This is a genomic window from Haloarcula argentinensis DSM 12282 (assembly GCA_000336895.1).
Lineage (GTDB): Archaea > Halobacteriota > Halobacteria > Halobacteriales > Haloarculaceae > Haloarcula > Haloarcula argentinensis.
On sequence record AOLX01000014.1, the window covers coordinates 230,027 to 341,246 of the forward strand.

The 111,220-nt window shown below is 63.0% G+C and carries 116 protein-coding genes and 2 tRNA genes (2 of these 118 cut by a window edge); 54 read left to right on the top strand and 64 right to left on the bottom strand.

Annotated features, from left to right (window positions below; genetic code table 11):
* The 4 genes in view from C443_RS04705 to C443_RS04720 are tightly spaced (each overlapping or abutting the next) and all read right to left on the bottom strand, a layout consistent with a single transcriptional unit that may run on beyond the window.
* Positions 1–1,247, bottom strand: partial view of a DUF7519 family protein gene (locus tag C443_RS04705; RefSeq protein ID WP_005534305.1) — the 5' portion only. Its footprint begins 181 nt before the window's first position; the window shows 1,247 of its 1,428 coding nt (coding positions 1–1,247); its start codon is at positions 1,245–1,247; its stop codon lies beyond the left edge, outside the window.
* On the bottom strand, positions 1,248–2,579 hold the full coding sequence (locus C443_RS04710) for a DUF58 domain-containing protein (protein ID WP_005534307.1): 1,332 nt from the start codon (positions 2,577–2,579) through the stop codon (positions 1,248–1,250).
* Entirely contained in the window at positions 2,579–3,505 is a 927-nt protein-coding gene (locus C443_RS04715; RefSeq protein ID WP_005534309.1) for a DUF7269 family protein, read from the bottom strand. Before C443_RS04715 ends, C443_RS04710 begins: the two co-directional genes overlap by 1 nt.
* A complete protein-coding gene (locus tag C443_RS04720; protein WP_049943903.1) occupies positions 3,502–5,736 on the bottom strand; it encodes a DUF4129 domain-containing protein in 2,235 nt (744 codons plus the stop codon). Before C443_RS04720 ends, C443_RS04715 begins: the two co-directional genes overlap by 4 nt.
* 213 nt (positions 5,737–5,949) lie before the next feature.
* Between C443_RS04720 and C443_RS04725 the strand changes: the two genes are divergently transcribed.
* Together C443_RS04725 and C443_RS04730 are read left to right on the top strand one after the other, a co-directional pair.
* Complete coding sequence (locus C443_RS04725; protein ID WP_004961247.1) at positions 5,950–6,495, top strand: hypothetical protein; 546 nt, start codon at positions 5,950–5,952, stop codon at positions 6,493–6,495.
* 40 nt (positions 6,496–6,535) lie between these two features.
* Positions 6,536–6,871, top strand: a complete 336-nt coding sequence (locus C443_RS04730) for a hypothetical protein (protein ID WP_005534313.1) — start codon at positions 6,536–6,538, stop codon at positions 6,869–6,871.
* On the opposite strand, the gene C443_RS04735 is transcribed toward C443_RS04730, so the two are convergent.
* On the bottom strand, positions 6,868–7,095 hold the full coding sequence (locus C443_RS04735; protein ID WP_004518043.1) for a ribbon-helix-helix domain-containing protein: 228 nt from the start codon (positions 7,093–7,095) through the stop codon (positions 6,868–6,870). The two genes, C443_RS04730 and C443_RS04735, sit on opposite strands and share 4 nt — an antisense overlap.
* A 74-nt stretch (positions 7,096–7,169) precedes the next feature.
* Here C443_RS04735 and C443_RS04740 point away from each other — a divergent pair, with 74 nt between their 5' ends.
* From C443_RS04740 to C443_RS04750, 3 genes are all read left to right on the top strand, one after another.
* Positions 7,170–8,519, top strand: coding sequence for an MFS transporter (locus C443_RS04740; protein WP_005534317.1), 1,350 nt, complete (start codon positions 7,170–7,172; stop codon positions 8,517–8,519).
* Between the two features lie 69 nt (positions 8,520–8,588).
* Positions 8,589–9,275 (top strand): glycosyltransferase, encoded by a 687-nt coding sequence (locus tag C443_RS04745; protein ID WP_005534318.1) that lies wholly within the window; start codon positions 8,589–8,591, stop codon positions 9,273–9,275.
* A gap of 42 nt (positions 9,276–9,317) precedes the next feature.
* On the top strand, positions 9,318–11,105 hold the full coding sequence (locus C443_RS04750; RefSeq protein ID WP_005534320.1) for an ArnT family glycosyltransferase: 1,788 nt from the start codon (positions 9,318–9,320) through the stop codon (positions 11,103–11,105).
* Between the two features lie 30 nt (positions 11,106–11,135).
* On the opposite strand, the gene C443_RS04755 is transcribed toward C443_RS04750, so the two are convergent.
* Genes C443_RS04755 through C443_RS04770 form a run of 4 tightly spaced genes read right to left on the bottom strand, consistent with a single transcriptional unit; the run spans position 11,136 to position 14,068 of the window.
* On the bottom strand, positions 11,136–12,158 hold the full coding sequence (locus C443_RS04755; RefSeq protein WP_005534321.1) for a lysylphosphatidylglycerol synthase transmembrane domain-containing protein: 1,023 nt from the start codon (positions 12,156–12,158) through the stop codon (positions 11,136–11,138).
* Positions 12,155–13,012 (bottom strand): polysaccharide deacetylase family protein, encoded by an 858-nt coding sequence (locus C443_RS04760; protein WP_005534323.1) that lies wholly within the window; start codon positions 13,010–13,012, stop codon positions 12,155–12,157. The genes C443_RS04755 and C443_RS04760 overlap by 4 nt, the downstream gene beginning before the upstream one ends.
* Complete coding sequence (locus C443_RS04765; RefSeq protein WP_005534325.1) at positions 13,005–13,391, bottom strand: DUF2304 domain-containing protein; 387 nt, start codon at positions 13,389–13,391, stop codon at positions 13,005–13,007. The genes C443_RS04760 and C443_RS04765 overlap by 8 nt, the downstream gene beginning before the upstream one ends.
* A 2-nt stretch (positions 13,392–13,393) precedes the next feature.
* Positions 13,394–14,068 carry a glycosyltransferase family 2 protein gene (locus tag C443_RS04770; protein WP_005534326.1) on the bottom strand — a complete coding sequence of 225 codons (675 nt, stop codon included), beginning with the start codon at positions 14,066–14,068 and terminating at the stop codon, positions 13,394–13,396.
* A 274-nt stretch (positions 14,069–14,342) separates the two neighbouring features.
* On the opposite strand from C443_RS04770, the gene C443_RS04775 reads away from it, so the two are divergent.
* From C443_RS04775 to C443_RS04785, 3 genes are all read left to right on the top strand, one after another.
* Positions 14,343–14,765 carry a cobalamin B12-binding domain-containing protein gene (locus C443_RS04775; protein WP_004961266.1) on the top strand — a complete coding sequence of 141 codons (423 nt, stop codon included), beginning with the start codon at positions 14,343–14,345 and terminating at the stop codon, positions 14,763–14,765.
* Positions 14,762–15,820 carry a methylmalonyl Co-A mutase-associated GTPase MeaB gene (gene meaB / locus C443_RS04780; protein ID WP_005534328.1) on the top strand — a complete coding sequence of 353 codons (1,059 nt, stop codon included), beginning with the start codon at positions 14,762–14,764 and terminating at the stop codon, positions 15,818–15,820. The genes C443_RS04775 and meaB overlap by 4 nt, the downstream gene beginning before the upstream one ends.
* A 107-nt stretch (positions 15,821–15,927) precedes the next feature.
* Positions 15,928–16,869: an alpha/beta fold hydrolase gene (locus tag C443_RS04785; RefSeq protein ID WP_005534329.1), complete on the top strand. Its 942-nt coding sequence runs from the start codon at positions 15,928–15,930 to the stop codon at positions 16,867–16,869.
* Positions 16,870–16,872: 3 nt separating this feature from the next.
* On the opposite strand, the gene C443_RS04790 is transcribed toward C443_RS04785, so the two are convergent.
* The 5 genes from C443_RS04790 to C443_RS04810 all read right to left on the bottom strand — a co-directional run bounded on the left by C443_RS04790 (position 16,873) and on the right by C443_RS04810 (position 20,725).
* Positions 16,873–17,259 (bottom strand): Zn-ribbon domain-containing OB-fold protein, encoded by a 387-nt coding sequence (locus tag C443_RS04790; protein ID WP_005534330.1) that lies wholly within the window; start codon positions 17,257–17,259, stop codon positions 16,873–16,875.
* Positions 17,256–18,422 carry a thiolase domain-containing protein gene (locus C443_RS04795; RefSeq protein WP_005534331.1) on the bottom strand — a complete coding sequence of 389 codons (1,167 nt, stop codon included), beginning with the start codon at positions 18,420–18,422 and terminating at the stop codon, positions 17,256–17,258. The genes C443_RS04790 and C443_RS04795 overlap by 4 nt, the downstream gene beginning before the upstream one ends.
* 155 nt (positions 18,423–18,577) lie before the next feature.
* Complete coding sequence (locus C443_RS04800) at positions 18,578–18,775, bottom strand: DUF5800 family protein (protein WP_004592677.1); 198 nt, start codon at positions 18,773–18,775, stop codon at positions 18,578–18,580.
* A gap of 105 nt (positions 18,776–18,880) precedes the next feature.
* On the bottom strand, positions 18,881–19,519 hold the full coding sequence (gfcR, locus tag C443_RS04805; protein ID WP_005534332.1) for a transcriptional regulator GfcR: 639 nt from the start codon (positions 19,517–19,519) through the stop codon (positions 18,881–18,883).
* 330 nt (positions 19,520–19,849) lie between these two features.
* Entirely contained in the window at positions 19,850–20,725 is an 876-nt protein-coding gene (locus tag C443_RS04810; protein WP_005534333.1) for a hypothetical protein, read from the bottom strand.
* A 59-nt stretch (positions 20,726–20,784) separates the two neighbouring features.
* Between C443_RS04810 and C443_RS04815 the strand changes: the two genes are divergently transcribed.
* The 13 genes from C443_RS04815 to C443_RS04875 all read left to right on the top strand — a co-directional run bounded on the left by C443_RS04815 (position 20,785) and on the right by C443_RS04875 (position 35,203).
* Positions 20,785–21,774 carry an aldo/keto reductase gene (locus C443_RS04815; protein ID WP_005534334.1) on the top strand — a complete coding sequence of 330 codons (990 nt, stop codon included), beginning with the start codon at positions 20,785–20,787 and terminating at the stop codon, positions 21,772–21,774.
* 60 nt (positions 21,775–21,834) lie between these two features.
* The gene (locus tag C443_RS04820; protein ID WP_005534335.1) at positions 21,835–22,911 is read left to right on the top strand and encodes a TrmB family transcriptional regulator; all 1,077 of its coding nucleotides are present in this window, start codon (positions 21,835–21,837) and stop codon (positions 22,909–22,911) included.
* Between the two features lie 232 nt (positions 22,912–23,143).
* The gene (locus C443_RS04825; RefSeq protein WP_005534337.1) at positions 23,144–24,673 is read left to right on the top strand and encodes an extracellular solute-binding protein; all 1,530 of its coding nucleotides are present in this window, start codon (positions 23,144–23,146) and stop codon (positions 24,671–24,673) included.
* Positions 24,674–24,751: 78 nt separating this feature from the next.
* The gene (locus tag C443_RS04830) at positions 24,752–25,732 is read left to right on the top strand and encodes a carbohydrate ABC transporter permease (RefSeq protein ID WP_049943904.1); all 981 of its coding nucleotides are present in this window, start codon (positions 24,752–24,754) and stop codon (positions 25,730–25,732) included.
* A 1-nt stretch (position 25,733) separates the two neighbouring features.
* On the top strand, positions 25,734–26,735 hold the full coding sequence (locus C443_RS04835) for a carbohydrate ABC transporter permease (protein ID WP_005534340.1): 1,002 nt from the start codon (positions 25,734–25,736) through the stop codon (positions 26,733–26,735).
* Positions 26,736–26,739: 4 nt separating this feature from the next.
* Positions 26,740–27,936: an ABC transporter ATP-binding protein gene (locus C443_RS04840; RefSeq protein ID WP_005534342.1), complete on the top strand. Its 1,197-nt coding sequence runs from the start codon at positions 26,740–26,742 to the stop codon at positions 27,934–27,936.
* Position 27,937: 1 nt separating this feature from the next.
* On the top strand, positions 27,938–28,141 hold the full coding sequence (locus C443_RS04845; protein WP_005534343.1) for a hypothetical protein: 204 nt from the start codon (positions 27,938–27,940) through the stop codon (positions 28,139–28,141).
* Positions 28,142–28,166: 25 nt separating this feature from the next.
* Positions 28,167–29,243 (top strand): Gfo/Idh/MocA family protein, encoded by a 1,077-nt coding sequence (locus C443_RS04850; protein ID WP_005534344.1) that lies wholly within the window; start codon positions 28,167–28,169, stop codon positions 29,241–29,243.
* Positions 29,244–29,283: 40 nt separating this feature from the next.
* Positions 29,284–30,348, top strand: a complete 1,065-nt coding sequence (locus C443_RS04855) for a glucose 1-dehydrogenase (protein ID WP_005534346.1) — start codon at positions 29,284–29,286, stop codon at positions 30,346–30,348.
* A gap of 276 nt (positions 30,349–30,624) precedes the next feature.
* Positions 30,625–32,001: an ABC transporter substrate-binding protein gene (locus C443_RS04860; RefSeq protein ID WP_005534348.1), complete on the top strand. Its 1,377-nt coding sequence runs from the start codon at positions 30,625–30,627 to the stop codon at positions 31,999–32,001.
* A gap of 179 nt (positions 32,002–32,180) precedes the next feature.
* The gene (gene trmB / locus C443_RS04865; protein ID WP_005534349.1) at positions 32,181–33,233 is read left to right on the top strand and encodes an HTH-type sugar sensing transcriptional regulator TrmB; all 1,053 of its coding nucleotides are present in this window, start codon (positions 32,181–32,183) and stop codon (positions 33,231–33,233) included.
* Between the two features lie 430 nt (positions 33,234–33,663).
* On the top strand, positions 33,664–34,440 hold the full coding sequence (locus C443_RS04870; RefSeq protein WP_005534352.1) for a helix-turn-helix transcriptional regulator: 777 nt from the start codon (positions 33,664–33,666) through the stop codon (positions 34,438–34,440).
* A 49-nt stretch (positions 34,441–34,489) separates the two neighbouring features.
* Positions 34,490–35,203 carry a dolichyl-phosphate hexose transferase gene (locus C443_RS04875; protein WP_005534354.1) on the top strand — a complete coding sequence of 238 codons (714 nt, stop codon included), beginning with the start codon at positions 34,490–34,492 and terminating at the stop codon, positions 35,201–35,203.
* Positions 35,204–35,233: 30 nt separating this feature from the next.
* On the opposite strand, the gene C443_RS04880 is transcribed toward C443_RS04875, so the two are convergent.
* The 6 genes from C443_RS04880 to C443_RS04905 are packed head-to-tail and all read right to left on the bottom strand — an operon-like array spanning position 35,234 to position 42,973.
* Positions 35,234–35,815, bottom strand: coding sequence for a gluconate 2-dehydrogenase subunit 3 family protein (locus C443_RS04880; protein ID WP_005534355.1), 582 nt, complete (start codon positions 35,813–35,815; stop codon positions 35,234–35,236).
* Between the two features lie 9 nt (positions 35,816–35,824).
* Complete coding sequence (locus tag C443_RS04885; RefSeq protein ID WP_005534357.1) at positions 35,825–37,831, bottom strand: ArnT family glycosyltransferase; 2,007 nt, start codon at positions 37,829–37,831, stop codon at positions 35,825–35,827.
* Positions 37,828–38,958 carry an ABC transporter ATP-binding protein gene (locus C443_RS04890; RefSeq protein ID WP_005534359.1) on the bottom strand — a complete coding sequence of 377 codons (1,131 nt, stop codon included), beginning with the start codon at positions 38,956–38,958 and terminating at the stop codon, positions 37,828–37,830. The genes C443_RS04885 and C443_RS04890 overlap by 4 nt, the downstream gene beginning before the upstream one ends.
* Positions 38,958–40,580, bottom strand: coding sequence for an ABC transporter permease (locus tag C443_RS04895; protein ID WP_005534361.1), 1,623 nt, complete (start codon positions 40,578–40,580; stop codon positions 38,958–38,960). The genes C443_RS04890 and C443_RS04895 overlap by 1 nt, the downstream gene beginning before the upstream one ends.
* Position 40,581: 1 nt before the next feature.
* Positions 40,582–41,754 (bottom strand): extracellular solute-binding protein, encoded by a 1,173-nt coding sequence (locus C443_RS04900; protein ID WP_005534362.1) that lies wholly within the window; start codon positions 41,752–41,754, stop codon positions 40,582–40,584.
* 55 nt (positions 41,755–41,809) lie between these two features.
* Positions 41,810–42,973, bottom strand: a complete 1,164-nt coding sequence (locus C443_RS04905) for a hypothetical protein (RefSeq protein ID WP_005534364.1) — start codon at positions 42,971–42,973, stop codon at positions 41,810–41,812.
* A gap of 218 nt (positions 42,974–43,191) precedes the next feature.
* On the opposite strand from C443_RS04905, the gene C443_RS04910 reads away from it, so the two are divergent.
* From C443_RS04910 to C443_RS04920, 3 genes are read left to right on the top strand one after another with little or no spacing between them, the layout of a single operon-like run.
* Entirely contained in the window at positions 43,192–43,935 is a 744-nt protein-coding gene (locus tag C443_RS04910; protein WP_005534366.1) for a beta-ketoacyl-ACP reductase, read from the top strand.
* A gap of 1 nt (position 43,936) precedes the next feature.
* On the top strand, positions 43,937–45,520 hold the full coding sequence (locus C443_RS04915; RefSeq protein ID WP_005534367.1) for an acyl-CoA carboxylase subunit beta: 1,584 nt from the start codon (positions 43,937–43,939) through the stop codon (positions 45,518–45,520).
* A 1-nt stretch (position 45,521) separates the two neighbouring features.
* The gene (locus C443_RS04920) at positions 45,522–45,833 is read left to right on the top strand and encodes a hypothetical protein (protein WP_005534369.1); all 312 of its coding nucleotides are present in this window, start codon (positions 45,522–45,524) and stop codon (positions 45,831–45,833) included.
* Here the strand turns inward: C443_RS04920 and C443_RS04925 are convergent.
* The gene (locus C443_RS04925) at positions 45,830–46,015 is read right to left on the bottom strand and encodes a DUF7836 family putative zinc-binding protein (RefSeq protein ID WP_004592717.1); all 186 of its coding nucleotides are present in this window, start codon (positions 46,013–46,015) and stop codon (positions 45,830–45,832) included. The genes C443_RS04920 and C443_RS04925 overlap by 4 nt on opposite strands.
* Positions 46,016–46,158: 143 nt before the next feature.
* Between C443_RS04925 and C443_RS04930 the strand changes: the two genes are divergently transcribed.
* The 4 genes from C443_RS04930 (at position 46,159) to C443_RS04945 (ending at position 49,752) form a co-directional block, all read left to right on the top strand.
* Complete coding sequence (locus C443_RS04930) at positions 46,159–47,325, top strand: ABC transporter substrate-binding protein (protein WP_005534372.1); 1,167 nt, start codon at positions 46,159–46,161, stop codon at positions 47,323–47,325.
* 6 nt (positions 47,326–47,331) lie between these two features.
* The gene (locus C443_RS04935) at positions 47,332–48,159 is read left to right on the top strand and encodes a DUF7551 domain-containing protein (protein ID WP_005534374.1); all 828 of its coding nucleotides are present in this window, start codon (positions 47,332–47,334) and stop codon (positions 48,157–48,159) included.
* A 64-nt stretch (positions 48,160–48,223) separates the two neighbouring features.
* Entirely contained in the window at positions 48,224–49,375 is a 1,152-nt protein-coding gene (locus C443_RS04940; RefSeq protein ID WP_005534375.1) for a thiolase family protein, read from the top strand.
* On the top strand, positions 49,372–49,752 hold the full coding sequence (locus tag C443_RS04945; RefSeq protein ID WP_005534377.1) for a Zn-ribbon domain-containing OB-fold protein: 381 nt from the start codon (positions 49,372–49,374) through the stop codon (positions 49,750–49,752). Before C443_RS04940 ends, C443_RS04945 begins: the two co-directional genes overlap by 4 nt.
* Before the next feature lie 627 nt (positions 49,753–50,379).
* Here C443_RS04945 and C443_RS04950 read toward each other — a convergent pair.
* Together C443_RS04950 and C443_RS04955 are read right to left on the bottom strand one after the other, a co-directional pair.
* A complete protein-coding gene (locus tag C443_RS04950) occupies positions 50,380–50,859 on the bottom strand; it encodes an HTH domain-containing protein (protein ID WP_005534378.1) in 480 nt (159 codons plus the stop codon).
* A 79-nt stretch (positions 50,860–50,938) separates the two neighbouring features.
* Complete coding sequence (locus tag C443_RS04955) at positions 50,939–51,523, bottom strand: DUF7547 family protein (RefSeq protein WP_005534380.1); 585 nt, start codon at positions 51,521–51,523, stop codon at positions 50,939–50,941.
* A 148-nt stretch (positions 51,524–51,671) separates the two neighbouring features.
* On the opposite strand from C443_RS04955, the gene C443_RS21605 reads away from it, so the two are divergent.
* Complete coding sequence (locus C443_RS21605; RefSeq protein WP_004961340.1) at positions 51,672–51,821, top strand: hypothetical protein; 150 nt, start codon at positions 51,672–51,674, stop codon at positions 51,819–51,821.
* A gap of 143 nt (positions 51,822–51,964) precedes the next feature.
* On the opposite strand, the gene dpsA is transcribed toward C443_RS21605, so the two are convergent.
* Together dpsA and C443_RS04965 are read right to left on the bottom strand one after the other, a co-directional pair.
* On the bottom strand, positions 51,965–52,498 hold the full coding sequence (dpsA, locus tag C443_RS04960; protein WP_005534382.1) for a DNA starvation/stationary phase protection protein DpsA: 534 nt from the start codon (positions 52,496–52,498) through the stop codon (positions 51,965–51,967).
* A 178-nt stretch (positions 52,499–52,676) separates the two neighbouring features.
* Positions 52,677–53,066: a hypothetical protein gene (locus C443_RS04965; RefSeq protein WP_005534383.1), complete on the bottom strand. Its 390-nt coding sequence runs from the start codon at positions 53,064–53,066 to the stop codon at positions 52,677–52,679.
* Positions 53,067–53,199: 133 nt separating this feature from the next.
* Between C443_RS04965 and acs the strand changes: the two genes are divergently transcribed.
* Complete coding sequence (gene acs / locus C443_RS04970) at positions 53,200–55,305, top strand: acetate--CoA ligase alpha subunit (protein ID WP_005534384.1); 2,106 nt, start codon at positions 53,200–53,202, stop codon at positions 55,303–55,305.
* A complete protein-coding gene (locus C443_RS04975) occupies positions 55,302–56,378 on the top strand; it encodes a phosphotransacetylase family protein (RefSeq protein WP_005534385.1) in 1,077 nt (358 codons plus the stop codon). Before acs ends, C443_RS04975 begins: the two co-directional genes overlap by 4 nt.
* A 198-nt stretch (positions 56,379–56,576) precedes the next feature.
* Here C443_RS04975 and bioD read toward each other — a convergent pair whose 3' ends face one another.
* From bioD to bioB, 4 genes are read right to left on the bottom strand one after another with little or no spacing between them, the layout of a single operon-like run.
* Positions 56,577–57,311, bottom strand: coding sequence for a dethiobiotin synthase (bioD, locus tag C443_RS04980; protein ID WP_005534386.1), 735 nt, complete (start codon positions 57,309–57,311; stop codon positions 56,577–56,579).
* Positions 57,308–58,510, bottom strand: a complete 1,203-nt coding sequence (locus C443_RS04985) for an aminotransferase class I/II-fold pyridoxal phosphate-dependent enzyme (RefSeq protein WP_005534387.1) — start codon at positions 58,508–58,510, stop codon at positions 57,308–57,310. The genes bioD and C443_RS04985 overlap by 4 nt, the downstream gene beginning before the upstream one ends.
* A gap of 21 nt (positions 58,511–58,531) precedes the next feature.
* Positions 58,532–59,638 (bottom strand): hypothetical protein, encoded by a 1,107-nt coding sequence (locus tag C443_RS04990; RefSeq protein ID WP_005534388.1) that lies wholly within the window; start codon positions 59,636–59,638, stop codon positions 58,532–58,534.
* A gap of 2 nt (positions 59,639–59,640) precedes the next feature.
* A complete protein-coding gene (gene bioB / locus C443_RS04995) occupies positions 59,641–60,756 on the bottom strand; it encodes a biotin synthase BioB (protein ID WP_005534389.1) in 1,116 nt (371 codons plus the stop codon).
* Positions 60,757–60,861: 105 nt separating this feature from the next.
* On the opposite strand from bioB, the gene C443_RS05000 reads away from it, so the two are divergent.
* Complete coding sequence (locus tag C443_RS05000; protein WP_005534390.1) at positions 60,862–61,677, top strand: cytochrome c oxidase subunit 3; 816 nt, start codon at positions 60,862–60,864, stop codon at positions 61,675–61,677.
* 22 nt (positions 61,678–61,699) lie between these two features.
* Here C443_RS05000 and C443_RS05005 read toward each other — a convergent pair whose 3' ends face one another.
* Both C443_RS05005 and C443_RS05010 read right to left on the bottom strand, forming a co-directional pair.
* Positions 61,700–62,224, bottom strand: coding sequence for a hypothetical protein (locus C443_RS05005; RefSeq protein WP_005534391.1), 525 nt, complete (start codon positions 62,222–62,224; stop codon positions 61,700–61,702).
* 3 nt (positions 62,225–62,227) lie between these two features.
* A complete protein-coding gene (locus C443_RS05010) occupies positions 62,228–64,510 on the bottom strand; it encodes a DUF6789 family protein (protein ID WP_005534392.1) in 2,283 nt (760 codons plus the stop codon).
* Positions 64,511–64,687: 177 nt separating this feature from the next.
* On the opposite strand from C443_RS05010, the gene coxB reads away from it, so the two are divergent.
* A complete protein-coding gene (gene coxB, locus C443_RS05015; RefSeq protein WP_005534394.1) occupies positions 64,688–65,410 on the top strand; it encodes a cytochrome c oxidase subunit II in 723 nt (240 codons plus the stop codon).
* Positions 65,411–65,432: 22 nt separating this feature from the next.
* On the opposite strand, the gene panB is transcribed toward coxB, so the two are convergent.
* On the bottom strand, positions 65,433–66,242 hold the full coding sequence (gene panB / locus C443_RS05020) for a 3-methyl-2-oxobutanoate hydroxymethyltransferase (RefSeq protein ID WP_005534396.1): 810 nt from the start codon (positions 66,240–66,242) through the stop codon (positions 65,433–65,435).
* Between the two features lie 97 nt (positions 66,243–66,339).
* Between panB and C443_RS05025 the strand changes: the two genes are divergently transcribed.
* Positions 66,340–66,567, top strand: a complete 228-nt coding sequence (locus C443_RS05025; RefSeq protein ID WP_005534398.1) for a DUF5822 domain-containing protein — start codon at positions 66,340–66,342, stop codon at positions 66,565–66,567.
* Here C443_RS05025 and C443_RS05030 read toward each other — a convergent pair.
* Genes C443_RS05030 through C443_RS05040 form a run of 3 tightly spaced genes read right to left on the bottom strand, consistent with a single transcriptional unit; the run spans position 66,546 to position 68,806 of the window.
* Positions 66,546–67,088: an HAD family hydrolase gene (locus tag C443_RS05030; RefSeq protein ID WP_005534400.1), complete on the bottom strand. Its 543-nt coding sequence runs from the start codon at positions 67,086–67,088 to the stop codon at positions 66,546–66,548. The two genes, C443_RS05025 and C443_RS05030, sit on opposite strands and share 22 nt — an antisense overlap.
* Before the next feature lie 48 nt (positions 67,089–67,136).
* Positions 67,137–68,264: an acyl-CoA dehydrogenase family protein gene (locus tag C443_RS05035; RefSeq protein WP_005534402.1), complete on the bottom strand. Its 1,128-nt coding sequence runs from the start codon at positions 68,262–68,264 to the stop codon at positions 67,137–67,139.
* 38 nt (positions 68,265–68,302) lie between these two features.
* The gene (locus C443_RS05040) at positions 68,303–68,806 is read right to left on the bottom strand and encodes a helix-turn-helix domain-containing protein (protein WP_005534404.1); all 504 of its coding nucleotides are present in this window, start codon (positions 68,804–68,806) and stop codon (positions 68,303–68,305) included.
* 131 nt (positions 68,807–68,937) lie between these two features.
* Here C443_RS05040 and C443_RS05045 point away from each other — a divergent pair.
* Positions 68,938–69,022 (top strand) — tRNA-Leu (locus tag C443_RS05045).
* Positions 69,023–69,158: 136 nt separating this feature from the next.
* Here C443_RS05045 and C443_RS05050 read toward each other — a convergent pair.
* From C443_RS05050 to C443_RS05060, 4 genes are all read right to left on the bottom strand, one after another.
* Positions 69,159–69,386, bottom strand: a complete 228-nt coding sequence (locus C443_RS05050; RefSeq protein ID WP_229727239.1) for a DUF7511 domain-containing protein — start codon at positions 69,384–69,386, stop codon at positions 69,159–69,161.
* Between the two features lie 269 nt (positions 69,387–69,655).
* Positions 69,656–70,741 (bottom strand): hypothetical protein, encoded by a 1,086-nt coding sequence (locus C443_RS21155; RefSeq protein WP_152423021.1) that lies wholly within the window; start codon positions 70,739–70,741, stop codon positions 69,656–69,658.
* A 302-nt stretch (positions 70,742–71,043) separates the two neighbouring features.
* Positions 71,044–71,877 carry an integrase gene (locus tag C443_RS05055; protein ID WP_311241291.1) on the bottom strand — a complete coding sequence of 278 codons (834 nt, stop codon included), beginning with the start codon at positions 71,875–71,877 and terminating at the stop codon, positions 71,044–71,046.
* Between the two features lie 153 nt (positions 71,878–72,030).
* Positions 72,031–72,115, bottom strand: a tRNA-Leu gene (locus C443_RS05060).
* 86 nt (positions 72,116–72,201) lie between these two features.
* Here C443_RS05060 and C443_RS05065 point away from each other — a divergent pair.
* On the top strand, positions 72,202–72,510 hold the full coding sequence (locus tag C443_RS05065; protein ID WP_004961393.1) for a cyclin: 309 nt from the start codon (positions 72,202–72,204) through the stop codon (positions 72,508–72,510).
* Here C443_RS05065 and C443_RS05070 read toward each other — a convergent pair whose 3' ends face one another.
* The 13 genes from C443_RS05070 to C443_RS05130 all read right to left on the bottom strand — a co-directional run bounded on the left by C443_RS05070 (position 72,511) and on the right by C443_RS05130 (position 82,193).
* Positions 72,511–72,999 (bottom strand): phosphopantetheine adenylyltransferase, encoded by a 489-nt coding sequence (locus C443_RS05070; RefSeq protein ID WP_005534408.1) that lies wholly within the window; start codon positions 72,997–72,999, stop codon positions 72,511–72,513.
* A 70-nt stretch (positions 73,000–73,069) separates the two neighbouring features.
* The gene (locus tag C443_RS05075; RefSeq protein WP_005534410.1) at positions 73,070–73,630 is read right to left on the bottom strand and encodes a winged helix-turn-helix domain-containing protein; all 561 of its coding nucleotides are present in this window, start codon (positions 73,628–73,630) and stop codon (positions 73,070–73,072) included.
* Between the two features lie 112 nt (positions 73,631–73,742).
* A complete protein-coding gene (locus tag C443_RS05080) occupies positions 73,743–74,822 on the bottom strand; it encodes a glutamate--cysteine ligase (RefSeq protein ID WP_049943905.1) in 1,080 nt (359 codons plus the stop codon).
* A gap of 108 nt (positions 74,823–74,930) precedes the next feature.
* Entirely contained in the window at positions 74,931–75,563 is a 633-nt protein-coding gene (locus C443_RS05085) for a fibrillarin-like rRNA/tRNA 2'-O-methyltransferase (protein WP_005534413.1), read from the bottom strand.
* Positions 75,560–76,399: an NOP5/NOP56 family protein gene (locus tag C443_RS05090; protein ID WP_005534416.1), complete on the bottom strand. Its 840-nt coding sequence runs from the start codon at positions 76,397–76,399 to the stop codon at positions 75,560–75,562. Before C443_RS05090 ends, C443_RS05085 begins: the two co-directional genes overlap by 4 nt.
* Positions 76,400–76,484: 85 nt before the next feature.
* The gene (locus C443_RS05095; RefSeq protein WP_005534418.1) at positions 76,485–77,267 is read right to left on the bottom strand and encodes a DUF5803 family protein; all 783 of its coding nucleotides are present in this window, start codon (positions 77,265–77,267) and stop codon (positions 76,485–76,487) included.
* Between the two features lie 9 nt (positions 77,268–77,276).
* Entirely contained in the window at positions 77,277–77,948 is a 672-nt protein-coding gene (locus tag C443_RS05100) for a DUF2110 family protein (protein ID WP_005534420.1), read from the bottom strand.
* Positions 77,948–78,478 carry a transcription factor E gene (gene tfe / locus C443_RS05105; RefSeq protein WP_004592762.1) on the bottom strand — a complete coding sequence of 177 codons (531 nt, stop codon included), beginning with the start codon at positions 78,476–78,478 and terminating at the stop codon, positions 77,948–77,950. The genes C443_RS05100 and tfe overlap by 1 nt, the downstream gene beginning before the upstream one ends.
* A 195-nt stretch (positions 78,479–78,673) precedes the next feature.
* Positions 78,674–78,952 (bottom strand): hypothetical protein, encoded by a 279-nt coding sequence (locus tag C443_RS05110; RefSeq protein ID WP_005534422.1) that lies wholly within the window; start codon positions 78,950–78,952, stop codon positions 78,674–78,676.
* 71 nt (positions 78,953–79,023) lie between these two features.
* Positions 79,024–79,581 (bottom strand): dihydrofolate reductase, encoded by a 558-nt coding sequence (locus C443_RS05115; RefSeq protein WP_005534423.1) that lies wholly within the window; start codon positions 79,579–79,581, stop codon positions 79,024–79,026.
* Positions 79,578–80,930 carry a sulfatase gene (locus C443_RS05120; RefSeq protein ID WP_005534425.1) on the bottom strand — a complete coding sequence of 451 codons (1,353 nt, stop codon included), beginning with the start codon at positions 80,928–80,930 and terminating at the stop codon, positions 79,578–79,580. Before C443_RS05120 ends, C443_RS05115 begins: the two co-directional genes overlap by 4 nt.
* 55 nt (positions 80,931–80,985) lie before the next feature.
* On the bottom strand, positions 80,986–81,528 hold the full coding sequence (locus C443_RS05125; RefSeq protein ID WP_005534427.1) for a tRNA (cytidine(56)-2'-O)-methyltransferase: 543 nt from the start codon (positions 81,526–81,528) through the stop codon (positions 80,986–80,988).
* Positions 81,525–82,193 (bottom strand): DsbA family protein, encoded by a 669-nt coding sequence (locus C443_RS05130; protein WP_005534429.1) that lies wholly within the window; start codon positions 82,191–82,193, stop codon positions 81,525–81,527. Before C443_RS05130 ends, C443_RS05125 begins: the two co-directional genes overlap by 4 nt.
* A 117-nt stretch (positions 82,194–82,310) precedes the next feature.
* Between C443_RS05130 and C443_RS05135 the strand changes: the two genes are divergently transcribed.
* Positions 82,311–83,237, top strand: coding sequence for an NAD-dependent epimerase/dehydratase family protein (locus C443_RS05135; RefSeq protein ID WP_005534431.1), 927 nt, complete (start codon positions 82,311–82,313; stop codon positions 83,235–83,237).
* Between the two features lie 8 nt (positions 83,238–83,245).
* Here C443_RS05135 and C443_RS05140 read toward each other — a convergent pair whose 3' ends face one another.
* Positions 83,246–83,701, bottom strand: coding sequence for a YbhB/YbcL family Raf kinase inhibitor-like protein (locus C443_RS05140; RefSeq protein WP_005534432.1), 456 nt, complete (start codon positions 83,699–83,701; stop codon positions 83,246–83,248).
* A 48-nt stretch (positions 83,702–83,749) separates the two neighbouring features.
* Here C443_RS05140 and C443_RS05145 point away from each other — a divergent pair, with 48 nt between their 5' ends.
* The 5 genes from C443_RS05145 (at position 83,750) to C443_RS05165 (ending at position 87,560) form a co-directional block, all read left to right on the top strand.
* Positions 83,750–84,532: a DUF2797 domain-containing protein gene (locus C443_RS05145; RefSeq protein WP_005534435.1), complete on the top strand. Its 783-nt coding sequence runs from the start codon at positions 83,750–83,752 to the stop codon at positions 84,530–84,532.
* Positions 84,533–84,609: 77 nt separating this feature from the next.
* Positions 84,610–85,623, top strand: coding sequence for a DUF7490 domain-containing protein (locus tag C443_RS05150; protein ID WP_005534436.1), 1,014 nt, complete (start codon positions 84,610–84,612; stop codon positions 85,621–85,623).
* Positions 85,616–85,918, top strand: coding sequence for a hypothetical protein (locus tag C443_RS05155; protein ID WP_005534437.1), 303 nt, complete (start codon positions 85,616–85,618; stop codon positions 85,916–85,918). Before C443_RS05150 ends, C443_RS05155 begins: the two co-directional genes overlap by 8 nt.
* Positions 85,919–86,009: 91 nt before the next feature.
* A complete protein-coding gene (locus C443_RS05160; RefSeq protein ID WP_049943907.1) occupies positions 86,010–87,059 on the top strand; it encodes an SMP-30/gluconolactonase/LRE family protein in 1,050 nt (349 codons plus the stop codon).
* Between the two features lie 66 nt (positions 87,060–87,125).
* Positions 87,126–87,560 carry a hypothetical protein gene (locus C443_RS05165; protein ID WP_005534439.1) on the top strand — a complete coding sequence of 145 codons (435 nt, stop codon included), beginning with the start codon at positions 87,126–87,128 and terminating at the stop codon, positions 87,558–87,560.
* 148 nt (positions 87,561–87,708) lie between these two features.
* Here the strand turns inward: C443_RS05165 and C443_RS05170 are convergent, their stop codons facing one another.
* Together C443_RS05170 and C443_RS05175 are read right to left on the bottom strand one after the other, a co-directional pair.
* Positions 87,709–89,955, bottom strand: a complete 2,247-nt coding sequence (locus tag C443_RS05170) for a hybrid sensor histidine kinase/response regulator (RefSeq protein ID WP_005534440.1) — start codon at positions 89,953–89,955, stop codon at positions 87,709–87,711.
* 161 nt (positions 89,956–90,116) lie between these two features.
* Positions 90,117–91,736 (bottom strand): long-chain-fatty-acid--CoA ligase, encoded by a 1,620-nt coding sequence (locus tag C443_RS05175; protein ID WP_005534441.1) that lies wholly within the window; start codon positions 91,734–91,736, stop codon positions 90,117–90,119.
* Between the two features lie 134 nt (positions 91,737–91,870).
* On the opposite strand from C443_RS05175, the gene C443_RS05180 reads away from it, so the two are divergent.
* Genes C443_RS05180 through C443_RS05200 form a run of 5 tightly spaced genes read left to right on the top strand, consistent with a single transcriptional unit; the run spans position 91,871 to position 96,559 of the window.
* On the top strand, positions 91,871–92,830 hold the full coding sequence (locus tag C443_RS05180) for a 1,4-dihydroxy-2-naphthoate polyprenyltransferase (RefSeq protein WP_005534442.1): 960 nt from the start codon (positions 91,871–91,873) through the stop codon (positions 92,828–92,830).
* Positions 92,827–93,873, top strand: coding sequence for a mandelate racemase/muconate lactonizing enzyme family protein (locus C443_RS05185; RefSeq protein ID WP_005534443.1), 1,047 nt, complete (start codon positions 92,827–92,829; stop codon positions 93,871–93,873). Before C443_RS05180 ends, C443_RS05185 begins: the two co-directional genes overlap by 4 nt.
* Positions 93,866–95,389: an o-succinylbenzoate--CoA ligase gene (gene menE, locus C443_RS05190; protein WP_005534444.1), complete on the top strand. Its 1,524-nt coding sequence runs from the start codon at positions 93,866–93,868 to the stop codon at positions 95,387–95,389. The genes C443_RS05185 and menE overlap by 8 nt, the downstream gene beginning before the upstream one ends.
* A gap of 54 nt (positions 95,390–95,443) precedes the next feature.
* A complete protein-coding gene (locus tag C443_RS05195) occupies positions 95,444–96,181 on the top strand; it encodes an NRDE family protein (RefSeq protein WP_005534445.1) in 738 nt (245 codons plus the stop codon).
* Between the two features lie 27 nt (positions 96,182–96,208).
* Positions 96,209–96,559: a helix-turn-helix transcriptional regulator gene (locus C443_RS05200; protein ID WP_004517952.1), complete on the top strand. Its 351-nt coding sequence runs from the start codon at positions 96,209–96,211 to the stop codon at positions 96,557–96,559.
* A gap of 21 nt (positions 96,560–96,580) precedes the next feature.
* Here the strand turns inward: C443_RS05200 and C443_RS05205 are convergent, their stop codons facing one another.
* Positions 96,581–97,498, bottom strand: a complete 918-nt coding sequence (locus C443_RS05205; RefSeq protein WP_005534446.1) for a 1,4-dihydroxy-2-naphthoyl-CoA synthase — start codon at positions 97,496–97,498, stop codon at positions 96,581–96,583.
* A gap of 95 nt (positions 97,499–97,593) precedes the next feature.
* Here C443_RS05205 and C443_RS05210 point away from each other — a divergent pair, with 95 nt between their 5' ends.
* Together C443_RS05210 and C443_RS05215 are read left to right on the top strand one after the other, a co-directional pair.
* Complete coding sequence (locus tag C443_RS05210; protein ID WP_049943908.1) at positions 97,594–97,890, top strand: hypothetical protein; 297 nt, start codon at positions 97,594–97,596, stop codon at positions 97,888–97,890.
* Between the two features lie 58 nt (positions 97,891–97,948).
* A complete protein-coding gene (locus C443_RS05215; RefSeq protein ID WP_005534450.1) occupies positions 97,949–98,902 on the top strand; it encodes a J domain-containing protein in 954 nt (317 codons plus the stop codon).
* A gap of 4 nt (positions 98,903–98,906) precedes the next feature.
* Here C443_RS05215 and menD read toward each other — a convergent pair whose 3' ends face one another.
* Positions 98,907–100,685 carry a 2-succinyl-5-enolpyruvyl-6-hydroxy-3-cyclohexene-1-carboxylic-acid synthase gene (menD, locus tag C443_RS05220; RefSeq protein WP_005534452.1) on the bottom strand — a complete coding sequence of 593 codons (1,779 nt, stop codon included), beginning with the start codon at positions 100,683–100,685 and terminating at the stop codon, positions 98,907–98,909.
* Entirely contained in the window at positions 100,682–102,019 is a 1,338-nt protein-coding gene (locus C443_RS05225; protein WP_005534453.1) for an isochorismate synthase, read from the bottom strand. Before C443_RS05225 ends, menD begins: the two co-directional genes overlap by 4 nt.
* A gap of 268 nt (positions 102,020–102,287) precedes the next feature.
* Between C443_RS05225 and C443_RS05230 the strand changes: the two genes are divergently transcribed.
* Both C443_RS05230 and C443_RS05235 read left to right on the top strand, forming a co-directional pair.
* Positions 102,288–102,503 carry a ribbon-helix-helix domain-containing protein gene (locus tag C443_RS05230; RefSeq protein ID WP_004517946.1) on the top strand — a complete coding sequence of 72 codons (216 nt, stop codon included), beginning with the start codon at positions 102,288–102,290 and terminating at the stop codon, positions 102,501–102,503.
* A 71-nt stretch (positions 102,504–102,574) separates the two neighbouring features.
* Positions 102,575–102,856 carry a UPF0058 family protein gene (locus tag C443_RS05235; protein WP_004592794.1) on the top strand — a complete coding sequence of 94 codons (282 nt, stop codon included), beginning with the start codon at positions 102,575–102,577 and terminating at the stop codon, positions 102,854–102,856.
* A gap of 60 nt (positions 102,857–102,916) precedes the next feature.
* Here the strand turns inward: C443_RS05235 and C443_RS05240 are convergent, their stop codons facing one another.
* Entirely contained in the window at positions 102,917–103,435 is a 519-nt protein-coding gene (locus tag C443_RS05240) for an Lrp/AsnC family transcriptional regulator (RefSeq protein ID WP_005534456.1), read from the bottom strand.
* A 148-nt stretch (positions 103,436–103,583) separates the two neighbouring features.
* Positions 103,584–104,441 (bottom strand): enoyl-CoA hydratase/isomerase family protein, encoded by an 858-nt coding sequence (locus tag C443_RS05245; protein ID WP_005534458.1) that lies wholly within the window; start codon positions 104,439–104,441, stop codon positions 103,584–103,586.
* A gap of 43 nt (positions 104,442–104,484) precedes the next feature.
* Between C443_RS05245 and C443_RS05250 the strand changes: the two genes are divergently transcribed.
* The 3 genes from C443_RS05250 to C443_RS05260 all read left to right on the top strand — a co-directional run bounded on the left by C443_RS05250 (position 104,485) and on the right by C443_RS05260 (position 108,241).
* On the top strand, positions 104,485–105,882 hold the full coding sequence (locus C443_RS05250) for a cryptochrome/photolyase family protein (RefSeq protein WP_005534460.1): 1,398 nt from the start codon (positions 104,485–104,487) through the stop codon (positions 105,880–105,882).
* A gap of 182 nt (positions 105,883–106,064) precedes the next feature.
* On the top strand, positions 106,065–106,676 hold the full coding sequence (gene sod / locus C443_RS05255) for a superoxide dismutase (RefSeq protein ID WP_005534462.1): 612 nt from the start codon (positions 106,065–106,067) through the stop codon (positions 106,674–106,676).
* A gap of 188 nt (positions 106,677–106,864) precedes the next feature.
* Positions 106,865–108,241: an ABC transporter substrate-binding protein gene (locus tag C443_RS05260; protein ID WP_049943910.1), complete on the top strand. Its 1,377-nt coding sequence runs from the start codon at positions 106,865–106,867 to the stop codon at positions 108,239–108,241.
* 29 nt (positions 108,242–108,270) lie between these two features.
* Here C443_RS05260 and C443_RS05265 read toward each other — a convergent pair whose 3' ends face one another.
* The 4 genes in view from C443_RS05265 to C443_RS05280 are tightly spaced (each overlapping or abutting the next) and all read right to left on the bottom strand, a layout consistent with a single transcriptional unit that may run on beyond the window.
* Positions 108,271–109,026 carry an ABC transporter ATP-binding protein gene (locus C443_RS05265; RefSeq protein WP_005534464.1) on the bottom strand — a complete coding sequence of 252 codons (756 nt, stop codon included), beginning with the start codon at positions 109,024–109,026 and terminating at the stop codon, positions 108,271–108,273.
* Positions 109,023–109,853, bottom strand: a complete 831-nt coding sequence (locus C443_RS05270; RefSeq protein ID WP_005534467.1) for an ABC transporter ATP-binding protein — start codon at positions 109,851–109,853, stop codon at positions 109,023–109,025. The genes C443_RS05265 and C443_RS05270 overlap by 4 nt, the downstream gene beginning before the upstream one ends.
* Positions 109,846–111,129: a branched-chain amino acid ABC transporter permease gene (locus C443_RS05275; RefSeq protein ID WP_005534468.1), complete on the bottom strand. Its 1,284-nt coding sequence runs from the start codon at positions 111,127–111,129 to the stop codon at positions 109,846–109,848. Before C443_RS05275 ends, C443_RS05270 begins: the two co-directional genes overlap by 8 nt.
* A protein-coding gene (locus tag C443_RS05280) for a branched-chain amino acid ABC transporter permease (RefSeq protein WP_049943911.1) crosses the window boundary here: on the bottom strand, positions 111,126–111,220 show its final stretch. 1,021 nt of this gene lie beyond the right edge of the window; 95 of the gene's 1,116 nt are visible here — the last part of the coding sequence; its start codon lies beyond the right edge, outside the window; the stop codon is at positions 111,126–111,128. Before C443_RS05280 ends, C443_RS05275 begins: the two co-directional genes overlap by 4 nt.

The window sequence follows — 111,220 nt, forward strand, 5'->3', positions numbered from 1 at the left end:
TCCGGCCGATGTCCCAGTTCAGCCGTCAGTCCCAGACCGAATGTGCTAACGTCCCAGGCGACGAGGCCGCTGACGACACCAGCAAACACTAATAGCGCTGGAAGGTCGGCCTGTACCGCACCGATACTCGCACAGATGAGTCCTGAAGCGGTCAGTGCCGCGGGGCCGGCACGTGCTGGCAACAGGCCAAAGATGAGCGCGCCGATGACGAGAACGAGTAGCAGATACACCACCAGTGGCAGCAGGAGGGCACCGAAGAACACCGCCGGGAGCGAGACGAACCCGAAGATACCGGTTCGCAGGAGGAACAGGGCTACCAACACCAGATAGCCAACTGCCGCGATGGCGGCCCCGACAGTCCGCACCGAGGCGGCGTTAAACTCAGTTGTGAACTTTCGGATGACAATCACACCGCTACCAGCAACCAGCGCGCCGACTGTGACTGCCAGAAGCGGCGCGAGAACGACCCACGACGACAGCACTCGGATACCGAGACTGAACGGTGGGGACGCGACGAGCTGCCCAAACGGCGTAAACAGAAGTGCCAGCGGGACGACCACAGTGAACGCCACTGAACCGATTGCGACCAGTTTGAGCGCCCGGGTCCCCCGTTTCAATCTGGTCGCCATCGCGTCGCGGCGGCTCCGCGCTGTCAACTGCACGAGTGGGAGCTGTGCCACGGCAAAATACAGGCAGCCCGACGCGGCGACGCCGAGGACACCGAAGCAGACCATGGCAGCCATCGGCGATGTCCCGCCAGCGACAGCGCTCACCAACTCCCAGCAAAACCACGCGAGCGCCACGACGATCGTGCCCACGACGAGGCCCACCACTGCGAACAGATAGGAAACGGCGCTGCTCACTGTCGCTGTTAACACTGTCTCTCTATCGAGCACATTGGTCCAAGCAGTCGCGACGCCAACCATTGCGATGGCGACACCAAGCGCGAGAAGCGGGGTGACTGCCACCTGCCCGACAGAGGCAATGAGGCCAGTCGCCGCCGGCAGGAAACAGAAGTGACCAATAACCGTCGGTCCCAGTCCGTCTCGGTCCAGCAGCGTCAGCCCCGCCACGGCAATGCCGGCGAGGAGTGCGATACCGCTGAACAGTTTCGGGTCGTCGGAGAGAACCCCTGTAGCCAAGGCGAACGCAGCGACGATGAGCGCGGCGATAGTCAGACTGGTCGCCCGCGGCCGCCCCTCGTCGCCGACGGCCGATGGTGTGTCGAGTCGCGGCCCGCCAATCATTTACGCTCCGCCTCCTGGCTGGGCGCTGCCACTCGGCCGGCGCGCCGCGACGGCGAAGGCGTAATCGAGGATGAGCGGCAGCGGTGTCCCACGTCGCCAGTCGATCGTCCGGGCTCCAGACGCCTGACACCGTGCCAGACGGGTCCGGCGTCGGACGTGCTCGTACTGTCCGCTGACGGTGCTCGCCGCGGTTACGTCCGTCGAGAGCACAGTTCGCTTGCAATCGAACGCCGCCCAGGACGCCATTGCAGTGACCGGCGCGTCATCAAGCAACGGCGATACGAGCACCAGCTGGCAGCGCGGTCCGGCCACCTTCATCACTTTCCGGAACTGCCGCTGTGTGTCGGCCTCGTCTTCTGGCCCACCAGCTGGGTTGCTCTCGGCAGCATCGGCAGCGGCTCGTAGCCGTTCGACGGCCAGCGACCGCTGGTTGGGACCGTCGTCTGGCTGGAGCCACGTCAGTCCCGCTGGACCGTCGCCGTCGATGCCGACGATTGCCAGCCCGACTTCGTGGCCGGAATCCAGCAGCGAGGTGAGTGCGTGCGTAGTCGCGTACGCGCTGAGTTCGACCGCCGTCGGGCGACCAGGTCCGCCGGTCACCCGCGCTGGCGAACGGGCGTCGACGATGAACACGACCGTCGTTGACACCCACTGCTCGTAGTTGACCGTTGACAGTTCGCCTCGCTTCGCGTAGCCGCGCCAGTCGATGCGGCCGGCCGGGTCACCGCGCTGATACTCTCGCGTCGAGTGAAAGGTGAAGCCATCGCCGGGGGCGTCGGTCGTGAGTTGGCCCACGCGGTCGGTTCCCTGGTCGGACAGCGGCGGCGCTTTCGCGTCCAACTGACACACCAGCCTGTCATCGCCTTCGGGGTGTCGTGTCGCAGTCGCGACTTCGCCGGCACCCGTTCCGCGGACGCGGAGCCGAGGCTCGTCGAAGTCGTGTTCACCTCGGCGGGCGATGAGCGTGTACTCTAGCGTGACTGATTCGCCGGCAGCAAGCGTCTTGCCACCGCGTGGCGACCCGTCCAAGACTGCGAGGTCAGTCGGAACGCCGTCGACGACTCGGATGTCCGACAGCGTCTGCTGGCCGCTGTTTGTCACCGTCAACCGGACTGACACCGGGTGCCCCGGCGGTGCTGGCGTCGGGTCGACAGCCCGTGACACGACGAGTGCTTCCGGGACAGCAGCGGTCGACAGGACTCCGTAGGCCAGATGCAAGAGCGGGAGCGTCGCGGCCAGCAGCAGTGTCCCGCTCCCCTCCCAAATGCCCGCTCCGGCGAGTGCCAGCGCGGCGACGATTGCGCCGCGCCACCGCGTGGCTCGTCGCCCCATCAGTTTCTCCCCTCCGTCACATCGACCCAGTCGGCCCCGCCGGTCGCTGTGGCATCCGTTCCGCCATCGTCGACCGATGCTGTCCCGCCAGTTTCTGGTTCACCGCTGGTCGCGCCGTCCCCGGCAGTTCCGTCCTCGTCGAGGCGGGCATTTTCAGACGCGCCGTCTGTGCTGGCCTCGATCTCTTCCCGTTTGGGAAGCGACCCGTCGACGGCCCGCTGGAGGCTCCCATCAGCCGCCCGCTGCAGGTCGGCGACGGCTGGGGCGACGACTGGCACCGGACGCGGCGCTCGCTGGCCGACCACTGCCGGCAACGCGTCGTCGGCCGCAACGCTGACTGCCGCCATTGCTCGCCCACACCGCTTTCGGACGGCTTTTTCCGGAAACAGCCAGGCCCGGAGGCGCGCACGAAACGGTCGGTCCGGCGGCGTGACGGATTCGTCCAGTACCGCGGCGGCAACCGGGTCGTCCGTCCAGGTCCCTGCGGCTAGCTGCGCTTTTACCGTGTCGGGGTCGTGGCCTCCCTGAACCAATGCCTCCGTGAGCGTCGCCCGAAGTGGTTCCCGGACAGGGCCGACGCTCTCGTCGACCGACCCATCGTCGCGGGCCTGCGCAACCGCCGCTTCAACGCGTTCTGCGAGTTCGGTTCCGGAGACAGCGTCATCTGTCGGTGTCGTCTCCAGATACTCTCTGGTGAACCCGTCGTCATCAGCCCACGGCGATGGTGATATCGTGGGGTCATCGGGTGTCCACAAGAGCTTCCAGACGGCCACAAGCACGCAGATGAGGAGGACAAGGACACCCGCCGCACCCGGTCCGGAAGCCGCTGGCTCTGGCGTCCCTGTCAGCCCGATAACCGCGCCGGCAGCCACGAGTAGCAGGCCACCCAGTACAGCGATTCCCAGCCCGACGTGATGGCGGTTCATTCTTTGTCCTCCTGCTCGTCGCTCGCACTCACCAGCGCATCGTACGCGCTCCGGGCCTTCTCACGGCGGTTCTCGCTTGAATGGCCGCCGTATTCGACGTCCCGGAACGCCTCTGTCAGTGCTTCGACAGGTCCCCTCGGTAGGCCGCTGTCGATTGCAGCCCGGGACACCTCGCCGGGCGTACGCGTCCGCCAGTGCCCGGGGACGACATGCTTGGCGAACGCACGCCAGAGGTCCCGAAGCGACGGGAGGGCCGACCCGTTGCCGCTCGACGAGTCAGTAACCGACTCGCTCGGTCCCGGACCAGACGCCGTAGCCGGGCGATCCGTCTCGTCGGTCTGGCCGGAAATGTAGACACTGACCGCCACCAGTGCCACTCCCCCTCCAGCCACGACGGCCCCAGCCGTACCCCAGCGAACATAGCTCAGTATCACGATAACACACGAGAACCCGAGCGTCGCAATCCTGCGCGGCGTGCTTTCAGTCCTGACCACCGTGATGGCTCGGTACCCGGCTGACCGGAGCCACTCTTTGAAGCGACGGGACAATCCTGTCACAGTTAGCGGCAGCGATGCGAGCCATGCGGCCAGACCGACAGCCAGTCGTCGGCTCATGCGCAACGTGGCTTCGACACGGCCGACGAGCCAGAGTGCTGTTCGTCGGGTCATCTGAACAACGCGGGTAACGAGGCCAGCAACGGTTTCACTGACGGTTCTGGCTGTATCTGCGACCGCCTGCCCGCCCGAAAGCGCATCCTCCCGATAGTGGTACAGTGCGGCGACGCCTACGACTGTGAGCGCGATGACCAGCCCGTCGCGTTCCCAGAGCACGCCGATGAAAAACAGCGAATCAAAGATAGCCCAGAGAACACCGACGCCGCGTGCGACTCTGGGGGTGTACACCAGTGCGGCGATAGTGACCGTCACTACGGTTGCCACCAGCGGCATCGCACTCACCACGACGGTCCCGGTATACACGCCCCAGAGCGTCGTTCTCGCTGTCTGCCTGTCTGTTGCCGCCGTGACGGGAAGCGAGGGGTTTGCTGGGAGCGAGACGGCAGCAGCGCCGTCAGCGCCAGTCGTTCCCCGGCGCTGGTCGCCGAGCGTGACAGTCGCGTTCTCGACCGGCTCTCCGTTTATCGTGGCGTTGACAGCGGCCCTGTCACCTGGTACTGGGAGGGTCTTCGCTGGGACAACGCGAACGTGTAAGTTCAGCACGTCGACGCGTGCGGTGCCCTCGAACTCGCCGCGGGAAACCGTTACTGCGGCGGTATCTCTGTCGGGGACAGTCAGCTGATACCGGCCGGCGGTGTCAGTTCGACCGACGATCTCGCCGTTGCGGGCCACGGTCGCGTTTCGTACCGGCACGCCGTCGACCGTTGCAACGAGCGGGACAGTCGACCCGGGATACGGCTCGCCAAGCAGTGTCACATTGACGCTCCCAGCGACACGGTACTGACCGGTGTCGTTGCCGGCTGCTGTCTGCTGGCGTGTGGCCGTCAAATCACCCGTCACAGATGCGCCAAGGGTACCGCGGGCGTGACTCTCCCCGTTTGGGACCGAGGCAACCTCGCCAGGTAGCCACACATCCCCTTTCGCGAGATGGTCTGTTGTTTCAGTGTTCGCTTCCTCGTACGGCCGACGGTAGAATTGACATGGTTCTGTGCCCGGCGATTCGACCGTTACGTTCAGTTCGCGCTGGTACGGCACCTGTGCGGTCACCTGGCCGCTCTGGTTAGTCCGACCGGCATATCGGTCATTGAACCAGACACGGGTCGCGGCTGCTGGTTCCAGATCCTGATACACTAGGACTGTAAGGGGATGCCCGGCTTTTGGCTCCGACTCAATGAGGACACCACAGCCATCCTCAGTGGGCGGGACAGTATCGCCGGGAATCGGGATTGGCTCTGTTCCGCCTGTGACGCTACCGCTCCCGCCATCGTCACCGTCACCACGTTGTTCTCGCGTGCCGACTGGGGTCCGGGCGTCCGTGACGCTGCCGCTGCCGCTCTCGCCACCGTCACGACGCTGTTCTCGCGTGTCGACTGGCGTCTGCGTGAGTGGTTCAGACCCGTGACTCCCGTCACTGTCCCCACTGCTGTTGATCCCGCTCTCATCAATCGGTGGTGGGGCCAGAAACGCAGCGACCATTAGCCCGACGAGGCAGAGACTTACCAGTGCCAGTTGCCGCCAGTCAACGCCGCCATGGCCGGTATCGGATGCTGTACCCACTTGTCACCCCTCGTAATGTACGGCTGTACCGCGACACCCCGAGCTGTTATCATGGAAACTTGCGTGAAAGATAATCAATCCCCGGTATGGTCGTCGACAGCGGCCACAGTCGTGAGGGCACCCAAGCCAGTATATACGACATTTACTTCTTCCGCCGGGCAGCGGTCGGGACCGATGGGTTCATTCTGACCCAGGCCGAACAAGCGACTGACAATGCGCGTTCGCGACTGGCAGGACATTCTCGAAGACGTGATGGAGAGCAATGCCAATCCGGGGGACTGGCGTGCCGTCGGGGGCGACCGCGCGAACGGGATCGGCGAGGACATCTACTTCGGTCACCCTGACGCCGGTGTCTACCAGCTCAAGACATATGCAAAGAACCCCTTCGAGGTACAGGGCGTCGGGTCGCAGGTGGCCCGCCGTATCGACGATGACATCGACCCGCTGTTTCCAAACGATGGGTCCGGCATTTTCGGCGTCCAGCAGGGACCGGAGGACGAGGACGACGCCAAGGAGAAGGCCAAGAACCTCGAAACGGTGCTCGAAACGCATGCGGACGCACCCACGTCGCCGCAAGCGTTGCTTGAGGACATGATGGACGCGATGGACTCCCCGGCCTATGGCCCGATGGAGTTCGATCACCACGACCGACCCGACCAGATGAGCGAACTCACTGAGACGTTCGAGGAAGCGGAGGAACTACTCGACGCGGAGTTCGAGGACGTCATCGAGGAAGATGTAGAGCGGGGCTTCTACTGATGGTCAACCGGACACACCCAGTCTGTCCCGGGGGCCGCTGATGGTCGGTCCCTCGATGACGGACGCCGACCGGAAACGATTTCTCAGATATACGCAAGTCGGCTTCGCACTCCTCTTCGGCGTCTCGATGGGGCTTGTGACGTTGTACGGTGGTTCGGAACTACCGATTGTCGCTGTAACGTTTGTTGGCGGAACCGTCGTTGGCGGTGGCCTCGCGTGGTACATCATCCCGGAGAGCATCGCGGAAACGCCCTACGAGTCAGTCGACAGAGGTCCGAAACCCGGCGCAAAAATGAAACAACAGCGGCAGGAAGACAACGGCTCCGGACAGCGGGCAGCCGAGGACGACAGCCGGCTCTCACAGAATCGCGACTAGAGGAAATCGTCCTGCATCGCCGGGTCCTGCTGTTCGGAGGCCGTCTGGTCGAAAATTTCTTCGTCGAGCGTCTCGGTCTCTTCGGTTGTAGTATTGTAGGCCGAAATCCCTCGCTTCAGGAGGTCTTCCACGGCCTGATCACGGTTGAGGAACTCGCCCTGTTCGACGAGTCGCTGGATGTCCGAGTCGACTTGGTCCGGAAGTGACACCTTGATTTTGCTCACACTTGCCGCCTATACTGTTCGGACATAAAAACCCACCCCTGGTTCTGGGAGGGCTAAAAAAGGCGCACGCGTAGATGCGCGGAACCGTCATACACTTGCCGGCGGCAGACACGAACCAGAATGTGAACGCGAACGACCGAGCGATCACCGCGCTGGTCATGCTCGCACACGGCCTGGTCCACACCTACGAGATGGCGGTCCCGATCTTCGTCGTCATCTGGCTCACCGAGTTCGACCTCATCAACCTCGGCGTCGCCCAGTTCGACGTGACGACGGCGACCGTCGGCGTCATCGTGACGCTGGGCTATGGCCTGTTCGGGGCCGGCGCACTCCCGGGCGGTATCGTCGTCGACCGAATCGGCTCCCGGCGGCTCATCACGGGCTGTCTGCTGGGAATGGGCGGCTCGTACATCCTGCTGGGACTGGCTCCGAGTATGGTCGTCATCGCGCTGGCGCTTGTCCTCTGGGGGCTCTCGGCCAGCGTGTACCATCCGGCGGGGCTCTCACTTATCAGCAAAGGTGTCGAACAGCGCGGCACCGGGCTGGCCTATCACGGCGTCGCCGGCAACCTCGGTATCGGCCTCGGCCCGCTCGTCGCCGCGATTCTTCTGCTGGTCGCCGAGTGGCGGACCGTCGCGCTCGTCCTCGGTGTCCCTGCGTTGCTCGCCGCCGTCTACGCCTCGCAGGCGAGTTTCGACGAGACGGCGGCGGTGACGACGGCGACTGACGGCGGGTCGAAGGCCAGTAGCGGTATCGACTCGCTTGGAGAATTCCTTACGGAGAGCAAGCACTTGCTGACCGGGAGCTTCCTGCTCGTGTTCCTTGTCGTCATGTGCTCGGGGCTGTACTACCGCGGCGTCCTCACGTTTCTCCCGGAACTCCTGCGAGACCTACCGGGCTTCGAACCTATCCCGATAGACACGCTGTTGCCTCCCAGCGTCCTGTCGGCACTCGGTATCGAGGCCGGGACGGGGCAGACCCTCAAGCCACAGGACTACTTCTATGCGGGCCTGTTGCTCATCGGCGTCCTCGGCCAGTACGCCGGCGGCAAACTGACCGACCGGATTCCAGTCGAGTACGGCATCGCCGGCTCGTTCCTAGTGCTTGCCGCCCTTGCGGCGCTGTTCGTTCCGGTGTCGGTGATGGGCTTCGGTCCGCTGGCGGTACTCGGTGCGCTTCTGGGCGTCGCGCTGTTCGTCGTCCAGCCGATGTACCAGGCCGCTGTCGCGGAATACACGCCTGCCGGCACGCGCGGACTCTCGTATGGCTTCACGTATCTGGGCGTGTTCGGTGTCGGCGCGCTCGGCGGCGGTCTCGCGGGGTCGATTCTGGCCTTTGCGAACGCGACGGCGCTGTTCGGGACACTCGCCGGTATTGCACTCGTCGCTGTTCTCGCAGGGACCGCTCTCGCACGGCGTTCGTGACCGCCTGAGCGTCGGGCAGGCCGTCGCATCGCTTGCTATTTCTGTCTGTACGATGTACCTGCTGCTCAGATGGACGCCGCAGTCATCGTCCCGGCCTACAACGAGGCGGAGTCGCTGGCCCGCTGTCTGGCTCCCTTCGAGTCACAGTCCGTGGAACTGATCGTCGTAGTCGGCGGCGACGACGGCACGGAACAGGTGGCCCGTGACACCCCCTTCGTCGACACCGTCGTTCGGTGCGACGAAGGCGGGGCGGGAATCGCCAGAAACCGCGGAGCCGCAGCCGCAACAGCGCCGATACTGCTGTTTACTGACGCCGATACGGTCGTCCCCGAGGATTGGGTTCGCCTGCATCTCAGACACTACACAGACGACAAGGTGGTCGGGGTCGGTGGCCCCGCACGGCCGCTCGAAGACAGCCGCAAACACCGCGTACTGTTCAAACTGCTATCGGACTACTGGTATCGCGTGTCCTGGCCGCTGGGCTTCATCCAACAACCGGGCTTCAACTGTAGCTTCCGGGCCGACGCCTTCGAGGCCGCGGGCGGCTTCGACGAGGAGATCCCGTTCATGGAGGACACGGAACTCTCCCTGCGGATGAAAGACTACGGCCGAATCGTCTACGACGCCGATTCCTGTGTCGCTACGTCGGCCCGCAGGGAGGCTGACGAGGGATACCTCTCGCTGTTTGCCAAGTACGTTCGGGGATACGCCAATCACTACATCTTCCGCCGGGAGTTCGATGCCGACTACTTCTGAGAAGAGCAGCCTTTTGAACACGCACACCGGAGAAGTGGCACGATGAGTGGCTGGCGGTCACTGCCCCGTCGTGCCGTCGAACAGGTACGGGCGGACCTCCGGGACGACCCGTATCTCCGCTACGTGCTCCTGCTGTCGGCTGTTATGGTCGGGTTCTGGTTCTGGCACCGCATCCCGAACTTCGCGACCCGTGACGAGTACAGCCGCTTGCTCGACGCGATGGTTACTTATGCGTCGGTCATTGAAGAACCGAGCTTCGAGGGACTCAAGACCGGTATCGAGTGGGGCCGAGCGCCGTTCGGCGCGACGCTATATCTCTATACGCTGGCCATCCTCCCCGTCATGCTCGTCGCGGCTATCACTGGAGATCTGGGCGCATTCACCACGATTGTCTTCCCCAGCTGGGAGTTCGGCCACTACCAGGTCTGGGCCGCCACACCCGAGTGGATCTGGACCTGGAGCCTCGTCTCCATCCGGCTGACTAACGTCGTTGCCGCGCTCTGTGCCGTCTACCTCACCTACCGCCTCGGTGTCGCAATCGAGGGGCGCAACGCCGGCCGGCTCTCGGCCGTCGTGCTCTCGCTGACCTTCGGCTTCCTCACGATCTCGAAGGAGGCCGGCGAAGACATGCCGGCGCTGGTGTTCGTCCTCCTTGCGCTGTATCTGTTGGTCAGGTACGTCCAGACCGACGACGGAACGCTGTTTCTGGCGGCGAGCGCGGCCGGCGGCGTGGCTATTGCGTTCAAACTGACGGCTGCGCCGGTCATCCTGCTTATCGGCGTCGCCTTCCTGCTGCGTGCCCGTGCCACTGACGCGCCGCTGACGGAGACGCTGTACCGGCCGAAGCTCCTGCTGAGCGGCGCACTGCTCGGCTTCGCCATGATCGTGCTCGGGTTCCCAACCGCGCTCGTGGCAGGGGCCGAACCCTTCATCGAGCGGGTGTTCGGCGGCTCGACCTCGCGGATGAGCCACCCAACGGGTCCCGACGCCCCGGTGTGGTGGTGGTTCCTGCGGGGCTATTTCAGCGCGCTGGGGCTGCCACTGGTTACTGCGGCCGCCGCCAGCGTCGTGGCGACTGTCGCCACGTTGCGTGACCGCAGTTCCGCCGTCCACGGCACTGTCCTCATTCTGACGGGACTGGTAGCCTACATCGCGATGTTCTCCCAGTGGCACGACTTCCGGGTGCACCACCTGCTGCCGACGTTCCCGCTCATCGCCTTACTCGTCGGGGGACGGCTGGTGGACCTCCGCGAACGCTCATCGTCTCTGGCGCGGCCGGTGATGGCTATCTTGCTGGTGACGACGGCTATCTACGCCGGCGTTGGGACAGCACAGTTCGCGTCGATGCCCCGGGACGAAGCGACAGCGTGGCTCGAAGACAACAGCGAAGAGGGCGACGTGGTGGAAACGTATCGCGTCCATATTCAGGACACCGCCGTCCCGCACTCGCTGACTGCTCGACACGTCGCCGGCCAGGACTCGGAGGCGGAGGAAGCGATGGCGTGCCCCCAATACATCCAGATCGGGTACCGGGACCTGCTGTATCTCAAGGAAGACACCTACTACCGGAACGGCGACGCACAGGCCACCTATCTCCGGAGCCTCCTGAACGAGGAGTACAACTACCGAATCGTCGCCGAGTTCGGGGAGCGGCCGCCGAACTTCGTGCCCCAGCGACCGACGCCCGGCTCGTTCACCGACCTACTCCGGCTCGGCGTCGTCCCACATACGGACCAGTTCGCCGACGAGCAGGAACTCGCAGCGAACCAGTACACCCTCATTCTGGAACGTGACGGCGAGTGCGACACGAGCCGCCATCCGCCGTTCTGAGCCCGTCTTGACGTGACTCTCTCGGGCCGGCTATTCTGTCGTCAGTGACGTGACGTCGAGTCGAACAGAGGGATACCAGCCCGCGAGCGACGGCAGGTAGATACTCAGGAACCGGTCGACGAAGATGATGGGGATGATGACTTCCGCTGGGATGCCCAGCGCTACGAACACCGCCGTCGCCGTCGCTTCGGTAACACCGATTCCGCCGGGCGTCAGCGGCAGGAGCGTCACGGTGTACGCGACCAGAAGATACAGCGGCAACGCGACCAGCGGTTCGAACGCGACGCCGAAACTCCCCAACAGCAGGCCGACGCGGACGCCGGGCGCAAGCACGAGGTCGACGGTCCAGCCGACCGCGTAGCGGAGCCACACCGCCGGCTCGCTCACCAGTGACCGAAATGTCGTGGTCGAGCTGTCGGTGAATTCGAGCAGGCCGTCGAGCCGCGCCGCGAGTGTCTCGCCGACGCGCGGAACCCGGACCGCCACCCCGGACAGCCAGCCGATAAGCCGGTCCAGATAGGCGAGGTTGAGGCCGCCAAACAGTACCGTCAGACCGGCCACGAAGTACAGGCTCGTCGCGAGCGCCAGTAGCACGAGGAGTTCGAGTCGGAGCAGTGGAACCGCCAGCACGAGCCCTGCGGTCGCCGCCACGCCGTAGTATAGCGCGAAGATGGCGGTGTGAAGCGCTGAGGCGGCCGCGGCGTCGCTGTAGGCCATCCCGGTCTGGCTCCGGAGGACGAACGGTGCGGCCAGCCGCCCGGAGAGCCGCGACGGGAGCAACTGATTGACGAAGTTCACGATGAGCGTCGTCCCGGCGGCGGTCCGGAACCGAGCGGGCGCGAGTGGGGTCATCACCGCGTGCCATGTGTAGGCTCGGCCACAGATGCCGAGAACGCTGACGACGACGACCACGAGCGCCGTCTCTATGCTGACACCGGCGAGCAGGTCGACCGCGCTGGCGATGTCGAACTGCGTGAGCAGCCACGCTAGCGCAACGACGGCGAGTCCGTACTGGGCGACCGTGACCCCCAGATCACGAGCCCGGTTCGTCACGGCGTCTCGCCCCTGTGGAGCCGTGTCGCGGCTGTTTCACCGTCCTCCAGAACGGCCCGTGCGGTCGTGAACTCGAAGTCCTGCTGTAGAATCCGTTCGACGGCCCGTCGCATCCAGTCGCCGGTCCTGACGTACACCCGCGTCGGCACCCCCTCGACGGCCGGTAGGTCCACCAGTTCCCACGGATGGACGTACAGCATCGGCGTGATGCCCCGGCGGGCCAGCAGCTTCATGCCCAGAATCGTGTACCGCGGGCCGAAAAATCGGAGCCAGGTCCCAGTGAGGGGCAACTGCAGGCCCGGCATGACGCTCGCCGGGAACTCAGTAATGCTGTCCGGTGCGTCCGGGTGGACTGCCGTCGCCGGGGCAGGTTCGTGGAGGTCGTACTCGCCGCCGTACCACCCCGGAATCGACCGGCTTGAGACGACGCTAGAGTCGTACGTGTACCCGATATCGGCAAGCAGGTCGAAGTGGTCACTGGTAATGTCGAAGGCGGGCGCGCGGAACCCTGAGACCCGCTCGTCGGTGGCTCGCTCCAGCACGTCCCTTGACTGTGACAACTCCGCCCGCCGCTCCTCGCTGTCGAGATCGGAGAGCAACTGGTGTGTGTGCGTGTGCGAGGCGATCTCGATACCCGCATCGGCGAGTGCCCGCACGGCGTCGGGATGAGATTGGGCGACTGACGACACTACGAACGCGGTCGAATCCGCGTCGTGTTTTGCGAGTGTCTCCCTGAAAAACCGGCCACCATCGAGGCCGACACCGTCGCGGTCGGTCGTCCCCGACGCGCTCCGGTACGCCGGCGTCTGCGTGAACAGCTCGAAATCTATCGACAGTACCGCACGGTCAGTCATCCTGCTCGTCCTCGGTCCGTAGCTGGTGTTCCTCCAGTTCGCTCCGGAGGAGACTCAGCTCCTCGTTCAGCCGCGACAGCCGGTCGTACATGTGCCCGATGCGGTTGAGCAGGTACGTCACCGCGACGAACAGTGTCAGGTTCGAGATGACGAGGATGGCCCGGGCTTTCCACTCCAAGCCCAGCAGCCGCGCCACGACCTCGAACACATTGGGGACGATGGCGACGACGATGAGTCCCGTGCCGAGCAGCAGCGACATCACGAACAGCTCTAACGATTCGCGTTCGCTTCGGACGATGATGTAGCCGTTCGCGAGGAAGGCCAGCCCGACGACCAGCGACAGGAGATTGACCAGTGAGTAGTCGAATCCAAAGACCATAGTTAGCGAAAGAGGAGGACGCGAAACACCGTGTCAGTCATCCGTAACGGGTAGAGCACGAGTGTGTCGAGGCTGAACTGCGACTCGCCCTCGTCCCGGATCGGCATCTCTATCGATACTTCTTCGATCCGCTGGCCGCGCTGGGCCGCATCGAGCGTCTGTTCGACCGCCCAGTGGTTGTCCGAGCGGTGGAGGATGTCCTGTAGTGCCGACACACGGTAGACGCGGAAGCCGCTCGTCACGTCGGTGATGTCGATGCCGCCGAGCTTCCGTACGACGGTCGTGAAGAACGTGATTCCAAGCCGCCTGATGAGCGGGTAGTCGTCGATGCTCTCGTTCAGGTAGCGGCTGCCGATGACCATGTCCGCGTCCTCGGCGTGGTCCAGCAGGGTCGGAATCTTCTCCGGGTCGTGCTGGCCATCGGCGTCGACCTGCACGACGAAGTCGTAGTCGTGGCGGATCGCGTACTGGTACCCCGTCCTGACGGCCCCACCGACACCGGTGTTAAAGACGTGTGTGACGACGTGTGCGCCGTGCTCCCGGGCGATTGCCGCGGTGTCGTCCGACGACCCGTCGTCGACGACGACGACCTCGTCGACGTAGCGGCTCGTTCCGTCGATCACCGACCCGATGGTGCTCGACTCGTTGTACGCGGGGATGACGGCGACTGTTCGCACTGGTGGAAACGCCGCTAGCAGCGAACTTAGAATTGTCGTTCTCTGGAATACCTCACTCGGAGTCTGTGAGTGTGTACTTGGTCGTTTCGCTCACGCAATACGACCTCTGTGAGCTATAGCCGACGTGAAACCGACTAGTCGGGAGACCCCTGTTTCCCACGACCAAGGTAGGGGTAATTGTTCACAGACCTCTTGCTCAGAGGAGCACTTGTCCCCGAGATAAGTCATGATGAATAGGGCAAGAATGAAAACACACCGCGCGGTACGTACTGCCATGAGTGTCGAGCAGGAGCAGACGGAACGGACCATCAGGTGTCTGGTGGCGAAAGTCGGACTCGACGGTCACGACCGGGGCGCACACGTCATCGCACGGGCGCTCCGTGACGCTGGCTTTGAAGTGATTTACTCAGGACTCCATCGAGCGCCCGACGAAGTCGTGCAGGCCGCTGTGCAAGAGGACGTAGATGTCGTCGGCATCTCCATTCTTTCGGGGGCGCACAATACACTAGTCCCAAAAATTCTTGACGGGCTAAGAGAGTATGACGCGTTCGATGACCGACTCATCCTCGTCGGCGGCATTGTCCCGGATGACGATCAGGAGGAACTTCGGGGGCAGGGCGTCGACGAAATCTTCGGTCCGGGTGCGTCGATGGAGGAGATGATCGACTACATCCACGAGAACGCGCCCGAGCGATGAGCGATCTCGTCGCTGACCTGCTTGCGGGCAAGCACAGCGCCCTCGCCAGGGTCATCACGAAGATAGAGAACCGCTCGCCGGGGTATCGGGAGATAATCTCCGACCTGCACCAGCACACCGGAACAGCCGACGTTATCGGTGTCACTGGCAGTCCCGGCGCGGGCAAGTCCACGCTGGTCGACAAGGTTGCGGCGACCTATCGCGAGCAGGGACTGACTGTCGGTGTCATCGCCATCGATCCGTCGTCACCGTTCTCGGGCGGCGCGGTGCTGGGCGACCGGATACGAATGGCCTCGAACGCGGGCGACATGGACATGTTCTTCCGGTCGATGTCCGCACGTGGGTCCCTCGGCGGGCTGTCGACGGCGACGACCGACGCCGTGACCGCGCTGGACGCGTTCGGCAAGGACAAGATCATCGTCGAGACGGTCGGCGCAGGCCAGAACGAGGTCGACATCGTCCGCACTGCTGACACCGTCGCCGTACTCGTGCCCCCGGGTAGCGGCGACGACGTGCAGATGCTCAAGGCTGGTATCCTCGAAATAGGCGACGTGTTCGTCGTCAACAAGGCCGACCTCGACGGGGCTGACCGGACCGTCCAGCAACTCCGGGAAATGCTTCAGGGACAGAGCGGCCGGCCGAACTCCGGCCACCACGGCGCGACCGAACTCGCCGGTGGCAGTGACGACGCGGCCACCGACGATGCCGATGCTGTGGACGACGAGACGGAGATGTGGGACCCCCCTATCGTAGAGACGGTTGCCAATCGGGGCGAAGGCATCGAGGACTTCCTGAACACGCTGGCCGACCACGGCGCGTATCTGGACCGAACCGGCCGACGAGAGGGGCAGGCGCGGGAGCGATTCGCCGCCGAAATCCGAACCCTGCTTCGGGAGGACGCCAACGAGCTACTGGTCGACGAACTCGACCGCCGCGGCGGTATCGAGCAGTACGTCGACGCCGTCATCGAGCGCCACACTGACCCCTACACCGTCGTCGATGAGGTCCTCGCGCCGCTTCGGGAGTGCCTCGACGAACCTCCTGACGAGAGCTAACTTCGGGACTGTCGCGTCCGCGGAACCACGTTTGCCCGGGCCGATAGCGGCAGCCATCTGACGCTCGTCCAGCATGTATAACATACTCCGGGCCCCAAGTCATCAGTATGAAACTCCGCAAGGCGCTCGGTGCAGTCGTTGGTGCGGTCGGCGCGACAGCAGCTGCCAACCGCGTGTTGCAGTCGCGGGCCGGCGCGTTCGAACCGATGCTCGACGGCGAGCAGGGGACGTACCGCTGGCGCGGGTTCGATATCGCGTACACTGAAGCCGGCGACCCGTCGGACCCGGACCTCGTGTTGTTCCACGGCATCAACGCCGCTGCCAGCAGCCACGAGTTCCACACAGTGTTCGACACCCTCGCCGAGGACTACCACGTCATCGCACCGGACTTGCCGGGCTTCGGGCAGACGGACCGGCCGCCGCTGCTGTACTCGGCATCGCTGTACACGGCCTTTGTACGGGACTTTATCGAGGACAACACCACCGACGCGACTGTCGTCGCGTCGTCGCTGACCGGGGCCTACGCCGCCAGCGCGGCACAGGAGGTCGACGTGAAGGAACTCGTCCTCGTCTGCCCGACGGACACCTCGATGGGTAACCGTACTGTCTGGCTCCGATCGCTCCTGCGCGCCCCCGTCATCGGCGAGGCCATCTACAACCTCACTGTCTCAAAGCCTTCTATCCGGCACTTCCACGCCGACCACGGCTACTATGACATGGACAACCTCACCGAGGAAGTCGTCGACTACGAGTGGCAGAGCGGCCACCAGCCCGGTGCGCGCTTTGCACCAGCGTCGTTCGTCTCCGGTTTCCTCGACCCGGAAGACGACCTCGGCGAAACACTGGCCGGCCTCGACGTGCCCGTGACGCTGGTCTGGGGTGAGGACGCCGACATCACGCCGCTCTCGCAGGGTCGTGACCTGGCCGAGCAGGCGGACGCGATGCTCGTGGTGTTCGGGGATTCGCTGCTTCTGCCCCACGTCGAACACCCCGATGAGTTCGTCGACGTGGTCCGTGACAGAGTGACGTCGGTAACAGTCGAGAACTGAGCCTTAGCGCGGCCGGAACACGACTGCCCTCTCCCCGGTCGTTACGCGCTCGCCGACATCGAGGCCGACTACGTCGCCGATGGAGACGTCGTCGGGATCAACGTCACGGACGAGTCCCGTTACCGAAACCGGTCCGAAGTCGGCGATAGCGGTGACGTAGGGCGCGTCGTCCTCGAACTGCGGCGTCGGGACCGTGATCGTCGTGTGGCTCGCGATTTCGCCGGATTCCGGCAGGTCGACCTCCGAGAGGTCCTGGTCGTGACAGCGCGGGCACACCCGCCGGGGCGGCAGCCAGCCGTGGCCGTTCGAACATTCGAGGTAGTAGCCGTTGTCCGATTCGATGCTGTCGAGCCACGCGTCGTATTCGCCGTCTTGTGCGGATTCAGTCATTCTCGCACCTCCATGATGTGGACGGTCGTAGATGCGACTGTGCCGCCCGCGTTGTGCGCGACGCCGACGGTGCTGTCCGGGACGGCGTCGGCACGTGGGTGCGACCCGTCGAGGAGCCAGGCAACGGTCGCTAGCTGGGCGACACCGGTCGCGCCGACCGGATGGCCCTTAGCTTTCAACCCGCCCGAGAGATTTATCGGGCGGTCGCCGTCGCGGGTTGTCTCGCCGTTGCGTGCCGCGGCGATGCCCTCGCCGCGCTCGTAGAAGCCAAGCGATTCGATTGCGAACACCTCCGCGATAGTGAAACAGTCGTGGACTTCGGCGAAATCGACGTCGTCGGGACCGACGCCGGCGTCTTCGTAGGCCTCGTCGGCGGCCTTGTCTGCGGCGGGCGTCTGGGCTAGATGCGGACGGTCCTGCAGTGCGAGATTGTCGCCGCCCTGGCCGGTCCCGGTGATGGCGACCGGGGCGTCCAGATCGTGTTCCTCGGCGTAGGACTCCGTCGTCAGGACGGCGGCTGCAGCGCCATCCGTAATCGGACAGGAATCATACAGGCCCAGCGGGGACGCAATCGTCGGGGCCTCGGTAGCGTCCTCGACCGTGATCTCCTTTTGAATCTGTGCGTGTTCGTTGACCAGCGCGTGCTCGTGGTTCTTGACGGCGATGTGCGCGAGATCCTCGTGGGAGCCGCCGTACTGGTCGAAGTACGACCGGGCCATCAGCGCGTAGGCCCCGGGGAAGGTCATCCCGGCGCGGACCTCGTAGAGATCGTCGGCGGCGATAGCGAGCGCGTCCGTCGCCGCTGCTGTCCCGATGTTGGTCATCCGCTCCGCGCCGCCGACAACGACGACCTCCGCCTCGCCGTTCCGGATTGTCTTGACGGCTTCACGAACGGCTGTCCCGGCGGATGCACAGGCTGCTTCGACGCGAGTCGCTGGAACGTCCAGCCCGATAGCCTCGGCCATCAGCGGGCCCTGATGGCCCTGATGTTCCGCGAGCTCTCCCATGAAGTTGCCGTAATAGAGGGCCTCAGCGTCGTCCGGGTCGATTCCGGCCTGCGAAAGCGCTTCCAGTCCGGCCTCGGCGAACAGGTCTCGGCCGGTTCGCTCGGGGTGTTTCCCGAAATGTGTCACGCTGGCCCCGGCGATACGTGGGTCTGACATTATCTCTCAGTGTGCGCTGACGGCTTAAATGCCTACTGTTCGGATGGTTAATTAGCGCATAATCGCCGACTTAAACGCCTACAAACGGGATATAGGTTCTCAGCAAGAATTAATTTCCCACGACGGTTATATCCCTCAAAGGAATTGTTTCCACGTCAGTTCACGATTTCGGCGATCCGCTGTGGCTCTCCCGACAGCGCGGGTTCCGGTTCAACCATCTGTAGGACCTCGTGGTCGGTCACGTTCGGATACGACTTCTGGACGGCGTCTTCGATGAGGGCCTTTTCAAGGCGGAACTCCGTCCCTTCGTAGACGACATCCACGCCCTGTTCGTCGAACGACAGTACAGTCATACAGCGAATTACGCACGGCACCAATAAAAGGATAGTCTCTCGCGCGGCCGCGCAGGTCCGGCAACTGCCCGGCAAAACGCGTGGCCGGGCCACTCGTCAGGGCCGTTACGAGTCGCCGTCGCTGCCGACTCGGATGACCTGTAGCAGGGAGTACACCGGGACGCCGCGGATGTCGCCGATGCCGCGCTTGTCAGCCAGCACGACGCAGGCCACGGGATTGCCGCCCTGTTCGTGGATCGCGTCGATGGTTTCGCCCATCGTCTTGCCGCTCGTAATAGTGTCGTCGACCACGTAGCAGTCTCGGTCCCGAATTTGCGCGAAGTTTCGGGAGAATGAGCCATCGCTGGTTTCGCTCTCGTCGTCGTCCCACTGGTGTTTGGTCGGGGCGTACGTCCCGAGATCCGTTTCCAGTTCGCGGGCAACGGTCGTCGCAAGCGGCGCGCCGGCCTTCTCGATGCCGATGGTGAGGTCCACGTCGTCGCCTTTCTTCGAGAGCAGGTCAGCCATCGCCGCTCCTGCGTGGTACAGCCGGTTGCTGTCACGACCGACGGCGGACCAGTCGACGTGGATGTCGTGGGGACCGCCGTCGTCGCTCGTATCCGGTTCCGTGCCGGTGCCGCTGCGTTCGACAAGCCAACTCGCCGTCTCTCGGGAGACGTTGAGTTCATCAGCAATCTCGCCCTTAGAGAGGCCACGCTGTGCCAGGTCGGACGCGCTGTCGACAAGGTCGTCGATATTCTTCATACCATCATCTCCGTGTGCGAGGATTTAATAGGCAGTGTTCTTTAGCCACCAAAATCTATTTACAACAGTCGTTGTACTAATCTATTGGCTGGGTACACTCTCCCTGCTATCCGGGGCCAGGTGGCAATCCCGTCAGGTCACCAGCATCCCCATCCCTCAACCCGGCCGGCGCCAACCGTCTGTCACACAGCATGGTTGTCCACGGGACCGCACGCACCAGCGGTCAGGCGGGACTCTCCCGCCGTTCCCGTCCGTCGTCTCTCCCCGAACAGAACCCGGATAGCGTCTCGAACACCGACTCTGACACGGATTCGCCCGTTCCGTGTCGTTTCAGTTGTCGCCCAGTTTAAAGGTGTAGAGTCGCTGCTCACAGGCCGGACAGACGAGCGTCTCGTCGGGGTCCTGACGCGGTCCCAGATGGCCGCCACAGCACGACACCGACGACGACTCGACCAGGTCGGAGTCACAGACCGGGCACCTATCGAGAAACATCCGGAAGGCTTCCGCGCCAGCGACTCTGAGTCGCTCGTCGTCGAGACGCTCACCAAGGACCTCGTACGCTGCGAGCTCGGCGACGACGACCGGCCGGGGGAGGAGTTGTTTATGATCGGTGCCGAGTGCGATCCACTCCGCGTCGTCGACGTACGGTTCCGCGTGCCCGACCTGCTCCAGCGACGCCTGCAGTGATGTCGAGAGAGCCTCAAGTGATTCCGCTGCCAGTTCGTCCATTCGCTCGTGCCAGGCAGTGTCGACGGTCGCTTCGGGAAACAGCCGTTGGCCCTCAAGTTCGATGACGCCTGCTGCCGAGAGTTCCCGGAGGATGGTTTCGCCATCCAACTCCACATCCTCGGCCAGCGAGTCACGCTCCTCGTGGGCCATGGTGTCCTGCGTTGCCGCGTCGTGTGCGGACTCCCCGTGGAACCACTCGTCCGGGACCGGTGACGCCGCCACCAGCCGCGGGGCAAATTTGGGCGTGTACGGAACCAGATACCCCCGAAGGTAGACCACCGCGACGCCGCCAACGCCGATCAGCAGGCTCGCCCGCGAACGGTTGCGTGCGCGCAAGAACATGACAACAATTCCAACGAGCCCCAGATTCAGGATTGTACACGGCCAGCATCTGTTCACTCCGGTGTAGGATTCGTCGCTGAGGGTTTCGAGTACTCCCATCGGGTCGGATTCTTCCGGTGCGGGTTCCCGGCTCATGTTCGGACAACAGTACGCAGTCCCAAAATCCTTTAACAACAGCTGTGGTACAAAGTGTCATGAGCGATTCGCCGGTGACATACACCACGCTCGGGTCGACAGGCCTCGACGTGTCCGAACTCTGTCTCGGAACGATGAACTTCGGGAGCGCGGAGCCCTGGATGCTAAACGACGAGGCCGAGAGCCGTCGGATACTCGAACGGGCGCTCGATCTGGGTATCAACTTCTTCGATACGGCCAACGCGTATTCGAACGGCGAGAGCGAGCGGATACTCGGCGATGCTATCGACTCCGCTCGCCGCGGCGAACTGGTTCTGGCGTCGAAGGTGTACTTTGATATGCACGATGGACCGAACGGGAGCGGGCTCTCGAAGAAACATATCATCGACCAGTGTCACGCCACGCTGGACCGCCTCGGCGTCGACTATCTCGACCTCTACCAGATCCACCGATGGGACGACGACACGCCGATCGAAGAGACGCTGGACGCGCTGACGTATCTCGTCGACGAGGGGCTGGTCCGCTATATCGGCGCGAGCACGATGGCGAACTGGAAGTTCCAGAAGGCGCTGTACACCGCGGACATCGACGGGTACGAGCGGTTCGTCTCGATGCAACCGGAGTACAACGCCGTCGACCGACACGAGGAGGCGAACCTCCTGCCCGTCTGCGAGATGGAAGGGGTCGGTGTCATTCCGTGGTCGCCCCTTGCCGGCGGCTTCCTCGCCGGAAAGTACGACCGCGACGAGGACCTATCCGAAGGCCGAGCAAGGACGGACGAGTACACGGCAAACCGTTTCAGCGACGAGAACTGGGCGGTTCTCGACGAGGTGCGAGCGATCGCCGACGCGAAGGGTGCGACACCGGCACAGGTCAGTCTGGCGTGGCTCTGCCATCAGGACGTCGTCGACGCGCCGATCATCGGGCCGCGGACGATGGACCATCTAGAGGAGAACGTCGGGGCACTCGACGTCGACCTGACCGACGAGGAATGCGCTCGGATCGAGGCCCCGAAACAGCCACAGTGGCCGGTCGAGGGCAAGGACTGACCGTGGACTTCGATAGATAACCATGCACGTTAACTGCGTTCTCAGTTTCCCTGTACACACATGGACGACAGCGAACTAACCGATGTCCTCGAAGATGCCGGTCTCTCCCCGTATCAGGCGGAGGCCTATGTGGCGCTACTTGGGCTGGGGACCGCATCGGCGACCGACATCGCTGACTCCTGTGACGTTCCGGACCCACGGATCTACGACGTGCTCCGGGACCTGGAAACGAAGGGATATATCGAGACGTTCCAGCAGGACAGCCTGACCGCCCGTGCCCGCAACCCAGATGTGGTCCTTGAAGACCTCCGGTCCCGGTCGAGCAAGTACCTCGACGCGGCAGAGACGATCGAAGAGCGCTGGAACCAGCCCGAGATATCAGACCACGAGGTCAGTATCGTCAAGCGGTTCGAAACGGTCGTCAGCCGGGCCCGGGAACTTATCGAAACAGCCGAAAACCAGATTCAGGTCGGTGTAGACCCGGAGCAGTTCTATGCGGTTCGAGAGGAACTCATTGCCGCCCACGACCGCGGCGTGAACATCAAACTCAGCATCTGCACCGGGCCTGACGACGAAGTGCCACCGCTTTCCGACATCGAAGGGACCTGTACGGAAGCCCGAAACCGCAAGATTCCGGCCCCGTTTTTCGTGCTGGTCGACCGGACCTGGACGTGTTTTGCGCCCCACCACGACTCGGTCAACGAGTACGGCGTGCTCGTCAAGGATCGGACCCACACCTACGTCTTCCACTGGTTCTTCCTGACCTGTCTGTGGGAAATCTGGGACACACTGTACACTGAGCGGACGCCGGAAACCCCGACGACGTACGTCGACCTCCGCCACGCCGTCCGGGATATCGAACCGCTGTTGAACGAGGAGGCGATCATCGAGGCCGTCATTGTGGGGTACGATACAGAAACGAAAGAATCGGTTGAGCTGACAGGGCGGGTCACCGACATCGACTACACCGGGAGTAGTATCGGTCGGAAGGACCCCGTCCCACTGGCACAACTGGCCGGTCGAATCAGTGCGACGCTGGTTACCGACGACGGGACGTACGAAGTCGGTGGCTGGGGGGCCGTCATCGAGGAAATCGAAGCTACCGAGATTACGATTACGAACGTTCAGTACGAGTAACGAGACGCTGCTTTCTCAGGGTGGGTAAACTACCCCTCAGTTTACGCGTTTAAGACTCTCTGTGTGGCAAACAGCTGTTTGACCTATCCGTGCGTATATATACTGAAAGATTTATACGATACTTAATGGTCAATAACCTATCACGATCGCCGGGCTGAGGGAGACAATTAACAACACCTGTGGTTAATTATGGACAACCTTTAAGGTGTGTCCGGGATAGCTCAGAATAGATATGTCGGACAATGGCACAAGCGGCGAGCGGAACTCAACAGGCGTCTCCCGGCGACGGTTCGTCCGTGCCGCCGGCGCAGCAGGTGTCGTCGGTGGACTGGCTGGCTGTGCGGACTTCGTCGGCGGTGGTGACGGCGGTAGCGGTGACGGCGGCGACGGCGGTTCGACCGGCGATGGCAGCAGCGGCGAGACCACGACGGTCCAGTGGGGCTTCGACCCGGTGGCCGTCCAGAACAACGGCGACGCGATCAAGCAGGCACTGCACGACAACGGCCTGTCGGACGACATCGAGATAGAGTTCGTCCCGCGTGACCAGGACACCGGTGCGGCCCGGTCGAACTACAACCGACTGCTCTCGGCCGGCGAGACGAACCCGGATATGTTCCTGATGGACAACGGCTGGACGAACATCTTCATCCAGCGGGGACAGCTCCAGAACCTCTCGCAGACGCTGCCGGAGGAACTGCTCTCAGACGTGTCGGACAACTACTTCTCGGCGTTTACGGACACGGCACGGAACCCGAGCAACGGAAACCTGTTCGGCGTGCCGGTGTTCCCGGACTTCCCGACGATGCAGTACCGCAAGGACCTCGTCGAGGAGGCCGGCTACAGCCCCGAGAGCAACAACTGGGCGACCGAGCCGATGACGTGGGAGGAGTGGTCGAACATCGCCGCAGACACATACGACAACGCTGACGTCGATTACGGCTTTACGACCCAGTGGGACATCTACGAGGGAACCTCCTGTTGTACGTTCAACGAGGTCATGTCCTCGTGGGGCGGCGCGTACTTCGGCGGCCGCGACAACCTCTTCGGGCCGATCGGCGACCGGCCGATCACGGTCAACAACGAAGAGGTCATCAACTCGCTGAACATGATGCGGAAGTTCGTCCACGACGAGGAGTTCGACGGGCAGTTCGAGGGCTACGGCGGCGGCTTCACCCCGACCGAAATCCTCGGCTGGAAGGAGGAAGACGCTCGCGCGCCGTTCGTCAACGGCAACGCCGTCTTCCACCGGAACTGGCCCTACTCGCTGGCACTCGGCGGCCGCAATCCCGAGGAAACCGACGACCCGACGCTCGGCGAGAACCTTGGCGCGATGCCGATTCCGTACGCCGTCTCCGAGAGCGAGGCCGCACAGCCCGGTACGGGTGGCTCCACGGCCGCCCTCGGTGGCTGGCACATGACGGTCAACCCCAACAGCGAGGACTTGGACGCCGTGACGCAGGTCATTCGCGCCGCCATGGAGCCGGACTTCCAGCTCACGCTGCTGTCCGTCCAGGGCTGGCTGCCGCCGCGGCCTGAACTGTTCAACTCCAGCGAGGCCCAGAACGTGCCCGTCGTTGGCCGGTACATGGACACGCTGCAGGTCGCCGGTAACAACACGATGCCGCGCCCGGTGACAGGTGTCTGGAGCGACCAGTCCAGCAAGATCGCACAGCAAGCGAACCGCGCAGTCGGGCAGGAAGCCTCTTCGGCCGACGCGATGGCGACGCTGGAGTCCGCGCTGGCAGAGACCGAGCAGAACTGAAGCCACAGGCAAGCGTTACAAAACCACCCCTGTGATTATTTACCATGACACATTCAAACGACGGACGGAGGTAACCGAATGAGCACAGAAACCGGCCGTGAATCCAGACGCTCGGGGGCACTCGTCAGCGTAATGCGTTGGATGGAGAACCTCAGCGACACGCAGTACGCGTATCTGCTGTTGATTCCCGTGTTCGTGCTTCTGGGTGTCGTCGCGTTATACCCGCTGTTGCGGACCTTCGAGCTGTCGCTGTTCGCGATTTCGGCGGACTTTTCGAGCACTAACTTCGTCGGCGCTGGGAACTACGTCGAACTGTTCACCGGCGGGAAGAACCGGTACCTACCGGGTGGAACGACGTTCCTTCCTGAAGGATTTGGCTTGGGTGCATTGCTGAACAGCGCCCTCGTCGTCACGATAATCTTCGCTGTCACAAGTGTGCTGTTCGAGACGCTCATCGGCCTCGGACAGGCGCTCATCCTCGATCAAGACTTCTACGGTCGACGGTGGATTCGCGCGGCTATCATTATTCCGTGGGCAGTCCCCGTCGTCATCCAGGGGATAATCTTCTTCCTGATGTTCAATTCGAACGTCGGGTTCCTGACGCCACCGCTTGCTGACCTCGGATTGCTTGCGCCGACGAACACGCTCAACGACACGGCAAGTGCGACGTTTATCATCATCGTCGCCGACATCTGGAAGACCTCGGCGTTCATGGCCCTGCTCATTCTGGCGGGACTCCAGAGCATCGACCGGGGCCTGTACGACGTGGCGAAGGTCGCCGGCGCGACGAAATGGCAGCAGTTCAAACTCATCACCTTCCCGCTCATCCTGCCGACTATCGGCGTTGCCGTGTTATTCCGGTCGGTACAGGCGATGCGAGTGTACGGCATCATCGATACAGTGTCGAGCTGTACTGTCGTGCCGTCGCTGTCGTGTATGGTCGTCGCGACGTTCACCACCCGTGAGGGGACGTCCGCGGCCATCGCGTTCGTGACGGCCGCGATTATCGGCATCGTCGTGATGGGACTCATCGCCTGGCAAGGGGAGGACGCGATCTAATATGGCTACGCCAACCGATACCCAGGAGCAGTCGAGCGACGGACCGCTACAGCGCTGGACCCAGAGCGCCATCCAGAACCCGGACAAAGTGTACCGGGCGCTGTTTTACGCGGCGATGGTGTTTTTCCTGGTGACGACGCTGTTTCCCTTCTACTGGCTCATCGTACTGGCGGTGACCCCCGAAGGAAACCTGCTCTCGGGCAGCTTCCTCCCGACAGTGAACCTCTTTGGCGTCAGCGGGACGTTCCCGCTCCCGGTTCCGAAAGGCTTCAACCCAGGCGCGTTCGTCACGGTCTTCGAACAGGTGCCGTTCCACCTGTACATGCTGAACAGCTTCGCACTGGCGGTCACGACGACGGTCATCGTGCTGTTCGTCGCTAGCCTCGCCGGCTACGTGTTCGGCCGGCTTCGATTCCCTGGCCGCGCACTGCTGATGCTCGGTATTCTGGCGATCAGCTACTTCCCGCCAGCCGCGTTCGTCATCCCGCTGTTTCAGGCGTTCGCCGGCAACGCCCCGATCACGATACCGTTCACGTCCATCCCGCTGTTTACCCCACCGCGGCTGCTGAACACACCGGGGTCGATGGTGCTGCCGTTCAGTGCGTTGTTCATGCCGCTGTCCATCTTCATCCTGACGACGTTCTACGGCCAGATTCCAGACGGACTGGAGGACGCTGCACGGGTCGAAGGAACGACGCGGCTGGGCGCGCTGTTCCGGGTCATCATGCCGCTGTCCGCGCCGGGCGTGGCGACCGCGGCCGTGCTGACGTTCATCGCCGTCTACAACGAGTACTTCTTCAGCTCGATCATGGCGACCTCGCCGGAGGCGGCGAAATGGTCGCCGATCGTCGGCGGGATTCTCAGCTACCAGACCCAGTACACGACCCAGTACAACCTCATGGCGGCCGCGAGCATCGTCGGGGTCCTCCCCGTCGTCATCCTCGTCATCGTCGCACAGGAACGCATCGTCAGCGGACTGACCTCAGGCGCACTCAAGGAGTAACACAATGGCAAGAGTACGACTCGAACACGTAACGAAGCGCTACGACGACCAGGGTGACGTGGTGACCGCGGTCGACGACATGAACCTCGACATCGACCACGGCGAGTTTATCTGCTTCGTCGGCCCGTCCGGCTGCGGGAAGTCGACGACGATGGAGACTATCGCCGGGCTCACCATCCCGACCGAGGGTGAAATATACATCGGCGACCGCGAGGTGACGAACCTGCCACCGAAGGACCGCGGCATCGCGATGGTGTTCCAGAACATCGCGCTGTTCCCGCATATGGACGTGTACGACAACATCTCCTTCGGGCTGCGGCTACGGGACTATCCGCAGGACGAGATCGACCGCCGGGTCGAGCGAGCCGCGGACATCGTCCAGCTAGAGGGGATGCTCAACCGGATGCCCGAAGAGATGTCCGGTGGACAGCGTCAGCGCGTCGCCATCGCCCGCGCAATCGTGCGCGAGCCCGACGTGTTCCTGATGGACGAGCCGCTGGCGAACCTTGACGCGAAGCTCAAGGTTCATATGCGAACGGAGCTCCAGCGCCTGCACAAGGAACTGGACACGACAATCATCTACGTGACCCACGACCAGGAGGAGGCGATGACGCTGTCAGACCGGATCGCCGTCCTCGATTCGGGCCAGCTCCAGCAGATCGATCCGCCGCTGACCTGTTACAACGAGCCGGACAATCTCTTCGTCGCCGGGTTCATCGGCTCGCCGTCGATGAACTTCGTCGAAGGGACAGTCACCGAGACCACACTGGAAACACCGAACTTCTCACTCGAGTTCAATCCGTCGTCCATCGACGGCGTCGGAGTCGGTGACGACGTGACACTCGGCATCCGCCCGGAGGACATCTACCCGGGCGAACTCAAGTCGGAGGTTCCCGATCCGTCGGGAATGATTACGGCGACGACCGACATCCTCGAACCGATGGGCGACGAGATATTCGCCTACCTACTGCTGGGCGACGGCGAAACGTCGATGTCGCAGGAACTGGCGACGAACGACCAGTTGCTGATGAGCATCGATCCCGATTCGGACCTCGAAGAAGACGACGAGATCGGGGTCGTCATCGACCGACGGAACGTCCACCTGTTCGACTCGGCCACCGGTGAGGCGATCGTCCACGACCTCATTCCGTACGAGGCCGAAGGCACTGCATCCAGTAGCGAAGTAGAATCAGACGACTGATATGAGTAGCCACCTCGCGATGCTGTACTGGAGCGGGATGCTCGTGCTGTTTTTCTTCTGGGCGTACGGTATCGTGTCGTTCGTCCTCGATCTGAAGAACAAAATCGTCCCCGGCATCATCCAGTATCGGCGTGGTCGACGCCGAGAGAAGGCGAAACAGGAACAGGAAGAGGAACGTGAAGAGCGTGAACAGCAGTTGTATTAATTCAATTCGGTGATAACTTTTACCAATGACTGAGACCGTTCGGATAGGCATCATCGGACTGGGGAACATCGCGGACATTCACTGTACTAACCTCCAGCAGCTCGACCAGCCGGTCTCGATAGCGGCGGGCGTCGACGTCGATGCCGATGCGCGCCGCCGGTTTGCCGAAACGTACGATGCGGCAGTGTACGAGGAAGCCGCGGCGATGTTTGAGACGGTGGATGCCGTGCTGGTGACGACGCCGAACAGATACCACGAGCAGTACGTCGTCGCGGCGCTTGAGGCGGGGCTGGACGTACTCGTCGAGAAGCCGCTGGCGCACACGCTCGAAAGCGCCGAACGGATCGCTACGGCTGCCGAAGCGGCCGACGGGTTCTGTATGGTCGGCTTCCACAAGCGGTTCGCCGATCCGGTCAAGACGTTGGTGGGCTACCGCGACGCGGGTGATATGGGCGAGATATCTCATATCGAAGCGAACTACATCAGGCGTCGCGGCGTTCCCGGCCGCGGGTCGTGGTTCACGTGTAGCGACGTGGCGGGCGGCGGGTCGCTCATCGATATCGGGGCCCACGCTATCGACCTGGCGCTACACGTTGCTGGCCATCCGGACGTCGCCGAGGTGTCGGGTGACACCCGCGCTCAGTTCGGCGTCGACGAAGAGTACGCCTACGTCGAGATGTGGGGCGAAGATCAGGGCGCAGCCGAGTTCAGCGTCGACGATTCGGCGAGTGCCTTCATCCGCTGTGATGACGGTACGACGATATCCCTAGAGGTCGCGTGGGCGACGAACCGGCCGGACAGTCAGGAGTACTACGTCCGCGGCACCGGTGCGGGTGCGAAACTCGACCTCGCGGACCAGTCACTGACGATGCTCGAAACGGCCGACATCGGTCGGATGCACCACCGAACGACCGACATCGAGACGCAACGATCGGACCCGCAACGAAAGGAGCAGTCACGGTTCGTCTCGGCGGTCCGAGACGGGACGCCGCCGTCGGTGAACACCGTCGAGCAGGCGCTACGGGTCCAGCGCGTGATGGACGGAATCTACCGCTCCAGCGAAACTGGTGCGGCCGTCAGCATCGGTAGGACAGAGACCTGAAGAAAGACTTAATCCCCAGTGTTCTCACTCTCTGCCTGGCATGAAAGTGATTGGTGTTACGCGGGACGACGACGGCCCACAGCTCCTAGAGCGGGAGCGACCGTCGCCTGATCCGGGCGAGGCACTCGTCCGGACGCTCCGCGTTGGTGTTGACGGCACAGACCACGAAGTCCTGAACGGGTCCCACGGCGGGTTCCCCGACGGGGCAGACCACATGGTTCTCGGACACGAGGCGGTCGGCGTCGTCGAAGAGCCCAATGGCACGGGGCTTGAGGCGGGGCAGGTCGTCGTCCCGACCGTCCGACGGAAACCGAACGGTGAAACGAACGAGTACTTCCGCCGGGGTGAACCCGACATGGCACCTGACGGCGAGTACACCGAACGCGGCATCGTCGGCGACCACGGCTTCATGGCCGAGTACTTCACCTCGCCGGCGGACTTCCTCGTACCCGTCCCCGAGTCGGTCGCGGAGTACGGCTTCCTCGTCGAGCCGCTCTCGATCACCGAGAAGGCCAACGAGCACGCCTACGCGACGCGGGAACCGTTCGACTGGCGACCGGAAGCCGCCTGCGTGCTCGGCAACGGCTCGCTCGGTCTGCTGACACTGTGGATGCTTGAACAGGAGTACGACCGCACCTACTGTGTCGGTCGGCGGGACCGACCCGATCCGACGGTCGACATCATCGATGAGATCGGGAGCACGTACGTCGATTCCCGCGAGACGCCGGTGGACGAACTCCCGGATGCCTACGAGGCGATGGACTACATCTACGAGGCGACCGGGTTCGCCCCCCACGCGTTCCAGACGGTCAAGGCGCTCGACCAGAACGGGGTCGGCGTGTTGCTCGGCATCCCGGAGCCGTGGGAGTTTGAAGTCGATGGCGGTTCGCTCCACAACGAAATCGTCCTGCACAACAAGTGTCTCATCGGCACGGTCAACTCGCACGTCTCGCACTTCGAGGACGCCGTCGAGACGTTACAGGAGCTTCCGGAATGGTTGCTTGATGATCTGATCACGACGGTTACCGACCCGGAGCACGTCGAGGCGGCCTTCGAGGATGGGGACGATCAAATAAAGGCAGTCGTCGAGTTCGATTCGCTGTAACTCCTCGGGCCGAACCGCGCCCGAGCTTTTTCGTCGCAGTATGGTCTGGATAGCCCCCATCTATAAGCGGATCTGTCGGTCACATGTAAGCTAACAGATGTAAGGTAGTGGGGTATTTACTCACATACGATTAATTTGTTTTACCGCTCAAACACGAAAAATCACGTAATATAGATGATTTACCGGGATCGACCCGAATGTCAAATGGTGACTTTCGCTATACAGAAGTATTAAGTGCGAATCTTCAATAAGGAATTATGAGGTATTGGTGCAACCATGACTGACGACAATTCAAATAAACGGTTGACGCGGCGTAACGCTCTTCGGATTGCTGGCGCAGCAGGTGCGGCCTCGCTGGCTGGCTGCGGTGGGAGTGACGGTGGTGACGGCAGCAGCGGCGACGGCAGCAGCGGTGACGGTAGTGACGGCAGCAGTGGCGACGGCAGCAGCGGTGACGAAAGTACTGACAGCGGAACACAGTACAGCACACTTGAGGTCGCCCACTGGTGGGGTGAAGGCGACGGACTGGAAGCGATTCAGTCCGTCATGGATGCCTTCAAAGAGCAACACCCGGACGTTCCGTTCGACGAGAACCTCATCGCCGGCGGTGCAGGTGACAACCTGCAGGCGAACATCCGGACACGGGTGCAGAACGGCAACCACCCGAGTACGTGGCAGGCCTGGCCCGGAAACAATCTGCTTCCGTTCACCGATGCGAACCTGCTGAAGGACATCGGCGACTCCGTGTGGTCGGAGAACAGCATGGAGGACGCGTACCTCCAGGGTGTCAAGGACGCGGCCCAGCCCGCCGGGAACTACGTGACGGTCCCGCTCAACATCCACCGGATCAACAACCTCTTCTACAACGTCGAGGTCGTCGAGGACGCCGGGGTCGACCCGATATCCCTCGAAACGCCGTCTGACCTCGTCGACGCGCTGTCGACGGTGAACGATGCCGGTTACACCGGAATGGCACATCAGACTGGGTCGCCGTGGTCCAGCTTCCAGATGTTCGCGACGGTCCTTCTGGGCGAAACGGACGCCGAGACCTACAGCGCCATCTTCGTCGACGGCGAAGTCGACGCCAACAGCGACGCGCTGGAGTCGGCAGTCGAGACCACGCAGTCCTATCTCGACTACATCCCGAGCGACGCCGGTTCAATTTCCTGGACCGAGGCCAACAATCAGGTCATCAACGGCGAAGCGGCGTTCCTCCACCAGGGTGACTGGGCGGCCGGAACGTACATCACGAACGACCTCACCTACGGCGAGGAGTGGGACCACGTGACGTTCCCGGGCACCGACGGCTACTACGCGCTGAACATGGACTCGTTCCCGTATCCCGTCAACAACCCGTCCCCGGAAGCGACCACGCTGTGGTGCCAGTTCGTCGGGACGACGGAGGCACAGGAGATCTTCAACCCGAAGAAGGGGTCGATTCCGCCGCGGACTGACGTGAACACCGATCCGTTCAACGACTTCTCCAAGGATCAGATAGAGGACTTCCAGAACAGCGATGCCCAGCCGCCGTCCGTCGCACACGGCTTGGCCGCACCGCCGGCAGTCAAGTCCTCGCTCGAATCCGCTATCTCATCGCTGAACTCCGGCGCTTCGGCCGCGGACGTCGTCTCCCAGATCTCCAACGCCTACTAACACCGCACCGACAGCGCACAGTCTTTTGCCGTAGCGACTCGGGCAACCGGAGTCCGCAGAGGTAGGCAGCCGCTGTGACGAGCCAACGATCAGTAGCCGATACTCATCTGACTGATCCTGAAACTGTCTGCTGAAGAGAGTGCCGAAGTTCTTAGTACTCGACTCGCAAACGCCCCACTATGTCTAGTGACGACTTGGAAGCATCGCTCGAACAGGTGATTGCGCGGTTCAATCTCGGCGAGTACGAGATTTCAGCCTACCTGGCCGTGCTACAACACGGTGAGCTGACAGCGTCGGAAATCTCGGAGAACACGGACATTCCACAGCCGCGGGTGTACGATACGGTCCGGAGCCTCAGCGACGTCGGTCTGGTCGAACTCAAGGAGTCCCGGCCGATGAAGGTCCTAGCCATCGATCCTCGAGAAGCTTTCGAGGGGATTCAGGACTCGCTCGACGACCTCGTCGACGACCTGTCCTCGCGCTACACGGCACCCGCACGGGAGCCCGAGGCTGTCTCGCTCGTCAAATCCCGACCGACGATACTCCGGTATCTCGAAGACATCATCGAGACGGCCGAGTACGAACTGACGCTATCCTTGACGCCGGCCCTGCTAGAGCGGTTCGAAGACAGGCTTGCAAGCCGGAAGCAGTCCGGCATCGCGATCGAGATTCTCATTTCGCCGAGCGTGGACACTCCCGACCCGGCGCGGTTCGATTACGAATCCATCGCGACCACGGTGAAGGCCCGCCGCGGTATCACGACACCGGTCGTGGCCGTCGCAGACGGGAACTACTCGATGTACGCCACCCGCGAGAGCGTCCGCGGTGACACGGACCGGTACGGCGTCATCTTCAACCGGTCGGAACTCGGGTTTCTGGTGTCCGGGTTCCTCAACACGGTGCTGTGGACGACTGCCGAAACGATTGCTAGCGACGGCGAAGGACTGCCGTTCCCACGCCGCTATGGGACGATCAGGCGCTGTATCTCTGATCTGGTGACGCTGGACGGGGAGTTCTACGCAACTATAGAGGGCCGGGACGTCGAAACGGGCGACCACCGGGTCGTCGAAGGCAAAGTGGACCAGGCGTCGTTCAGTTCGAACCGCGAGGTCGCGACGCTGGTCGTCGAAACGGCCGATGGGCCGGTTGAGGTCGGTGGACAAGTCGCTGCGTTCGAGGATATCGAAGCGTACGAGATTCGGATCGGGACGGACGAACCGCCCGAGAACTGATTATACCGTCACCACTGCTGTTTCTCGCGCTGGCTCCCCGATTGTAGACGGTCAATACAGAAGCGAGAGACAACAGTCGATAACAAGCGAGTGCGGCCGAACGAGTCGACAGCGGAGACAATGAGCACCGTGGGTGGGCAACCCACGGTGATTGCATGACCCTTCGGGCTGGCGAAGTATGTCAGAGGCACGATATCGCCGGGCCCGAACGTGGCAATTCCACGAGACCAACGTGCTCCATTGCGTTCAGCGGGGACGTGGTCGTACGTGGACAGCAACAGTGTCTGCGTCGTGAGCGGTAAAAAAGATGGGCACATTGGCTGCAATAATATCCAGTGCCCGAGAGAATAGTGTCCCAGCCGAAGAAGATTCCATTACAAATGGAAACTGATATGTATGAAAAATATGATCTACAGTGTATGGGGACAGTATGGGCGTAGAATCGCTTATTCAGTACGTTCGAACGTCGTCTGTCCGGACGGATATCATCGGCTCGCTGTGTCCCGGAGCCAAGGCCACCAACGAACTGCTGTCAGCAGTCACCGCGAGCGAGTCAGCGATCTACGATGCACTTTCGAACCTCGAAGGCCGCGGTCTGGTCACCTCGATGGATGACGGGTGGCAACTTACCGGCACCGGCCGTCTGGTCGCGGATACGATTCACCGCCAGCAGCGCCTGGAGGAACTCTTCGCTGTGGCCCCCCAGTACTGGGAGTCCCACGACACGTCAGTGCTGCCACAGCCGTTCCGGTGTCGCCTGCCCGAACTCGACGAGTACACAATCATTCGTGGCACACAGACCGATATCAACCGCCCCGTCCGCGAAGTTGTCACCCGCGTCGAGAACGTCTCGAACTGCGACGCTGTTTCGCCCGTCTACCACCCCGAATACGAGGCGGCTATGCCCGACAACGCCGATTCGAGGCTGATCGTAAGCTGTGCTGTCGTCGACGAGATGCTCGGCAAGGAGTCCGTCTCACTGGATACGGCTCGATACGAGGAGACGATCGTCCGTGTCACGCCGGTCCCGTACGCACTCGCCGTCGCCGACGACTGGATGATCCTGACGCTTCCAGAACTCGACGGGGCCTGGCCATCAGCGAAGATTATATCCGAAGCGGACAGCGCCATTTTATGGGCGAGAGACCTGTTTACGCATCTCTGGGAAGATGCCACCCCGATAGAGACGTATCTCGCCGACCACTGATTTTGGCAAACCTAAACATTCAAGAACCGTGGGTTCTGACGGACGAGCAATGGCTATTCAGGGCACGCGGACCGAAGAACCGGGCGGCTACACGTTCGACGACCTCGCGGTCGTCATGGGGACGTACAACGAAGAAGAAGCGATCGGCACCGTTCTCGACGATATCGCGACAGTGACTGACGGCCGCGCAGAAGTCGTCTGTGTCGATGGGTCCAGTGACCGGACACCGGAGATCGCCCGCGACCACGGTGCGACAGTCGTCGAACAGGAACCACAGGGGTACGGCGTGGCGGTCCGCGAAGCCGTGTTGACACCGGATCGCCCGGTCGTCGTCACGACAGACTGTGACGACACGTATCCGATGGAACGTCTGCCCGACTTTCTGGCGGAGATAAACGACGGGGCCGATGTCGTCAGCGGTGACCGGTTGTACTACGGGGCCGAACAGATGCCGGCGATGAACAAACTGGGGAACGAACTGTTCGCCCTACTCGCGAGTGTGCTCATGAGCAAGCGCGTCCACGACACGACCACCGGAATGCGCGCCTACCGCCGCGAGATACTCCAGAAGATCGTCTGGACCGAGAACACCGGGCTCTCGGCGGAACTGCTCATGCGGCCGCTGATGCGCGGCTACGACGTGCGTGAGCGCCCAATCGAGTACGACGAGCGGAAAGGCGAGACGAAACTCGACCCGTTCTCCGGCGGGGCCGCCATCGCAAAGTCTATCGTTCGGGTTGCGCTGGAAGAGCGGTTCCGGTAACCCAGCGAGAAATCGGCGACGGGAGCCGGCTCACCGGTCGCTCGGTGGCTGCTGGTAGCTACTCGTGCCGCCGGGGTAGCCCTGCGGGTTCTCGATACCGACAAGCTCGCCGCCGGTCGGCGAACTGTACAGCGCGAACAGGAGGTCGTTGACGAGATAGTAGCGCACGCGGTGCCTTGGGTCGCCATGCGGGTTCGGATCGGCGACCTTGACGCCCATTCCCCGGAGCGTTTCTTCTTGGGTCGCAGCGTCTACCGCGACGAAGTTGCTGTTTTCCCATTCTCGTGTGTACGCGTCCAGATCTGCGACGGCTGCTGCCATGTCCGCTGCTCGCTCGGAGTCTGCCTCGACGCGTCCGGCGACGTAGCTGTCGACAAACTCCTCTCTGCCCGCTACCTCGCTCGGATAGACGATAGCGGCGACGGCCCGGTACGTTTCCCGCTCGTGCTCGCCGAACTCCGATTCGGAACTGGCAGCGTCGGCCTCTGACTCGGCAGTATCGTCATCTCCCGACTCGTCCCAGGCGAGCGCCGCCGCGCCGCCGGCGACAGTGACACCTGCCGCGCCAAGTGCTTTCAGTGCGTCGCGTCTGGTAAGTTCGTACTCAGTCATCGGTGAGTCTCACGTGGTTTCGGCTGTCGTGGTCGCGTTCATGCTGATTCCGTCGCGATGCGCGCCCGGGACGTACGCCGCTTCGCCGCCACAGCGACGTTGATCCTTACAGACTTCGAGTCGTGGCGTCAGCGTCCGGACGCCACCGTCCGCCCGGTTGACCGGCAGCTCCGCCCGGTATTCGAACCCTGCACCGGTACCGTAGTCGACGAACATGACGAGCGTGACCGTCCCGTTCTCCGGCGTCGGCACGCCAACCTGCTCGTCGATCCCGTCGCCGGTGAGCCGCGTCCGATCCCGGTCGGTCGAGAGCTGCAAATCCAGCCTGTCGGCCCCGGTGACGGTCGCGTAGTCGTTCTCACCCTCGCTCGTGAGCCGGATCGAGACCAGCGCGGCCTGTTCCGGAACCGACGCCGACACGTCCGTCCGGACTGTCTCGCCCTCCGCTACAGACACCGGCTGGAGCCGCGGCTCGACGGGCAGCCCCAGATACGGGACCCACTCGCCGCGGAACACGTAGCGGTAGTAGGTCCGGTCCGGGTAGGCGTCGATCACGTCGAACTGGCGGTGTTGCATCGCATAGACGGTGTCGCCGTCGAAGCCCGGGTCGTTGCGGACTGACTGGAACGGGTGATTCAGCCAGTCGCCATAGGGCGTCGGGAGCAAGACGAGGCTGTTGTCGAGGTCTCGCTCGTCAAACGGCTCGTAGGCCTGTTCGAACTGCTGGGTCACCTCGTAGTTGTCCGAAACCGGCTCGGCCACCGTCGTGACGGCCGCGCCGCCGCCCAGCGCCGCGCTACAGAGCGCCACCGCGAGCAGGACCGGGCGGACCCGGTCCGCGCTGACCTGTTCGGTGACCAGCCGCTGCGTCCGTTGGGCGACAGTAACGACGCCGACAGCACCGAAAGCAGTTAGCGGAACGAGCATATCTACGTGGTAGAACGGCCCCAGAAAGGTGACCAGCCCGTCGGTCGGGTCTGAGAGGTCGCCGAGCATATTCACCGTGCCCCAGAAGTAGCCGTTGCCGAGCGGGACCGTCAGGAGGACGCCGGCCAGCGCCGCCTGTCGGCCATCTATCCCGCGGCGTGCAACGGCTCCGAGTCCGACGGCTGCAGCGAGCGTCCCCAGCGGCCCGGCGACGACCCACTGAGTGACGAGCTTCCAGAGGAGTTCGGCGTTCGCGTCCAGCGACATCGCCGGCGTGAACTCGCGGGAATAGCCCAGAATCTCGCGGTAGCCAAAGCCCGGCCCGTCCTGCGGGGCGAATACCTCGTACGGGAACAGCATGGCGGAGCCGGTGACGACGTGGTTGTATGCAAGCGTCGCGGCGACGCCAGTAAGCCCGCCGACGGCAGTCAGCGACAGACGCTTGAATCGCGCCGGGTCGCGCGTCTGGAGCGACCACAGCGCGTGGATGATGAACGGCGTTGCGAACAGCACGGCGGTGTACGGCCGCGCGAAGAAAGCAATGCCAATCGAAAGGCCGGCACACGCGGCCGTCTTTCGGCTTCCGGTCCGGTCGGCGTGGAGGTACGCCGCGGCGAAACCGAGGTTCCAGAGCGTCGCTGGCACGTACGAGAGGAACACCGAGGCGTCGACAAGAAAGAGCGGTGACCCAAACATGAGGAGCGTCGCTATCACACCCGTTCGGGCGTCGAACGCCTCGCGGACGGTGTGGTACGTCAGCGCCAGGACACCGGTCCCGATCAGGCCGAGCGCGACGCGGTACCCGCCGAGCAGTTTCCCGACGGCGAACATCGCCGCCGGAACCGGCGCGTATTTCGGATACAGCCGCCCGCCGTCGGCCACGAAGAACCACGGCCGGAACGCCTCCTCGACTGGCGGGTACATGAACAGTTGTCCCTCCAGCAACATCGCGGCCTGCTGGAGATAGACACCTTCGTCGTGGTTCGTGGTGTGGTGCGGAAAAACGACGTGGGCGAGCGCGAAGACGATGAGCCCGCCGAGCAGTGCCACCAGCCCCGCCTGTACCCCCGGCCGGCGCAGTCGCGTCATTCCGTCGGATACCAGGCCAGGTCGTGGTCGGCGACCAGGTCAACCTCGACGGGCTGGCCCGGCTCGAACGTCTCGACGTGGTTGTGCATACAGTGGACGACATCGCCGCTATGGAGCTCGACCCGATAGACGAACGAGGGACCGTTGTACTGGCGATGGACGACGTAGCCGTCGGCTTTGGACTCGTTCGTGGGCATCGCCTGCAGGTCGTCGGGCCGGACGAGCACGTCCACCATCGCACCGTTGTACGCCTCGACCGGCCCGTTCAGTAACTCGACATTGAACGAGCCGAGGCCGGTCTCGATGACGTCGCTGGTCACCCGGGCAGAGAGGAAGCTTGCCTGCCCGAGGAAGCTCGCGACGAAGCGGCTCTCAGGGTTTTCGAATACCTCAGCGGGGTCGCCGACCTGAGCAATGGTTCCGTCGTTCATGATGGCGACGCGGTCGCTTATCGACAGCGCTTCCTCCTGGTCGTGGGTTACCGATATCGCGGTGACGCCGGCACGCTTGAGGATTTTGCGCACCTCCTCACGCATCTCGACACGCAGGCGCACGTCCAGATTCGAAAACGGTTCGTCCAGCAGGAGCACGTCCGGCTCCGGGGCCAGCGAACGGGCGAGTGCGACGCGTTGTTGCTGGCCGCCCGAAAGCTGGCTTGGCATCTTGTCGTGATGGGTCGAGAGGTCGACCAGTTCGAGCAGTTCGTCGACCCGTTCCGCGACGGCGACTTCTTCCATCTCAGTCAGACCGAAAGCGATGTTTTCGGCGACGGTGAGATGTGGGAACAGGGCGTAGTCCTGAAAGACGATACCGACGTTTCGTTCCTCCGGCTTTCGGAACGAGGAGCCATCGGCGATGACCTCGTCGGCGATAGAGATCTGCCCGTCAGAGGGGCGCTCCAGCCCGGCAATCATCCGGAGCGTCGTCGTTTTCCCACACCCCGAGGGGCCAAGCAGCGTCAGCAGCTCGCCGTCTTTCACGTCGAGCGAGAGGTTCTCGACGGCGACTTCGTGACCGTAGTCCTTGGAAACATCATCCAGTTCGAGGACAGTCCGGTTCGGGTTCGCTACCGCTGCGTCCACGTCGTCGAAGTCCGATGTTTGCTGTGTGCGTGTTTGTCGAGACATTAGCTTGTGTCCTCCCGTCGAAGAATGACCAGCATGGAGAGTCCGGAAAGGCCAACGAGCACGAGGGCCGGGACCGCCGCCTGTCCGTAGTAGCCGGCACCCTGGACGAGCCAGATGTACGTGACGAAGGTTTCGAAGCCCGTCGGGCGTAACATCAACGTTGCCGGCAATTCCTTCATGGTCGTCAAGAACACCAGCGCGGCCCCGGCGGCGATACCCGGGGCGACGAGCGGCAAGACGACTTTCCGGAACGCCGAGAGCGGGTGATAGCCCAGCGACCGCGCCGCCTCGATGTACTGCGGGTCGACCTGGAGAATCGAGGATTCGGTCGTCCCGACGGCCTGCGGGAGGAACCGAATCACGTACGCGAACACCAGCAGGATGACGCTCTGGTACAGGAAGGGGACGTACCGGAGCCCGAGGTACACCAGCGCCAAGCCGAGCACGACACCGGGGACGGCGTAGCCGACGTACGTGGCCCGCTCGGGAAGCGACGAGAGACCCGAACTGCCGCGCGCGGCGAGGTACGCGATGGGGAGTGCCGCCACGACACAGATGGCGGCCGCGGCGGCCGCGAGGCCAACAGAGTTCCAGGCGTAGGACGCTTCGAACGCGAAGCCGCCGCCGGTGTAGCCCGTGCCGGAACGCAGGAGCCACTGGAGCAGGATACCGATCGGCAGTACCAGACACAGGGATGCGATAGCACCGCAAAACAGCAGTGCCGGGGCTTTCCAATAGCCGAGCCTGATGAGCCCGGGTCGACGTGAGCCGCTGCTGACGTAAGCCCCGTCCCGGCCGGCGCTGAGGCGGGACTCGACGGCGAGGATGCCAAGCGCCATCACGAGCAGCAGCATCGAGAGCACGGAGGCGTAGTCGAGCCGGCGCGCGCCGAACTCGTTGTAAATCATCCGCGTGAACACGTCGTACTGCATAATCGCCGGTGTTCCGAAGTCAGAGAGCGCGTACAGCGCTACCAGCAGCGCGCCGGCGGCGATACCCGGTGCGATCTGTGGCAACGTGACGCGGCGGAACGCCTCCCAGCGAGTGTGGTTCAGCGTCCGGGCGGCCTCGACGACGGTCCCGTCGAACGACAGCAGGGACGCGCGCGTCGTCAAAAACACGTACGGGTACGTAAACAGTGTCAGGACGAGTATCGCGCCGTGCAGGCCGTATATCGTCGGGATTTGCTCGATACCGAGCGGCGAGAGCAGATCCGCGAGGACGCCCCGGGGGCCAAACGCCGAAACGAACGCGAAGGCCCCGATATAGCTCGGAACGACCAGCGGCAACGCGGACGTGATCGTCCAGAACCGCTTGAACGGCAGGTCGGTCTGGGCGGTGAGAATCGCTAGCGGAACGCCGATGAGAATCGATGCGACAGTGACGCCGGTCACCAGTACCAGCGTGTTCAGCGTCACCGAAACAGTCGTGTCGCTTGTCAGCAATTCGACCGCACGCGCGGACTCGATTTCACCTGCCCGGAGAAAGATCCACACCAGCGGTGCCAGTAACAACAGCGAGATCGCCAGCGAGACCACTGCGAGCAGTGTGTGTGGAGACGAGTCTCGCTCCGACGTCGTCGCTTGCTCCCGAAGCCGCTCGTAGCGGTCTTTTGTACCCATATTAGAGGACGCCAGCGTCTCGAAGTAAGTCAACGGTTCCGGCCACGTCGGCCAGTTCGGTCAGGTTGATGTCCGGCGGGTTCAGTTCGTCGATGCGCGGCAGGTCGCCGACCGGTGCGACACCCGGAATCATCGGATACGCGAACGTCCGGGTGGCGAAGAACTCCTGTGCCTCCGCCGAGAGGACGTGCCGGACGAAGTTCGACGCCAGGTCCGCGTTGTCGGTTCCGTTGATGATCTCCAGACCCGAGACGTTGACGAGTGCGCCAGCGTCGCCTTCGGTGAACGCGAGGCCGATGGGCGAGCTTTCGCGCGCGGACTGGACCCGAAGCGTGTAGTAGTGGTTGGCGAAGCCGGCGGCCAGTTCCCCGTCAGCACAGGAATTGGAGACGCGGAACTCGTCGTCGTAGGTACTGATACCGTGGTCCTGCATCGCCTGAAGCCAGGACATCGTCTCGTCGTCGCCGCGAATGAGCCGCATCGCGGTGACGAACGACTGGAACGCACCGTAGCTCGGCGCCCAGCCCATGTTGTTTTCGAGGGCGGCCGTCTCGGGGAACTCCTGCACCGACGACGGAATATCGGAGTCGGAAATCTGGTTCGTGTTGTACGGAATCGCCCGGGCGCGTCCGGCGATGCCCACCCAGCGCCCCTCACTGTCCTGATAGGCTTCGGGGACCGTCGAAAGGGCCTCATCGGGGAGGCTCGCTGTCGCACCGGCGTTGGCCACGGCACCGAGCGAACCGGCGTCGATAGACATGAACACGTCGGCAGGACTCGCGTCGGCCTCGTTCTCCTCGATAATCCTGTTTGCGAGGTCACTGGAGGGTTGCCGCCTGTGGTTCGCCGAGAAATCCGGGTAGCGTTGTTCGAGCAATTCGATAAGGTCGAGATACAGTCCGCCCTCCCCGCCACCGAGATACACCGTCAGTTCGCCACTGAGGTCCGGTAGATCCTCGATGGAGGTGCCTCCGGGTGCCTCCCGCTGTGCTACCAGTGGGCCAGAGCCACGGAAGTCCGAAAGAGAAATCTGCCCGGTTCCGGTGCCGGACTCACCGTCACCGCCATCGCCCCCGCCGAGAATGCCGGAACAACCGGCAAGCGCTGTCGCGGCAGTCGCGCTGCCGAGAGCAAGGAAGCGCCGTCGAGACTGCGTCGCGTTGCGTCCAGTCATATCGTTAGAATCACTCATTGTTTGATTTAGGGTTGCCTAAACAACTTAGGCCTTTCTAGTCGTCGGCGGTTGCGGGGACCTGTTCCGTCGCGGCGGCGTCCAGTTCGTCGAGACATTCCAGCCAGTCGAGCATGAATTCGCCGCAGTAGTTAAGGAAGGCACCGTTTTCCCAGTCGCTGAAATCGCCGTCGGCCATCGCTGTAGCGATTGCATCGAACACCTCACCGTAGGAATCGGCGTCAGCGCCAGCCTCGTCGACGATCTCCCAGACGTGCTCGTTGAGTTCGAGCCCGTGGACTTCGTTGGTCAGGTCCGAGAACGTCGAACGGGGCGCTTTGTTGTGTTCACACAGTGGGTCGCCGTTGTAGATCTGCTTGCCCAGCACGTCACAGGCCCGCTTGAGGAACACGCCCGACCAGATATCATCAAAGCGACCGACATCCCATTCGTTATCGTCCATCGGGAGCTGGTAGAACGCCGGGATGACTTCGCGGCGGAAGGCGAGGTTCATCGAGCAGACGGTGAGGTACTGCCCCTCGGCGGCGACAAAGTCATCGCCGAAATCCGCCCCGCTAGTACGGGTCTGGGCCTGTCCCTGCAGGTCACCGTCCATCAGGATACGAACGGCGTCGAGGTCGGGCACGTTCGTCCAGAGGCCCTGCGAGGCGACTACGTCGTCGACCTGAGTCGCTTCCGTCGAAACCGTTTCGTCCATTGCGGCGTAGGGGTAGCCACGCGGGTAGAGGCCGTGTTCGTCCTCGTTCTGGTAGAGGACGTTGACCCACTGTTCGTCGGAACTGACCGTCTCGATTTCGCCCTCGAAGGCCAGATTCGACATATGCGTCCCGAAGAAGTCCGCATCCTCGTGTGGCAGCGTGTCGTCGTCGATGAACACGCCGTACTCGTAGTCGTTGGCCCACATGTAGAGGAGGCCAAACGATGTCTGGGCGTGACTCGCTTCAGGAATGAGGTGCGAATACTCGCTCGCGCCGTGGGTCTCGAACCACGCCTCGCGGTCGGTCCCGTCATAGACGGTCCCGTCGACGCCCTCCTCGTCAAGCATCTGTTCCATCGCATCGGTGTCACAGAAGTCCTCAGTGATGAGCACGACGAACAGTCGGTCCAGATCGAACCCGTGGTCCCGGGCGTTCTGGAAGTACGACCGCATACATTCGTGGTTTCGTATCGTCGGCACCATCACGCAGATGTCGGCTGTCATGTACTGACTTCACGTCTTTAGGCAATCCTAAAAGGCTTGGCGTTCTCACTTTGCAGCCCTCGTGAGTCTGTTTTTCAGCCGTCATTTCTCCTGTGATAGGATCATCGTTATATTCTGACTTCGACGTCAAATGTTGTATAAGGCGAACTATTATTTGGCTGTGCTTTGCCAGATTAGGTGATGAGCGTACGAAGCAACAGGGCTCCCATCAACCACAAATGAACCTGGAAAATCAAACCTGTGTCGTCACTGGGTCCTCGCGCGGTATCGGCCGCGGAATCGCCAAAGACCTCGGTGCCCACGGGGCCAATGTTGTTGTTAATTACCGATCCTCAGAGGCGGAAGCCCGCGCCGTCGTCGAGGACATCCGCGAGAGCGGCGGCACCGCTATCGCGGCCCAAGCCGACGTGGCGAAACTCGATGAGGTCCGGGCGATGCGCGAGAAGGTGGCCGACGAGTTCGGACCCGCGGACGTGCTCGTCAACAACGCCGGCATCACCATCGACAAGAAGTTCGAAAACATGACTCGCGACGACTGGGAGACGGTTATCGATGTCAATCTTGGCGGTGTGTTCAACGGGACGAAAGCTTTCTACGACGACATTCGCGACGCCGAGCATGGCCGACTGATAAATATCTCTAGCGTCGTCGGCCAGCAAGGCAACATCGGGCAGGCCAACTATGCGACGACGAAATCCGGGTTGTTCGGATTCACACGGACGCTTGCGCTCGAACTGGCACACACGGGCTCGACCGCGAACTGCGTCGCGCCGGGCTTTGTCAAGACCGATATGCTAGAGGAGGTGCCCGAACGCGTGCAGGAGAAGATTCTGCGGGAGATCCCGCTCGACCGGTTCGCACGCGTTGAGGACATCGCCGGCATCGTGAGGTTCGTCGCCAGCGAGGAATCGAGCTACATGACAGGACAGGTACTTGGTGTTAACGGCGGGATGGAGTGGTAGGATGAGTCAACAGGAAGAACCAGAAGAGGAGACTGGAGCGCCTGACGACGCGGTCGAAGAGTTGCGACAGAAACGAGCCGAAGCCGAACTCGGGGGCGGTGAAGCCCGCATCGAATCCCAGCACGAGAAGGGCAAGATGACCGCCCGGGAGCGCATCGACTTCCTCGTCGACGACGGTACGTTCAACGAGGTCGATCCGTTCGTCGAGCACCGGTCGACGAACTTCGGTATGGAGGAGAAGCGCTTCGCCGGTGACGCAGTCGTCACCGGCTACGGTGAGGTCGACGGTCGGAAGGTGTTCCTGTTCGCCCACGATTTCACCGTGCTCGGGGGCTCGGTCGGCGAGGTCGTCGCCGACAAGATCTGTAAAGTGATGGACCGGGCTATCGAGAACGGCGTCCCGGTCATCGGACTCAACGACTCCGGCGGCGCGCGCATTCAGGAAGGCGTCGACTCGCTGGTGGGCTTCGCCAAGATATTCGAGCGCAACACCAAGGCCAGCGGGCTCATCCCCCAGATATCCGCGATCATGGGCCCATGCGCGGGCGGGGCCACCTACAGCCCGGCGCTGACCGATTTCACGTTCATGGTGCAGGACACCAGCCACATGTTCATCACCGGGCCGGACGTCATCGAGACGGTGACCGGCGAACAGGTGTCGAAGGAGGAACTCGGCGGTGCGGGCTCACACTCCACCAAATCCGGCGTCGCTCACTTCTCGTACCCGTCGGAGGAGGAAGCGCTCGAAAACATTCGCCGGCTCCTATCGTACCTTCCGGCGAACAACATGGAGGACCCGCCGCGGGTCAAACCGTGGGACGACCCCGACCGGGAGATACCCGGCGTGACCGATATCGTCCCGTCGGCCCCGCGCAAGCCCTACGACATGACGAAGGTCATCGACGCCATCGTCGACGAAGACTCCTTCTTCGAGGTCCATGGCAACTGGGCGCGCAACGTCGTGGTGGGCTTCTCGCGGATGGACGGCCAGTCGGTCGGCGTCGTCGCCAATCAGCCACGCGTAAGCGCGGGAACGCTGGATATCGACGCGGCGGAGAAAGCAGCCCGGTTCGTCCGCTTCTGTGACTCGTTCAATATCCCAATCCTCACGCTCGTCGACGTGCCCGGGTTCATGCCCGGCACGGATCAGGAGCACAACGGCATCATCCGGCGGGGCGCGAAGCTCATCTACGCCTACGCCGAGGCGACGGTCCCGCTGCTGTCGGTCGTCGTGCGGAAGGCCTACGGCGGGGCGTACATCGTCATGTCCTCGAAGTTCCTGGGCAGTGACGTGAACTACGCCTGGCCCGGTTCGGAAATGGCGGTGCTCGGGCCACGGGGAGCCGTCAACATCCTCTACCGGAACGAGATCGCGGAGGCCGACGACCCGGACGCCAAACGGCAGGCACTGATGGACGAGTTCCGCGACGAGTTCGCCAATCCGTACGGGCCGGCGAAGCGGGGCTACCTCGACGACGTCATCGAACCGAAAGAGACGCGCAAGCGCCTCATTCAGGACCTCGACCTCTTGCAGCGCAAGCGGGAGGACACGCCGCCGAAAGACCACGGCAACATCCCACTGTAACATGGCGACTCGCGATACACCACAGTCGGACACGGAGGCGGCGCTACCCGGTGAAAGCGCGGACCCAGACGACCTGTCACTGTCGATACCGGCGGACGCATCACAGGCAGAAGCAGCGGCTATCACCGCCGCGGTCAGTGCTCACCTGACTGACCGGCAGCGGGCCGCTAAAGCGTCATCGCGGCGTTCGACTGTCGAGTACGTCGATGAGTGGACGCTGGCCGGACGGCTGGCGAGTGTGGGCAAACGCCGCCCTCCGAACAACGTCAAGCGCGGCGAGGAATGGAAGGCGGCGGCGCGGGCGCGGTACTAAGAGTCGGTAAACTCCTGCAGTACTTCGAGGTCGCGAGTGGTCCGCATGAACTCCGACAGCGACCGCTCGGCCCCACAGTCGTCACACGTGAACTGCGTCTCCGGGGCCGGGAGGTCGGACACTTGCTCTTCCCAGGCGACTGAACACGCCGGACACTGGAGTTGAAGCCAGGCTTCCTGCATATTTCGTGTGTGGTTAGCACGCACGGATATACTTTGTGTGGATTCTCACTGCCGGGGGCTGTGGTGCTGTTTGTCGATTCATGGGGTTTTTGGACTGCCTAAATATGGGAAGATTTAAGCCATTTAGGCAAGCCTAAAAAGATATGAACCGACGAGAGTACATCGTTGCGGCCGGTGTCGGGCTGGCAGGTACCGTTGCCGGCTGTTCGGGTCAGTCCGAGACCGGGAACGGTGGTGACGGCGCGACTGACGATTCGACGGAATCCGGGACGACGGCCGCGGAGTCGACTGCGACAGCGAACACCGAATCGACGGGTTCGGGTTACTCAGTCTCGATGGAGCCAGTCGGCGAGGTCACCTTCGAGTCAGCCCCGGAGGTCTGGGTCGCGAACAACGGCAGCTGGGCAGATATGGGGATCGCGCTCGGTCTCGACGCACCGGAGGGAGTCTGGCTACCATCGCGATATCATACCCAGTACTACGACGAGATTCCGGGCGTCAGCGTCGACGGAAGTTCGATCCAGAAGTTGTGGGGGGACAGCGGTGTCGGGAAAGAGCAGTTCTACGAAATAGACGCCGACATCCACGTCATGGATCCGAACTTCCTGCAGAGCCGCGGGTCCTGGGAGCAGTCGGACATCGACGAGATCGAATCCCAGATCGCCCCCTTCTTCGGGAACAGTATCTTTTCGACGGGCTACGAGTGGCACGATTACACCTACTACACGCTGTACGAAGCCTTCGAGAACCTCTCCCGGGCGTTCCAGCGGACCGACCGGTTCGAGGCGTTCCAGTCCCTCCACGAAGAGTTCCAGACGAGTCTGGACGACATCGTTCCAGACTCGAACTCCGACCGGCCGGAAGTGGCTATCATGTGGGCCGGGAGTGACGAGCCGACGAGCTTCTCCCCGTACCTCATCGAGGACGGAACCAGCTTCAAACAGTGGCGGGACCTGCGCGTGCGCGATGCGTTCGCAAAAACCGATGTCAGGGACTTCCACTCCGACCGGAGTAAGGTCGACTTCGAGGCGCTGCTGGAGATCGACCCCGAGTACTTGCTCCTACGGGGGCAGGAGAACAAGACCCGCTCGGAGTTCGAAGACACGGTCGTCAGTTTCCTCGAATCGGACCAGACCGGGAGTGAACTGACGGCGGTCCAGAACGGGAATGTGTACCGCGGTGGGCCGCTGTACCAGGGGCCGATAACGAATCTGGTCCTCACGGAACGGGCCGCGTCGCAGGTGTACGACGTGGAGCGGGAGCTGTTCGACCGCCAGCGCATCGCCGATATCGTCGCTGGGGATCTGTAGGAAACCATGGTCGGACGAACGCTCGCGGATATCCGTGACAGGCTCTCGGAGCTCAACGTGGCTGTCGGGCCGTATCGCGTCGTCAGCGCCAGGACGGGCACGCCGCCGTTCCCGGTGTCGGGGATGCAGTTTCCGGACCGCGAAACAGCCGCCGAAGCGGCCAGTGTCGCGACTGCCTACCGAAGCGCCCTCCGTCGCTACGACCCACGTGTCACCGTGCACGGCCTCATCGTCTGTGAAGCGCCGTGGGGGACCGACGCCGTCAGGACTGGCCCGTCGTCGCTCCCGGAGTACTGTCACACGGTCGCCGGGTCGCTGTTCGAAGTGCTGTCGGGCCGTCATCGCTCCGTTGAGCAGGCAGTCATCGACAGCTATCTCGAAGCGGCTGAGGAAACCGAGAACCGCGAGCGACTCTGTCTGGCGATGCTCGAAAGCATGGCTACAGCGCTCGAAGAACACCTCGACCCGGAGCTACAGGCGGACACCCTCCGAGAAGCCGCCGGGCAATTGCCGCGAAAGCCAAGCGGCCCTGAGCCGGTTCGGGACGCCATCACCGACCTCGAAACAGCGGGGCTCGTCGACGAGGCAGCAATCGAACCCGCGGCCACCGGTCCCGGGCGCTGTGCCAGATATATCACATTACAGAACTATCGTCCAACGCTGTCGGACCTTCGCTGTCCGGTGTTGCCGATCGCTGTCGAACTACTCCGCCGAACGAGTATCACGCCACAGATGGCCGAGGCGGAACGAACTGCGACTGGTTGGCGGCTGCTCGTCTCACTGGCCGGTGACCGACCTGCCGAGGGGCTGTCGGTCGTTACAACGACTGCCTGAACATTCTTCTATTTCTATAGGTCAGACCGTAATACATACACGAGACCCCTGTGACGGCACACGTATGGGAGTCGCAGTAATCGGCGCGTCAATGACGAAGTTCGGGCAACGCGACGCCTGGATCCGTGAGTTGCTCTCACAGGCGGGCGAGGAGTGTCTCACGGACGCCGGCGTCACGCCTGACGACGTAGAGCACCTGTACGTCTCGAACATGGCAAGCGGCGAGTTCGAAGGCCAGACGGGAATCATGAACCTGTTAGCCCACGATCTGGGGGTGCTTCCGGCCTACAGCGAACGGGTCGATCAGACCTCGTCCTCGGGCGGGGCCGGAATCTACGAAGCCTGGCAGTCAGTCGCCAGCGGGGTCAGCGACATGACGCTGCTGGTCGGCGGGGAGAAGATGACCCACAAGACGACGGGTCAGGCGACCGACATCATCGCCTCCATCACCCATCCTGACGAGTACAAACACGGCGTGACGCTCCCGTCCTTCGCCGGGATGACTGCCCGGCACTATCTGGAGCGCTTCGACGCTCCCCGGGAGTCACTCGCCCGGGTCGCAGTCAAGAACCACAGAAACGGCGTGGATAACCCCAAGGCGCAGTTCCAGAAGGAAATCACGATGGAGAAAGCGCTGGAGTCGCCCATCATCGCCGACCCGTTGCGGCTGTACGACTTCTGTCCGATTACGGACGGCAGCGCCGCGCTCATGTTCACGACGGAGGAGCGGGCCAAGGAGATAACCGACGAGTACGCGCTGGTCTCCGGTATCGGCGGGGCGACCGACACGCACGTGGTCCACGAGCGCGACGATCCGACAGTCATGGGCGGGGTTGTCGAATCGAGCAAGGAGGCATACGAGATGGCCGGCCTCGGCCCCGACGACCTCGACGTTGCCGAACTGCACGACATGTTCACTATCCTGGAGTTCCTCCAGTTGGAGGGCATCGGTGTCGCCGACCAGGGAACGGCCTGGGAAATGGCGATGGACGGCGCGACGGCCAAGGACGGCGAGTTGCCAATCAACACCTCCGGCGGGCTCAAATCGAAGGGTCATCCGCTGGGGGCAAGCGGTGTCGCGCAGGGCGTCGAAATCTACGAACAGCTCGTCGGCGAGGCTGGGCCACGACAGGTCGAGGCTGACACCGCACTGGCGTGTAACGTCGGCGGGTTCGGAAACTGTGTCATCACCACCATCATGGAGGCCGCAGAATGACGCTGGAAGCAGGTATGTGTTCGAACGGTCACGTCTCGTATCCCACGCATCCGCTGTGTCCTGAGTGTGGCGAGCCACAGGACGAGACGTTCGACCTCGCGGACCGGACCGCCGAAGTCGTCACCTGGACCCATTCGACAGCGACGCCACCGGGTGTCCGCCAGCCCAACACGCTGGCTATCGTGGCGTTCGATGTCACGGACATCGACGACGCGAGCGACGAGTTCGTCCGCGCGCTTGGGCAGGTGACCACGGACGATATCGAGACGGGCGATACGGTCGAACCCGTCTACGTTGAGGAACTCCGTGACCCGGACGCGGGCATCAAAGTACCCGAGAGCCAGGACTGGGACGGCTACCGCTGGGACCCGGTCTGATCACTCTCCACAGACTGCCGGGCGACCCTCTTTGTCGGCGATACCGTCCCCTGTTTATCAATAGCAGTAGTTACTAGCGCGATTTCTTTATTCAGATTTGTGCCTGAACTGAAACAGCCGAATCGGTGCGTAAGCCCATTTTTGTGAAGTCCACAAGACAGTGGATAAGTTGGGCATGGTCTGGTGTTTTACTAAATCCGTACTTATTTGTTGAAAGGATGTGTAGATGACAATATGAATGTAATAGAATTGTATATTGCAGTTTGTGTTGGGATAGGCGTCATGTACGGTACTGCCCGTCTGCTCTTCGATGATGAAATGCCCAACGTTATTGGGTGAATTTGTCAAATGAAACTAATATAGGGGCAGTTTGTGAACTGTCTCAAGAGGTCGGTTATCCGTTATGATGTCTACACACTTTTGAGAGATTCTTTATTTTGTATTCGCATGCTTACTAAATAAGTTTTATCGCTACGACTGAGTAAAGAAATCGCGTTACCAGCTACTGATAGTGTTTCTCACGAGGACAGAGAAAAGTGTCTTGTTGGAGGAGGCAAGGACCGCCGCTGAGAAGCCCGTAACTGACGCTGCCGGAGACGGCATAGAAGCTGAACGGGGCACGCGGACCTATACGGTCGAGACGGGTGTCGAATACGTCTCTGGGAGGGTCCCCGTCTCGGCCAGTTCTGTAATGCACTCCTCGACAGACTCTGTTCGGCCCGCGTCGGCAAAGGGGGCTACCTGCACGAGATCGCCGTCCTCGTAGACCGCAAGACAGACGGCCGGCATGACGAGTTCGCGGCGCTTCTCGCCCGTCGTCGAACTGTAACAGAGCCGGGTGTCGAAAAACGGTGCGAGGCAGACTCCGGCCCCGCGGGCCCAGTCCGCAAACTCGTTGTACAGGCCCCGTTCGGTTCCGTTACCGGGGCCCTGCAGCGGCACGCGTTTCTCCCATTCGACTGTTTCGACATCGTCGAGTACGCCACGGCACACCAGCTCCTGTAGCTCACGTTCGATAGCGGTACAGCGTTTCTGTGACGGCGAAGGGAGGTCAGACCGGACGAACAGGGTCGCCCGGCGACCACCCGGAGCGGTAGAGCTGGACATCGGTATTCATACCTATACTTGTACAATAATAAATCATTATGTTTGATAAAGCATAACCTTCACACCGCGCTGGGTTCCGTTACTCCTCGTCGCTTCCGTCTCCGTTTTCGGTACCGTCGTTGTCCCTGTCCGGACCATCGATTTCGTCCTTTATCGACCGTAATTCGGCATCTACGTCCACAGGAACGTCAGTAACTTCCTCAGGGTCGACCTCCTCACTCATCCCTGGTTCGTCGGCAAGTCTATCCTGGATCTGGTCACGCAACTGTTGGGCTTCCTGAATGAGCTCGCGGGCGTCTTCATCTTCCGGCCTCCCTTCCACAGCCTGCTGGAGGTCCGTGAGCGCACCGTCGAGCCGGGAGAGCGTGGCCCGACTCAGGTCACTCGCACGCTGTCGCACTTCATCCGAGGCGGACCCAGTCGTGGTCGGCCGCCCCTCGGCCATCCGGAGGGCTCGTCGGAGAAGTTTCAGCGCCTCGACGTTGGTCTTCAGTATGAGAATGACTGCGGGGATGGTCACGTCGCTGGTGAACCGCAGGAGTTCACCCGGCGTCGGCGGCCGCGGCAGGCCGCTGTCTGTCGTGGGTTCGACCTCCGTCTCTAGCTCCTGTAGCGTCGTAACGAGGTCCGTAACCAGGGCGGTAAGGTCGTCGTCCGAGCTCATACCTCTCTCTTGTCGCCTCGGGTACTAAAGGCCGCGCTGTGTCGGCGATCGGTTCCGGGCCATTTCTGCCCTCGATGCAGGGGCTGGTGTCCGCAGATGATTAGGCCAACCAAAATCCTTTTAGCTTTAGGGGTACCTAACTCTGATAATGCCATCACAGACGGACGATGTCGAGACCTCCGAGGACCGCCCGGACGTTGCAGCACTGGACAGCGGTGCTGACAGAACCGTGTTTACCGAAGACGGGAACCGAGACGGCTGGATTTCGACTGACGTCACCGTCGATCTTCGACGATAGTCCGTTCATCCCACGCGTTGCGCCTCTCTTTCCTTCGAGTCCCGGACTCCTTTCTACCGGAACGGTTCACGCCACGCTACACAGTCTGAACTATGTGGCGACTATCCGGCGGAAGAAACTGAGAGAGAAAGCCTTGTGCTGAGTTAGTCCAGGACGAGCGTGTCGTCTTCGAGGTAGTGCTCGATGTGGTGGGCGTCTTCCTCAGTCTGCACGATGATTTCCCGGAGGATCTGCGCCGTGGCGTGGTCACCGAGATTCTCCGCGAGGTCGATGTGGTCACGGAGCGACTCGATGATGTCGCCGTACATCTCGAGGTCGTTTTTGAGCGACGTCCGGATGTCGTACACGTCTTGGCCTTCGGGTTCAACGGATGCATGCTCTTCCTGTGCCTTCCCGCCGGCGATGGGTGTGCCGCCGAGGGCCTGTGCGCGCTCGGCGAGTTCGTCAGCCGCCTCTTCGGCGTTTCCGGCAGCGTCGCCGAGGAACAGGTGGAGGTCACGGAACTCGGCGCCTTCGACGTTCCAGTGGTGCTTCTTGACCTGATGGTACAGCGTGTACGTGTCCGCCAGGTCCTGGTTCAGAGCGTTGATTACCTGCTCGGACTTCTCCTTGTCGAGGCGGAGTTCGTTCTCTTCGACTTCCCCGAACTCGCGTCGGACGTGCTCTTGTGTTGCCATAGTCATCTTATCGTACAGGTGGAAGCCACTTAAAGATTGTTTTGTGAAAATATGTTTTCGGGAACCCAAAAATTATGTTCTTAGATGGAATGGCTAGTTACCTGAACTGAAATATTGTCCGAGAATCACAACCGTCGCTCTAGCCCGGGCTTGGAACCTGACAAGAAAAGGAACACACCTACTTCGACGACGGCCGGGAAGCAATGAGCGCAACGGCGTTTTGGTCGATAGCGCTGCTGTCGACGGCTGTTTCACGAAGAACTTGCTCTTGATGGACTGCGACGACCGCGGCAAGCAGGTAGTCGTCGAGTCCGAGATGCGCGCCGTACTCCTCCCAGACGGTCTCCCTGACAGCCATGAAGAACGTCTCGGGCGTGCGGTGTAGCACTGCATCGTCGAATCGCTTTCGCCACTCGTAAACGAGGTCCTCGACGCCCGGATTCTCACGCATCGTTCGCTGGTGGTCGGCGAGCGCGTCCCGCAACCGCTCTTCGTCGACGCTGTTCGTCCCCGCAACGCCACGGACCACGTCGTCGTCGAACGGTGCTAGGAGTGTTGGGTCATTCATTGGACGCCGCTACGGGGGTGGTGAACAAAAGTACCGTCACACCGAAATCGCGGTAATGAATCGTCTAGATTCCCGCTCGCTGGGAGTTCCCCACATCTATATTCGGGCCCCACTGTAACCACTGAGTAGAGGCATGGGACGATTATCGACGTTGTTTGCGCCGGAACGTGTCGCAGTGGTCGGGGCGACCGATTCGGAGGGATCCGTCGGTCACGCGGTCACCACGAACCTGCTCGATTCGTTTGCAGGGGAGGTCGTGGCCGTGAACCCGAACAAAGAGACAGTACTTGGATTGCCGTGTTACGACAACCTCGCCGGCCTGGAAGACCCCGGGTCGGTCGACGTTGCCGTCGTCGTCGTGCCGCCGACGGTGGCGGTCGAGGTCATCGAGAACGCCGGGGAAGCGGGTATCGAAAACGTCGTCGTCATCACCGCTGGCTTCGGTGAGACTGGCAGTGATGGGGCCGAACGTGAAAAGCGGCTCCGGGAAGCGGCCAGTGAATATGACCTGAATCTGGTCGGCCCGAACAGCCTCGGTGTGATGTCGACGCCCGTAGGGCTCAACGCTACCTTCGGGAATCTGATGGCCAGCGACGGCGACATCTCCTTTATGAGCCAGTCGGGCGCGTTCATCACCGCCGTCCTGGACTGGGCCGCCGAGCGCGATGTCGGCTTCAAGGACATCGTCTCGCTCGGGAACAAGGCAGTACTCGACGAGAGCGACTTCGTCGCCGAGTGGGGTGACGACCCCGATACTGACGTCATTCTGGGCTATCTTGAGGACATCAACGACGGGTCCTCGTTCGTGCAGACGGCCCGTGAGGTGACACAGGATACGCCGATTGTCCTCGTCAAGTCCGGCCGCACGGACGCGGGTGCGAGCGCGGCAGCCTCCCACACCGGTGCGATGGCCGGATCGGAGCGGGCCTACGAGGCCGGCCTCGACAAGGCCGGGACACTCCGTGTCGAGTCCGTGCAGGAACTGTTCGACTACGCGCAGATTCTCGCCGGCCAGCCGCTCCCGGACGGGGACGAGATCGCTATCGTGACGAACGCCGGCGGTCCCGGCGTGATGACAACCGACGCTGTCGGCGACTCGGACCTACAACTCGCGCAGTTCGGTGACGAGACGTTCTCACGACTCCGCGAGGAGATGCCCGACGAGGCCAATATCTACAACCCGGTCGACATTATCGGGGACGCTCCCGCAGAGCGTTTCGAGACGGCGCTCGAAACGGTACTGGCGGACGACAACGTGTCGATGGCTGTTGTCGTCGCCTGCCCGACGGCAGTGCTTTCCTTCGAGGACCTCTCGGAACGCATCGTAGAACAGCAGGAGCGGTTCGAGAAGCCCGTTGCGGCAACGTTGATGGGCGGGAAGTCGGTCGACGCCGGTGCGAACGTCTTGAGCGAAGCGGGCGTGCCGAACTACTTCGACCCGGCCCGCGCCGTCGGAAGTCTGGACGCTCTGAGACGATATCGCGAGATCAGGGCAACCGAGTACGAGGAGCCGACGACCTTCGACGTGGACCGCGAGCGGGCCCGGGAGATACTCGAATCCGATGCCCGGCGCGGGTCGAACCGGCTCGGCGTGGAAGCGATGGAACTGCTCGACGCGTATGGGATTCCGACACCACAGGGTGATGTCGTCTCCTCGCCCGTCGAAGCGGAGGCTATCGCCGAGGAGATCGGCGATGATGTGGTGATGAAAATCGTCAGTCCGGACATTCTGCACAAGTCTGACATCGGCGGCGTCGAGGTCGCTGTCCCCGTCGAGGAGGTCCGTGACACCTACGAGGATCTCGTCGTCAGGGCGCGGAACTATCAGGAGGACGCGACGATTCTCGGCGTTCAGGTACAGGAGATGGTCGACCTCGACAACGGCGTCGAGACGATTCTCGGGATGAACCGCGACCCGCAGTTCGGGCCGTTGCTGTTGTTCGGCCTCGGCGGTATTTTCGTCGAGGTACTCGAAGATAACACTGTCAGTGTCGCCCCCGTCAGCGAGACCGAGGCGGAAGGGATGCTCGATGACATCGACTCTGCGCCGTTGTTACGCGGTGCCCGGGGCCGCGACCCCGTCGACGAGGCCACGCTCGTCGAGACAATCCAGCGGCTCTCGCAACTCGTCACTGACTTCCCCGCAATCGTCGAACTGGACATCAACCCCCTCGTCGCGAGGCCCGACGGGGTGCAGGCGGTCGACCTGCGACTCACTCTCGACCAGGAGAAACTATGACCGACACGAACACGCTACTCGTTACATCACTTGAGGACGGTATCGGCAAGACGGCTATCACGCTCGCGCTCGCGACGCGTGCTCACGACGCGGGCTACGATGTCGGCTACATGAAGCCCAAGGGGACGCGCCTGCGGAGTGCGGTCGGCAAGACGCGGGACGAGGACCCGATGCTCGCCCGCGAACTGCTCGATCTGGAGACCGACCTCCATGACATGGAGCCCATCGTCTACTCGCCGACGTTCATTCAGGAAGCCATCCGCGGGCGTGAGGACCCGGATGACCTCCGTGAGCGACTGCAAGAGGGCATCGAAACCTGTTCGGATGGAACCGATATGCTCCTTGTCGAGGGGAGCAGTGACCTAGCGACTGGCAGTATCGTCGACCTCACAGATATCGATATCGCGGAGTTGCTCGACGCCCGTGTGCTGTTAGTCACCGGCTACGATACGCCCAGTGACACGGACGAAATTCTGTCTGCGGCCCGAGCGATCGGTGATCGACTCGACGGCGTCCTGTTCAACGGCGTCACCGACGCGACGGTCGACGAACTCGCCGACGACGTGGTGCCGTTCCTCGAAGGCGAGGGCATTCCAGTCCACGGCATTCTGCCGCGTGACCGCTCGCTCGCCGGCGTCACCGTTGCCGACCTCGCCCGGAACCTCGGTGCGGACATCCTCACTGGTGATGCCAACACCGATGTCCACGTCGAGCGGTTCAGCGTCGGCGCAATGAGCGGGAGCAGCGCGCTCGAACGCTTCCGGCGGACGCGCGATGCCGTCGTCGTCACCGGCGGCGACCGCTCGGAGGTTCAGACAGCAGCCCTCGAAGCGTCCGGTATCAACGCACTCCTCCTCACTGGTGGATTCCAGCCCGCCAGTGCGGTCATCGGACAGGCGGCCGAGAAAAATGTCCCAGTGCTGTCAGTACAGTCGGATACACGGACGACGATAGACAGAGTCGAGGAGGTCCTTCGGACCGGGCAGACCCGGAACGAGGCAACGGTCGACCGTATGCGGACGCTACTCGACGACGGTGTCGACGTCGGGTCACTGCTGTCAATCGACCTCTAGCACCGTCATTTCGGCTGGGCGGTAGCCCGTTCCTAACGGAGCACGGGCCCGGGCTACGGGAAAATCTCCAGATGAAACGTGCCTTACTATTTTAGTGATCGGTAGTCAAGTATCAGATGGAGCCTTACCGGCTCCGTAGTGTCACACGACGGGGGTTTGCCCCCGTTCTATCCCCTTTGCTCGGCCACGTATCGGCGGTTACTGATCGATAGCCTGCTGCAACACCGACTGCGGGAGATGCGCTCTGAGTCCGTCAATTACGCTAGCAGACGAATCTATCTCAAGCGGTGGCATCGGCCAGACAGTGCACCCGGTCATCCGTTCGATAACGCCCGGATTCGTGCGCTCAGCGGTCGTCGCGCCTTCGTACTCGTTGAGAACGACACCGACGACCGGCACACCTCTCCGGCGGAGTGCCTGAACCGTCAGCGCCGTGTGATTCAGTGTTCCAAGCCCCGAACGCGCGACGACCAGCGCCGGAAGCCCGACATCCGCAACGAGGTCGATGACCTCTCGGTCGTCCGCGAGCGGGACACGCAGGCCACCGATACCTTCGACGACAGCCGTCTCGCTTCCTGCCACGACATCGGCAACCCCGTCACGGATCGACTCGTAGGAAAGCGTGACATCATCGGCTGCTTCCCTCGCGGCCACTTCCGGTGCTAGCGGGGGAGACAACCGTTGTAGACAGACTGCGGCGTCCGCCGTGCCACAGACGGACTCGACGAACGCCGCGTCGTCATCAGGCGGATAGCCGGTCTGACAGGGCTTAACTGCGACGGCGGCTGTCCCCACCTCCCGCAGCCAGCCCGTGAGCCCGGCGGTCACGACCGTCTTGCCGACGCCGGTGTCAGTGCCGACGACGAAGACGCCGTCCTCGGCGATGCGGCCGGTCCCGCCTTCCGGTTTCGACTCGTCGCTCGTCTCGCTCACAGCACGCCCACCTCCCTGCCGGCAGTCCGGAAGGCATCGAGACACTGCGCGATGTCGTCGGCGGTGTGTGTCGCCATCGGCGCGACCCGGATACGAGAGGTGCCCTCAGGGACCGTCGGCGGCCGGATCGCGGGCGCGACGATACCGTGGTCGCGCAGGCGGTCGGCCAGTTCCAGCGCGTCGCCGCGGTCACCGACGACTACCGGGAGGATATGTGTCTCGCCAAGCACCTCGTAGCCCATCGTCTCCAGACCATCCCTGAGTGTCGCCACGGTGTCCCAGAGTTCCGTCGTCCGTTCGGTCTCACGAGCGATTCGCAGCGCCTCGCGTGCCGCCGCGGCGTTCGGCGGGGAGAGTCCGGTCGAGAAGACGAACGACCGCGCGGCGTTCAGCAGATACTCGATGAGCACCTCGTCGCCGGCGATGTAGCCGCCTTGGCTCGCCAGTGCCTTCGACAGGGTGCCTAACTGCACATCGACATGGTCGCTCAGCCCCTCGCGTTGGACGACGCCGCCGGCACTGTCGCCGAACAGTCCGGTCGCGTGTGCTTCGTCGACCATCAGCCACGCGCCGTACTCGTCGACGGCGTCACAGATGGCCGACAGGGGCGCGATGTCTCCGTCCATCGAGAACACCGAATCGGTGACCACGAGCCACTGTTCGTCCTCGTCGATATCAGCCGCTCGCGTGGCCAGTTTCGCTCGCAAGTCGTCCGGGTCACAGTGGTCGTAGACGACTGTCTCGCTGGCCCCGACGCGACAGCCGTCGATAATCGAGGCGTGGTTCAGTTCGTCGGAGAAGACGACGTCCGGGGCCAGCGCATCGATAGTCCCGATGTTGGCCGCGTAGCCAGACGAAAACACCAAGGCCCGCTCGGTCCCTTTCGAGGCCGCGAGATCGCGCTCTAGCCCGCGGTGGGCTTGCGTGTCACCAGTGACCAGCCGTGAGGCCCCGGCACCAGTTCCAACAGTCCGTGCGCCCAGTTCAGCTGCCCGCTGGACCCGGCTGTCGTCGGCCAGCCCGAGGTAGTTGTTCGCGGCGAAAACGACTACTTCATCCCCAAACTGCGGGGGCTCTCCTTTCGGGTCGTCGGCGAATCGGGTCCGCGCCGAGACGGATTCGGCGACTTCCAGATGCCGGCGGAGGTTCTGTGCCTCGCGCTGTTCGAGTCGGTCGTTCAGGTCGAAGCCGTGAGTCATGCAAAGCAAAATCAAGCGGTCTCAGAAGCCAGGCATCAGATCGGCGGGGCCGAACACGCCGTAGTGTCCGGCGCGGTTGTTCCGGACGCCGGCTTTCAGATAGCCCAGCGCCGGCCCGTTGACGTTGGCTTCCATGCTCGTCGCGTCGTCCAGTTCGAAGGTGTTTGTGCCGGTCTCGCCGTCGAAGGTCGTGCCCGTCACGCTGACCGTCGTCGTCGTCGGTTTCTCGTCCGAGCGCACATCGAGGACGCCGCCGACGTGGACATCATCGGCATCGCAGATTCCCGCACGCTCCAGTAGCACGTCGTCAGCGTGCTCCATATCGTGGAATTCCAGCACACCATCGTGCTCGTCGATGAGGGCCTCGATTTCCGCTTCGCTCATCTCCCGGGCCGTCTCGATGTCGTAGCCGTCGAGATGGGCGATGTCCTCCCGAACCGTCCCGCGGTTGTCCTCGTAACCGGACTTGAGGCCGACGCCCCACCAGATCTCGACTTCCTCGACCTCGACGAAGGACTGGGCGGCCAGCGCCGCCGCACCGGTCAGGAAGCCGGGGGTCGCGCCAGCACCGCAAACGAACGTGATGCCCGACTCTTTCAGCAGATCCTCGCGGTCGTCGAGCATCCCGATGACACGGGAGCGTTTGAGCACGTCGATCATGACGCCCTCATAGTCGGCCCCGGCGAATCGCTCGGCCACACGCGGGATGAAGTCGTGTTCGAGGTTCGGTAGCGCCAGCAGGACGGCGTCGATGGCGTCGCTCTCGGCGATAATGTCGTCGATGGGCGTTTCCGTCGGCTCGCCCTGCGAACTGGCAACGATACCGGCCTGCTCGCCGTGCTGTTTGACGCCGCCGCCACCTCCTTCGACAGCGGCCGCACCGCCGTCCGAGGCGTAGTCGTCAGCGGGTGTCGCGGGCGTCGTCCCGGACGCGTCCTCAGGCCCACTTGCGATGTTGCCTTCCGTCGCCTCCAGCAGTTCGTCTACGTCGAGGCCACTGTGGTCAATAGCCACACCGTTGCGGTCACAGGCTGCGACCGCGGTGAGGCCGTCCTTGTGCTGTGAAACTTCAAGCGTCCGCCGTCCGATACCACCGGTTCCAAGCACTGCAAAGCGTATGTCGTCCATTGTCAGTCGTCGGATTTGAGCTCTGATTTGGTCTGTGCTGTCCCTGCCGCCGTCTCGGTTTCTGTCTCGTCAGCCGCGCGTTCTTTGACCGCCTCGGGGTCGAACTCGTTTGCGTCGGTGTTCGGTTCGAGCCCGGCCTCTTCCATGATTTCGAGGTCGTCGGCCGCCGTCTGTCCCTCGGTAGTGAGATAATCACCGGTGAGGATGCCGTCCGCGCCGGCCTCCAGTGCGGCCACCTGTCCGTCGGTGTCAAGGTTGACCTCGCGTCCGCCGGTCAGGCGCACGCGGGACTCCGGATGGAGCAGGCGGTACACCGCGATGGTCTTGACGACCTCCTCGGTCGTGATGTCGGGTAGCCCCTGTTCAGCCATGGGGGTGCCAGCGACCGGATTCAGGATGTTCACCGGAAGCGAGGAGATGCCGATGTCCTGCAGGGCCATCGCCGCGTCGACCCTGTCGGTCGGTGATTCGCCCATTCCAAGGATGACTCCGGCACAGAGGTCCATGCCGGCGTCCTTGGCGACCCGGAGCGTCTCGACCCGCTTCTCGAAGGTGTGGGTCTGGACGACCTCCGGGAAGTACCGGGGCGAGGTCTCGATGTTGTGATTGTAGTGGTTGAGCCCTTCATCAGCCAGAATTGCGGCCTCCTCCTCCGTGAGGATGCCGAGGCTGGCGTCGACCTCCACGTCCGTCTCGTCGCGGACCAGACGGATGGCTTCGAGGACCTCCTCCCACTCCTCCGGGCGGTTCTCCTTGGAGACGCCTTTCTCGGCGACGACGATACCGAACCGCTGTGCGCCGTCGCGTTCGGCGCGTTTTGCAGCTTCGAGTATCTTCTCCGGGCCGAGAAAGCCGTAGTTGTCGATGCCGGTGTCGAAGTGGACCGACTGGGCACAGAAGCCACAGTCCTCCGCGCAGTTCCCGGCTTTGGCGTTCACAATCGAACACGCGTCGACGGTGTCGTCACCTAATTGCGTGCGCACGTAGTCGGCCCCGGCCGCCAGATCGTCGACCGGCTGTGCGATGAGAGCCAGCCCGTCCCGTCGGTCGAGGCGCTCGCCGTCCAGCACGCGTGCGACGGCGTCGTCTACCGTTTGGTTACCCGTCTCGTAAACCACACTCTCGGTGTCGGTTGACGGTCTGATAAAGATTCGGGTAGATCGCACAACTGAAGCGCCACTCATGGGGGTATCGTTTTACCGGACCCACTGCTACACGTTCACATGGCTGGTTCGACGGAGGCGGGAGCCGAGCACGCCGCTGAAGACGGCCACGAACACCGAAGTCGGTGGCCACTGATAGCTGCAATCGGCGCCGCGTCGCTGTATCTGGGCGTTGGGCTGGTATTTGTCGGGCTCGATCTGGTCCCGTCTGTGGTCCCGATTGTCCTCGGCGGCGCTGGTGCGATTGGCCTGCTGACCGGACTCGTCGGGTGGGCCAACGAGGCGTTCATCGCCGATTACGTCCGGAACCGCGGGGACGGCGGTTCCGGCTTGTATGCGACGACGATGATTCTGTTTCTCGTTTCCGACGTGGCGACATTCTCGGCGGGCTTCGTCTATTACGCCTTCATCCGGGCCGGGTCGTGGCCGCCAGCCAACCTCCCGCCGCTGCTCGGCTCGCTGGTGGTCATCAACACGGCGTTGCTGCTCGCAAGCAGCGTGACGCTCCACTACGGGCACGAGGCGCTCGAAGGTGGGAACCGTCGGCGATTCCTCGGTCTGCTCGGGGTGACGCTCGCGCTCGGGGTCGTCTTCCTCGCCGGACAGGTGTACGAGTACTACGAGTTCGTTGCCGTGGAGGGGTTCGGCATCGGTTCGGGCGCGTTCGGGAGCGCGTTCTACGGCCTGACCGGTCTCCACGGTCTGCACGTCGTGCTCGGCGTCCTGCTGCTTGCTATCGCGTTCGGTCGCGCGCTCCGGGGCCATTACACGCCCGAGCGGGACACGGCTATCCGGACCACGTCGCTGTACTGGCACTTCGTCGACCTCGTGTGGGTGTTCCTTGTCGTCGTGCTGTACGTCGGTGCTGCGCTCTGAGCGACCACCGAACGTGGGACCGCTACTCCGACCGGCCGGCCCGCTGGTCCAACCGCACCAGCCGCCGGTACAGTGGCGGGGCCAGCACGCCGAGGAACCCGAGCGCGATTGCGAACACCCCGAGCGGGAACTGGAGCGGCGCGGCCGCGAAGCAGGTGTTCTCCGCGACGATGGTCACGTAGTACTCTTCACCTTCGTAGGTAACAACTGCCCCGCGGCGGAAGGCATCGGCGTTGGGCACGCTGCCGACGACCTGCTCCTCACCGACCGGGTCGTCTACAGCCGTCAGAAAGGCCGTTTGTTCGGCCGAGGAGAGTTCCTCGAAGGCCAACTGTGGGAGCCGCGGTCCCGGTCCGCCTCCGCTGAACCGCTCGGCCGTCCGTTCTGGCTCTTCCACGCCGATAGTCGGGTTGCCACAGTTCTCCAGATCCGGCTCGACGAGTGCGTAGCCGCCCGGCACCGCTCCGGCGATACCGACCGCAATGAGCAGGACCCCGATGAAAGGCGCGAGATACTGGAACACGAACGAGTCAGCACCGTAACTCATCGGTTAGCTTCCTCCTTCGCTATGGCGGCGAAGCGTCTCGTCCGATTTGAGGTACTGGAAGGTCACGGTCAGCCCGATGCCGTACGCCCAGTGGGAGACGAGCACGAACGTGAGGTAGCCGACGAATGCGAGCCCGCTCTGTCCTGTGTAAAACGCAATAGCGAACCCGCTGGATATCAGTGTCGCGAACACTAGCCCCGTCTCGAACAGGAGGCGACCGGGGAGGTAGTCGGAGAAGGCCAAGAACAGGAGCGGCCAGGTGACGGTCCCACCGACGAGGAACAGGGCCGCGCCGATTGCCGGACTCGCGGGCAGCCCGACCAGTTCGGCGATCTCACCGAAGGAAACCGGGTCGAGGACGCCGATGAGTATCGCCGTGATGAGCCCGCCGCTCATCAGGACCGTCCCGACGAACCCGCCGACTGCGGCCATCCATGCGTTCCGAGAAACGGTCTGGGCGACAGTCCCGACGCCACCGGCCAGCCCAGTTGGTTCGGCTTCAGGGGCGTATGAACGCCGCGTTGTCTCGGGCTCAGTCGGTTCCATGTCGTATCTGTCTTTCATATGCCGTTCGAACCATTGCCACTCGCGCGTGAACTGGTTTGTCGCCTTCAGGCCCCACGGGTCGGTCGTCGTCACGGGCGTCCCTCGCCAGTACGAGACGAGCATGTTGTACAGCCACAGTAGGGCACTCAGACCGATGACGTAGCCGCCAACGGTCGCGATCTGCTGGGCGAACTGGTACTCGGGCGGGTAGATCGCTTGCCGGCGCGGGAGCCCCAGACCGCCGATGACCAGCAACGTCATGAACGTCACGAACGAGCCAAAGACGATCAGCAGCGCCTGAAACCTCGCCATCCGCGTGTCGTACCACCGACCGGTAATGAGTGGGTACCAGTAGTAACTCGCAGCGATCATCAGGAACGGGATGATGCCGACGACGATGAGATGGAAGTGACCGACGACGTAGTACGTCCCGTGATAGAGGATATCGACTGGGATAACAGCGAGAAATACGCCGGTGACGCCGCCGATGATGAACGTCCCGATGCCGCCGGCACAGAGAATAAACGGCGCAGTCAGGCGGATATCCCCCTCCCACATCGTCGTGATCCAGTTGAACACCTTGATGGCGCTCGGGACGGCGATAGCGATGGAGACAGCCATGAATGACAGCTTCACTCGCGGGTCCGCGCTCGTCGTGAACATATGATGCGCCCAGACGCCGAAAGAGAGGACGCCCAGCCCTAGCGTTGAGTAGACGATGAACTGATAGCCGAAGAGTTTGCGCCCGACAAACTTCGGTAGAATAAGGCTCATCAGCCCTGTCGCCGGAAGGAAGAGGATGTACACCTCCGGGTGGCCCCAGAACCAGAACAGGTGTTGCCAGAGGATGGCACCGCCGCCCTCCGTGGCGAAAAAGGCCGTTCCGAGGTTCCGATCTAGCAGGAGCATCACGAGTGCGCTCCCCAGCAGCGGAAAGGCGAACAGTGCAATCCCGCTCGTGACGAGCATATTCCACGAGAAGATATCGAGGTTTGCCCAGCTGACACCCTCGCCGCGCTCGTAGACGACTGTGGTGATGAAGTTGATGGCCCCGACCGTGGTGGCGATGCCGCTCAGGTGTAACCCGAGCAACAGCAGGTCTATCTGTGGATTGGGCTGTTGCACAGACAGTGGCGCATACAGCGTCCAGCCGACGCTCACCTCGCGCATCGTGAGGAAAAACCGGATAGCGTCCGCCGGGAGCACCAGATTCAGCACCTGGCCGAGTACCTGAATCAGCAGTCCCATCCGGACCAGAATCAGTGCCGGCGGCAGGAGCCAGAACCCGATGGCGTTGACCCGCGGAAACGCCATATCGTCGGCCCCGATGAGCAGCGGCAGGACGTAGTTCCCGATACCGAAAAAGACCGGCAGGACGAAGAATATCAGCATCGTCAGCCCGTGCGTGGTAAACAGCGCGTTGTACGTCTCCGGCGTCCAGATGTCCGCCGGCGGTGTCAGCAGTTCCGTCCGGAGCATCATCGCGTCGACGCCGCCCCACAGACCAGCGGCGGTGCCGAAAGCGATGTAGAGCAGTCCGATGTCTCGATGGTCCGTCGTCGTCAGCCAGCGGTACACTTCGGACTGGATTCGACCGATTTCGAATTCTATCTCCTCTCGGGTCGTGTACCCACCGTCGCTCTCCGGTTGCGCCGTCCGCCGCTCCCGGAGCCACAGGCAAAGCACTGACAGCGCCAGCACAGTCAGCGCGGCCCCTTCGACGATAGCCCTGTTTAGCATCTGTGTGTAACGTGCCCGCCCGGAACGATTGCTCGTGTCGTCATGCTACACGTTACCAATTCCTGACACGGCCACGCTCATAAAACTACGCAGGAGGCTCGAGCCCGGTAGCTGTCACCGCTCGCCTGTCTCGGCCTTGGGCAAGCTATTTGACATACCGGTTGGTACAGTGTGACAATGCGTCTCCGACGGCGCGTGATTCGGGCGAGCTTTGTCGTGGTCGGGCTCTCGCTACTTGCTGTTCCGGCCACAGCGCAGTCGGTCAACAGGGCAGCTATCGACGAACTCAACGCGCAACTCCTGTACGTCGCCCTACCACTGACGTTGTTCGTGGAACTCACCCTCGTGTACGTGATCTACCGGTTCCGGAACAACGACGACCCGAAGCCGACGGTCGACGACCCGGCATTAGAGGTAACCTGGACGGCCGCGACGGGCGCGATACTCGTCTTTGTCGGGGTCTCAGCGTTCGTCGTGATGGCTAACCCCTACATCACGCCTGCAGCGGCCGAGACATCCGCCGATGGGGGCGACGCCTTCGAAGACGATACGGAGATAGACGTACTCGCCTACCAGTGGGGGTGGGAGTTCTCGTATGCCGATGCGAACGTCACGACTGAGGAACGGCTCGTGCTTCCAGCCGACCAGAACGTCACGTTCAGACTGCAGACGACAGACGTGATTCACGCTATCTACATTCCGCAACTGGGCGTCAAGCAGGACATCTTCCCCGGCCGGACGATGACGGCCCGAACGCACGCGACAGAACCCGGCGAGTACCGGTTGTATTGCGCCGAGATGTGCGGGACCGGGCATAGCAAGATGGATGCCACCGTCGTCGTCAAGAACCAGTCCGCCTACGATGCCTGGATGGAAAACCAGACGACTGCAGCTGGGTAGGTCGGCATAGCGATGTGACCGCTCAGTACAGGTCGTCGAGTTCGTCTTCGGTGTGGCTGTGTGACTCGCCAGGGAACTCACCGGACTCGACAGCGTCGATGTACTCGTCGACAGCGTCGGCTACCTCACCGCGAACGTCACCGAACTGCTCGGCGAACGGCGGGCTGGACTCGGAGAGGCCGACCACGTCGGTGAACACGAGCACTTGGCCGTCGCAGTCGCCGCCGGCCCCGATACCGATTGTCGGGATATCGACGGCTTCTGTGACCTGAGCGGCGAGGTTCGCCGGGATGTGTTCGAGCACCAGCGCGAACGCGCCGGCGTCCTCGTGTTCTCGCGCGAGGTCGACGATCTCCTCGGCCTCCTCGCGGCCCGTCGCCTGTCTCGTGTAGCCGGTCTGATTCACGCTCTGTGGCGTGAGCCCGAGATGGGCCATCGTCGGGATGCCGAGGTCCGTCAGCCGGTCAGTCAGCTCGACCGTGTGCGGTCCGGATTCGAGTTTGACTGCGTTTGCGCCCTCCTCTTTCAGCATTCGTCCGCAGTTGTTGATACTCTCGCTTTCGTCCGCGCCGAAGGAGAGAAACGGCATATCGGCGACGACCAGCGCGTCGTCCGCGCCGCGTGCGACCGCACCGACCCGGGACGCCATTTCGTCGAGCGTGACCGGAAGCGTGTCGTCGTGGCCGAGGACGGCGTTCCCCATACTGTCGCCGACGAGAATGACGTCGACGCCGGTGTCGTCAACGATGCTCGCGGTGACGGCATCGTAGGCTGTCATCATCGTGATCGGCTCTTCACCAGCCATCGCCTGCAGATCCCGGACAGTTGGCATATCCGAGCGGGGGCGCGCCTGCGCCTTACCTGTTCGGGTTGTGCGATTCGCTCAGGAAACCGCAAGGTGCTTGCCCCACCTAACTGTACCATCGGACGTGCCAACAGTCGAAAAGACGGACCCGGACGGCGTTGACTTCGGGTGGGTGATGCAGGTCACGTTCGTGACGACGATTCTCGTCGGCTCCCCGCTCGTCGTCCTCGCGTCGACCGCGGTCACGCTCCAGACTTGGACCGCGCGGGCGATGTTCGCGGTCCGCGTCGGGGCGCTCATCTGGTTCCTGACGGCCGTCTGCGTCTACCTCTACGCGCGATACCGGGCCTGATCGAACTCGCTCGCCCACTCGAACGCCATCCCGGCCCGCTGGGCAGCCGTCGCGTCGCTTTTCGAATCACCGACGAACACCGCTGCTTCGGGATCGACCCCGATTTCTTCGGCAATCGCCAGTAGTCCCTTCGGGTCTGGTTTCGGCGACTCGACAGTGTCACGGCCGACAACCGGACCGACGTAACTGTCGAGGTCATGAACATCCAGCGCCGCCCGACACGCCTCCTCAGCGTTGAGCGAGCACACGCCGACGGGGACGCTGTGTGGGAGGCCGTCGGCGAGGGCCAGTCGCTCCGATTCGTACGCACCGGTCCGCTCGTGGTCGGTGATCGCCGCTTCGACAGCATCTCGGTGGCCGGTCTCCGAAGACAGCGTCAGCATCTCCCAGAGGTCGCGGCTCTCGGGCTCGACGTCTCGTTCCCGCAGGACTGTCGCGACGTCGCTGGTCACCGTCTCCCAATCGACGGCCAGTCTGACGAGTGTCCCGTCGAGGTCGTAGATGACGGCGTCGTGTGTCACACCCAGTGGTAGGGCCGACGCCCGCAAAACCGCTTCGCCCCCTCGGCCTCACTCCAGCAAGTCCTGTGCGATGATGTTCTGCTGGATTTCGCTGGTTCCCTCGTAGATGGTCGTCACCTTCGCGTCGCGGTAGAACCGCTCGACGGGGTAGTCTTTCGTGTAGCCGTAACCGCCGTGAATCTGAATCGCCTCGTTGGCCACGTCCACCGCCGTCTCGCTCGCGAAGTACTTCGCCATGCTCGCTGCTGCTCTCGCCCGCTCGCTGCGTTCCAGTTGCTGTGCGGCGTTCCACGTCAACAGCCGCGCCGCCTGCACGTTCGTCGCCATGTCCGCGAGCTTGTGCTGAATCGTCTGGAACTCGCTGATCGGCTGGTCGAACTGCTCGCGTTCCTCGGCGTAGTCGATGGCCTCGTCAAGGGCTGACTGAGCGAGGCCGACCGCCTGAGCGGCGATTGCGACCCGTCCGGTAGTCAGAATCGACAGGGCTGCGGCCATCCCTTTGCCCTCCTCGGTCAGTTGGTAACGCTCGGGAACGCGGACGCCGTCGAACTGGAGCGGCGTCGTGTCGCTCGCGCGGAGGCCGAGTTTGTCCTCTTTCTCGCCGACGGTGAGCCCCTCAGCGTCTTTCGGCACTAAGAACTGCGTTATCGAATCCGGGTCGTCGGGGTCGGCCTTCGCGAAGACGATGACGACGCCCGACCGTTTGCCGTTGGTAATCCACTGCTTCTCGCCGTCGATGACGTACTCATCGCCGTCACGCCGGGCGGTGGTCGACATCTCCCGCGGGTTCGACCCGGCCTGTGGCTCCGAGAGCGCGAACGCGCCGACCGGGCGGCCGTCGGCCATGTCGGGGAGCCAGTCGTCCTGCACTGCCTCGGAACCGAACTGTGCGATACACGAGGTCGCGAGGCAGTGGACTGATAGCGCCGTCGCAACGGCGAGCGACCCGTACGCGAGTTCCTCGTTGACCAGCGCGTACGTCGGTTTGTCGGCGTCGAAACCGCCGTATTCGGCCGGCGTCGTTAGCCCGGTGATGTCGATATCCGCGAGCCCGTCCCAGCACTCCTCGGGAAAAGACTGCTCGCGGTCGGCATCGGCGGCTTTCGGACGGATGTCCTCGACGGCGAACTCTCGTACGGTGTCGCGGATGGCTTGCTGCTCAGCGGAGAGGTCCATACCGGCCGTTACACCGGAGTCGGCAAAATATCAGGGGGTCAGTTGGACTCGACCAGGTCGATGTCGAGGTACTGTTCCAGCGCCTTGATCGTCGACCCGCCGACGTTCGCCTGCGTCGCGCGCCCCTGCTCGACAGCGAGGATATCCGCTTCGTCAAGATCGAGTTCCTCAGCCAGTTCACTCGTCTGCAGTCCCTCGTCCTGACGCGCCTCCGTCACGCGCTCGCCGTACTTGCTGACCAGATACGGGAGCTGGTCATCGTCGTAATCCGCGCCGTCCTCCCAGTGGGACGTATCGGCTCGTTGCGCGTCCTGCAGCTTCGCCGCGTTCTGTGCGGCTTTGCGTTTCCGGTTCTGTTCGTCGCGCGAGCTGTCACTCCCTGTCGTTCGCTCGTTTTCCCCGTGGTCACGCGCACAGCTGTCACACACTTGGAGGGTCGCACCAGCGACGTTCGCGGTCTGGAGGTCGCCGCCGTCGCTACCGCAGAGCTCACAGCTCCCGCCGGCGCTATCGCCACCACTGCCGGTCGAGTATTTGGCCATGCCCCCCGTAGCGGTTTCGTGATATTTCAAACGTCCGGTTCGACCGAGTGTCACACCCTCCCGGGGCGGGTCCAAACGAAAGCGCTTTTATTTACCCACCGGAAACAGTTGAATGCACTCAGACAGAGCGCGCGTGGGTAGCCAAGCCAGGCCAACGGCGCAGCGTTGAGGGCGCTGTCCCGTAGGGGTCCGCCGGTTCGAATCCGGTCCCACGCACTCTCAGAGTGCAGGTGCATTCCCTTGGGACTGCACCCACGCAAACTTACTTCGGACACAACGCTTCCAGAGCGTTCGCTGTCCAGTCCCTGTTCAAGAAATCGACAGACGCGCCCTGAGCGAGCCCACCCCTCGCTCACCGCATCTCGTCGAGCGCGACGGCGTGCTCGATGTCGACCGAAATCCAGTGGGTCGGGAGCTCGTCGTCCTGATCGCTGAAGACGGTGAGCTCCGTCGGATTGTCCGCATCGTCGACCGCATACTCGAACCGAGCCGATCCTGCGGGGCGAGCAGACGAGTCACGGAGTGGGTCATACACCGACATCGTCAGTCCCTCATTTGGAAGAACGCGGACACTCCACATAAGCGGCAGTCGCGATTCTTGCGGTGTGAGAATCAGGTCTGACACGCGGCCGGTATCTATCGTCCGCGTCTGTCGTAGGAGTGTGCGCGGCCGGATTCGAACCGCCTGAACATCGCTCACTTTGTTCGCTCGTTCCGTGCTTCGAATCCTGCCTCACGGAGTTTTCGAGCATCAGTAAGCAGGAAGGTGGTTGTTCGTTCAGCGGAGGGGCTGAACCCTTTCTCAAAGCTGTTGTGGTTGATGTTTCCGTTATCACAGCGAACATATCTCTAACGCTGTTTCACCTCCAAGACAAACCGTTCAATATCTTCAGGGTCAATCGGTCTGGGTTCATTATCCTCGATAGTTGTTCCAAAGTCTTCAGAATCTCCTGCACCGAGGCTAAACTGTAGAGGCAGATGTGAAGTTAAGAGGCTATTGCCACCACCTGCGTAGTAGTCAATCTGTACAACCAATTGCCTCATTGCATCTTCTGATGTGTTTTTTACACTTCCCCCGATTTGATATTCCTGTTCTTCTTCAGAATATCCGTGTGACAGATTGAGAACTTCGATACCGTTTGGAGTTATTATTTCGTTATCTCTCTCTACCTCTTTTCTATCTGGGTTTTCCCCGATAATCCCGTAGCCAACGAGTGGAACCATGGAAGCACCAACAGCACTCAGCAGCCTTCTCCGGTTTCGGCTTTCAAGAGGAACGCCTGTTTGATTCGAATCATTAGAGTCAATTAGCGTCGGTGAGATTCTGCTCCAGACTCTTCGCCAGAGTTCTGCAAATAAGGTACACGAGAGGATGAGCGAAAGAGGTGCAAGCAAAATCTTTCCCCCTCCGTAGAATAACCCTTCTGTCCGACTGAAAGCAGATATGACAAACGGGAAGGCGAAAACTCCAACAACTATTGACGGTGTGTAACTCAGAATATACAGAAGTTGTTTCTTCCCATTCTGGTGCAGAACTAACCCTCCACCAACGATACCAATTATTCCAGAAAGAACCAGTATCAGCGGGAAAAGTGGTTCTAATGGACTAACACGAAATCCTTCTGCACTAACTGGCGGGAGTGTTAATATCCTAACTCCAGTAAGGAAGACGCGGACACATACCAACGTACATATCAGACCACCAATAGAAGCGAGAACGTAGGCAAATTCTATCTCTAAACCAACAGCATTTTCAGGATCTTTGGTTCCTTTGGACGTTATTATGAGTAAATAAACTATCACACCGAAAATCCCAGCCACAGCAGTAACGCTGAACCAGAACAAACTACGTCTATTGTGACCATTAGCGTGAGACGCAACCCCCAGAGCAAGGCCAAGCCAGATAAGGGTTATTAGAACGAATATTCCGTTCACGAGTTTGATAATTAATGGTGTTGAAAAATAAGTTGCTGTTTACTTTCCATTTGGTCAAGCGTATCACGCTGGTCTTCAACCGGTATGTTGTCGTACTTCAGCGTGGTCTTGAAGGACTCGTGACGGAATTGTGCTTGCGTAGCGGCGAGGTCACGCTCTTTGGTCATGTGAGTGCCGACCGAGTGACTGATAGCGTACCATGACATCTGCCGGTTCTCGTAACTAATTCCAGCCCTGTCACACAGGTCTTTGAGAATCCAACTCAGTTCGTTGGAACCGTAGCGGTTCCCATGCCGAGTGAGTCACAGTTTGTCGGTGTCTGCGTATCTCTGGTGGTTCTCTCGTTCCTCTATCCACCTCTCTAACGCCGTAGCTGTCCGGTCGGTAATGCCTACCGTCCAGTTCCCCTCGTTCTTGGCTGAATCCTCTCTCGGGATACGTAACAGGCCGTTCTCGGGTTCACACCAGCCTACCCGAGCGTTCCCGACTTCCACGGGTCGAAGACCAGCGTCAAGACTCGCCCAGATGAGAGACGTGAATTTCCAACTGTCAGGGTCTGCTTCGAGAAGGTCGCTGTCAGTCCCGTAGTTAGGAGTGCCATCTTTCCCGAGTGCGGCCTGTCGAATCTTGCGGCGTTCAGGCTTCGTCAGGAAGTCGCGCGGGCCGTTGTTGCCCCCGCCGGACTGGAAGTTCCAACTGAACTCCCACTCGTCGCGGTTGTACTTGTGCTGAAGCCACTTCGAGTAGCGTCCGAGCACACCGAGGATTTTACCCTTCGTGGACTCCGTCACGTCACGGAACGCGACTTCCCCCATGTAGGCGCGCGCGTCGTCTTGATTGGGTGGGGCTTTGTAGCCTCCACGATTCTCCCATACCCACAAGTCGAAGCGTGCGGTTCGGTGTCCCGTCTGGCAGACGGTGTACGGGGAGTAGCCCTTCGCTTTCTCCGGGTCTTTCCCCATCCGAAGCAGGTACGTGAGGAAGGGTTTGCGGTACTCATAGTAGTCCACAGCCGCCTTATCGGATAAGAAGCCACGTTGGTTCTTACGGACGATTGTAATCGTTCTATTCGGTTCCATCATGTCCGAATCGAAACCGGGACAGCGTTCCAGCGTATTCGGCTTTTCGAGGTTCATTTGGGGTCTTGTCGTTGTTGGACAAGCCGAAAACGGGAGGTAGCGAGTGCGCGGGACCGGATTCGAACCGGAGGAAGACTCTTTCACTCGTCTTCCAGGGTTCGAATCCTCATTCCGAACTCACGGCTCTCATGAGTTATTCGAGCCGAGAAGTGCGCGGGACCGGATTCGAACCGGCGGACCCCTACGGGATAGCGTCCTAAGCGCTACGCCTTTGGCCTGGCTCGGCAACCCGCGCGCACCAGTCGCTATCCGCGTTGGCATCAAGAACCCTTCGCTTGCGGGCGACGAAGGTTTAGGTGGGATGGGGAACAACGGATCTGTATGTACCGCGCCAGTGACCGCATTGAACACGACGAGTGGCTGTCCGATATCGAAGCGGCGTCGGACAGGCTGGACCTCGGGACAGCGGCGCGGTCCCACGCGGTTGACCTGTTCCTCTCGACAGTTCCAGAGGAAGACCGGTCGAAGCAGGCGACAATGGCGGCTAGTGTGTACGTCGGTGCGCTGGTCGCCGGTGAGGAGCGGTCCCAGTCGGCCGTCGCAGAGGCGACGGACGTCTCCCGGTTGACGATTCAGCAGCGCTGGAAGGACTTGCTAGAGACGGCCGGGCTGGAAGCGCCGGGCTGGTAGCTACGAAATGTTCTGACGGCCGGTGCGGTTCGGAGTCAGGTTCCCGTGTTCGTCGATTTCGCCCTCGACGATCCGGGTCGAAGAAATGATGTCGCCGTCCTCGGCACGGACGTGCGGGACGACTTCGATTTCGAGCGGGTCGTGGCCCCGCTCCTCGCGGATTTCGTTGATACGGCGGCCGCCGGTCTCCGTCTCGGGCGAGACGACAAGCGTGTCGAACTGCGACTCCGTAGCGATGCCGGTCGGCTCGGTGAGTTCTCGGACCTGCCACTCGCGCTCTTGCTCGGCGGCGAGCGTCGCGAGTTCGTCGGCGAGTGCGGATTGCCGTTCGCTGAACGGGCGCACGTGGCGCTGGTCGTGGCGCGTCTTCGGCGCGAGGTCGTCGCTGGTGAGGCCAACTGTCACGTCCCCGAGTTCGAATGCGCGTTCGAACAGCGCGCGGTGTCCGTCGTGAATCGGGTCGAACGTTCCCCCCAGCGCGACATTCATATCCCGGGCAACGGCACGGGTAGGTTTAGTAATATCGACTTGCGAAACAGCCTGCTGGAGCCGGGTTTGATTATACGTCAGCGTCGTCTTCGCCCTCGGACTCGTCTCCTTCGTCACCAGTGTGGTCGCTTGCGTCGGCGTCGGTCGCGTCATCGTTTGCATCTTCGACCGAAATTGTCACCGGCTCATCGTCGGGTTCCAGCGTCGTCTCGCCGCCGATGTGATCGTCAAGGTTGAACACCGTGTTTAGTTCCGACTGGATATCACCGACGATAGTGTTGACGAGGTCGCTCGGCGGGATAGCGCTGTACTCGTAGGGGTTGTTGCCTGCGCCGTCGCTCTCACGCTTCTGGCGGGTCACGACCTCTTCTTCGGTGAGTGCCGCCAGAGCCTCGCGGACCGTGCTCGGATACAGGCCGGTCCCCTCAGCTATCTCCTCACTGGTGCTCTCGGGATGCTGTCGCAGGTGGACGTAGATCCGTGCCCGGGTCTCCGTGTCGAGCACCCACGCAAGCAGGTCAACGATCCCTTCGTCGAACTGCTCGACTGCACGGTCTGCCTCCTGTTCGATTCGTTCACGGACATCGCCTGTGTCCTCGGGGTCGTCGTGGTCGTTGTCGTCTGCAGACATGCGTTGTCTCTGTGAGGACAAAAGCTATAGCTGGATAAAAACCCTTGGCCCGGACTCTCCTGTCGCTACGCAGTATCAAACAGCCGAGTCCGGCCTCAGACGACAGCCCAGATCAGGACAGGCGCAGCGAGTCAACGAGCGCCATGACGCCCTCCTCCGACCGAAGCCGGCGCTGTCGCTCTGCGCCACTTTCGCGGTCGTACAGTTCCCACAGTCCGTCGATACCCAGCCGGTCGCTCTCCATCTCGACTAGTTCCTCAACCGAGCGCGTCGTCGAGAGGTCACGCGACAGCAGTTCCGCGGACTGGCCGTGGCGGATTGCGCGCCACTTGTTCTCGTCGAGGAATTCCCGGCGGAGCCGCCGGCCGGACTCCCCGTCCTCGTAGCGTTCAGCAAGGTCGACGACGAGCTCGTGGACGTACTCGACGAAGGCCAGCACCCGGTCCGGGTCGGCCTGTCCGTCCGGCGCGCGTACTTCGACGGTGCCGTGGCCGGAGTGGGGCCGCACGTCGAACCAGAGTTCGCCGCGGTCGTCGATGCTCCCCGTTTCGAGCATCCGCCGTTCGTAGGTCTCGAAGGCGTCGTAATCGTCGAACGCCGTCGGCATCCCGGTGTTGGGCAGGGCCTCGAAGATCTTCCCGCGGGCGGACTGCAGCCCGGTGTCGAAGCCGTTCCAGTACGGGGAGTTGGCCGACAGCGCGAGCATCAGTGGGAGATGCCAGCGAAGCTCGTTTGCCACCCAGACGGCCTTGTCCGCGTCGTCCACGCCGACGTGGACGTGCAGGCCCGCGGTCGTGTTGCGGTGCTGTGGGTACTGGATGCGGTCCAGCTGTGACTTATACCGGGGCTTCTCGGCGTGTTCGAGTTCGCGCCACTTCGCCAGCGGGTGCAGGCCCGCGGCGGCGATACCGAACCCGTTCGCTTCGGCGTGGTCGACCAGCGCGTCCCGGACTGACCGGAGGTGGTCACCGGCGTCCGCCGGGTCGTCGATACGCGGCGTCTGCGTCTCGATAACGCACTTGAACAGTTCGTGGTCGAGCCGCCCGTCAAGAACCGCTGGTGGCTCCGTCTCGTAGACGAGTTCGTCCGTGCCAGACGTTGGGCGACCGAACTCGTCGACGACGTAGAACTCTTCTTCGATGCCGAGCGTTCCCATCCGGGTAAAATGCTCGGCAGAACCCGTCGCGTCCATTAATCAGCACATCGGAATCGATCCGCTAAAGCCTTCCGTCCCTGCCCGCTCAGGCTGCACAATTAGGTTCCTTCTCGGGCGATCCTGGAGGGGCGGCAACGATCCCAACTAGTCCTCTCGCGGCCGGGCAACAATACCGAGATGGTCCTCGTGATACGGGTCCAGTCGCGCCGTCTCAAGCAGTTCGTACTCGGCGCTGAGTTCCTCACGTACGTTGTCGAACACGTCCGCAGGGTCGGCGGTCACGTCCTCGCTTCGGGCCTTGATAGCCGCGAGGAGCCGTCCGTCGTCGGTCAGGAACCGTTTGTTGAGCGCCGCTACCCGGGCCTGCCCTCTGGTCGCCACGTCCTGCACGACGACGTCGACCGGTTCGACGACGTGGGCGTAACGCTCGGGCTTGCGTGCGTCCTTCAGCAGCGGAAAGAGATTCTGTCGGCTCTCCGCGGCGTCCAGCAGTTCCCGCACCGGACGGGGCGCGAACTCGACGGCGTAGGTCGGACCGGCGAAATCCGCTACGTGGCTCACGGTCGTCCCGGCCGCTGCGCCGAGATACAGAACAGTCTCGTCACCCTCCAGACCTGTTTCCATACCATGTTCGAGCATCGCACCGAGCTTCGAGCGGTGGGGGTCCCACCGTCGCCAGTCGCCGTCGGTCCGCTCGCCGTACACCGGCTGGCCCTGTGTGGCGAGGCTCGTCTCACCATCGAAGTCGTGGCGCTCGACGCCTGCCGGGAGCGTCATTCGTCGCCCTCCTCGGCTCGGGCCTGAATCCGCTCGATTCGTTCGTCGAGTTCCGCCTGCAGGTCCGACCGACGGTCGCCGCTGTAGTGATCGATTCGGGCAGCAATCGAGAGCTTCCCGGCAAGTGCCCGTGCAGCCGAGCCGCGGTCTTCCCGCCGGGTCCCGCGCACGTACTCGTGAGTGAAGATGACGCCGTGTTTCGGTGATGGCGCATTCCCCTTGAGGTGGGCAAAGAGCGCGTCTTCCGCCCCAAGGACCTGCACCGTTCCGCTCGGTTTCTTCGCCAGCGCTTCGAGGCCGCCAGCCAGTGAAATAAGCCGGGCCGCCAGCACCGGCCCGGCCAGCATCGAGAGGTTTGGCGCGACGGCTGGGGCGGTCCGCTCGATGTACGCCCGAAGCGAGTCCGCCTCATCGGCCAGCCCGGCCGTCTGCTCGGCAAGCGCCCGGAGGGCGGTGTCGCCTTCGTCCTCGTCGTCCCGCTCGACCAGCGAGCGGGCGTACTCGACGCCGCTCCCGCTGTCACCGTACCGGCTCCCGCCCCATTCGGCGACCCGTTCGGCGAGTTCGTTCGCTGTCCGCTCGCAGTCGGCCATCGCCCGGACTGCGTGGACGAGTTGCTGGTCGTCAGCGCCCTCCTGTTCGGCGACCGCCGCGCTGGTGGCCGCCATCGTCACCTCGTGTAGCCGGTCGTAGTAGGCCGCCTCGTCGTCGGCGAACCCTGCCTCGACGGCCTGCTGTGGCCAGTCCTCCGGCGTGTCGGCTCGCCCGGCCTCTATCTGTTCGACAGCGGCCGCATCGTCATCCGGGTCCAGCCCGGCGAACCACCCGTTGCTCATAGCCGTGTGTGCACGCCCGACCCGAAAAAGTGACGCGGTTAGCGCCTCGCCGTCCTGTCGGTACTTACTGTGCCTGGACCAGCCCTCAGCGCATCCCTGGCGGCGGACCGCGGTCCCGCGGGTCGTCGTCATCGCCGTCCTCTTCGAGGTCGATACCGGCCTCCTTGCGTCGGCGAATCACTGCCTGTAGCTGTCGGTAGTAGTACAGCGTTCCCACGACGCCGATGACAATGGCGATGGCCGACAGGCCGCCGAACAGCAACAGGTCACGGTCGAGGTAGTACCGGACGACGATCTGGTCGGAGGTAACCTCGTCCCAGCGGATGACCTGCTGGCCGTCGACGGTCTCGGACTCGTAGCCACCCGGGCTAATCCGCGAGAGGAACGGAATCCCGGCCCCGGTGTTGGGCGGAAGCACGACCGTGTACGAGCCGTCCTCGACGAGCGTCGGAGAGGCGAAGCGTTTGCCGGTCCGCCCAACTGAGTACCCCACCTTTCCGGAGACGTTCGCCGGGAACGAGATGGTAGTTCGCTGGCGGTTCTCCGAGGCGCTCAGCGAGGATTCAGCAGCGCTGACGACCGTTCCGTTGGGGTATCTGAACCGGAGCGCACTGATGGGGACGCTCCGCTCGCGCCCGAGGCCATCGACAGTGTACACGTCGAACGTCGTCTCGTTTTCGACAGCGTAGACGGCGGTGTATTTCGACTCCTCGATGACGATGGTCCCGTCAGCTGAGGTGTTCCAGTCGTAGCTCGCGTTCTCGTTCAGCCGCTCCGGGTCGACCTCTTCCGAGCCGAAGAAGCCGCTACAGCCCGAAAGGGCGACCAGTGCGAGAACGGCAACCAACAGGAGGTGGCGGCGTTTCATAGCTCGAAATCAGGGCACGATTGCCAGCAGCTCTGACGGCATGTACTGCCCGATATCGGCGAGCAGCCCCGGCGGGTCGGTGTCCGGGTTGCAGATGATGCTCTGTTCTAACAGGCCGATGCGTTCGACAGTGACGATGTCCTGAGCGTGGCCAGCGCGGTTGACTGTCGCGCGCGCTTCCGAGCGTGTCACGCTGTTTGCGTTGATGCGGCCGTTGCCACGGGTCCACTCGTACAGGCGGTCCTGCTCGACCTCTGCAAGGCTTGGAGGGTCGCCGGCGACGAAGCGGAGCGGAAGGTGCTGGACCAGTCCGAACCGTTTCCGGATCTGTGACGGCGTCCCCTGTCCGAGACCCAGCTCATCGGCCGGAATCCGGACCGTCTGACCGAAGCCGACATCGAGGACAAAGCCGTCCTCGTCCCAGCTATCGAGTGTGCCAACGTACGTCTCGCCGTCTTCGTGGTCGGCGACCAGTTCGCCGAATTCTTCACGGAGGAGGTTCCGGGCGACAGTTTCGTCAGGGCCATCGACGGTCACCGACGGGAATTCGTCGTCGCGGAGGCCGATGTCGTACTCTACGTCGAGGTCGCCGAGTTCGTTGCCGACCATCGAGCGCAGTCCGTCCAGCGTACGGTCCCGGGCATCGCCGGCGACGTACACTTTTGTACCGAGAACGACCATCAGGCTTCCACGTCCACGTCGGCGTTCAGCTCATCTCTGAGTTCTTCGATGCGGTTCTCCATCGCAGTGACGAGGCGGGTGTTCTCCATCGTCTCGACCTGGTTGCCACATTCGGGGCACTCGAAGCCGAATTCCATCGCTTCGCCGAACTCGAAGCGGATACCGCAGTGTTCACAGAGGTAGAACTCGTTTTCCCGCTCGTATTCGCGGCGCTCTTCGAGGCCGTCGAGCAGGCGGTGCATCTCCTCTTGCAGTTGTTCCGGGATCTTCTCGTACTGGAACGTCCAGAGGTACGTGAGCCACCCGGAGTCCTCGTCGCGGAGCCGACGATAGGTCGCGAGGTCGTTCTCGTAGAGAATAAACAGCGCTCTGCGCACGTCGTTCAGTTCGAGCCCGAGCTCCTCGGCCAGTTCCTCGTCGGTCACTTCGCCGTCCGGCGGCGCGGCGGCGACCGGCATCCCTTTCGGTCCGACCAGCTCGTGGAGGTACTTCTGTATGACGGGGTCCTCCAAGAGTTCCTCAAAAGCCATTACCCGCACATCCGGGAGTCACGTGGTTAAAACCATCGGGTCGTCCTCTCTCGAACGCTGACACAGAGGCCGGGACCACGCTGCTGTTGAGAAGGACTCGTTGTGCCTGCAGGCGGACAGCAACAACGGCGGACAGCAGTCCCTTTTTGCGTCCTACCGTCAGCGTAGTCCGTCGCTAGAACCCCACACACCCCACTATTCGATTTTTTCGACTGGCGTCCGACAGGAGGAGCAGGTCTCTTTGTCGATAGCGACGAAGACGGAGTCACAGGACGGACACTCGTAGAGATTCGATGCAGGTTCGTCGGCCGTGTCCGCGCCGTCATTGCCGGCGGAGCCAGTCCGAACACGGTTATCCGTCACTGCACCGGCCTCTGGTCCGTTGTCTGACTGCCCCTTCCCACCCGAGAGTACATCCGAGACTGATTTTTTGATTTTGTCTAGCATCACGAGTTGCTGCAGGATAGTAGTCATTTGAATTACTTTAACAGCTGTGGTTTTCAGGACACGGACAGTTCCAGACGACCGTCTTCACTGGCGAACAGTCAGAGGTCGGCAAGCGGTCGCGGCGATGTCTGTTCGTACTCGATGACATCGAACCCGTCGTGGGCCTCCCGGGACAGTTCTGTCCACTCCGCGCCCAGATCCGGGAAATACCGGTCACCCTCGTTGCGCTCGTGGATGCGGCTGAGGAAAATCCGGCTGGCGAACGGGAGGAACAGGTCGTACACCGCCTCGCCGCCGATCACGTATGTGATGGGCGGCGAGTTACTTTCGCCAGCGCCGTCGCCGGCGAACCCCTCGGTCGCACCGGCGCGGGCGGCTGCTTCGACGGCAATCTGTGGCGTCGTCGCGTACTCGACCGTCTCCGAATTGGCACTTCGGCTGTCGTCGGTCGTCAGGACGACGGTGTAGCAGTCCGGGATGGGCTTCATCGAATCGAACGTCCGCCGGCCGAGGATGATAGGGTGGCCGGCGATCCGGTCCTTGTACTGGCGCACGTCCTCGGGATAGTGCCAGGGGACGCCGCCATCGAGACCGATGACGTTGTTCTCGTCTGCAGCGACCACGAGGACCAGTTCGGTGTCGGGTATCGTCGTCATTTGTATCCCAGCGCCTCCAGTCGGTCGTCGAGGTCCCCGGCAAACTGCGTGTCGGACGCGTCCTCGAACTCGGTGTAGCCGTCGAGTGGCGTCGCGATGTCCACGTCGGCGTACCGATCGCTGTCGAAGTGGTTCCGGACGACAGCGGCATCGATATCACCATCTTCGACCGTGCCACCACAGCCTTTGATGACGGACTCGTGGGCACTGTCGCCACACGCCGCCCGCTTCCGGACCTCGTCGCCGGGCCGGTCGTGATAGACCAAGCGGACGTGCTTCGCAAACGGCGCGGCGTCGCCACAGACCCGTTCGGCCTCCTCGCGCATCGCTGGCCCGATGGGGGCTTGTGATGCGACGACGGTCCCGTTTGGCGAGGCGAACGCCGGGCCGTCCGCGTTGCCGTCGCCGAGTGCTATCGCGCGGACAGCGTCGGGGAACCGGCTGAGCGTCGCCAGGTCAGTGACGCGGTGTCCCTCCCGCTGGCCGGGAGCACGGACGACGAGCGGGACGTGATACATCGTCTCGTGAGTCCCGATACGGTGGCTGACGGCCGGCGGTTCCTCGGGAATCGCCGTCGGTTCGCCGAAGCCCTCGCCGTGGTCGCCGGCGAAGACGACCAGCGTGTCGTCGAGGACGCCCCGTTCGTCCAGTCCGCGGATCAGGGTCTCGAAGATGGCGTCTGCCTGTCGGACGGCACCGTCGTATATCTGTTCGAGAATGCCGGCAAAGCCAAGCGAGAGGTTCCCCGAGAGGAACTCCCAGTGCCACTTGAAACCCATCGACTCTTGCATGTCGCGGGAGCGCTCGTCGCTCCACTCATCGTACTCGGCAAGCGGTTCGTACGGGCGGTGGGTGTCCATCAGGTTGATGCAAGCGGCCCACTCGCTCTCACGCTCGTCGACCCACTCCAGCGTCCGGTCGGCGTACCAGAAGCCGTTGGGCCAGTCGCCCAGCGAGCCGTTCGTCTCGTAAGCTGAATCGTACTGCTCGGGTGAGCCGATGGCCGTCTGGAACACGTCGTCGAGCCCCGATTCGTGGTCGGTCAGGAACGGATTATCGGAGAACAACCCCGTGTCATAGCCCGCTGCTGCCAGTTCCTCGAAAATTGTATGACCGGCGTCGAGTCTAGCGGTGTGGTCGACGCCGTGTTCGTGGACCTCGTGGCCCGTGAACATGCTGACGTGGCTGGGGACGGTCCAGTTGCTCGGGCTGCGAGCCTGCGTGTACACCGTCGCCTCCTCGGCGAAGGCGTCGAGGAAGGGCGTCGTCTCCCGGCGATAGCCCAGTACGGAGGTGCTCCGGGCGCGGAGACTGTCAGCGACGACGAGCAACACGTTGTGACGCGACATCTGAGCGTGAGTTAGCGTCGAGCGATAAAAGGCCCGCGGCACAACTGCGTGGGTATCACTTTTCGTCGGGGTCGACCACTCGCTTGCCGGTTTCCTGCGGCACGACGACTCTATCGGGGTTCTCCCACTCGCGGTCCAGTTCCCGGCCCTCGAACAGGCGGTCGAGGAAGACGGCCAGTGAAGCGACTTCGGAGTGTGGCTGGTTGGTGACGCCGACGTTCCAGTCGGCGTGTTCGTACACCTCAAAGGGGACTTTCTCCGCGCCGACGACGACCAGCAGTGGGTCGTCGGCATGGGCCTCGCGGACATCGTCCTCGATCTCTTGGACCGGCTCGCCGTACATCGTCAGATGGACGACGCGACCCTCGAAATCACGGATGAGCCGCTTTGGCTCCTCTGTCGAGGCCACGTCGAAGGGGCCGCCGAACCGATCGGTGATGTCGATGACGGTGTCGGCCTGATTGCGAGCGGCGTTGGCTAGCACGACCTTGTCGGCCCCGAGCGCGCGTGCGGTCAGTCCAACGTGGGTCGTCATCCGCTCGTCCCGGCCGGGTCGGTGGCCCAGTCGAAGCACCGTCACTTGTGGCGAGTCCTTCATCCGTCGCTCCGTGCCGCTTCGATAGCTGACCGGACCGGTTCGTAGGCGATTTCGCTCCATTCGACCCGCTCGTCGTTGACATACACGGCTGGCGTTCCCTGAACGCCGCGGTCGATACCGGCCTCGCGGTCACCCGAGATCGTCGGGCGGTACAGTTCCCCCGTCGCGGCCGCTCGAACCATCTCGCCGTCGATATCTATGCCCTCAGTCAGGTCGGCGTAGGTGTCTGGCCCCAACCGATTCTGATTCGCGAACAGGCGCTCGGAGTAGGTGAAGAAGGCCTCGTCGCCGACGTTGTCCTGCACGGCGCGCGCGGCGCTTGCGGCCTGCCACGAGGCGTTCTTGTCGACCGGAACCGGGAAGTCGTGGAACTCGTAGCGGATGGTTCCATCAGTGAGGTAGTCTTCCCGAACCTTCGGGTAGACGGATTCCGAGTAGGTCGCGCAGTGCGGACAAGCGTAGTCTTCGTACACCGCCACGGTCACATCAGCCTCGGGGTCGCCGGCGACCGGCGTCGAGAGGGGCTGGCCCGGGAGGGGCGTTGCCGTCTCCGTTCCAGCAGTCTCCGTTTCGGCTGACTCAGAACCGCCGCCGGCACATCCGGCTAGCGCGCCGAGCGCTACAGTCGTCGCCGAGAGAACGCTACGGCGAGTGAATCGAGTCATAGCCGACTCTCACAGGGGAAGCTATAAAACGACGTTGTCATCCGTTACTTGCCTACCGACTCCCCCGGAATCGGCCGCGACCGCAACGTTTTACCTCGCATGCGAAACATCGCAACTATGGACGTATCAGAGAAGCGAATAGTCGTCACCGGCGGGGCGGGCTTTATCGGGTCCCATCTGGTCGAGCGCCTCGTTCCGGACAACGACGTCGTGGTCGTCGACAACGAAGCGAACGGGCAATCCGAGTGGGTCCACGAGGATGCGACTTACCTCGATGGCGACCTCACTGATCCCGACATCGTCGCCAAGGCTATCACGAGTGACGTCGACCTCGTTGTCCACCTCGCGGCGTCGAAACTGGTCGATACGGACACACCTCGCCGACAGTTCGAGGACAACAGCGACATCACGTACAACATCCTCGAACGGATGCAGGAAGCCGGCGTCGAGAACCTCGTGTTTACATCGTCGTCCACGGTATACGGCGAAGCGCCGCGGCCGACACCGGAAGACTACGCGCCGCTCGAACCCATCAGCGTCTACGGCGCAACGAAACTCGCCGAGGAGTCGCTCGTCTCGACGTACGCTCACAGCCACGACATCCAGTCGTGGGTGTTCCGGTTCGCCAACATCGTCGGCCCGCGCCTGCGCGGGGCGGTCATCCCCGACTTCATCGAGAAGCTCACCGACGACCCGTCGACGCTGACGATCCTCGGCGACGGCCGCCAGGAGAAGTCTTACATGCACATCTCCGAGTGTCTCGACGCAATGTTGTTTGCCGTCGAACATGCCGACAAGGACCACAACGTGTTCAACCTCGGGACGCGGACGACCACATCAGTCGATCGCATCGCCAGCATCGTCGCCGACGAGATGGATATCGACCCCGAGTACGAGTACACCGGCGGCGACCGCGGCTGGACCGGCGACGTGCCGCGGATGCGCCTCTCTATCGATAAGCTCTCGGCGCTCGGCTGGGAACCCGAGCAGTCGAGCGACGACGCGGTGCGGCAGTCGACCCGCGAACTGCTCGAAGAACTCTGAACGCGGATTCAGGCCGGGTACGTGCCGTTTAGCTGTGCCTTTTCTACGACGTGGCCGCTGGCCGCGTCGTACACGTCATCTTTGTCTGCCGCCGGGGAGAGATCGAGCGTCGTGTCTAGCGCATACAGGAGGAACCGGTACGTGTGCTCCCGGTCCGGCGGACTCGGACCGCCCCAGCCAACTTCGCCGAAATCGTTCTGTCCCTCTGTGGCCTCGGCAGGTGTCCATCCCTCTGGAACCCGACCGATATCCGACGGGATGTTCCAGACGAGCCAGTGGTCCCACACCTTCCCGGCCGGCTCCTCGGCGTCCGGGTCGTCGACAATGAGGAGCAGCGACGAGGCGTTCGACGGGACGTGCTCGACCTCCAGCGGGGGATTCGTGTTCGCAGCCGAGTAGCCGTGTTCCTCGGGGATGCGCTCGCCGTCGCCGAACGCAGGGCTTCGGAGCTGTAGGTCTGCCATGTCTGGAGATATGACAGACAAACACAAAAGCATCGTCCCGGCAGCCATTTGCGGCTCCGCGCCGAACCGCCGGACGTGCAGGTCGTGGGTTACCGCGCGCGGGTCGACGAACACGCCGCGCTCCTGTTGGCCGAGGACGGAAGCGTGACTACTGAGCGATTAGACCCGGGCACCGAACTCTCGTACACGCTCGGCGAGCGCCACTGTGCCGGCGCAGTCGACGACGATAGACATTTTCACTGTGACAACGACCCCGCGCCGTACTGCCCGGAACACACCGACATCTGGCCGTGTGCCCGCTGTACCGGTGACTGCAACAAGCCACTCGACACTTGCGACGAGGAACACGCGGTGTACCTGGCGGCGTTCGCGCCGGATGTCATCAAGGTCGGCGTCACTCGCTCCTGGCGGCTGGAGACGCGGCTCCGCGAGCAGGGGGCCGACAGGGCCGCCCACCTCCGTACTGTCGCCGACGGTCGTATCGCCCGACAGGTCGAGGCCGACATCGCCGTCGAGTTGGGCGACCGGGTCAGAGTCCCCACGAAGATATCGGGATTCGACCAGTCCGTCGATACGGACTGGTGGGCGTCGCTCTGTGAGCGCTACGACCCGCTTGCGACCTACGACTTCGAGTACGGCCTGTCCCTTTCAGACCGTCCGATGGCCGAGACGCTGGCGACCGGGACCGTCCGAGGGACGAAGGGACGAGTCGCCGTGCTTGAGAACAACGGCAGCGTCTACGCAGTCGACCTCCGACAGCTCGTCGGCTACGAACTCACCGACGGCGGAACCGACCGCGACCTCCAGTCGAGCCTCGGCGCGTTCGGATAACACCGGCGACTAGCGTCGCTGTCGTCCACATCTGACAGTGCAGAAGACATTTAAAGACGGCTGTTGCCCATCCTCGTGTGCGACGTGAAACCCTCCTGACCGGTGGCGTGGTCGTGGTCGTCCTGACCATGCTCATCGGTGCAACAGCGGTCCCCGGCGCGCTCTCCGAACCCGATGACGACGTTCGCGAGAGCTATCTCGACCTCCGCGAGACGACCATCGAACCGGCGTCGGTCGACGGCCAGACAGTGACACTCGCCATCGACGCCCGACTCTCGCACCGCGGCGGTCCCGCCGAGAACGTCACCGTCGAGACGCGGGCCATCGACGCGGACACCGGCCTCGTTGCGACGACGACGCGGCAGTCGGTCGGCACAGTCGAAGGGGAACGAGAGGTATCGGTGCGGTCGAACATCACGGTCGAGCGGGCGGGCGGCTATCGGATCGACACGATCGTCTACGAGGACGGTGACCGCGTCGAGACTGGTCAGCAGTCTGTCCAGAACGTCGATGCACTCACACCGGCGTACGCCCGCAGTACCGTGACCTTCCAGCGCTTCGAGAACGCCGGCGTCCCGCTGGACTCTATCACCTACCGGATCGACGGCGTCTCGGACAACCGGACGACGCTGAACGTCTCAGTGTACGTCACGAACGCCGGCAACAATCCGTCTACTGACCTCTCACTCCGGCTCCGAGCACGGCAAGCTGACTCGAATGTCATCGCTGACGAGTCGACCGTGCGGGTCGGCCAGATTCGCCCCGGCCGGACTGAGATCGTCAGAACCCAACTGACGGTGCCTGATGACTACAACTACTGGCTCGACGGTATGTTGCTCTCCGACGGCGTCATCGTCGGAACCGAGAGTTCCCCGGCGAACCTCCATCCGACGGAGCGCCTCCAGGAGAACGAAACCAGAGAACAGGTCGGATTCCAGTCCAGCGATTTCGAGCAGGACCGGCCAGCGGAGCAGGGGATGGACGAACCACAGCAGACCTCGGCCGAGGGTCCCGGATTCACGGCGCTGATCGGACTGCTTGCGGTCCTCGCAAGCGCGCTCCTCGTTGCACGGAGACAGACAAATGAGTGATACCTCCAACACTGACACAGTGGCACAGGATATCGACGCGGATACCGGCGACGCTGTCGGCGAGACCGATGACGACTCGGGTCCCGCGATAGCTACCTACGCGCAGTGGGCGGTGTTCGCTATTCTCACGCTCGTGGCACTCATCGCGACACTGCAGTTCTACTTTTCCGCGTCGTCGGCGATTGATACGTTCGTCACCGACAGATATCGGCCGCTGTTCAACGCGGCGTTCAACCTCGCCGTGGTGCTCGGCTGCGGGCTGGGGCTCTCGGTGCTGGTCCGACGGCTCGCCTGAATCCATCGCCAGCCATATCAGGTACCCACAGTCGGCGTTTCAGTAATCCGAGGGTTCAGGGACCTGTCAGCCATACATCGAGAGGTACATCATGACCCGACGACGCGCGACGCGACGACGATTCTTGATCGGTTGCAGCGCTATCGCCGGTGTGGGTCTGGCCGGCTGTACCGGCGGCGACGAGTCGACTGCCACTGACTCGACGCCGTCACCCACTGACGATGGTGATGCCGAACCCACGACGACAACCGACGAGCCGACGGCAACCGACACCGAGACAGCGACGCCGGACCAAACGACCGTCGAGACGCTCGTCTCGGTTGGCGGCGACCGTGTGCCCGAGAATATGGCGCTCGGCCCTGACGGTGGCCTGTACTTCGGTATCACGGCCGGCGAGGTTCGGCGCGTCCCCGAAACAGAGACCGGTGCGACCGACCTCACGCTCGACGACACCGAACAGATCGCGACGCTGCCCGGTGCGATCGGCGTCGAAACAGCGCCCGATGGAACGGTATACGTCGCCGTCGCCACGCAGGACGATCAGGCGGGCGTCTGGGAAGTCCCAGCCGACGGCGAAGCGACACAGCTCGTGGGCATCAGTGGGTTCCCGAACGACATCCACTACGATACTGACCGGGAGCACCTGCTGGTGACCGAGTCACAGAACGGCGTGGTCTACGCGGTCACGACCGACGGCGAGCGGTCGACCTGGCTGGACGACGACCGGCTGGACACGGAGAGTTTCGGCGCGAACGGGATCACCCGCGACGCCGACGGCGATATCTACGTCGCAGTGACGCGAGCCCCCGAAAACACTGGCCGCCTGCTCCGTGTCCCGGTCGAGTCTGACGGAGCCGCTGGCGAGCCGTCGATGTTCTTCGAGGGCGAGGCGATATTCGGAGCGGACGGGATCACCAGCCGGGACGGCGACATCTACGTCGCGGCCAACAGCCAGAACCGCGTCGTCAGAGTGACTGCGGACGGGACCACGGACACCGTTGCAACGGCAGACGACGGGTTGGTGTTCCCCTCGGACGTGCTCTTCGGGACCGGCGACCAGCGCGAATCGCTGTTCATCTGCAACTTCGCGAACCAGTCACCCGAAGACGGCGCGATCCTCCGTACCAGCGTCCCTCGCTGACCAACCATCTACACCGGCTGTCTTCGGACGGCAACCCTTTTCAGCGGCCCAACCAAAGCCGAGCGTATGGCAGACGATGAACCCGAGAACGCTGACGAATCGGCGGACGCGACAGAGGACAACGGTGAGGAGAAGTCCTTCCGCGAGCGGGTCGAGGAGATCCGACAGCAGCGCGCCGAGGAGCGCGAAGAAGGCGAGGGCGACGGCGAGGAGATGAGCCGCGAAGAGCGCATGGAAGAGATGATGGGCGGTGGCGGCGGCCCCGGCGGCATGGGCGGGGGCAACCCCTTCGCGCAGATGATGGGCGGCATGATGGGCGGCGGCCCCGGCGGTCCCGGTCCGGGCGGCCCCGGCGGCATGGGCGGCGGCCCGCCAAGCCAGCACGAGGAATCGGGCGGCAGCGACAACGAGGAACTCACCCGTGAGATGCGAAAGCTCCGGGACGAAGTCCACGACATGCGACGCTCGCTCGACCGCATCGCCGACGCGCTCGAAGACTAACGAATCTCGGCTTGCTGGCGCTTTCGGAAATGAACGAACAGCGATAGCTTACTTGTACTTCGTACTCCGCCTCCTATCGAACAGTGGACAGTACTGATTGCCTCTGGGCGGGTGCCAGCAGAACCACGGCCGGACGCCGTGCCAGCCACTATGAATCGCAAAATGAGACGCCGGTAATCTCAAAGCGTGCGCCACCGTCAGCACTGTCGCGAACGCTGATCTCCCAATCATGCGCCGCCACGACCTGCTGGACGATACTGAGACCGAACCCGGTCCCCTCCGTGCTCGTTGAGTAGCCGGCTTCGAACACCGTCTCCCGCTCGCCTTCGGGGATGCCGGGGCCGTCGTCCGCGACGTAGAACCCGTCGTCTAACGCCCCGATCGTTACGGTCACGTCCGCCCCAGCGTGCTCAACTGCATTTCGAACGAGATTCTCGAATAACTGTTTCAAGCGGCTCTCGTTTGCCAGGACGGTCCTGTCGATATCAGTGACGAGTGTCGCATCGGCCGTCTCGACAGTCGCCCAGCAATTTTCGGCGAGCGATGCTATTGCGACCGGTTCGCGGTCGGTGACGGTCTCACCGTCCTGTGCCAGCGTGAGCAGATCAGTTAGTAGCGTGTCCATCCGCTCGTGTGCTCGCTCGACAGCAGCCAGATGCTCACTCTGGCACTGCTTGCGTGCCAGTTCCAGTCGTCCCTGCGCAACGCTCAGTGGATTCCGTAAATCGTGTGAGACAACACTGGTGAACGCTTCGAGCCGGTCGTTGTGCTGTTTGAGGTCCCGTTCACGGTCGCGTAACTGTTTGGTCCCTTCGACCTGTTTGAGCGCGCTGGTGACGTGTCCAGCCAGAATCTCCGCGAGGATAACATCCTGCTGGTCGAACGCCGCGGGCGTCTCCGAGCCGGCCAGCAGGATTCCGTGTTTGTCAAGGGGGAGATATAGCTCGCTTTGGATCGGCGTGTCCGGGTTGTAGATGTCCGGGTCGGCGTGAACGTCATCGACGGCGAGCGCGTCGCCGGAGTCGTAGACTCGCCACGCGATGCTGTCTCCGGGCATGAATGTCGGCAAATCGTCTACCAAGTCATATATCCCGTCAGAGGCGGCGACCGGTTCGAGGATTCGTTCGTTCTCGTCGTAGAGGTGTATCGTGTTCGCTTCGAGTCCCAGTACAGTGCGCGCCGTCTCGACGCCGATCTCGGCGACTTTTTCACGCGTGTCCGCTTGAAGCAGATCCTGAACTGATTCACTGAGAGCTTTGAGGCGACGTTCGTGTTGTTTCCGCTCAGTGATGTCCTGCTGGAACCCGACGTAGTTGACGACCGTTCCGTCGTCGTCACGCACCGGGGCGATAGACACCTGATTCCAGAACATGGTCCCATCCTTCCGGTAGTTCCGGAGTTCGACCGACACGGGATCGCCCTCGTCGACGGCCGCCCGCATCGCGTCGACCGGCTCCGACTCGGTCGCCTCGCCCTGCAGGAACCGGCAGTTCCGGCCGCGCACCTCCGACTCAGTGTAGCCGGTAAGCTCCAGAAATCGCCTGTTGGCGTAGGTTATCGGGGCGTCATCCTGCTTGGGGCCGGCGAGTATGATTCCGATAGGGGCCTCATCCATAGCGCGTTTAATACGGGAGAGTTCCTGTTTGCCGTCCCGCTGTTCGGAGATATCCCGGACAGTACAGACCAACTCACCGCGGTCGGTCTGCGCGAGTACGTGGTCTTCCGTGAACGTGCTCCCGTCGGCACGGAGTCCTGTCGTCGTCCCGCTCCAGTACCCGGTGTCCTGAACTGTCGGGATGATATCGTCGTTGATCCGTGGAATGTCTTCCTCTTGATACAGCAGTTCCCAGTGCTCACCGACCATCTCGTCAGGTTCGTAGCCGTAGAGGTCTGCGTAGGCTTCGTTGACGAAGATGAACCGTCCGTCTTCGTCGAGGATACTGATCCCCTCCTGTGCAGTCTCGATAGCATCGAGTTGGCGGTTGCGCTCGCGTTTGACACGCTGGGACTCGACAGCGTTCGTGATTCTGTTCGCGAGCACCGCGTACTGGTCGGTGCCGCTTTCTTTCTGCAAATAGTCGGTGACGCCGGCCGATATCGCATCGCTGGCGATCTCTTCGGAGCCTTTGCCGGTGTAGAGAATGAAAGGAAGCGAACCGTACTCCTCGCGGACAGCTTCGAGGAACTGGATACCGTTCCAGTCTGGCATGTCGTAGTCCGAGATGACGCAATCGATGTCGGTGTCGGCCAGGATCTCCAGTCCCGTCGCGGCGCTCGTCGTGGCCTGCACGTCTAACCGGTCGTCCTCGCGTTCGAGAAACGACGCCGTCATCTCGGCAAATCCCGGCTCGTCGTCGACGTGGAGAATACAGATAGTTTCAGCAATAGCCGTCATACCTTTGGGTAGTAGTCACACATTATAGGACGCTGAGTTAAAAGACCATCTCTGAAATCGGAAGCTAACATATGCCCGTCATTGGCGGGCTACGTGTTCCATCTTTTGGCCCCGTTTAGATATAAATGGGTTTACACTTCCGACCAATGGTGCTGTGCCCCCTATCCCTGGCCGACCATCTCGTCCTCGTCTTCCCACTCCTGTTCGCGGAGTTCGTACTTCTGGACCTTCCCGGTCGCTGTCGTGGGCAGTTCCTCGACGAATTCCACGCGGCGAACGACCTTGTAGGTCGCCAGTTGCTCTCGGGTGAAGGTTCGGAGATCCTCGGCCGTCACGCCCGGGTTGTCCGGGTCGCCTGAATTCGGGACGACGAAGGCCTTCGGCGTTTCGCCCCACTCATCGCTCGGGGCAGGGATAACTGCGACATCGCTGACGGCGTCGTGTTCGTAGAGCGTGTCCTCCAGTTCGATGCTGGAGATGTTCTCGCCGCCGGAGATGATGATGTCCTTCTTGCGGTCACGGATGGCGATCATGCCGTCCTCGTCGACCGTCGCCAGGTCACCCATGTGGTAGTAGCCCTCGACGCGGTCAGAGAAGGCCTCTTCCGTCTGTTCGGGTTTGTTCCAGTAGCGGTCCATCACCTGATTGCCCCGGACGACGACCTCCCCCAGCGTCTCGTCGTCGTGTGGCACGTCGTTGCCGTCCTCGTCGACGACCCGGACGTCCGTCCCGAGGTAGCCGATACCCTGTCGCTTCTTGACGCTAAAGCGGGCGTCGCTCCCGTCCTCGAAGAAGCGGCGAGCGTCCGAGGTCGTGACGAGCGGGCCGGTCTCGGTCGCGCCGTAGACGTGTTTCAGATACCAGCCGAAGTCGTCCTCGACGGTTCGGATGACAGCCTCCGGCGGCGCGCTGCCGGCCGTCGCGATGCGCACGTCGTTCGCACCGGTCGTCTCGATATCGCCGTTGTGGTCCTCGTAGCGGTCCGCCAGAATGTTCAGCACCGTCGGCGCGCCACAGAGATAGGACACGTCCTCAGTCCTGACAGCGTCGAAGATGCCCTCGGCGTCAACGCCGCGGGTACAGACGTGTTTCGCACCCATACCGGTGACCGAGAAGATGTGGCCCCAGCCGTTGACGTGGAACATTGGGAGCGTCCAGAGGTACACATCGCCGTCTGAAATCTCCTGATGGAGCGCGACGATGTAGGCGTGGAGTGTCTCGGTCCGGTGAGTCCGGCAGACACCCTTTGGGTCGCCCGTAGTCCCCGACGTGTAATTGATGGTGATGAGGTCGTCCTCGTCCATCTCTGGCCGCTCGTAGTCGGTGCCTGCCTCCTCGATGATTTCATCGAAGGACTCCCAGTCCCCGTCGACCGCGTCCGTGTCGTTGGTGACGAAGATTTCGGTGGGCACCTCGTCGCGGATCGGCTCGATCTTCTCTGCGTACTCGTAGTCCGCGTAGACGGCGTCGACTTCGGCGTCCGAGAGAATATATTCGAAATCGTCCGGCACGAGCCGGTAGTTCAGCGGCGTGTGGACCGCACCCAACTGCATGGTTCCGTAGGCTGCTTCGAGCTGGTAGTGCGTGTTCGGGTCCAAGACGGCCACCCGGTCCCCCTTCTCGATACCACGGGCAGCCATCGCCGCCGAGAACCCGTCGGCTCGCTCCCCGAATTCGTCGTAGGTAAAGCGCTCACCGGTCGTGGCGACGACAGCCTCTTTGTCCCCGTAGTATTCCCGCGCACGGTCGAGAAAATCCGTGGTAAGCAGTGGCTTATGCATCTCAGACTATCGTATGGTTAATCATGATAAAGTGGTTGTGATACTCCCCTGATCTTGCTGTCTCGGAACCGGTCATATTTTGGGTGCCTGTCGAACCACAGTCGCTTTGAGGATAGCGTCCCCAGTTTTCAGCAATGAGTACAGCGACGGCAGACGTTTCGAAGCGGCAGGCGTGGGTGATGGCCGCGCGGCCACAGACACTGCCTGCCGGGGCCGCGCCGGTCATCGTCGGGATGGGCTTGGCAGTCCACGCCGGCGTCTTCGCTCTATTGCCGGCAGTCGCGGCGCTGGTGGGCGCGCTGCTAATCCAAGTAGGAACGAACTTCGCGAACGACTACTACGACGCGGTGAAGGGGGCCGACACCGACGAGCGTGAGGGATTCACCCGTGTGACCGCTGGCGGCCTCATCGACGCCGAGGAGGTCAAGCGAGCGATGATAGCGACCTACGGTCTCGCTGTCGTCATTGGCGTCTATCTCGTCGCCGTTGGCGGCCTCCCTATCGTTGTGGTTGGCCTCTCAGGTATCGCCGCCGGGATTCTCTACACCGGCGGTCCGTTCCCCTACGGCTACCGTGGCCTGGGCGACCTGTTCGTGTTCGTCTACTTCGGTGTCATCGCGGTCACAGGCACGTATTACGTACAGGCCGTTGCGAGCGCAAGCAGTGTCGGCACGTTCCCGATGGCGCTCCCGCCGGGGTCAGTCACTGCCGCCGCCATCACAGCGAGTCTCCCGGCGGCCGGCCTGTCGACTGCAATTCTCGTCGTCAACAACATCCGAGACCGCGAGACGGACCGTGCCGCTGGCAAGAAGACGCTGGCCGTCTATCTGGGCTACGGCTGGAGCCGCGTCGAGTTTCTCCTGCTGGTCGGGATGGCATATGTCGTCCCAGTCGTGTTCGCCCTCAACAGTCAGTACGGGCTGCCGGCACTGGCCCCGCTGCTTACGCTGCCACTGGCGGCGGCCGTCTCGAAGACGGTCCTCACACGGACTGACGGCGACGCACTGAACCCGACGCTCGAACGGGTCGGCCAGACGCTGTTCGCCCACTCTGTCCTGTTTGCGGCGGCTCTCGCCGTCCCACAGCTACTATGAAGGTCGATTCCTTCTCCCTCCCGCTGTCAAGCCCACTTGCTACCGCTCGGGAGACGATCAGCCGGCGCTCGGGGTTCATCGTTCGCTACGACCACCGCGGCGAAACTGGCGTCGGTGAATCCACGCCGCTCCCGGGCTGGACGGAGTCGGTCGACGACTGCCGGCGCGGGCTCGACGACGCTGCCACGGTCGCAGCCGACGGCGGGCACACAGATGTCCTGCTGTCGCTGGACGCCGCATCGGTTCCTGCCGCCCGACACGGCTTTGCGACTGCGCTGCTCGACGCTGACGCCAAGTCCGACGGCGTGCCGCTGTACCAGTGGTTCGAGTCCGACAGGCGATGCGACCGGGTTCCGGTCAACGCAACGGTCGGCGACGGGTCGCCAGCTGAGACGGCCGACGCCGTCGAGCGGGCGGTCGAAGCCGGCTACGATTGCTGTAAGCTCAAGGTTGGGAAACGAACCGTCGACAAAGATGTCGAGCGTGTTCGGACCGTCCGCGAGCGGGTGGGTGATGACGTGACTCTGCGGGCCGACGCCAACGGCGCGTGGTCCCGAGACCAGGCCGAGGACGCTCTCGACCGGCTCGCGCCGCTGGACGTGGCATACGTCGAACAGCCCCTTCGCGCCGACGATCTCGCCGGCCACGCTGAGCTGCGGGGCAACGGTGTCGGTGTCGCGCTCGATGAATCCCTTGTCGACCGCCGGGTCGACAGCGTGCTCGACGCCGACGCGGCCGACGTGCTGATACTGAAACCGATGGTGCTGGGCGGCCCCGGCAACGCCCACACGCTGGCACTCCGGGCACGCGAGCAGGGTGTCGAGCCGGTCGTCACGACGACCATCGACGCCGTCGTTGCCCGCCTTGCGGCGCTACACGTCGCCGCCGCGATTCCCGACGTTGCGGCCTGCGGTCTGGCGACCGGCGACCGTCTGGCGGCCGACCTCGCGCCGGACCCGACGACAGTAACCGATGGCGCGATGTCGGTCCCCCAGTCGACCGGCCTCGGCATCGACCCGGCGGAGGTTGAAACAGATGCGTGACCCCATCGGCTGGCCGACACAGGACCTCGTCACCCACCGTGCCGACACGACGCCCGACCGGACGGCGATGGTCGCGGCAGCTTCTGGAAACAAGGTCACCTACCGCGAACTCGACGCCGCCGTCGATGCGGTGGCTGCCGAACTCGACCAGCGGCTCAACGCCTCGAACGCCACCGTCGCGACGCTCCTGCCGACGCGGCCGGCGGTCGGGACGCTCCTGTTCGCGACGATGCGACTCGGGGCGACCCTCGCGCCGCTGAACGTCGAACTCGACTCGGAAACGCTCCACAGCCAGCTCTCGACGGTCGACGCCGATCTGCTGGTCTGTGGAGACAGCACCGGGTCGCTGGCGGCCGACCTCGACGGCTGTCCCGTCGTTTCGGTCGACGGGGAACTGTCAGCGGCGGCCGTCGCCGACGAGACGGCAGCGGCGGTCTTGGCTGATCAAACAGCCACCGACGTGACCCCGGCGACCCTCTCCCGAACGGATACCCAACTGGTCATCTTCACCTCGGGGACGACCAGTGAGCCGAAAGGCGTCCGGCTGACCGTCGGCAACCTCGTCGCCAGCGCCGTCGCGTCGTCGTACCGCCTCGGCGTTCTTCCGGATGACCGCTGGCTGGTCTGCTTACCGACCTACCACATGGGCGGACTGGCTCCGTTCGTTCGGAGTGCGCTGTACGGCACCGCCGCCGTCGTCCAGCGCTCGTTCGACGCCGACGCGACACAGCAGGTGCTCGCGGAACACGGGGTAACGGGCGTCTCGCTGGTGCCGACGATGCTATCGCGACTACTGGACGTGGGCTGGGAACCGCCGTCTTCCCTCCGGTTCGTCCTGCTCGGTGGCGGCCCGGCGAGCGAGACGCTCATCGAACGGTGCCAGGAACGGGGCATACCAGTCTGTCCCACCTACGGAATGACTGAAACAGCGTCCCAGATAGCGACGGCGCGGCCCGAGACGGCCTTCGGGCACGCCGGCACTGTCGGCCAGCCGCTGGTGTTCACCGATGTTACGGTCGTCGCCGATGGGAACGCCTGTGGCCCCGGCGAACGCGGCGAGATCGTCGTCGACGGCCCAACAGTGACGCCGGGCTACCTGAACGGCGACGGTGACGCGTTCAGCGACTACGGTTTCCGGACCGGCGACATCGGCTATCGCGACGCGGACGGTCGCCTCTGGGTCGAGGGTCGCGTTGACGACCGAATCGTGACCGGTGGGGAGAACGTCGACGCATCGACGGTTGCCGACACCATTCGTGACCACCCCGCGGTTGCGGACGCGGCCGTGGTTGGCCTTCCGGACGAGGAGTGGGGACAGCGTGTCGCCGCACTGGTTGTCGGAGAGGTCTCGCCCGCAGCGGTTCGCGACTACTGCACCGAGCGACTCGCGCCGTACGAAGTCCCGAAGACGGTGCGGGCCGTTGACACGCTCCCGCGGACGGCCTCGGGGACCGTCGACCGGTCCGCTGTCCGGTCACGGCTCAAACCCCCCGGCGAGCCGGATGAATCGGCATAGCGGGTCGGCCCTGCCGGCCAAGCGGTTTTCTACGTCGATAGCGTATGCAGGTCCGTGTGTACAATCGTTCTCGCGTGGCAGGTCTTCGACGGCACGCCAGTCGCGGTCGCGGCGAACCGCGACGAGCGACTCGATAGGCCGTCACAGCCGCCACAACAGCGCCACTGGGGCAGTCGTGTCGTCGCGCCGGCCGACGAGGAAGCCGACGGGACGTGGATCGGCTACAACGAGCACGGCCTGCTAGCAGCGGTGACGAACCGCTGGGTCGACGCCGACCTTGCCGGCGACCGCTCGCGCGGCCTGCTCGTCCGGGACGCGCTGAGTCACGAGAGCGCGGAGTCAGCCGCGCGAGCCGTCGAGCAAGCGACCAGAGACGCCGAATACTCGGGATTCAATCTTCTGTTGGCAGACGAGAACGCCGCCGTCCTGCTAGAATGGGACGGCCAGCTCGCGGTCCAGAACTTCCAGCCCGGCGTTCACGTCGTCGTCAACGTCGGCGCTGACGGCGACTACCGGATTCCGGCCCATCGGCCTGACGCAGGCGAGGAGCAAGCGACCAACGCGACGCGGTTGCGCGAGACGCTGGTTCCGGAGCCCGGCGACTCCGCAGACGGATGGATTGACCGGGCGGGCGAAACCATCAGCGACCATGAGTACGGTGTCTGCGTCCACGGTGACGGATTCGGCACGCGCTCGTCGTCGCTCATCGCGCTCGGTGCCGGCCGCGAGTACCGGTACGCGGACGGGCCACCGTGCCGGACGCCCTACCGCTTGGTCGAAGGTCAGATTTAAGCGGCCGACTCACGGTATGAGTAATACATGAGTTCAGCAGCGTCGGAGGCGGACCTTTCTGACGGCGAGCGGGCCGGGCTCGAACTGATTCGTGAGTCCGGTGGCATCCACCAGAGCGACTTCTGGAAGGAACTCGACGTCTCCTCGCGAAAGGGGAGTCGCATCGTCGAGTCCCTGTTCGAGAAGGACCTCATCCAGCGTGAGGAAACGGTGTACGAGGGGCACAACACGTACTACCTGACGCCCGCGGCCCGCGACCTCGATTTCTCGCTTCTGATGGCCGGTGACCAGCTCTCGCCGTTCATCGGCGACGAAGAAGTCGACCCCCACGACGACACCTTCTCGCAGTGGGTCATGACCCTCGCTTACGAGGACTGACCGACGGTTACGTGGCGTGAGTCAGTAGTGCCACGGGACGTCGTCGAAATCCGGGTCGCGGCCCTCGTTGAACGCGTCCCGTCCCTCCTGTGCCTCGTCGGTCATGTAGGCCAGCCGCGTCGCCTCCCCAGCGAACACTTGCTGTCCGACCATGCCGTCGGAGTCCAGATTGAACGCGTACTTGAGCATCCGCATCGCCGTCGGTGACTTCTCGTTCATCCGCTCGGCCCACTCGATAGCGGTGTTTTCCAAGTCCTCGTGGGACACCACGTCGTTGACCATCCCCATGTCGGCGGCTTCGTCGGCGTCGTAGGTCTTGCCGAGGAAGAACACCTCGCGGGCCTTCTTCTGGCCGACCTGTCGCGCGAGATACGCCGAGCCGAAGCCGCCGTCGAAGCTCCCCACGTCGGGGTCGGTCTGGAGGAACTTCGCGTGCTCCTCGCTGGCGAGCGTGAGGTCACAGACGACGTGTAACGAGTGACCGCCGCCAACGGCCCACCCCGGCACGACGGCGACGACGGGCTTGGGAATGTGACGGATCTGGCGCTGGACTTCGAGGATGTGGAGGCGGCCGACGTTCTCCGGCGCGTCATCCTCCACGCCGTCGCTTTCAACTGTCTCTTCGGACTCGCTGTACTCGTAGCCACTTTCACCTCGAATGCCCTGGTCCCCGCCGGCACAGAAGGCCCAGCCGCCGTCCTTCTCGGATGGGCCGTTCCCGGTCAGGAGGACACAGCCAACGTCGGTCTGGCGCTTGGCGTGGTCCAGCGCCGTCGCGAGTTCGTCGACCGTCTCCGGGCGGAAAGCGTTGCGCTTCTCCGGCCGGTCGAAAGCGATACGGACCGCACCCGTCTCAGTCGAGCGGTGATAGGTGATATCGGTGAAGTCGAACCGGTCGATGGCCGTCCACCGCCCCGGGTCGAATATTTCAGAGACCATACCGTGGCTCGGGACGGCCCTCGCAAAAAGATTCCTCGTACAGGCTCACACAGCGGAGGAAACCCTTTGGTGCCACGCACACGAACCGACTAGCGATGCCCTCCACATCGAGGAACGCGATGATAGGGGTACTCGCGAGCCTCTCCGTCCTCATCGTCGTGTACAGCTTCATCATCGTCCAGCAGATTCTACTCGGCCTGATTGTGGCTGTGGTCCCCTGGCTCCTGTATCTGGTTGTACGGTTCGTGTTCACGCTCGAACGGATCGCAACGGCCCTAGAACAGCTCGCGTCGGTGCGCACCCAGGAGCAGGAGGCCGCTGGGGACCATCAGCAGCCGTCGGAGTCGTACGGACACAACACAGAGACCGAAGGGGGCGTCGAGAACGAGTGACCGACGGCGGTCGCGTGCAGCTACGGTCGGTCGCTCGCCCGCAGGTGCTACACCCGGCATGACCGAGACGTTTTACGAGGTGCTGGGCGTTCCAACTGACGCCTCAACGGCGGCTATCGAAACGGCCTATCGGGAGCGACTGAAGGAAACCCATCCCGACGTGAGCGACGCGGCCGACGCCGGCGAGGCGACACAGCGGCTCATCGAAGCCCGCGACGTGCTCACCGACGAAGACGAGCGAGCGCGATACGACCGGCTGGGTCACGATAGCTACGTCGCGGGCGAGAGCAACATGGCGGACGACGACGGTAGTGACGTAGCCGAAGCGGCACGGCGCGCGGGCTATGACGAATCTGAACCGGCTGGCGACCGAGCCGAAGCGAGCACTGACCGGAGTACGTCCCGGACGAACGCCCGGGAGCGGGCACAACGCGAACGAGCCGCCAGAGACCGCGTCGCTGAGGACAAAGACGAACGCTCGACCACTGGCACCGATGCGTCGTCGAGTAACGACCAGTCGACCGACGCGGCGGGCGAGACGGCGACCGCGTCGAACGCAGAGTCGACCTGGCAATCCAGCGCTACCGCGACCAGCGGCTTCAGCGACAGCGACGGCAGCGGCGCGACCTGGAGTTCGTCGTCCGCGTACGCTGTTCGACAGACGGACACCCTGTCTCGCGGGTCGCTTCTGGAGATGCCGACCGGGCGGGGGCTGACGCTGTTTGCCATCACGTTCGCGCTCTATCCGGTGATGCTGTTCAGCGCGCTGCTTCCAGCGTTCCCGCTGTGGGTCAATGTGACCATCGGGGTCTGTACGCTCTTCATGATCGGCTACCTCCAGTCCGAACCCACGATCGCGATTATGGTGTTCGGGAGCTGGAGCCTAACAACGGCGGTGCTGCTGATCGTGCTGAACATCAGCGTGTTCTCGCTTATCGGAGCGCTCGCGCTGTCGGGGACGTGGCTCCCGTTCGGACTGTCGCTGTTGACGGCGTCCGTGCTCCGGCTCTAACAGATCAGTCGTCAGCGATGGCTTTCCCGACCTGTTCGGCAAGCCGGTCTCTGACCGCGTGGCTATCGCCCGCGTCGAACCGAACCTCGATGACCTGTGTCCCATCGCTCCGGACTGAGTCGCCGAAGCGTTCGCGAAACTGCCGGCGGTCGGCCACCCGCTCGAACTCCAGGGAATAGAGCGCCTCCGTCGGCTCGAAGTCGAGCCCGTGTGGCGTTCGGAACTGGTCCTCGAAGGTGGGGTGGTCCTCGATGGGCAGCATGTGGAAGATGCCGCCGCCGTCGTTGTTGAGCAGGACGACTGTCGCGTCCACGCCACAGCGACCGAGCGCGAGCAGGCCGTTCATGTCGTGGTAGTACGCCAGGTCACCGGTGATGAGCACGAGCGGGTCGGATGTCGCGCTTCCGGCTCCGAGCGCCGTCGAGGTGATGCCGTCGATACCGCTGGCCCCGCGGTTGCCCAGCACGGTCAGGTCGGCGTCGCGGGGCCGACCGAAGCGGTCCATATCTCGTATCGGCATGCTGTTGGAGACGAACAGTGTGGTCGGGTCCGGGGCCAGTGCAGCCACGTCCGCGAGGACGCCTCCCTCCCAGTAGGTCTCCGAGGCAGTTTCGGTAACGGCGTCCCAGTGGGCCTGCTCCGCCCTGGCGAACTGTTCACGCCACGACGCTGCGCCGCCACTCAGCGACTCGGCTACGAGCGAATCCACGGTGGCGTCGGGGTCGGCGACGAGCAGATCCGTTGCGGTGAACTCGGCCTCCGACCAGCCGCCGGCCGGGTCGACGAGGAACTGCTGACAGTCGGCGTCCCGGAGGTAGTGCCGCAGCGGCTTCGAGGTCGGTGACGCACCGAAGCGGACGACGACATCGGGGTCGCCCCACTGGTCGACGCTGTCGCTTCCGAGATAGCCGTCGTAGCCGCCACAGACCGGCACGTCGAGGCGGTCGACGTGGGGGCCGAACCGCAGGTCCGACAGCGGGTCCGCCAGAACGGGGAAGCCCGTGGCTGCCGCCAGCCGTTCAAGTGAATCTGCACTGAGCCCTTGATCGGCCGGACCAGCGACGATGAGTCCCTGTTCGGCGGTCTGGAGAGCGTCCTGTACCCGACGCACTGTCCGCTCATCCGGTTCAGCGACGCCCTCGCTCGTCGTGACAAACGGGCCATCGCGGCCAGTTTCGGCCGCGCTGTCACCACCCGCCCAGTCGGCGGGAACGCCAGCCGGGTCGTCCTCGGCCATCGGTGTCGGTTCCAGTGGCTTCCGGAACCGACAGTTCAGATGGACTGGGCCGGGGTCGCTGCCGGTACTCTCTCTGAGCGCGCGGGCTGCCGTGGTCCGTAGCATCCGAACTTTCCGCGGCTCGGCCTCGGGTTCGGGCATATCTCGATACCAGCGGACAGCGTCGCCGTACAGTTTCTCCTGATCGACCGTCTGGTTCGCTCCACTATCGATGAGCTCCGGCGGTCGGTCAGCTGTAAGCAAAAGCAACGGGACACCCGACTGGTTGGCCTCAATGACCGCCGGGTGGTAGTTCGCCGCGGCGGTCCCCGACGTGCAGACCAGCGGCGTCGGCTCGCCGGTTCGCCGGGCGCGTCCCAGCGCGAAGAATGCCGCCGACCGCTCGTCGAGGTGGGAGAACACCTCGATTTCGGGGTGCTCGGCGAAGGCCACCGTCAGCGGCGTCGAGCGACTGCCGGGCGAGAGACACACCGCGTCGACCCCGCCCGCGGCGAGTTCGGAAACGAGCGTCTCTGCCCACAGCGTGTTGACGTTCGGGGCCGTCATTCCAGCTCGTCCAGTATCGGCCGGTATTTGAGCTGGACCTCGTCCCACTCGCGGTCGGGGTCGCTGTCCGCGACGATGCCCGCGCCTGCGAAGAGGGTCGCCTCCTGTTCCGTGGCGACGGCCGAGCGGATGCCGACAGCGAAGGTCCCGTTACCGGCGGCGTCGACCCAGCCGACCGGGGCGGCGTACCAGCCGCGGTCGAACGCCTCTGTCTCGCGGATGGTCTGTAGCGCCACGTCCGGCGGGAGTCCGCCCACTGCCGGTGTCGGGTGGAGTGCCTCGACCAGCGAGAGGACGTGCTCGTCGTCGTCGAGTTCGGCCGTTATCGACGTCCGAAGGTGCTGAACCGTGGCGAGTCGGCGGACGGTCCGGTCACCGATGCGGACTGTCGAGGCAAAGGGCTCAAGCTGGTCGCGTATCGCGTCGGCGACGAGCTTCTGCTCGTGGCGGTCCTTCTCGCTATCGAGGAGTTCGGCGGCGAGCCACTCGTCCTCGGCAGGTGTGTCGCCCCGCCCAGTCGAGCCGGCGAGCGCCTCCGTCCGGACGGTTCGCCCGCGGACCGAGACCAGCCGCTCCGGCGTGGCTCCGAAGAAGGTGCCGCCGGAGTCCGGCGACAGCATGAATCGGTAGCAGTCCGGGTACGTCTCGGACAGGCGGGCCATCACGTCCGGAACCGATAGCTCCGCGTCCAGTGTGGCGCTGAGACTCTGTGCGAGCACGACCTTTTGGAGGTCACCGCGGTCGATACTCTCTGTGGCGGCCGCCACCTGCTCGCGCCAGCCGCCCTGTGTGGGCGTTCGCTTCTGGTGTGAGATGCCCGGCGGGGTTCCCGGCTCTGTTTCTGGGTCCGCGACCAACCGGTCGCGCCACTCCTCCAGTAGCGTCTCCGCTTCGGCCGCGGCCTCGGGCCCCGTCGCGACCGTCGTGAGCCAGGCGTCGTCGTCTCGCTTCGTTACCTGTATCTCGGGAAGGAAAAACGCTGCACTGGGAAACCCGTCCCAGCGAGAGTTCTCTTTTTTGTACGTTCCGTTGTGGAAAGCGAACCCACCGAACGCTCGCGGTCGAGCGACGCTCGGGAGGTCCTCGGAAACTGAGCAGTCATCGAACAGCGCTTCGAGCGCTGTCCGAACGTCGTCGAACCGCGACTGCCCGTCGGCAGTCACAGTCGCCGCGCTCCCGCGGGCTGCGATTGACTCTGTACCGGCCGCCCAGAAGAACCGGGGGCGCGCGTCTGTTTCCAAGACCGCCCGCACCGGTGCATCGTCGAGGCGACACCCGCGTGCGACGACCGTTGTCTCACCAACCGTCGTCTCGTCACCACGCAGTGGTTCCATCAGCCATGCCTTAGGATTGCGCACCTTTGAGCCTAACTATACGCTCGATTCCACACGGTGTGGTTCGACCGGGCCGTCGTGTTCGAGCCACCTATTTCACGCCGTTCTGACCCGCCACGTGACATAGCGGCACCGAGATTCCGGTTCGCGGAAATTAATGTCTGGGTTCACAAAGTTCCTCTCTCAGTTCTACAATTGTAATTATGTAATCTCCGAACACACCCCCGTCAAGTTTAAATAGGGCATAGTCGAAGCCCCCTATGTTGCGATGCCTAAGGTAGAGATCAATATCCCGGAACACCTGGAGATGCAAATCGCGCAGCTCGTCGAGAAAGGCGAGTTCCTCAATCGCGAGGAAGCCATCGAGGACCTCCTGTCGACCGGGCTCAAGGCGTACAAAACCTCCGGACCACAGGACGAAGACGAGGAGCCAGGGTTCGAAGAAGACGGCATGATGGGCCACGACGACGAGTACGTCTTCTGAAAATACGGGCGTGAGCGTCTGGTATCCCTTCTCAAGCAATTCTTATGCACGTGCCACCGCATACTGTAGCTATGCACAAAGACGAGCTTCTCGAGCTACACGAGCAGATGGTGACGATCATGGAGTACTTCCGCGACGACATGGACTCAGTCGATCCAGAGCTGTTCGACGCCTACCAGGAACTCGACGTGCGGCCATCGGACGTCCACAAGTCGAAAAGCGAGCACAAACACGCCGTGTTCGTACTCGGTAACTCGCTGGCGACGGCGATGAGCGAAGACGAGTTCTCGGACGCGGGCCGGGTCAGCAAGCGAATGAAGGAACTGGCCGAGGACGCCGAGCGGAAACTGTAACCACGACGCTGTCGAGCCGTCTTCTCCCTCGTCTTTATTTCGACCCGTCTCCTCTCTTGGCTACGATCTCTCGCCGTCGAGCTCGGTGAACAGCTCCGGGTCCGTCTTGAATTTCAGGACGTTGTGGACGACCGAGTTCCGGACGTTCTGAATCACGTCGCCGTGGTCCTTGTAGAAGTCGTGGATCCAGCGGGATTCGGCCGTTCGGCTTGGGAACATCATCACTGACTTCCACTGATATTCGCCGTCGGAGAGGAAGTAAAACAGCGTGTGCCGGTCGTCCCGAATGGACACCATCGCGTCGTGCCAGGAGTCGGCGAAATGCTCGGGGTTGAACTTGAACTCGAACAGCGCGAAATTGAACAGTTCCTCGTTCGGGACGATGGTCTCACGGAAGACGCCCGCGTCACGCATCCCCCGAATCGATTCGCTGACCGTTACGTGCGACACGTCGATGCCGTACTCAGACTCCAGCAGATCCGCAAGATCACGGGACGACCGCTGGGGATCCGCCGAGAGCTCGCGCAGGATGTACATGTCCCGCTCGCTGAACTCCCAGTCCGGGGGGTCGTCGGTCATGTCGTGGCCTCCATCCCAGCGGGGGTACAGACGCGTTCAGCTGCGGTACTAGTGGCCGGTCGGATCTGTGTTGGAACACTCGGAGGCATGATCTGTGGGCTAGCTGGCGGGTGCTGAATCAGTGGTCGTATTGGTTACAGTCATCAGCTTACTGGCCCCTGAACTCCGGGTCGCGTTTCTCGACGAACGCGGTCGTCCCTTCCTCGTGGTCGTCCGTAGTAAAAGCGACGCCCTGCGCGGTGGCTTCGTTTTCGAGTGCCTGTTCCAGCGAACTGTCCAGGCTTCGGTTGACCAGGCGCTTGGCGTGCCCGAGTGCGACTGTCGGTCCAGCGGCGATATCCGCGACAAGTTCCGAAAACGCTGACTCGAACGTCTCTGCGTCGAACACCCGGGTGAACAGCCCGAGTTCCCTGGCTGCCGCAGCATCCAGCAGTTCGCCGGTAAACAGGAGTTCCTTTGCCTTGTTCGGGCCGACGATTCGCGGAAGGAAGTAGGAGACGCCGGAGTCACATGCCAGTCCGACCTGGCGGAAGCCGAAGCCGATTTGGCCGTCAGTGCTTGCGACCTGCATATCACAGGCCAGCGCGAGTCCTGCACCGGCACCGAAGGCGGGGCCGTCGATTTTCGCGACGACCGGGAGCGGACAGCTGTGGACGGTCCGGATCGCTTCGTGGAGCGACGAGACCACCAGTTCGACCTGTGTGGCCGGCGGTCGGTCGTGTTCTACCCCCTGTACCATTGCGTTGATGTCTCCGCCAGCGCAGAACGCCGGGCCCGCACCCTCCAGTACGACACACCGGGCGTCGGTGTCGGTCACCGATTCGAACTTAGCAGTGAGTGCGTCGGCCAACTCCGCCGACAGGGCGTTTCGCGACTCCGGCTGGTTCAGCGTCACTGTGGCGATCCCGTCGTCGACAGACAGTATCACGGTCGCGTCTTCCATACGGTGGCCCTCGACCGGCGGCAAGATAACAGTGGTGTCCGTCAGCGCCTGACAGACCAACATCGTTGGGCAGTACCTTTTGGCCGGGCTGGTCCGTGTACTATATATGCGCCTGCACTGGCACCGCCGTGACCTCCGGGCGACGGACAACGCCGGCCTCGCCGCGGCGACTCCGTCCGACCCGGTGGTCCCGGTGTTCGTCTTCGACAAGGCCGTTCTCGACCACGCCGGCCCACCCCGGGTCGCGTTCATGCTGGACGCTCTCGACAGTTTGCGTGAATGGTACCGCGACCGCGGCAGTGACCTCGTCATTACTGAGGGCGACCCCACGTCCGTGCTACCGGCACTGGCAGCCGAGTACGGCACAGAGAAAGTAACCTGGGGCAAGGACTATTCCGGGCTTGCACGGGAACGCGACGCGGCCGTCCGGCAAGCGCTCGACGACGAGGACGTTGCCCGCGAGGCCGTCCAGAACGCCGTGTTACACGAACCGGGCGAGATTACGACGAACGACGGCGACCCCTACAGCGTCTTCACCTACTTCGGCCGGAAGTGGCACGACCGCGAGAAGGAAGCCCCCTACGACCCGCCATCAACTGACGAGTTGGCCGATGTCGACGGCGACCCGATCCCGACGCTGGCCGATCTCGGCTTCGAGGAGCCGGAAGCGACCGTGCCCGCGGCGGGAACCGACGACGCACGCGCCCTGCTCGATGACTTCCTCGACGAGAACGTCTACGAGTACGAGGAACGCCGGGATTTCCCGGCTGACGAATGCACCTCCCGGCTCTCGGCCCATCTGAAGTTCGGAACTATCGGCATTCGGGAGGTGTACGACCGGACGCAGGACGCCAAGGAAGGGACCGGCGGCGACCGCCGCGAGTCCGTGCGGGAGTTCCAGTCTCAGCTGGCCTGGCGAGAGTTCTACACGCAGGTGCTGTTCGCCCATCCCCACGTCGTTACCTCGAACTACAAGTCATACGAGAACCCGATAGAGTGGGAGAACGACGAAGAGCTGTTGCAGACCTGGAAAGACGGCGAGACGGGCTATCCCATCGTCGACGCGGGGATGCGACAGCTTCGCGAGGAAGCGTACATGCACAACCGCGTCCGGATGATCGTCGCCTCCTTCCTCACGAAGGACCTGCTCATCGACTGGCGACACGGCTACGAGTGGTTCCGGGAGAAACTGGTCGATCACGACACGGCCAACGACAACGGCGGCTGGCAGTGGGCAGCCTCCACTGGGACCGACGCTCAGCCGTATTTCCGCATTTTTAATCCGATGACACAGGGCGAAGACTACGACCCGGATGCCGAGTACATCAAAGAGTACGTCCCGGAGCTACGGGACGCCGCGCCGGAAGTTATCCACGACTGGAACGAGTGTTCGCTCACGCAGCGGCGCAACGCTGCGCCGGAGTACCCGGACCCCGTTGTCGACCACAGTGAGCGCCGCGAGCAGGCCCTGGCGATGTTCGAGCAGGCCAGAGGAGACGACTAAAGCGATTTCGTTTCGCTTCACTGAACTCTCCCGGGTGCTTACAGGCGAAACGAGGCCGCGTTGTGGTGTCAGTGCTGCGGGCAGATACGGCTCCGTCTCGCTGTCCTTGCCTAGTGCTACCAAATGGCTCCTAAACGTTTAACAGGCAGCCGCGCGACAGATAGTGATGGAGGCGTTTTCATATGCCCGAACATTCCAATCCCGAACTGCCACCGCTCCCGTACGACTACGACGCGCTGGAGCCACACATTTCCGAACAGGTGCTCACCTGGCACCACGACACCCACCATCAGGGGTACGTAAACGGCCTCGAATCGGCCGAGAAGACGCTCGCCGAGAACCGCGAATCCGGTGACTTTGGTTCAAGCGCCGCTGCGATGGGCAACGTCACCCACAACGGCAGTGGACACTACCTCCACACGCTGTTCTGGGAGAACATGGACCCCAACGGCGGCGGTGAGCCGGAAGGCGAACTCCTCGACCGCATCGAGGAGGACTTCGGCTCCTACGAAGGCTGGAAGGGCGAGTTCGAAGCTGCCGCATCTGCTGCCGGCGGCTGGGCGCTGCTCGTGTACGACCCCGTTGCCAAGCAACTCCGCAACGTGCCGGTCGACAAGCACGATCAGGGCGCGCTCTGGGGCTCCCATCCCATCCTCGCGCTCGACGTCTGGGAGCACTCCTACTACTACGACTACGGCCCCGCTCGCGGTGACTTCATCGACGCCTTCTTCGAGGTTGTCGACTGGGACAAGGCTGCTGAAGAGTACGAGAAGGTCGTCGGTCGCGTCGAATAAGGGACAACACTCGACGTTTTTTCGCGGATGTGCCGAGAGTCCGAGAGCCGTCTGAGCCGATAGCGGTTTCTCCAGCGTTAATATCTAACGAAAACAACAAAAAATATCGGCGCGACTGGAGCAGACTACGGAACAGCGAGGTTACGGGAGGATATAGTTTTATAAGATCCGAATCAGTGGTAAGTGGTATGAGTCGCGATACCAATCGGCGAGCGTTCCTGAAGCGCACTGGGGCGGTAAGCACTGTCGGTCTGCTTGGTGGATTGGCAGGCTGTTCAACCGAACAGACCGGCGGAGACGGCGGGGATGGCGGAGACGGCGGCGATGGTGGGATGACCGGAACCGGGACCGAGTCCGGGGGCGACAGCGGTCCGGAGTCACCGGACGTGCTGATGGTCGTCGGCTATCCCCAGAGCGGTGTGCAACTGTTCAAGGACTTCTACGCCGACTACGGCGACGACGCCGCCGACATCCTCGTCACCGATGGCCTGCAGGACGGCGAACTGCCGAGTAACGTCGGCAACGATATGTCGAACGTCCGTGGCACGGCCCCGTCGGCGGCCGGGCCCGGTGTCGATACGTTCACAGAGCAGTTCACCTCCGAGTTCGATTACGACGAGGCCGGCGTGTTCACGTCACAGGCATACGACGCGACGGCGGTCCAGATCCTCGCGAACGTGTTGGCCGGCGAAAACGACGGGCAAGCCGTCCGGAATCACATGCGCGTCGTCGCCAACCCCGGGGGCGACACGTACGGCCCCTCCGAACTCCCAGCGGCCGTCGAAGCGGCCGCCGCGGGCGAGAACATCCAGTACGAAGGTGCCTCCAGTGCGGTCAACTTCGACGAAAACGGGGACATGGCTTCCGCGCAGTACCAAGTCTTCGGCTTCCAGGACGGCGGGGGCGTCGAATCGCTCGATACCGTCGACTTCAGCGCGGGCGACGACATCCCGCAACCGGAACCGAACGGCTCCGGGAGCGACTCCGGACGCACGATCCGGTTCGGTGTGTTGATGCCCGAAACCGGCGACCTCGGGCCGCTCGGTAGGCCGATCCGCGATGGGGCAATACTCCCGGCCCTGCAACTCGAAGGCGAAGTTGACTTCGAGTTCGACTACCAAGTCGGTGATACTCAGACCCAGGCACAGGCGGGCATCGACGCGGCCAACTCTCTTGTCAGCGCGGGCTATCCGTCGATCACCGGAGCGGCCAGCTCCGAGACGTCGATACAGGTCGCCAGAAACGTGCTCATCGACAGCGGCGTCGTCGGCTGTTCGCCAGCGTCCACGTCGCCGACGATTACCGACCTCGAAGACAACGACTACATGTTCCGCACTCCGCCCAGCGACGCCCTCCAGGGACAGGTTCTCGCGCAGGTTGGTGTGGGCGAACTCGGTGCCGAGACCGCATCGACGCTGTACGTGAACAACAGCTACGGCCAGGCGCTACAGGAGGCGTTCGCCGGCGCGTTCGAGGCGGAAGGCGGGACCATCGTCAATCAGGTCGGCTTCGAGCAACAGCAGTCCTCTTACACGTCTGAGATCAACAGCGCAATGAACCAGTAACGGAGCTGTCAGCGCCGCTTTTTTTCGAGTTATCCGCCGAGGAAGTCCTGCCGAACCTGCTCGTCGTTGAGGAGGACCGTCCCTTCGTCCTCGTAGCGGTTCTGGCCCTGTACGAGCACGTAGCCCCGATCACACCGTCGCAGTGCCTCTTTCGCGTTTTGCTCGACCATCAGAATAGCCGTGCCGTCGTCGTTGATGCGGTCGATGCGGTCGAACATATCGTCGACGAGGTCGGGGGCGAGCCCGGCGGAGGGTTCGTCGAGCAACAGCAGGTCGGGATCGAGCATCAGCGCCCGCCCCATGGCGAGCATCTGCTGTTGGCCGCCCGACAGCGTCCCGGCCGACTGGTCGGACCGCTCCCGGAGAATGGGGAACCTGTCGTACACGTCTTCAATCCGGTCTTCCGGCACCTCGTCGAGGATGTACGCACCCATTTCGAGGTTCTCGCGTACGCTCAGCGACCCGAACACGTTTCCGGTCTGTGGGACGTAGCTGATTCCCTCGTAAATGATCTCGTCGGGATTGCGCTGGCTGATATCGGTCCCGCTGAAGATGACCTCTCCGCCCATGTACGTCGTCAGGCCGAAGACGGACTTCATCACCGTCGACTTGCCGGCTCCGTTCGGGCCGACGATGACGACGTACTCGCCGTCGGCGACGTCCATGTGGACGTCACTGAGGACCTGCAGGTCGCCATAGCCCGCATCGAGGTCCCGGATGGCGAGGAGTCGTTCGGCCGGGTCGGGAAGCGAGACAGCTTCGGACTCCGTCGCGCGCTGGCTCATACGTCACCTCCCAGGTACGCCTCCAGTACCCGCTCGTCCGATTTGATAGTCTCGGCGTCCCCTTCAGCGAGGACGCTCCCCTGATGCATGACGATGATGTGTTCGCAGTTGTTCATGATGACGTCCATGTCGTGTTCGACCAGCAGGAAGGTCAGGCCCTGCTCTCGGCGGAGTTCGTGAATCCGCTCCAGTAGTTTCTCTTCCAGCGTCGGATTGACACCGGCAAGTGGCTCGTCCAGCAAAATCATCTCGGGGTCGGTCATCAGGACCCGCGCCATCTCCAGCAGTTTCCGCTGACCGCCGGAGAGATTACCGGCGTTCTCGTGGGCGAGATGGTCGATCTCGAAGAACTCCAGCGTCTCCCACGCGCGGTCGCGAACAGCCGTCTCTGCCTCGATGACGTCGCCGCGCAGCCCCGGTGTCACCGACCGGATGACCGACTCGCCGACCTGTCCACCCGGCGCGAGCATCACGTTCTCTATGACGGTCATCTCGGACAGCTCGCGGGCGATCTGGAACGTCCGGACCAGCCCGCGGTTTGCGAGTGTGTACGGTGGGAGCCCGGTAATGCTCTGGCCGTCGAAGGTGACCCGGCCACCAGTCGGCTCGTGAATGCCCGTGATGCAGTTGAACGTCGTCGACTTGCCGGCCCCGTTCGGACCGATGAGGCCGGTGAGGGACCCCTCTGCCACGGAGAACGTCGCCCCGTCGACCGCGACAACGCCGCCGAACTCCTTGCGGAGGCCGTCGACTACCAGCAGCGGCGATTCGATCGCATCGCTCGTGACGGCGGTTTCCTGTCGCGGTGCAGCGTCGGGTTCACTCATCTGTCTCACCTCCGGATCCGGACTGCGCTCTGTCAAGGCTCACGCTCGTTGCGGGTTCGTTCCGGTGGCCGAGCAGTCCCTCCGGCTGGTTCTGGATGATGTATATCAGCACGACGCCGATGAGGACGAACCGGAGCGTGCTGACGTTGCTAATGGTGTATGCAAGGAGGGGAAGCGGGTCCAGCGACCCGAGTCCGGCGACTGCGTCGATGATGTTGCCAGGTGCACGAGTGCCGCCCAGCGAGACGTTCTCGCCCAGCCGCGCGGGCAGATAGAACAGCAGCCCGGAGAACGTCGCCGCGCCGATGATGCTCCCGGTGTTAGATCCGGAGCCGCCGATGATGAGCGCCGCGAACACGTAGAACGTAATCGTCGGTCTGAACTGCTGTGGGCTGACGTAGCCCGCCTGTCCGCGGAACAGGACGCCGGCCAGCCCCATCAGCGCACAGCCAATCATGAACGTCTTGATCTTGAACCGCCGGGTGTCTTTGCCGAGTGACTGGGTCACAGTCTCGTCCTCGCGGATCGCCTTCAGCACGCGACCGAACGGCGAGTTCGTGATACGGGCGAGCACCCAGTAGCTCGCAGCCACGACCAGCAGGAGGAGTATCCCGTACGTGAGGTTCGCCAGGTTCGGCCCGGAGACGCCGACGCCCTCCGCGGCAGCTACGATCGGCTGCCCAACGCCGTTGATGAACGTCGACGCGACCTCATTCGCGGACTTGAACGAGATCCCAGTCGCGCCGCCGGTTCCGAACGGGACTCCGAACAGCGACACCTCGGCGAGGCCGTCCCAGTTGACGATGAGCCGGATAATTTCGGAGAACGCGACCGTCACGATGGCGAGATAGTCGGCCTTCAGTCGGAGCGCCGGCAGTGCCGCGAGCCCGCCGATAATGGCGGCCATCACCATGCCCCCGATGAGGCCGACCCACAGCGGGAGGCCGAGGCCAGGGACCGCCCCGGCAGCCGGGTCCGTCGGCGCGGTGAGAACCGCCGTCGTGTACGCGCCAACGGCCATGAACCCTGCAATACCGATATTGAACAGGCCGGTGTACCCCCACTGGAGATTCAGTGCCAGCGCGAGGATGGCGTAGCCGCCGATGAGGACGGTTACGCTCCCGACGAAGCCGGCGGCGAGGTTCGCCCAGTTTGCCCCGCCGACAGCGATCGCCAGCACGAGCATGACGGCCCAGATACTGGCGATGAAGGCGATGACCAGTCCCACGTCCGGGAGCGCATCCAGACGGGTTCGAACAGTGTCAACAGTACTCATGCTGTCGACACCCCCCCGAAGATGCCGGACGGGCGCAACAACAGGACGACGATGAGTACCAGAAACGCAGAGGCTCGCGTCAGCCCGGATG

Bases quoted from the DNA above. Each gene is read 5' to 3' on its own strand.
- C443_RS04975 (WP_005534385.1), top strand. From the start codon at position 55,302: ATGACCGACACGAACACGCTACTCGTTACATCACTTGAGGACGGTATC.
- C443_RS05050 (WP_229727239.1), bottom strand. From the start codon at position 69,386: ATGTGGAGTGTCCGCGTTCTTCCAAATGAGGGACTGACGATGTCGGTG.
- C443_RS04875 (WP_005534354.1), top strand. From the start codon at position 34,490: ATGGCTATTCAGGGCACGCGGACCGAAGAACCGGGCGGCTACACGTTC.
- coxB (WP_005534394.1), top strand. From the start codon at position 64,688: ATGCGTCTCCGACGGCGCGTGATTCGGGCGAGCTTTGTCGTGGTCGGG.
- C443_RS04840 (WP_005534342.1), top strand. From the start codon at position 26,740: ATGGCAAGAGTACGACTCGAACACGTAACGAAGCGCTACGACGACCAG.
- C443_RS05215 (WP_005534450.1), top strand. From the start codon at position 97,949: ATGACCGAGACGTTTTACGAGGTGCTGGGCGTTCCAACTGACGCCTCA.
- C443_RS04725 (WP_004961247.1), top strand. From the start codon at position 5,950: ATGCGCGTTCGCGACTGGCAGGACATTCTCGAAGACGTGATGGAGAGC.
- C443_RS04790 (WP_005534330.1), bottom strand. From the start codon at position 17,259: ATGACTGAATCCGCACAAGACGGCGAATACGACGCGTGGCTCGACAGC.
- C443_RS05125 (WP_005534427.1), bottom strand. From the start codon at position 81,528: ATGAAGGACTCGCCACAAGTGACGGTGCTTCGACTGGGCCACCGACCC.
- C443_RS04830 (WP_049943904.1), top strand. From the start codon at position 24,752: ATGAGCACAGAAACCGGCCGTGAATCCAGACGCTCGGGGGCACTCGTC.
- C443_RS04950 (WP_005534378.1), bottom strand. From the start codon at position 50,859: ATGTCCAGCTCTACCGCTCCGGGTGGTCGCCGGGCGACCCTGTTCGTC.
- C443_RS05065 (WP_004961393.1), top strand. From the start codon at position 72,202: ATGTACCGCGCCAGTGACCGCATTGAACACGACGAGTGGCTGTCCGAT.
- C443_RS05210 (WP_049943908.1), top strand. From the start codon at position 97,594: ATGCCCTCCACATCGAGGAACGCGATGATAGGGGTACTCGCGAGCCTC.
- C443_RS05040 (WP_005534404.1), bottom strand. From the start codon at position 68,806: ATGGCCAAATACTCGACCGGCAGTGGTGGCGATAGCGCCGGCGGGAGC.
- C443_RS05160 (WP_049943907.1), top strand. From the start codon at position 86,010: ATGACCCGACGACGCGCGACGCGACGACGATTCTTGATCGGTTGCAGC.
- C443_RS05135 (WP_005534431.1), top strand. From the start codon at position 82,311: ATGGACGTATCAGAGAAGCGAATAGTCGTCACCGGCGGGGCGGGCTTT.
- C443_RS04800 (WP_004592677.1), bottom strand. From the start codon at position 18,775: ATGACTGTACTGTCGTTCGACGAACAGGGCGTGGATGTCGTCTACGAA.
- C443_RS05070 (WP_005534408.1), bottom strand. From the start codon at position 72,999: ATGAATGTCGCGCTGGGGGGAACGTTCGACCCGATTCACGACGGACAC.
- C443_RS04850 (WP_005534344.1), top strand. From the start codon at position 28,167: ATGACTGAGACCGTTCGGATAGGCATCATCGGACTGGGGAACATCGCG.
- C443_RS04810 (WP_005534333.1), bottom strand. From the start codon at position 20,725: ATGAGCCGGGAACCCGCACCGGAAGAATCCGACCCGATGGGAGTACTC.
- C443_RS05265 (WP_005534464.1), bottom strand. From the start codon at position 109,026: ATGAGCCAGCGCGCGACGGAGTCCGAAGCTGTCTCGCTTCCCGACCCG.
- C443_RS05200 (WP_004517952.1), top strand. From the start codon at position 96,209: ATGAGTTCAGCAGCGTCGGAGGCGGACCTTTCTGACGGCGAGCGGGCC.
- C443_RS05110 (WP_005534422.1), bottom strand. From the start codon at position 78,952: ATGACTACTATCCTGCAGCAACTCGTGATGCTAGACAAAATCAAAAAA.
- dpsA (WP_005534382.1), bottom strand. From the start codon at position 52,498: ATGGCAACACAAGAGCACGTCCGACGCGAGTTCGGGGAAGTCGAAGAG.
- C443_RS05180 (WP_005534442.1), top strand. From the start codon at position 91,871: ATGAGTACAGCGACGGCAGACGTTTCGAAGCGGCAGGCGTGGGTGATG.
- C443_RS04745 (WP_005534318.1), top strand. From the start codon at position 8,589: ATGGACGCCGCAGTCATCGTCCCGGCCTACAACGAGGCGGAGTCGCTG.
- C443_RS04795 (WP_005534331.1), bottom strand. From the start codon at position 18,422: ATGTCAGACCCACGTATCGCCGGGGCCAGCGTGACACATTTCGGGAAA.
- meaB (WP_005534328.1), top strand. From the start codon at position 14,762: ATGAGCGATCTCGTCGCTGACCTGCTTGCGGGCAAGCACAGCGCCCTC.
- C443_RS05085 (WP_005534413.1), bottom strand. From the start codon at position 75,563: ATGACGCTCCCGGCAGGCGTCGAGCGCCACGACTTCGATGGTGAGACG.
- C443_RS05115 (WP_005534423.1), bottom strand. From the start codon at position 79,581: ATGACGACGATACCCGACACCGAACTGGTCCTCGTGGTCGCTGCAGAC.
- panB (WP_005534396.1), bottom strand. From the start codon at position 66,242: ATGCCAACTGTCCGGGATCTGCAGGCGATGGCTGGTGAAGAGCCGATC.
- C443_RS05235 (WP_004592794.1), top strand. From the start codon at position 102,575: ATGCACAAAGACGAGCTTCTCGAGCTACACGAGCAGATGGTGACGATC.
- C443_RS04845 (WP_005534343.1), top strand. From the start codon at position 27,938: ATGAGTAGCCACCTCGCGATGCTGTACTGGAGCGGGATGCTCGTGCTG.
- C443_RS04750 (WP_005534320.1), top strand. From the start codon at position 9,318: ATGAGTGGCTGGCGGTCACTGCCCCGTCGTGCCGTCGAACAGGTACGG.
- C443_RS05035 (WP_005534402.1), bottom strand. From the start codon at position 68,264: ATGGACCTCTCCGCTGAGCAGCAAGCCATCCGCGACACCGTACGAGAG.
- C443_RS05260 (WP_049943910.1), top strand. From the start codon at position 106,865: ATGAGTCGCGATACCAATCGGCGAGCGTTCCTGAAGCGCACTGGGGCG.
- C443_RS04985 (WP_005534387.1), bottom strand. From the start codon at position 58,510: ATGACTCACGGCTTCGACCTGAACGACCGACTCGAACAGCGCGAGGCA.
- C443_RS04910 (WP_005534366.1), top strand. From the start codon at position 43,192: ATGAACCTGGAAAATCAAACCTGTGTCGTCACTGGGTCCTCGCGCGGT.
- C443_RS04885 (WP_005534357.1), bottom strand. From the start codon at position 37,831: ATGACGCGACTGCGCCGGCCGGGGGTACAGGCGGGGCTGGTGGCACTG.
- C443_RS04765 (WP_005534325.1), bottom strand. From the start codon at position 13,391: ATGGTCTTTGGATTCGACTACTCACTGGTCAATCTCCTGTCGCTGGTC.
- C443_RS05090 (WP_005534416.1), bottom strand. From the start codon at position 76,399: ATGAGCAACGGGTGGTTCGCCGGGCTGGACCCGGATGACGATGCGGCC.
- C443_RS04825 (WP_005534337.1), top strand. From the start codon at position 23,144: ATGTCGGACAATGGCACAAGCGGCGAGCGGAACTCAACAGGCGTCTCC.
- C443_RS04870 (WP_005534352.1), top strand. From the start codon at position 33,664: ATGGGCGTAGAATCGCTTATTCAGTACGTTCGAACGTCGTCTGTCCGG.
- C443_RS04955 (WP_005534380.1), bottom strand. From the start codon at position 51,523: ATGAGCTCGGACGACGACCTTACCGCCCTGGTTACGGACCTCGTTACG.
- C443_RS04905 (WP_005534364.1), bottom strand. From the start codon at position 42,973: ATGACAGCCGACATCTGCGTGATGGTGCCGACGATACGAAACCACGAA.
- C443_RS04880 (WP_005534355.1), bottom strand. From the start codon at position 35,815: ATGACTGAGTACGAACTTACCAGACGCGACGCACTGAAAGCACTTGGC.
- C443_RS04730 (WP_005534313.1), top strand. From the start codon at position 6,536: ATGGTCGGTCCCTCGATGACGGACGCCGACCGGAAACGATTTCTCAGA.
- C443_RS04930 (WP_005534372.1), top strand. From the start codon at position 46,159: ATGAACCGACGAGAGTACATCGTTGCGGCCGGTGTCGGGCTGGCAGGT.
- menD (WP_005534452.1), bottom strand. From the start codon at position 100,685: ATGACGGCCCCGAACGTCAACACGCTGTGGGCAGAGACGCTCGTTTCC.
- C443_RS04855 (WP_005534346.1), top strand. From the start codon at position 29,284: ATGAAAGTGATTGGTGTTACGCGGGACGACGACGGCCCACAGCTCCTA.
- C443_RS05170 (WP_005534440.1), bottom strand. From the start codon at position 89,955: ATGACGGCTATTGCTGAAACTATCTGTATTCTCCACGTCGACGACGAG.
- C443_RS04945 (WP_005534377.1), top strand. From the start codon at position 49,372: ATGACGCTGGAAGCAGGTATGTGTTCGAACGGTCACGTCTCGTATCCC.
- C443_RS05100 (WP_005534420.1), bottom strand. From the start codon at position 77,948: ATGGTCGTTCTCGGTACAAAAGTGTACGTCGCCGGCGATGCCCGGGAC.
- C443_RS04710 (WP_005534307.1), bottom strand. From the start codon at position 2,579: ATGGGGCGACGAGCCACGCGGTGGCGCGGCGCAATCGTCGCCGCGCTG.
- C443_RS05130 (WP_005534429.1), bottom strand. From the start codon at position 82,193: ATGACTCGATTCACTCGCCGTAGCGTTCTCTCGGCGACGACTGTAGCG.
- gfcR (WP_005534332.1), bottom strand. From the start codon at position 19,519: ATGAAGAATATCGACGACCTTGTCGACAGCGCGTCCGACCTGGCACAG.
- C443_RS05165 (WP_005534439.1), top strand. From the start codon at position 87,126: ATGGCAGACGATGAACCCGAGAACGCTGACGAATCGGCGGACGCGACA.
- trmB (WP_005534349.1), top strand. From the start codon at position 32,181: ATGTCTAGTGACGACTTGGAAGCATCGCTCGAACAGGTGATTGCGCGG.
- menE (WP_005534444.1), top strand. From the start codon at position 93,866: ATGCGTGACCCCATCGGCTGGCCGACACAGGACCTCGTCACCCACCGT.
- C443_RS04775 (WP_004961266.1), top strand. From the start codon at position 14,343: ATGAGTGTCGAGCAGGAGCAGACGGAACGGACCATCAGGTGTCTGGTG.
- C443_RS04785 (WP_005534329.1), top strand. From the start codon at position 15,928: ATGAAACTCCGCAAGGCGCTCGGTGCAGTCGTTGGTGCGGTCGGCGCG.
- acs (WP_005534384.1), top strand. From the start codon at position 53,200: ATGGGACGATTATCGACGTTGTTTGCGCCGGAACGTGTCGCAGTGGTC.
- C443_RS04835 (WP_005534340.1), top strand. From the start codon at position 25,734: ATGGCTACGCCAACCGATACCCAGGAGCAGTCGAGCGACGGACCGCTA.
- C443_RS04900 (WP_005534362.1), bottom strand. From the start codon at position 41,754: ATGACTGGACGCAACGCGACGCAGTCTCGACGGCGCTTCCTTGCTCTC.
- C443_RS05095 (WP_005534418.1), bottom strand. From the start codon at position 77,267: ATGAAACGCCGCCACCTCCTGTTGGTTGCCGTTCTCGCACTGGTCGCC.
- C443_RS05185 (WP_005534443.1), top strand. From the start codon at position 92,827: ATGAAGGTCGATTCCTTCTCCCTCCCGCTGTCAAGCCCACTTGCTACC.
- sod (WP_005534462.1), top strand. From the start codon at position 106,065: ATGCCCGAACATTCCAATCCCGAACTGCCACCGCTCCCGTACGACTAC.
- C443_RS05230 (WP_004517946.1), top strand. From the start codon at position 102,288: ATGCCTAAGGTAGAGATCAATATCCCGGAACACCTGGAGATGCAAATC.
- C443_RS04890 (WP_005534359.1), bottom strand. From the start codon at position 38,958: ATGTCTCGACAAACACGCACACAGCAAACATCGGACTTCGACGACGTG.
- C443_RS05055 (WP_311241291.1), bottom strand. From the start codon at position 71,877: ATGAACCTCGAAAAGCCGAATACGCTGGAACGCTGTCCCGGTTTCGAT.
- C443_RS04815 (WP_005534334.1), top strand. From the start codon at position 20,785: ATGAGCGATTCGCCGGTGACATACACCACGCTCGGGTCGACAGGCCTC.
- C443_RS05225 (WP_005534453.1), bottom strand. From the start codon at position 102,019: ATGGAACCACTGCGTGGTGACGAGACGACGGTTGGTGAGACAACGGTC.
- C443_RS04715 (WP_005534309.1), bottom strand. From the start codon at position 3,505: ATGAACCGCCATCACGTCGGGCTGGGAATCGCTGTACTGGGTGGCCTG.
- C443_RS04940 (WP_005534375.1), top strand. From the start codon at position 48,224: ATGGGAGTCGCAGTAATCGGCGCGTCAATGACGAAGTTCGGGCAACGC.
- C443_RS05140 (WP_005534432.1), bottom strand. From the start codon at position 83,701: ATGGCAGACCTACAGCTCCGAAGCCCTGCGTTCGGCGACGGCGAGCGC.
- C443_RS05075 (WP_005534410.1), bottom strand. From the start codon at position 73,630: ATGTCTGCAGACGACAACGACCACGACGACCCCGAGGACACAGGCGAT.
- C443_RS05240 (WP_005534456.1), bottom strand. From the start codon at position 103,435: ATGACCGACGACCCCCCGGACTGGGAGTTCAGCGAGCGGGACATGTAC.
- C443_RS04895 (WP_005534361.1), bottom strand. From the start codon at position 40,580: ATGGGTACAAAAGACCGCTACGAGCGGCTTCGGGAGCAAGCGACGACG.
- C443_RS04965 (WP_005534383.1), bottom strand. From the start codon at position 53,066: ATGAATGACCCAACACTCCTAGCACCGTTCGACGACGACGTGGTCCGT.
- tfe (WP_004592762.1), bottom strand. From the start codon at position 78,478: ATGGCTTTTGAGGAACTCTTGGAGGACCCCGTCATACAGAAGTACCTC.
- C443_RS04740 (WP_005534317.1), top strand. From the start codon at position 7,170: ATGCGCGGAACCGTCATACACTTGCCGGCGGCAGACACGAACCAGAAT.
- C443_RS04925 (WP_004592717.1), bottom strand. From the start codon at position 46,015: ATGCAGGAAGCCTGGCTTCAACTCCAGTGTCCGGCGTGTTCAGTCGCC.
- C443_RS05005 (WP_005534391.1), bottom strand. From the start codon at position 62,224: ATGAGTTACGGTGCTGACTCGTTCGTGTTCCAGTATCTCGCGCCTTTC.
- C443_RS05270 (WP_005534467.1), bottom strand. From the start codon at position 109,853: ATGAGTGAACCCGACGCTGCACCGCGACAGGAAACCGCCGTCACGAGC.
- C443_RS05205 (WP_005534446.1), bottom strand. From the start codon at position 97,498: ATGGTCTCTGAAATATTCGACCCGGGGCGGTGGACGGCCATCGACCGG.
- C443_RS04920 (WP_005534369.1), top strand. From the start codon at position 45,522: ATGGCGACTCGCGATACACCACAGTCGGACACGGAGGCGGCGCTACCC.
- C443_RS05000 (WP_005534390.1), top strand. From the start codon at position 60,862: ATGGCTGGTTCGACGGAGGCGGGAGCCGAGCACGCCGCTGAAGACGGC.
- C443_RS05010 (WP_005534392.1), bottom strand. From the start codon at position 64,510: ATGCTAAACAGGGCTATCGTCGAAGGGGCCGCGCTGACTGTGCTGGCG.
- C443_RS05155 (WP_005534437.1), top strand. From the start codon at position 85,616: ATGAGTGATACCTCCAACACTGACACAGTGGCACAGGATATCGACGCG.
- C443_RS05080 (WP_049943905.1), bottom strand. From the start codon at position 74,822: ATGGACGCGACGGGTTCTGCCGAGCATTTTACCCGGATGGGAACGCTC.
- C443_RS21605 (WP_004961340.1), top strand. From the start codon at position 51,672: ATGCCATCACAGACGGACGATGTCGAGACCTCCGAGGACCGCCCGGAC.
- C443_RS04860 (WP_005534348.1), top strand. From the start codon at position 30,625: ATGACTGACGACAATTCAAATAAACGGTTGACGCGGCGTAACGCTCTT.
- C443_RS04935 (WP_005534374.1), top strand. From the start codon at position 47,332: ATGGTCGGACGAACGCTCGCGGATATCCGTGACAGGCTCTCGGAGCTC.
- C443_RS05120 (WP_005534425.1), bottom strand. From the start codon at position 80,930: ATGTCGCGTCACAACGTGTTGCTCGTCGTCGCTGACAGTCTCCGCGCC.
- C443_RS05175 (WP_005534441.1), bottom strand. From the start codon at position 91,736: ATGCATAAGCCACTGCTTACCACGGATTTTCTCGACCGTGCGCGGGAA.
- C443_RS04760 (WP_005534323.1), bottom strand. From the start codon at position 13,012: ATGACTGACCGTGCGGTACTGTCGATAGATTTCGAGCTGTTCACGCAG.
- C443_RS04990 (WP_005534388.1), bottom strand. From the start codon at position 59,638: ATGGACGACATACGCTTTGCAGTGCTTGGAACCGGTGGTATCGGACGG.
- C443_RS05245 (WP_005534458.1), bottom strand. From the start codon at position 104,441: ATGTTGGTCTGTCAGGCGCTGACGGACACCACTGTTATCTTGCCGCCG.
- C443_RS04915 (WP_005534367.1), top strand. From the start codon at position 43,937: ATGAGTCAACAGGAAGAACCAGAAGAGGAGACTGGAGCGCCTGACGAC.
- C443_RS04820 (WP_005534335.1), top strand. From the start codon at position 21,835: ATGGACGACAGCGAACTAACCGATGTCCTCGAAGATGCCGGTCTCTCC.
- C443_RS05275 (WP_005534468.1), bottom strand. From the start codon at position 111,129: ATGAGTACTGTTGACACTGTTCGAACCCGTCTGGATGCGCTCCCGGAC.
- C443_RS05250 (WP_005534460.1), top strand. From the start codon at position 104,485: ATGCGCCTGCACTGGCACCGCCGTGACCTCCGGGCGACGGACAACGCC.